Origin of the sequence: Zhihengliuella halotolerans (genome assembly GCF_004217565.1) — a bacterium.
Taxonomy (GTDB): Bacteria; Actinomycetota; Actinomycetes; order Actinomycetales; family Micrococcaceae; genus Zhihengliuella; species Zhihengliuella halotolerans.
This window is the reverse complement of the sequence record NZ_SHLA01000001.1, coordinates 2572485-2683868: the sequence shown is the minus strand read 5'-3', so window position 1 is coordinate 2683868 and position 111384 is coordinate 2572485. Positions and strand designations below refer to the sequence as shown.

Here is a 111384-nt window from a genome sequence, read left to right as displayed (position 1 = left end):
TCCCGATCAGCCCCGCGCCCGAGCTGATGCGGGGCACCCAGCGGGAGGCGACGTCGTCGTGCGCGTTGTGCGCGATGATGTGCCCGACGAGCGAGCCGATGATCTGCAGGTAGGCGACGTTGAAGTCCCCGCGCGCGATCTCCTCGGTGATCAGGCCGGACGTGAGGTGGGACTCGCCGCGCCCGCCGAGCTCCGCGGGCAACTCGGGGGCGATGAGGCCGCGGGACCCGATCTCGGCCATGAGGGCGGGCTCGATTCGGCCGGCGCGCTCGCGGGCGGCGTAGTCGGGCGCGATCTGCTCGGCGATGGCCCGGGCCGATTCGACGAAGCGCTGCTGCGCCGGTGTGGGTGCGAAATCCATGGTGTCCCCTCGGGTGCGCGTGGGTGCTGCGCGGGTTCGCCGGCGAGTGGGGTCGCCACCTACGCCGGTCTGTGATGCGGGTTACATTTCCGATGTTAGCAGTCATTAACTTAGATTGCGCCCCCGGGCCTGACCGGGGGTGGGAGGTTGTGGGATGCTGTTGTCAGCACCTCGTCGCCGAGCCGGAGGGACCCCGCCATGGATGCACACCGAGACGCCACCGTCGATCCCGCGCTGGAGGATGAGCTGACCGAGGCCCGGCGCGCGGCCGACTACTTCCGGAACCGGCTCGACGAGCTCGAGGACGACGAATTTGCCGCCGATTCGCTGCTGCCGGGGTGGACGCGCGCGCACGTCGTCGCCCACGTCGGATACAACGCGCACGCCCTCGCCCGCCTCATGAGGTGGGCCGAGACCGGCATCGAGACGCCGATGTACGTCTCCGAGGCGGCGCGCGACGAGGAGATCGAGGCCGGCGCCGCGCTCGACCCGGGGCAGCTGCACTACCTCTTCGCCGACTCGCAGGACGCTCTGGACCACCTCTGGCAGCGGGCAACGGATGCCGTGTGGTCCGCCGAGGTCAAGACGCGGCAGGACGACCCGCTGCCGGCGCGGGCGACCGTGTGGCTGCGCGCCCGCGAGCTGTGGCTGCACGCCATCGACCTGGACAGCGGGGCGGGCTTCGGCGACCTGCCCGAGGACGTACTGCGGCACCTGCTGGCCGACATCGAGGAATCGTGGGCGCGGAACGGCGACGCCCGGGGCCTGGCGCTCGGCCCGTCCGCAGGCGGCCCCGCGCCCGGCGTTACCGAGGTCTCGGGGCCGCTGCCGGAGCTGACGGCGTGGGCGGTCGGCCGGGCCCGCTCGCTCGCGTCGCTGCGCTTCACCGGCGACGGGTGGAACGGCGGGGAACCCGGGAACGCGCCGGCCTGGCTGTAGGCCGGTTCGCCCTTTTCTCAGGTGCGCGTCATCTTGTCGTCACTCCGTGCGGATAAAATGCTATGGGGGCGGGGAGCGTCCCGACCCGCACAGTGTGAGGAAGTACCGCCGAATGATTGATCAGGACCAGCAGAAGATCCCGAACGAGCCGCACAAGGCCGTGCTCTGGACGGCCGTCGGGGCGACGGTCGTCATCGCGATCGGCGCGTTCGTCCTGTCGTTCGCGGCGTTGACTGACCTGGCCGAGCGCTCGGGCATCGAGTCGCACCTGGCATGGATCTGGCCCATCATCGTCGACGGCATGATCGTCGCCGCCACGGTCGCGATTGTCGCCCTCAACGGGCACCCGCGCAAGGCCCTGGTCTACCCGTGGGCGCTGCTGTTCTTCGGCGCGATCGTCTCGACGGCGGCGAACTCCGTGCACGCGATCCTCACCGTCGAGGGCACGCAGTCGGGCATCCCACCGGTCGTCTCGGCGCTCGTCGCCGCGATGCCGCCGGTGGTCCTGCTGGCCATTACGCACCTCACGGTGCACATGTACCAGAAGCGGGCTGAGGCCGCGCAGATGCGCGATGAAGCTCAGGCCGTGCTCGACGCCGAATACGCCGCGTCGGCGGAGGCGAAGGCCGCCGAGCGCGCCGAGATCGAGGCGGACATCGACGCCCAGTACCGCGAGTTCTACGAGTCCCAGCTCAACGAGCGCATCCACGCGCTGCACGCCGAGTGGACCGCGGCGGAGCAGGCTGACCCGGCGGCCGCGGCCGCCGAGGGTCTCGAGCCGGCCTTCGAGGCCCACGACGACGCCGCCCGCCAGGACGCGCGCCCCGCGCCGGCCGCTCGGGTGGGCGAGGGCGACGGCCCGGCCCCGCTGTATGACGACACTTGGGAGCGCATCGCTCCGGGCACCCCGTCGCCGCGCACCCGCGACTGAGCGGCAATTTGGCGTCTGTCTAGAAAAGTGAGTCCTGTGCGCCGCCGGCCTCGGACTCATCGCTGGTGAGCAGTTCCATGAAGCGCCAGTTGACGAAGAGCTTTTCGCGACCCATGGTCGTGGCGACCAGGATGTTGGCGTCGACGAGTGCTTTGAGCCACTTGGTAGCAGTCGGACGCGAGACTTCGCATGCCGACATCACGTTTGAGATCCGGCAGTAGGGCTGCTCGAAGAGGACGTCTATCAGTGCCACGTGCGCGCCCGGAATCGATGATCCGATGTGAGCCTTGAGGGCCAGTTGTAGATCAATGATGCGTCCGATCTTGGACAGTGTCGATACAGAGGTCGCCCGGACGGCATCGAGCATGTACTCGACCCAGGGGATCCAAGCGCCTTCGGCCGTGACGGCTAGGAGGGCGTCGTAGTAGTCGTTCTTCCTGCTGATGATGTACCGAGAGAGGTACAGGACGGGCTGGTTGAGGAGGCCGTTGGACATCAGCATCAAAACATTGAGGATGCGTCCGGTGCGCCCGTTTCCATCGTCGAAGGGGTGGATGGCCTCGAACTGGTAGTGGGCCAGCGCCATACGGATGAGAGGATCCAATCCTTCGCCCGAGTTGGCGAAGTCTTCCCAGGCACTCAGTTTTTGATCGATGGTCGAGCGGCCGGACGGTGGAGTGTAGACAGCCTTCTTCGTCAGTGGGTTGCCGATAAATGTTCCGTCGCCGGTGCGGAGGTCCATGCGGTGCCGCTTGATGGTCGAGCAGACCTCACACGCCGTGTTCGACGTGACGATCCCGCGTTCCGACACTAGCCGGGCGCCTTCCAGCAAGGCGGTTCTGTAGCTCAGGGCTTCACGGGTGGCGGGGTCCGCAGAAGGTTCGTCTTCGGCGTGACGGAAGAGATCGTCGGCGGTGGTGACGATGTTCTCGACTTCCGAGCTCGCCTGAGCTTCCAGTAGTGGAATCGCGTTGATGAGAACACGAGGATTCGTCATGGCACTGGTGGCCTGATTGAGGGCAGACAATGAGGCCCTGGCTTCGATCGTGAGCTTGAGAACCTTCTTCGTCTCGACATCGACAGGCGGTGGAAGAGAAGGCAGGTCGTTGTAGGGTGCGTCTGCTCGCCACGAAGTCATGTAAAAAAACTAGCAAGGTTCTTGGGACGTGTAAAAAATTGAGCGATTTTTTTCAACGTCTCCACGACGTGTGAACGAGCTTTGCATGTTTCCAACATGCTGTAGTTCGGCGATCTACTCGGCTGTGGGATCTGCTGATCCGTTGATGGGCGATCAATTCCCAACGAACTCCCAACTTTTTTGGGAGTTGGGAGTTCGCGCGTCGTGCCTAGCCGAACCTAAGTTACAACGTCTGGGCGCGATCGGCGGGGCGGATGAAGTTGATCCGAACGTCGAGTTCCTTCTCGGCGACGTCGAGGGTCACCGCCGCGAGGTCTCGGGCAAACGCCTTGATGTTTCGACGCTTCCTCGCGCAGGTCAAGCGGCCGATTTCAGGGATCTCCGCGTACCACCACTTGCCTTCCTTCCAAGCGAGTGCCTCCAACCGGCGCCTTGCTGTCATCGTGTGTCCTTCGTTGTCTGATTGGACCGGATCGCTCATGCCGTGGTCCAGGCTTCAGCAGATCGCCCTTGGGCCATCGATTCCATCTGCTCGATGACCAGCTTGATGGCTTCCGGCTGCTTGTCCGGCGGGTAGCCGTTCAGGACCAGAAGCCGTTTGACCGAGGAGCGGAGCTTCGCCCGGACATCCTCCCGCACCGTCCAGTCGGTGCGGACGTCGCGGCGCATCACCTTCACCAACTGGCGCGCGATCTCCGCGAGCATGCCCTCGCCCTGGAGATCCACGGCCGACTCGTTGAGTGCCACCGCGTCGTAGAACGCCAGCTCGTCCTGGTCCAGAGGCGGTGAGAAGTGCAGGCCGCGGTCCTGCTCGTGGGCAACCTCCTTGGCCAGCTCCACCAGCTCGGCGACGACTTCCGCGGAGGTCAGCTGCTGGTTGGTGTACTTGATCATCAAGTCGGTGATGCGCTCGGAGAACGCGCGTTGCCGGATGGTGTTGTGCTTGGTGGCCTGCGCGGATTCCTCGGCCACGAGTTTTCGCAGGGCTTCGATGGCCAGCTGCGGGTTCTTGGCCTGCTGCGTCTGGGCCACGAACTCCGGAGTCAGGTCCCCGAGCGAGGGCTTGGGCATGCCTGCGGCCGCGTAGATGTCGAGTACTTCTCCGGTGGCGTCGGTCGCGGTGTTGATGAGCTGGCTCAGCATCCGCTGGATCTCCTCCGGCACCGGCTCGCCCCGGGCCTGGCGATCCTGGGCGTCGAACTTGCCCATCCAGACCCGGATCTCCTCGTAGACCTGGATCTCCGGCCGCAGCTCCTCGAGCTGTCCGGACCCGGTGCACAGGGCCCAGGCGCGCGCGAGCCGGCCCGCGACTTCGCGGAAGCGGACGGCGAGGGGCTGGGCGCCGTCGTCGTCGGGTGCATTGCCCGGGGTCTTCGGGTCACGGAGGTAGTTGACGGCGCCGGTCACGGCGTTGAGGAACGCCTTGGGGCCGGGCTTGTTCAGCACGGCCTTCCAGTCGTAGCCGGAGAGCACGTCCCGGGCTTGGGCCAGGAGCTCGGCGACCACGCCGACTTCCTCGTCCACGCTCCTGCCGACGGGTTTGGTCGCCTGGTCGTTCTTCGAGTATTCGGCCAGCGCCTTGGCCAGGTTGTCTACCAGGGGAGCGAAGGTCACGAGCAGCCCGTCCCGCTTGCCGCGGAACGTGCGGTTCACTCGGGCGAGCGTCTGCATGAGCAGCGCACCCTTGAGCGGGCGGTCGAGGTAGAGGGTATGCAGGGGAGGGGCGTCGAATCCGGTGAGCATCATGTCCTTGACGATCACCAGCTCCAGCGAGTCCTCCGGGTCCTTCAGGCGCTCCTTGATGGTGTTGTTGGCGGAGTCCCGCCGCACGTGCTCGGAGACCGGCGGGGCGTCGGTGGCCGTGCCGGAGTAGACGACCTTGATCCTGCCCTGGGCTTCGTTGTCGGAGTGCCAGTCTGGCCGCAGCTTGACGATCTGCGTGTAGAGATTCGCGCAGATCTCGCGCGTGCCGCCGACGATGAGGGCCTTGCCGACGCCGGGCGTTCCGTCTCCGTCCGCGATGAACCCGGCCATTGATGCCCGACGTCGTTCCCAGTGGGTGATGAGGTCCCTGGCCAGCTCTTCGAGCCGTTCGGGCGCCCCGTAGACCGCGTTGATGACGGCGACCGACTGCTCCACGCGGGCGCGCTCGGTGTCGTCGAGGCCGAGTGTGGCCTCGTCGGCCGCCGAGTTCAGATCTTCTTCCGTGATCTCGTCGGCAAGCTGCACCTTGATCAGGCGCGGCTCGAACAGCACGGGCACGGTCGCGCCGTCGTCGACCGCCCGGGAGAGGTCGTAGACGTCGATGTAGTCGCCGAAGACCTCCCGAGTATTGCGGTCCTCGAGGGAGATGGGCGTGCCCGTGAACGCGATCAGCGTGGCGTTCGGCAGGGCGTCGCGCAGGTGGCGGGCGTAGCCGTCGAGGTCGTCGTAGTGGCTCCGGTGGGCCTCGTCGACGATCACGATAATGTTCTTGCGGTCGCTGAGCAGCGGGTGGTCGAGCCCGGCGTCCTTCTCCTCTTTGGAGCGGCCGAACTTCTGCAGGGTGGTGAAGTAGATCCCTCCGGTCACGCGTCCGGACAGTTCCTCGCGCAGCTCGGACCGGCGCCGCACCTGCTGCGGGGTGTCCGGCAGGAGGAGGGAGCGGGAGAACCCGGAGTACAGCTGGCCGTCGAGCTCGTTGCGGTCGGTGATGACCACGATCGTCGGGTTCTTCAGGTCCGGGTGGCGCATGACGGAGGCGGCGTAGAGCTCCATCTCCATGGACTTTCCGGAGCCTTGGGTGTGCCAGACGACGCCGGCCTTGCCGTTGGTGCGGACGGCGTCGACGGTGGAGCCGACCGCCTTGGTCACGGCGAAATACTGGTGCGGCTTGGCGATGCGCTTGAGGAGGCCCTCGGAGGTGGAATCGAAGGCCGTGAAGGAGCGCAGCAACTGCAGGAAGCGCATGGGATTGTAGAGGCCGTCGATCGCGGTCTCGATCGGGAGTTGGGCGTCGCCGTCGACGCTGAATCCGGGCGGGACGGGGGCTCCGTCGTCGTCCACATTCCAGGGGGAGAAGTGGTTCAGCGGCGTGAACGGGGTGCCGTACTTCGCGTCGATCCCGTCGGAGGCGAACGTGAAGAGGGAGAAGCGGAAGGCGAGCGGGAACTCGCGCAGATAGGTCTGCAGCTGGGAGTGGGCGGCGGCGACGTCGGCCGTCTTGGAGCCGGCCTTCTTGAGCTCCATGATGCTCACCGGCATGCCGTTGCAGTAGAGCACGACGTCGAAGCGGCGGCGGTAGTCGCCCTGGACCAGGGTGACTTGGTTGACGGCGAGCCAGTCGTTGTCGGTCTCCTCGGCGCCGATGAGCCGCAGCGTCGGGTTGTGCTCGGTGCCGTCCGAGTCCAGGTAGGAGATGCGGTGCCCGTCCGTGTACATCTGGTGGATGCGGTGGTTCTCAGTGATGGCGTCCTGGGAAGTGGGCGCGACGATCTCGGCGAGGGCCTGTTGCAGGTACTGCTCGGGGACGCCGGGGTTGAGCCGGCGCAGGGCCGCGAGGAGACGGGGCTTGATGAGCAGTTCGTCCCAGGAGTCGCGCTCGTCGGTGCCGGGGGCGATCTGGTCCCCGTGGGCGGGGCGCCAGTTCTGGTCGCCGAGTCGCTCGAGGGCGAGGGCTTCCCAGTGGTCCTCGTTGAATCCTGTCTGCGGTGCCATGCTTTGTCCCCCATGTCGTGATCGTTGGCGTCGGCGAGTTCGGCCTCGAGCTCGTCGATGGTCGGCAGTCCTTCGGCTAGCTCGGCCGGAATCGATTTCTCCAGTGCCTCAGCCCACTCGGCCACGCCGATGGGCGACTTGTACCCGCGGAGCGCGTACTCGGCCACCACGGTGTTCTTGGTCTTGCGCAGGAGCAGGCCGATGGTGGGTTCGTCGCCGGGCTGGGCCAGGAGGTCGTCGACGGCGCTCATGTACATGCCGAGCTGGCCGAGGTGGCCGGGCTCGAACTTCGTGGCCTTCAGCTCGATCACCACGAACCGCCTCAGTTTGAAGTTGTAGAACAGCAGGTCCGGGAAGAACTCGTCCCCGGCGACTTCGAGGCGCATCTGGCGGCCCACGAACGCGAAGCCGCGACCGAGTTCCAGCAGGAAGTGTTCGACGTGCTCGACCAGCTGATTCTCGAGGTCGCGCTCGCCATGCTCAGCCCCCATGGACAGGAAGTCGAAGACGTACGGGTCCTTGGTTGTCTCCTGGGTGAGAGCAGCGGACGACGTCGGAATGGTCGCCGTGAAGTTGGAGGTCGCCTTCCCGGTCCGCTCGTGCAGGCGAGTCTCGATCTGCCGCTCGAGCACACGAGATGACCACCCTTCCGCGGCGATGGCGCGGGCGTACCATAGTCGCGTCTCATTGCTGTCGACCCGATCTAGCAAGACCACGTGGTGAGTCCAAGACAAAGTTGCAGGCACTGCCTGCAAAATTTCCTGATCGGGCCACGCTGCGGCGAAGGCCTTCATGTAGCGCAGGTTGCGGGGCGAGAATCCCCGGGCGTCCGGGAAACGCTCCTTGAGGTCGGAGGACAGTCGGGTGACTACCTTCGTCCCCCAGCCTTCGGCGGATTCGCGGGACAGGAGTTCGCGCCCGATCGCCCAGTAGGTGGCGACCAGTTCTTGATTGACTGCTTCAGTGGCGCGGCGCTGTCCGGACTGGATCCGCACCGAGACGGCGTTGAGTAAATCCGGATACCAGGTCGGGACGGAAGCGAGCCCGGGCGTGCTGGAGAAGCGAGCGACGTCGCTTCCAGTCGTCGTCGCGTCTGGGTCGTTCGGTGTCATAAACCTCGTCCTTTCCTCCGGCCTACTCGGCCCGATCCTGATTGTCTACATGCTGGCTACTTTGGACATTAGACGCCGGCACCTTGGAGGATGGCCTCGGCGTCCTTGACGCGGATCTTGCCCGACATGAGCTGGGGGAGTAGGGCGTCGCGAGTCTCAGCGAGGCTGTGAGCCTCCGTGTAAGCCGATTCGATTGATCGTGAGATGTTTCCAACTTCCTCACTGAATTGGCGTGCTTTTGCTTCTCCTGGCCATGGGACATGGCATAAAGAAAGTTCCCTCCAAGATGTCCGTGGCATTCGTGTGCCTTCGCTGCGAGCAGTGACGGTTTCAATGACCGAATCACTTGATATTGCTGCGAGAGTGAACCCAGAAAGGCCGGCTTCTCGTGGCCGTACTACGATGACGTCAGTTGAACTTATTCCGTCGTTTGGCGCCAATGCGACTTTATGAAAGTACGGTCGAAGTTTTCCAAACAGGATATCGTCTCGACGAAAGCGAGACTTTGAGCTGGTGACGTCTTCGGAGGACCCGTGGTTATCGATCCACAGGTGTCGACGGGTGAAGTGCTCAAGGCCCACGTATGGGACTGTGGGCGCAAGAGTGGAGGGGTCGACTTTTTCGCTACCTTGTGTAGCCAAATTGGCAATCGACTGAGTCTCCGTTGCCTCGTTCGTCAGATCGACAAAGGACGCCCTAATCAACTCATCGGCTGTGGTGGCGAGCTTGGTGTTGGCCGCGATCTTGTCGTCGAGGGCGCCGAGGACTTCGGCGATGGCTTGTTGTGTAGCGAGTGATGGTATGCGAACCGGCCATCCTCCCATTGTTTTGAGCGGGATTCGATTGACGGTTGCCCCATGAACGGTGTGCTGCTCGATTGTCTGCTGAAACTCTTGTGACAGATAGAAGTAGAGGAGGAACTTTGGGTCTACAACCCTTCGGTCAGGTCGGAGTAGTGCCATTCGTCGGCCAAGGCATGCTTTGATGTCGGCGGGCATGAGTGCTGCGTCCCCCAGGCGGGTTTCGTAGGAGAAGAGGAGGTCTCCTGCCTGAGGTGTGACCCGTCGGGTCCAGCGACTGAAATCTTCGTCGGAGACATGGTCTGACTCAGATAAGTCGAGATGACCCGACTTGAAGCTGGAGATATTTAAGAAGTACGGACCGCTATCGACTCGAGTCGGAGTAGCGTGAGGGCCATCAAAAATTTTTCCCAGGCTGCCGAATGTCATCTCTTGCAAGGCGTTCACGAGACCCTCCCTAGTTGCTCGCGGACGACTACGGCCAGTCGTTCCGACTCATCGAACTGCTCGAGCAGTTCCTTCTTGAGGCGATGGAGCTTCTCCTCGATCGGCTCGCCGTCGTCCTCGACCTCAGCCGCGCCGACGTAGCGGCCCGGCGTGAGCGCGTAGCCCGCGTCCTTGATGTCCTGCAGGCTCGCCGAATAGCAGAACCCCGGAACGTCCTCGTACTCCTGCCCCGCCGCAGATGAGTGCCCTCGCCACGCGTGGAAGGTGCCCGCGATCTTCCCGATGTCGTCGTCGGACAGCGCCCGCTCCGCGCGGTCCACCATGTGCCCCAAATTACGGGCGTCGATGAACAACACCTGTTGCCGTCGATCCACCGAACCGCCAGCGCCCGCGGACTTGTCCTTCGCGAAGAACCACGTGCACACCGGGATTCCGGTCGAACGGAACAACTGGGTCGGCAGTGCCACCATGCAGCTCACCAGATCCGCCTCTATCAGCCGCGCGCGGATCTCGCCCTCGCCGCCTGAGTTTGACGACATCGAGCCGTTGGCCATGACCACGCCCGCGGAGCCGCCCGGCGTCAGCTTCGAGATGATGTGCTGGATCCACGCGTAGTTGGCGTTCCCCGCCGGCGGGACACCGTACTTCCAGCGCGGGTCGGCCTCGTTGCGCGCCCAGTCCTTGATGTTGAATGGCGGGTTGGCCATGATGAAGTCGGCCTGCAGCTCCGGGTGCTGGTCCCGGGCGAACGTGTCACCCCAGCGCGGCGCGAGATTGGCGTTCAGGCCGTGGATCGCCAGGTTCATCTTGGCCATGCGCCACGTGCGCTCGTTCAGCTCCTGCCCGTACACGCTGATCGCCGTGCGGTCCTCGTGGTGGGCGTCCAGGAACTTCTCCGTCTGCACGAACATGCCGCCCGAGCCACAGCACGGGTCGTACACCCGCCCGCTGGTCGGCTCCAGCACCTCGACCAGCACCCGCACCACGCCGGACGGCGTGTAGAACTCGCCGCCGCGTTTGCCCTCAGCGCGGGCGAACTTCTCCAGGAAGTACTCGTACACCTCGCCGAGCAGGTCACGGGCGCGGCCTGCGCCCTGGCCCGTGAAGCGGGCCGAGTTCAGCAGGTCCAGCAGCTCGCCCAGCCGGCGCTGGTCCACGTTGTCCCGGTTGAAGATCTTCGGCAGCGTCCCAGCCAGGGACGGGTTGGACGTCATGATCGCGTCCATCGCCGCGTCGATCAGTTCGCCGATGTTCTTCGGCGCCCGCCCGCCCGCAGCTGGTAGGCCCTTGGCGTTGTCCGCCAGGTATTTCCAGCGCGCCGTGAACGGCACCCAGAACACCCCGTACCCGGTGTACTCGTTCGTGTCATCGAGGAAGTCCGTGATCTGCTCCTCGCTCATCCCGCTCGCAGTCAATTCTTCGTTGATCGCCTCGCGCCGTTCGATGAACGCGTCCGAGACGTACTTCAGGAACACCAGGCCGAGCACCACGTCCTTGTACTGGGCCGCGTCCATCGAGCCGCGCAGCTTGTCCGCGGCCTTCCAGAGCATGGGCTTGAGCTCCTGGGCCGTGCTCGGCGCGGTGCTCTCCGCGGCCTTCTTTCTGGGGGGCACTAGTGGTCTCCTTCGGTGGTGGTCTGTGTCGTGATGATTCTCAGGGCCCCGGCGGCGGCGCCGTCGGAAAGCCGGTCGGTCAGCGCGTCCAGCCGCTCCAGCTGGTCGCGCAGGCGGGTGCGCTCGACGTCGATGTCGCCGAGGGCCTCGCCCAGGTCAGGCGTATCCTCTGGGTCGAATCTTCGCACGAGCCACCCCCGCCACGGGCCGCGGCCACCGGACAGGTCCGCCGCGAGTGGCCCCGGCAGCAGCGAGGCGCCGCGGATCCGCAGGATCCGGTCCGGGTAGCGCACGACGCCGGCGCCCACGGGGTCGACGACCGCCGCCGGCGCGCCGCTCGTCCGGAAGACCACGTCCCCGGGTTCCGTTAGCCGGGCGCGCGGATAGCGGGACGCCAGCACGAGCGGATCGATGCGGGCGGTCCCGGCCGGCGAGTCGGTGCCGAGCACGCGCAGCCCCGCGCCGCCGTCGTGCGTGAGATCGGCGTTGTCGATCCGGGCGCCCGGAAGGTACGCGAGGTCGCCGGAGGCGAGGAGCGCCCGCACCGTGGCGCTGGGCGTCGGCGTTCCGCTGCCGCGTGTCAGGCCGAAGCCGAAGCGCTCCGCGGGGATGTTCGTGTTTGCCGGCGCTTGCACGTGCTCTAGCAGTCGCTCGGCCCTGATCAGCTCCGCGGACGGATCCGCGGGCCGTCCCTTCGACGCCGGAGGGCGGCGGAGCCCGGTCAGGGGGCCCGACGAAGCGATGAGCCGGCTGGTCTGGACCAGCGAGGCGAACCGGAACGCGTGGGCGCGGAGGGCGGAACGGTCGCCGAGGGACGCGGCGATGTCGGAGATCAGGTCCTGCCGGCCGGCGGTGTTCAATTCCTCGGCCGTCAGGTCGGCGGTCATCGTCCAGCGGTCGGCGAGGGGCACGTCCGGGTGCGCGGATCCGAGCACCCAGAGCGCCATCGGTTGCCGGATGCGGGTCGGGACGAGCCCGGCGGGCAGGCGCACTGCCGCGCGGAGGCGACCCATGCGTAGGATCTGGGAGCGAGTGGATTCTGCTGGGCCGGAGAGGGCGTCGACCAGCCACCGGGCCGGACCAACGATGAGCGCGCCGTCCGCGTCGCTCATGGACAGGGCGATCTCGTCGATGGCGCGGAGTGCCCCGGCAGCGTCCGCCGCGGGCTCGCCGGGGCCGGGGAATTGTGCGACGACGATGCGCGGGGTTCCCTGCGAACGATCGTAGGCCGGAGCCGGTCCGTGGTGTCCGTGGGCGGCGAGATGGACGCGGAGCCGACGCGCGGCGAACCGTTGGGCAGCCTCCGTGCAGTCCCCGCGGAAGTTCATGGCCAGACCCAAGTCCGCCGGCCGGGACTCGCCGAGGGTGATTGAGACGCCCAGGACCAGGTCACTGCCGCCCGGGGTGGCCTCCCAGAACGCATCGGCCCCCGTGGCAAGTGACATCGCGGCGGCGGCCTCTGCGGTCAGTTGCGTGAGCGGGCCTCCCAGCGAGGTGTCGGCGAGTTCAGGGAGGCCGGTGCGGAACCGGTCCTGCACCAATTGTTCGAAGGCCGCGGCCGGTGAGTAGGCGGCGTCGGAGACGCGATCGGTGTAGCCGGCGAGGGCCGCCGCCTTAGCGCCGAGGTCCTCGATTTCCCGGTACAGGTACGCGTCATCCGGGTCGGCATCATCGGCCAGATCCATGAGATCGTTGGCGCTCCGTCCGGACAGCGGGACGCCGGTGAGAGCCGATAGCGCCAGGAGCGCACCGACCGCCGGAAAGTCCTCTCTCGCGCCGGAGACGAACGCGGCCGCGTCCTCGGCAGCGGCCGGATTGTTGCCGCGGCCCGTGGCGGCCAGCCAGCGGCAGATCTCGTCGACGTCGAAGAGGTCGCGACCCGCTCTGCGTGTGGCGACGGCCGGGAACGGGTGCGACGAATCACGACTGCGGGCGCGCCACATGCTCACGACCGGCCGCTGCACGTGGGCGAGAAGGGCGATGTCGGTCATCGTCACTAGGCCTGTCGCCGCCATCGCTTCACCTCCGTGTCCTCTTCAACTTCTCCTGGGTCGGTCGACCCGTTGCACCGATCCTAGACCGTTCACTCCGCTGTTGGTTGCTAGCTATCGATAAGGCCCCTTATCAAGCAGAACCGATTGTTTTGTGGCGAGGGAGTCCTATGTTGTTCCTGGCAGCAGTCGACCACCGCAGCCACGTCAATCCTCGGGCCACGGAAAGGACCCTGAAATGAAGTTCGTCATCGGAGCCTGGGCAAACCGCCGCTACACCCGGTTGACCTCGAGTCTGGTTCTTGGGACCTTCTTCGCCGCACTGATCGCATGGCCGGTCAGGGGCGGCCTGGACGCCTCTGACGATCCAGGGTTGGCCAGCGGCGTCTGGATCGGTCTCGGCGTGCTTAACGTGCTTTTCGCGCCGGTGGCTCGCGAGCTCTACTTTCGTGCGACCCAGCCCATCCGAGAAGGACTCAGCGGAATCGTCGTCTCGGGGCCGCTGTTCATCGTCACGCTGGCCTGCCGGATTGGCGCGTGGGTACTGCTCAATCTTTTCGCCATCCCGCTCGGCCTCGTCGGGGTCCTCTACCTGGAAAGCCAGGACAGAGCCGGACGCGGGTGGCGCATCGCGTAGGCCGAACGGGGCCTGCGGGGCTCGAGCACCGTTGGGGGATGCTCGAGCCCACCTCCCGGACGCCGACGGCTTCCGGTACATCACCATCGAATCAGGAGTTGCACGATGAAACTGACCATTGATGCGGTTCGGGTCCTCGAGTGGATCCTTGCCAACGGGCACGACCGGACGTCGTCGGTCGAGATCCCGACCGACGTGCTGAGCTGCGATGAGCAGCGGGACGTCCTCGCCGAGCTGGGGCGTGAAGGGCTCGTCGTCGACGAGCCCTCTGCTGGAGGCGGTGCGACCTTCACGCTCGACCCCGCGCGGCGCTCGGAAATCCGGGCCATGGCCCGGAAGGCCAAGCAGGCATTGCTCGAACGGGCCGTTCTGGAGTACGTCGACGCCAACGATGACCGTAGCGGCACCTCGGACGTTGTCGGCGTGCTCGCCGACAGTTTCTCGAACGACGACGTCGAGCGCTGCGTGGATCGCCTGCACCAGAGCGGATTTCTGGACGGGATCAGCACATGGGGATCGGGACTGGCCAGGATGTCTGTGAACACCGCGGGCGCGGAGAAGCTCGACGATCCGTACGTCGTCATCGCTGCCGGAAGCTCTACTTCCATCTCCAACGGCGACTTCAATACCTGGCACGTGCAGGGGAGTGGCAACGTCTTGCAGAACGGCCGCGGCAACACGGCGTCGACGTCCGTCCAGGGCATCGACGCCCAGGCGCTGCACAAAGTGCTTGAGGCGATCCGTCGCGATCTGGATAGGGCCGACGGTGCCGACGGCGAGCAGGTCAGCGAGCTGCGGTCCCTGGTAGACGAAGCCGCTGCTCTGGCTGACGCCGGCGAGGATCCGAGCAAGATCCGCACCGCTCTGCGTCGGCTGAAGACGTTCGGCGGCGATGTCCTGACCGCGTCCACTGCGCAGTTGATCGCACAGACCATCGGGATGTAGTGGGCGCTGAAATCGAAAGAGCGCTGGTCCACACCTGACCCGCCTGGAAGGCATCGAGGTGCGACCAGCAGCAATAAGAGAAAGGAATGAATATGGAGATTGTCAGTATGTGGTTTTCAAGTGTTGCCGGTGAGTTCTTGGTGCAGGCGACTGCAGGCGTTATTTCTGGGCTCGTTCTGCTCCTCGTGCAGCCGAGGTGGATGGCGCCTGCGCGTAGAAAAAAGAGGAGACAGGGCGAGGTGCCCGGAGCAGTTCAGCAGTCTGGCAACGGCAACCACAATGCCCACGGGCAGCAGGTCATCATCGGAGACAATTCAGCGACTGGAAACGTCTCGATCCACAGCCCGACGACCATCACGACCATCCGCAACGAGGTCCGTCAGGCGCGGGCAGGTTCGAAGGAATCAGAGTCTGGCCCGGACATTTGGCTCATCGTGGGTGGGGGGTTGGCTGCGATCATCGTCGCTGGATCGTTGTTCTCGCTGTACTGGAACGTGGTCCTGGCCGCGTGGATCGGTGCGGCGATCGCCCTTCTCGTACGAGTCCTCCGTTCCGTGGTGCAGACGCGGGGACTTCCCGAGAAGTGGCCGTATCAGGCCACACGGGTTTGCATTCTGGTGATTGTGGCGCTCACCGCGCAGGCCTTCGCGTGGGTCAGTATTTTCACGGTTGAAAAAGGTCCGGTGCGGTTGACCCAGGTAGTGCAGGACCTGCGCGAGGCTGCGGACGCCCACGGAGGATTCGGGAGTCTGACCGGAATTCGTGATGGTGCGATTCAGGCATTCATCGAACTTGGAATGCAGAGCATGGTTCATATCGCGATGCTGATTGCGGGGCTTCTGGCTGCAGGAGCACTCGGTGGTCTCGCGTTTGGCGCAACGCTCGAATGGCAGGCCTCGCTTCGGGTCACTGCCGGGGACAAACTGACTGAATCCGTGGCCAGGAGGGCTGAGGGCTTCCTCGAGCCGAAAATCTGGCCTGAGATCGCTGGTGTTCTAATTCTCGGGGCCGTCATGGCGACCTGCGTGACCGGAACAGCTACCGAACTTCTTTCAATCACCGACCTGTAGCCAATTCCCGTTTCCGCGCCGAAGTGGCGCCTGCGGCGGCGGGGAACTGGAGTTTGAGGCGGCGCACCCATTCTGTGGGAGTCGCCCAGTAACTTGAAGTTGCAACCTCTTCCCGGTTGCACCGCCGTGGAAAGACCGGTCCCGAGGGATCGGCGCCCGCCGCGGAAGGGAAGCCCCAGCCTTCGCGGCTGGGCTTCCCATCTCACAAACGCCGGTGGGCCGGCGCTGAACGCGTGCCATGCAATCCGCACCGGGCCATCGGCATCCGGCGGGGAGCGGAAGCGCTTGGGGGCGCTCCCCGCCGGACCTCACACTCATACCTCAAGCCTCGTTCCTCTCTAGGAGAAGAAGATGGCTCAGCAAATCAACAACATGCCGCCGGCGCCCGCGCCGGGCGGAGCGCACCAGAGCAAGACGAATGCAGGCAAGGGCTTGGGTATCGCCGCACTCGTCATCGGGATCGTGGCACTGGTCCTGTCCTGGGTGCCGATCGTCAACAACTTCGCGGCCATCTTGGCCGTCATCGCCCTGGTGCTCGCGATCATCGGTCTCGTCGTGGCCGTCAAGAAGAACGGCTCCAAGGGGCTGTCGATCGCCGGTGCGATCATCTTCGTCGTCGCACTTGTCGTGGTTTTCGCCAGCCGGGCCTCAGTCAGGGCGGGGCGACCGACTACCAAGTCTGCTTTGACGTTCCCGCAGAAGCGGCCGACGGAGCCACCGTCCGCGTCGGCAGCCTCCTCGACTTCTCCGGCGACGACAACGCCGTCTGGGAATCCCGGTAGCTGATCGCACGACGGCGGCGGCGGTCACCTCGGCGGTGGCCGCCGTCGTCGCGTCGTCGTCAGTCCCAGTTCGGATCAGCGCCCGCGGGGCCGGGGCGCCGCAATGGGACGGAGGCTCGGCGCGAGCGCCTCGATGAGCCGCTCCGGAGAAGCGGACTTGAGCGGCTCGACGCCGATCACGTAGCGCCCGAAGATGATCCCGATGATGATGGTGATCATGGCGCTTGCGCGCTCCGTCGCCGCAGTGCCGCCGAAATATTCAACAAGCCGGCTGACCAGCTCTCTTTCAACGTACTCACGGAATGCATCGAGCACCTCCGGATGCTGCATCCCCGTGGCCAGCAGTTGGGTGAGGGAACCCTGGACGGCCGGCGCCTCCCAGGCCCGCACCACCAGCGCCGCGAGTCGCTCGGGAGCCATGGCCGGATCGCCCCGAAGCGCCTCCTCCAGGACCATTGAGGGCCCCAGCGACAGCGCCATCGCACGCGCGAACAGTTCCTTCTTCGACCCGAAGTGGTGCGCGATCAGCGCAGGGTCGCACCCCGCCCGCTCGGCAATCCTCCGCAGCGTCGCCCCGGTGTAGCCGCGTTCCGCGAAGAGGTCCCGTGCCGCTGCCAGCAGCCGATCCCGGCCGTCGTCGGTGCCCGTCCGCGGCCGTCCCCTCGTTTTATTCATCACTGTTGAGCCTAGCAGCGGCCCTCCGCCACGCTCTGACGTACTGAACGGATATAGAGGAGGAACTGTGAGAGACAGACAGGCGGCGGTTGACGCGGCGGGGGTGACGGTGGAGTTCTCCCGTGGACGGCGAAAAGAACCATACCGCGCCCTCGACACCATCGATCTGGAAGCGCGGCACGGTGAGATCACGTGTCTCCTGGGCCCTAACGGATCGGGCAAGACGACCCTGATGAACGTGCTGACCGGCCTTTTGCGGCCCGGCTCGGGCGAGCTGCGCGTTCTTGGGCTCGACCCGGTAGCGGACCGTCGGGAGCTGCTGCGCCGGATCGCCCTGGTACCGCAGGAAACGTCGCTGTATCCGGAGCTGACGGCCCGCGAGAATCTGGAGTTCCACGCCCGCTACTACGGCCTGGCGGCCGGACAGCTGCGCGTCCGCGTCGACGAAACCCTCGAGCTCGTCCAGTTGGGCGGCCGTGCGGGCGACCGGGCGGGGACCTTTTCGGGTGGCATGCAGCGCCGGCTCGCGCTGGGGAAGGCCCTCATGATGAAACCCGAGCTGCTCCTCCTCGACGAGCCGACGCTGGGCGTTGACGTCCAGTCCCGGGAGGCTATTTGGACGCGCATCGAAGAGGTCGCCAGCGAAGGCCGGGCGGTGCTGCTGACCACCAACTACATGGAGGAAGCCCAGCGCTTGGGGCACCACATCACGATCATCGACCAGGGTGCGAATGTCGTCCGCGGAACACTCAGCGAACTCACTGCCCAAGTGCCTGACGTCGAACGCGTCGAGGTCCCGGCCGTCGGTCTGCAAGACGTGTTCTTGCACTTCACCGGCCGCGGACTGCGGAACTGAGAGGCGAACCATGAACGCGGCATTCGCTCTCGCCGGGAAGGACCTGCGCGTCACCTGGCGTTCACCGCTTTTCGCGGTGATCAGCATTCTGGTCCCGGTGGCTTTCACGTTGCTCTACGCCATCGTCATCCACGTGTCGACGACGGCCACGATCGCCGTTGCCGACGACGACGGGACGCCGGAGTCGGCGGCCTTCATCTCCGTCATGGAGGGGATGCGCAACAGCGACGGCGACTACTACGAGATCCTCACCACCGATCCGGTCGACGCCGTCGAAATGTACGAGCACCGGGACGTCGGCGCGCTGCTCACGATCCCGGCGGGGTTCGCGGACGCGGTCGAGTCCGGCAACAAGCCGGCGGTCACGCTGGCGCTCGTCAACATCAACTCCGACGGAACCAAGAATCAGCATCTTCGCCTCGAGGAAGCGCTCCGGCAATTCCAGCAGGGGCTCGTCGCGACGGGCGACGACCGCCTGGCTATTTCGGAAACCACGGTGTTCGAGCGCGACATCCCCGTCACGCTCTACCTGGGATCGGCATTGATCGTCTTTGCCGCGCTGTACGCGGGAATGGTCAACGTCGGTGTCGGTATCGCTCGCGAATGGGAAGAACGCACCGCCAAAGCTCTGGTGCTCTCACCCGCCAGCCGGACGTCGTTGATCGCCGGCAAATGGGCGGCCGGCGCCGTCACTTCCGCCATCACCATTGCGGTGACGCTGCTGGGGATTTCATGGATTCTGGGCTTCCCGCTGAGCCAACTCGGCTGGCGATCGGTGGGTGTTCTGGCGCTCGTCTGGGTCTACGGCGCGGCGCTGGGGACCCTGCTCGGCGTCGGCCTACGTAAATCCCTGCCGCTGGTCCCGATTGCCGTCATTATCGCCGTTGCCCACTTCCTGGTGAGCGGATACGAATCCTACATCCGCGGTTTCGCCCACGGCGGCGCGGCCGAGGTCCTGTGGGCGTCCACGCAATGGATCCCGCTCGCCCCGCTCTTCGACATTCTGCGTTTCGAAGTCGCTGCGCTGCCCCAGCCCGAGACCGCGCTGTACGGCGTTCTCGGGAGCCTGCTGCTGGCCGGCACCGTCGTCGCACTCGCCGCCTGGCGGCTCACCCGCGCTCTTCGCTTCACCCAAGGACAATGATGCTGACTACTCTGCGCGCCCTGGGCGCCATGATCTCCCGAAATCTCCGTATCGCGCTGCGCCGTCCGGAACTGCTGGTGCAGACGATGGCCGTGCCCGTGGTGGTGCTCTCACTGGCATCCGTCATCTTCGGCGCCAGCGACTCCTGGCCGATCGCCGTCGTCGACAAGTCGCAGAGCGCCGCGTCGGCGCAGCTGGCCCGGACGATTGACGACACCCGGGGACCGACAGGCGATTACTTCCGCGTTGTGGAGAGTGACGCCGAGGCTGCCAGCGCACAGCTCGCCGCCGGCCGCCTGCAGCTGGCGATCACCATCCCGCCCGACTTCGAACAGAGCGGCACGGTGGAGATCGCCACCTACAACATCAACAGCGACGCCATGAAGAACGTCCGCCTGCGCGTGACGACGGCAGCGAACCTCTACGACGGTGCCGCCGATCCGGACCAGGTGTCCGCGATCATCGAACGAGTCGCACCAACGGACGTGCAGCGCACAGCCTTCATGGGCGGCTCGGCGGTCATCCTGGCGCTGCTCCTCGGAGCCGCCATGATCGCGGCCAACCTCTATGCAGTCGACAGCGAACACCGGACCCAGAAGGAGATCGCACTGACGCCGGTCGGGAGCTATCTGGCGGGACTCGGGGCGGCGGCAGCCGGGTGGATTCTGGCCTTCGTCGCAGCTGTGCCGACTGTGCTGGTCGCGTTGGCGTTCGGAACGCGGGCCGGGTTCGCGGAGATACTCCAGGCCGCGGTGATCGTCGCGCCCGCCATGGCGGCCGCGGCCGGTGCGGGAGTGGTCGCCGCGGTGCTGCTGCGCACTCACCGCATCATTCAACCCACGCTGATCCTGCTGGCGTTGGGCAGCTACTTCGCCAGCGGCGGTTTCATTCCCGTCTCTGCGCTGCCGCCGCTCGCCCGCGGGATCAATACCTGGTGGCCGCCGTCGTATGTCTTCGAGTGGGCGAATCCGCTGTTGCACGGGTTCGAGAGCCATGCGGCTCCGGCCATGATTGGCGCTGTGGGTCTGTTCGCTGTGGTGGCGGCAGCTCTGGCCGCGCTGTCCGCCCAGTGGGCCAGCACGCGCAACGTGGCACACGGCCAATAGGGCGGCGGCGCGAACGGCCGGAGCCCGCACCGTCGACGGTCAGTGGTCAGTTGGCGTAGCCGTTCGGGTTGTTCTTCTGCCAGCGCCAGTGGTCCTCGCACATCGTCTCGATCGAGCGCGTGACCGACCACTCCAGGTCCATCTTCGCGTTAGAGGCGTCCGCCCAGAACGCGGGCAGGTCGCCGGGGCGGCGCGGCGCGAACTCGTATGGCAGCTCGCGGCCCACCGCCTTCTCGAACGCGTGCAGCATCTCCAGCACGGACGTCCCGGCCCCGCCGCCGAGATTCCACCGGTGCGCCCCGGGGTGCTCCGTCAGGTAGTTCAGCGCGGCCACGTGCCCCTCGGCCAGGTCGACGACGTGGATGTAGTCGCGCAGGCACGTGCCGTCGGCGGTGTCGTAGTCGTTCCCGAAGATCTGCAGTTTCTCCCGGCGGCCCACGGCGACCTGTGCGATAAACGGCATCAGGTTGTTCGGGATGCCCTGCGGGTCCTCGCCGATCCGCCCCGACTCGTGGGCGCCCACCGGGTTGAAGTAGCGCAGCAGCGCGACCCGCCATTCGCCGTCCGCGGCCGCGATGTCCGTGAGCACGTCCTCGATCTGCTCTTTGGTGCGCCCGTAGGGGTTCATGGCCCCGATCTCCATGTGCTCCATGTAAGGGTACGGGTTGTGCTCGCCGTACACGGTCGCCGAGGAGCTGAACACGATGGTCTTCACGCCCGCCCGCTCCATCGCGCGCAGCAGCGAGATCGTGCCGGAGGTGTTGTTGAAGTAGTAGTCGAGCGGGATCCGCGTGGACTCGCCGACGGCCTTCAGCCCGCCGAAGTGGATGACGGCATCGGGCGCGTGCCGCGCGAACACATCGTCCAGCGCGGCTTCGTCCGTGAGGTCCGCGACCTCGAGCACGGGCTCGACGCCGGCGAGCTCACCGACGCGGCGCAGCGATTCGGGGGAGGCGTTGTAGAGGTTGTCGACGACGACGACGTCGTGCCCGGCTTCCAGCAGGGCCAGGGCCGTGTGAGAACCGATGTAGCCGGCGCCGCCGGTGACGAGAATCTTCATGCTCCGCTTTCGTTCGCGTGGTGGTTGGATTTCGCCGCGGCGGCGATCAGGACCTCGCCCGCGGTGTGCTCGAGGTGTTCGACGGCGGCCGCCGGCAGGCGGTCGTCCGTGACCACGGTGTCGACCGCGTCGAGCGGCGCGATGGAGCACAAGCCGGTCACGCCCCATTTGGCGTGGTCCGCGACGACGGCGGTACGGCCGGCGTGACGCAGGAACTCACGATTCACGTGGGCCTCCTGCATGTTCGGGGTGGTGAATCCGTGTTCGGCCGTCATCCCGTGCACGCCCATGACGTACAGGTCGACGTGCAGCTGTTCGATGGCCGCGAGGGCGATCGGTCCGACGAGCGCGTCGGAGGGGGTTCGCACGCCGCCGGTGAGGATGATCGTCTGCGAGCGGTTGTCGGCGTCGTAGAAGACCTGCGCGATGCGCGGTGAGTTGGTCACGACCGTCAGATCGTCCACGGTAGTGCACCGGTGGGCGAGCGCGTACGTCGTCGTGCCGGAGTTGAAGGCGACGGACATGCCCGGGCGGACCAGGTCTGCGGCGCGGGCCGCAATCCGTTCCTTCTCGCCCGTCTGCATTCCGAGCTTGGTGGTGAACCCGGGCTCGGAGCTCGTGGCCGCACCTTCCTTCATGGCCCCGCCGTGGACCTTGATCAGGATGCCGTCGCCGGCCAGGAACGTGAGGTCGCGGCGCACGGTCATCTCCGACACCGACAATTGGGCGGCGAGCTCGGCCACACGGACCTGGCCCTGACGTTCGACCTCGCTGACGATGTGCCGGTGTCGCTGCTGCGGAAGCAGTTCCGCCATGCCGTTGTCCCTCCGTCGACCTCTTGTGTGCGTTTGTGATCTGTGCCAAGCTTACATCTGTCACTTTCTGATTGGAAGTGTGAATTACTGATCGAATCCGGTTCCACTTCGCACCCACAGGAGATCGCATGGGCCAGCCAGCCGTTGGCGCTCAACCGACCGTCACGACCCTCGCCGACGGTCGGGATCTGCTCTACTTCTTCGACGGCGGCGCCGCGCCGGCCGGGTTCACCGCCCCCGCCGATGCGCGCGAGCTGCCCGGGCGGCCGCCGTCCTCTGAGTTGCGCTACGACCCGCTCACGGGGGAATGGATCGCCTTCGCCGCCCACCGGCAGTCCCGCACGCACCTGCCGCCGGCGGATGAGTGCCCGCTCTGCCCGACGAGCGCGGCCCACGGCACCGAGATCCCCGCAGCCCACTACGACGTCGTCGCGTTCGAGAACCGCTTCCCGTCCTTCGGGCCCGAACAGCATGCCCAGGAGCTCTCCGGTGCGATCGGCGAGACGCTCCCGGCCCACGGCCGCTGCGAGGTCATCGCGTTCGGTGCCGGCCACCAGGACTCGTTCTCCGACCTGGGTGTCGAGCGCGCCCGCACCGTCGTGGACGCGTGGACGCACCGCACCCGCGCGTTGTACGCGATGGACGGGATCGAGCAGGTCTTCTGCTTCGAGAACCGCGGCGCCGACATCGGCGTGACCCTGCACCACCCGCACGGGCAGATCTACGCCTACCCCTATGTGCCGGCCCGCGTCGCGACCTACCTGCGCCGGGCGCGCGCCCACCGCGCCGCCACGGGCGGCAGCCTCTTCGAGGACGTCCTCGACTTCGAGCTGGCCGCCGGCAGTCGCATCGTCCACCGCGGCGAGCACTGGACCCTGTTCGTCCCGTTCTCGGCGCGCATGCCGCTCGAGGTCCACCTGACGCCGAACCGCCACGTCGGGGACCTCACCGAGCTCACCGAGAACGAGCGCGCCGAGCTCGCCCGCGTCTACCTCGACCTTGTGCGCGGCGTCGACGCGATCTACGCGACCCCCACGCCCTACATCGCCGCGTGGTTCCAGGCGCCCGCGCGCCGTGCGGGCGAGACATACGACGACGGCCGCGAGGACTTCCGGCTGCACCTGCAGCTGACGAGCCCGCGTCGGGCGGAGAACAAGCTGAAGTACCTCGCCGGGTCCGAGGCCGCGATGGGGGCCTTCATCGGCGACGTCATGCCCGAGGCCGCCGCGGGAATGCTGCGCGAAGCCATGGGCTACGAGATCGCGGCCGGTGGCGGCGAGGGATACGGGGAGGTCTGACATGAACGAGCAGTCCAATCGGCAGGCCGCCGGGACGCAGCAGCACTTCGCCGAGCGTTTCGGCGCCCACCCCGACGGTGTGTGGGCGGCGCCCGGGCGCGTAAATCTGATCGGCGAGCACACCGACTACAACGAGGGGTTCGTCCTGCCATTCGCGATTCCGCACCACGCGAGCGTTGCCGTTCGCCGGACCGTTGACGGCATCCTGCGCGTCGCCGGCCGACAGGACGTCGCCGGGCACGGGGCCGTCGAGGTTGATCTGGCCCGCCTCGTCGCCGCAGACGGCGTGCGTGTGGCCGCCGAACTGCCCGGGTGGGCCCGGTACGTCGCCGGCGTCTTCTGGTCCTTCGGGCAGTCGTCGCGGGAGATCGGCGGCCTGACAGCCGGCTACGAGATCGTCGTCGACTCCTCCGTCCCGATCGGCGCCGGCCTCTCCTCCTCGGCCGCGCTCGAGTGCGCGGTCGCCGTCGCCGTCGACGATCTGGCGAACCTCGGATACAACCGCCGGGACCTCGTGTTGGTCTGCCAGCGGGCCGAGAACGAATTCGTCGGAGCACCCACGGGCATCCTCGACCAGTCGGCGTCCCTGCTCAGCGAGGCCGGACACGGCCTGTTCCTCGACTGTCGCACCCGCGTCTCCCGGCCGGTGCCCCTGGCGCTCGCCGAAGCCGGACTCCAGATCCTGGTGATCGACACCAAGGTGAGCCACGCGCACGAATCCGGGGGCTACGGCCAGCTTCGGCAGGCCTGCGAGACCGGGGCGCAGATCCTCGGCGTCCCCGCGTTGCGCGACGTCGGTGTGGGCGAGCTCGGCGATGCTGAGGCCGTGATGCCGGGGCAGATCTTCGCGCGGGTCAAGCACATCGTGACCGAGAACCAGCGCGTGCTCGATGTCGTGGCCCTGCTCGAGGCCGAGCCTTTCGACGCGGCGGCGCTCGGGGAGCTCCTGACGTCGAGCCACGTTTCCATGCGAGACGACTTCGGCAACTCGTGCCCCGAGATGGACCTGGCCGTTGAGACGGCGGTTGCCGCGGGAGCGCACGGCGCGCGCATGACCGGCGGTGGTTTCGGCGGCTCGGCCATCGCCCTCGTGAAGGCGAACGAAGCGGACGCGGTGCGCGACGCCGTCGTGCGCGCGTTCGCCGAGGCCGGGCACGCTGCGCCGGACGTGTTCCCCGTCCTGCCCTCGGCGGGCGCGCGGCGAGTCTCCTGACCGGCGCGGAGCAGGCCGAGTGCGACGGCGTTGCCGGCCGTTGGCCGTGGCGCAGAATGCGAGCGATACAGTGTGTCTGTGAACTCAGAACAGAGGCCGAAAGATCGCCCGATGGAAATGAACGACGTCGAGGACGAGTCGCGAGCCCTGACCGTCGTCGAGCTCTCCGACGAGCTGTTTCGCGGCGCCGTCGAGCTCGAGCGCACGGAGAACGGGGTCGTCCCGCATCGGCTGCCGGCGTGGGTTAGGGACCGGGGGGCCGACTCGCAGCTCCTCATGGCCGAGGCCCAGCCCGCGGCCGTGAGGCTCGCCTTCATGACCGATGCGACCGCCGTCGAGCTCGACGTCCTGCCCACGCGCTTCGGCTTCCGGGGCGGGCCCGTGCGCCCGGACGGCGTCTACGACGTCGACGTCGACGGCGAACACGCCCGCAGCTTCACGGCGGAGGGCGGGAACCGGGTCTGGATGGACCTGCAGACCGGAGAGCAGACACTTGAGTCCGGTGCCACCTCGACACTGCGTCTCGACCTGCCGGCCGGCCGCACCCGCGTCGACATCTGGCTGCCCTACGCGGAGACCACCGCACTGCGTCAGCTGCGGACAGACGGAGCCGTCGATCCGGTCGTCGACGACCGGCCGTCGTGGGTGCACTACGGCAGTTCGATCAGTCAGGGGTCCAATGCGGCCACGGCCGCCGGCATCTGGCCGGTGGTCGCGGCGCGTGCCGCCCGAGCCGACGTCGTCGATCTGGGCTTCAGCGGCGCAGCGATGCTGGACCCGTTCGTGGCCCGCGTCATGCGCGACACCCCGGCCGACCTGCTCAGCCTGAAGGTCGGCATCAACATCGTCGGCGGGGACGTGATGCGCCGGCGCGCGTTTGCCCCGGCCGTTCACGGGTTCCTCGACACCATCCGCGAGGGTCATCCTGAGACGCCGATCCTCGTCGTCTCGCCCCTGTACTGCGGAATCCATGAGGAGACCCCGGGCCCGGGTGCGTTCGACCCCGAGGCCCTGGCTGCCGGCGAGACGCGGTTCATCGCCACGGGGGACCCGGCAGAACGGGCGGCTGGCCGGCTCGCGCTCGAGGACGTTCGCGGCATCCTGCGGGATCTCGTGACCGAGCGCGCCGCAGAGGACCCGAACCTGCACTACCTCGACGGTCGGGAGCTGTACGGTCCGGAGGATGCGGAACGGTTCCCACTGCCTGACCGGCTGCATCCGGACGCGGACGCGCACCGCCTGATCGGGGCGCGGTTCGCCGAGCTCGCGCTGCAGCGGTTCCTGCCGGCGAGCTGAGAAGCAGGGCCGGGGCGATACTCTATCTCTGTGAACGTGGAACAAGCGCTCCTCTCCTTCGCCGTGATTGCCGCCCTCTTGACGATCGTCCCGGGGCTGGACACCGTACTCGTCCTCCGCGCCGCCATCAGCCAGGGCCGCAAGCATGCCTACGCCACTGCGATCGGCGTAAACACCGGTGCGTTGATCTGGGGCGTCGCCGCGGCCCTTGGCGCGTCGGCGGTCCTGGCGACGTCCGCGGTCGCATTCACCGCGCTGAAGCTCGCCGGCGCCGCGTACCTCGTCTGGTTGGGTGCCTCGATGCTGTGGAGGTCGTTCAGGAACGCTCCCGTGACGTCCGCCGCGGTGCCTGGCGCGGCCACAGGACGCGACAGCCTGCTCGCGTCCTGGGCCAAGGGAGCAGGTACCAACCTGCTGAACCCGAAAGTCGGTGTCTTCTACGTCGCCATGATCCCGCAGTTCATCCCGGACGGCTCCTCGCCGCTGCTGATGGGAGCGGCGCTCGCCATGGTCCACAACCTGCTCGGTCTGGCATGGTTCTCACTCATCATCATGGGCACCCACGTCGCGCGCGCCCAGCTGCAGCGCCCGGGGTTCGTGCGCATCACAGACCGAGTCAGCGGCGCGGCCCTGATCGGGTTCGGCGCGACTCTGGCATTCAAAGGCCGCTGACGTCACGAGCCGGGTATCCGCTTGGCCGAGAGTGAACACGGGGTCGATATTCACGCTCCGTACAGTTCCCGCTCAGGGGCCATGGCTAGGCTCGATCAGATTCGTACTCTCCAGGAGGTAGGCACATGAACAAGAAGAAGACGATGGCAGTTCTGGCGCTCGTCGGTTCCCTGTCCATGGTCGCCGCGTGCGGCGCGGACGGCGAAGGGGATGCCGGGCAGTCTCAGAGCCAGGACGCAGGCCAGAGCCAAGATGCACCCCAGGGTCAGGAGGCGCCGACTCCAGACCTTGAAGGAGTCCCCGACGTCGTGGCCACGGTCAACGGCGAGGAGATCAACAAGGACGAGTTCACACAGGCGTACGAGAGCCGGTTCCAGCAGGCGGCAATGCAGGCGCAGATGTCCGGCCAGCAGCCGGACGAGGACGCGTTGAAGAAGGAGACCGCTGAGTCGCTGGTCGGCACCGAACTGCTGCTGCAGCGGGCGGAGAAGTCGGATATCAAGGCCACCGACAAGGAGGTCGACGAAGCGCTGGCGCGGGTCGCGGAGTCGAACCAGATGAGCGAAGACGAATTCATGACCGCCATGAAGGAACAGGGCATGGACGCGGACGAGGTCAACAATCAGCTCAAGCAGCAGGTGGAGCTGGACGCGGTGATCAAGGAGGAGATCGGCACGTTCTCCGCGAGCGAGAAGGAGCTCAAGGCCGCGTACGACGAGGCGAAGGCCATGCAGGACCAGATGTCTTCCGAGTCCGGCGAAGCCGCCGAAATGCCGAAATTCGAAGACGCGAAGGATCAGCTGGAACAGCAAGTCACGCAGCAGAAGGAAGCGGACGCCACCCGGAAGCTGGTCGAGGACCTGCGCGCCGACGCCGACGTCAAGATCCACCTCTGATCAGAGGCTGAACGCGGGGGCGCCGCATCCGCCGATAGGGTGGAGCCGTGAGTGAAACGACGCGGGAGAGCACGGCCGAACTGATGCAGCAGATCGTGCTGCTCGTCGACAAGGAGGACCCGGCGCCCGAAGGAGACGGGCTGGCCGCGGTGGCGCTCGCGAGCGTGAACGCGTTCCTCGCGGACCCGCTGCACCCCTCCTGGCGGGCGTGGTCCGGCGGCCCCGTGGGCAAGTCGGTCCGTCGCGCGGATGCCAAGACGTTCGACAAGATCGTCGAGGCGTTCGCCGACGAGTTCGGCGGCGTCGAGGGCGACGCCGGGAGGGGCCTCGCGATCGGCTTCCGACCGCACCCCAAGGACGAAATCCCCAAGAAGATCGCCAAGCTTCAGGTCTCCGGGACGACACTTCCGCGCGAGGAGGCCCCCGTCCACGGGGCGGGGACCGCGGAGCCGGCTGACGCCGTCGTCCTGGTCCTCAACGACAGCCTGGGCATGTCCACCGGCAAGGCCGCCGCGCAGTCGGCGCACGCGCTCTTCGCGTGGCTGCTCCAGGCGATCCGGCGGGATCCGGGTCGCGTGGACGCGTGGCTCGCCGCCGAACAGCCAGTGACCGTGCGGTTCGCGGACGCGGCCGAGTTCGCCCGGCTCGCCCGCAGCGCGTCCGGCCCGCGCATCCAGGACGCCGGCCGGACGGAGATCGCACCCGGGTCGGCGACCGCTTTCGTCCTCTGACCCGGGCCCGGCCGGCGGCCCCGCCCTTGCCGCGGCCGCGCGCCGGTGGGATGGTGGGAGTGCCGGTCTGAGGCGAAGGAGCGGGACCATGGGCAAGGACTCGTACGAGGACGAACGTTACAAGAAGTACTACAACAATCCGCCGCATGGCGAGGTTCCGCAGGACCCCAAGCGCCGCGACGCGCTGGTCAAGGGGACGGAGCTCGACGAGGACGTCGAGCCCGAACGCGACCCCGAGAAGTGACGATCAGCCGAACCACGGTGCCTTGGCGGCGCCGTGGGTGGCCCGGTGTCTCAGTCCGCTGCTCCGCGGCTGCGGTACGCCGTCGGCGTCCTGCCCGTTTCCTTGCGGAACTGGCGGTTGAAGTTGGAGAGGTTGCGGTAGCCCACCTCGAACGCGATCTCCGAGACGGGGCGTCGGCTCTGCAGGAGCAGTTTGCTCGCGTGCGCGATGCGCAGCCGGCGGACCAGGGTCGCGAAGTTCTGGCCGCTCGCGCGGGCGAAGTAGCGTGAGAACGCGGACTCGGACATGCCGGCCATGCGGGCCGCGTCGGAGAGGCGGACGTCGCCGGCCAGGTTCTCTGAGACGTAGTTCATCGCCCGGCCGATGATCTCCTGCGCGTGCGGGTCGTCGAGGGGTGGGACCCAGCCGTCCGTGAGCAGCCGATGCTCGCCCTCGGGGGCATGGGCAAGGATTCGGAACAGCTCCAGCATCCGCACCAGCCGTTCGACGCCGGTCGCCTCACCGATCGCTACGAGCGTCTCGCCGCCCCGGGCCGCCGCCCCGCCGGTGAATTCGATGCCGAATCGGGCCCTGCGCCAGAGGTCGCGCAGCTCTCCCAATTCGGGCAGGAGAATCTCGCACTCGTCGAGCCACTCGTGGCGGAACTGCAGGACGACGTCCGATCCTTGGATGATCTCGCCGGGCTCGACTTGTGTCAGCCACTCGTGCGGAACGTTGGGCCCGACGAGGACCAACTGCCCGTCCCAGAAGTGTCCGACGTCCCCGCCGACGATGTACTGGCCGTGCCGCCGCGCGAGGTGGACCTCGTACTCCGGATGGTAGTTCCAACGGGCGAACGGCCCGGGGTAGTCGTGCTGGTGCCAGCGTGCCGAGTGACGGGGATCGTGGGGGACGACCTCGCGGATCGCCGGGCGCGTCTCGGCGGAGTCGCGTCTCGCCGCGACCGCGCCTCTCGAATCGTCGATCCGCACGGTGCTCCGTCCTCCTCATCCGCATGTCGTCCGAGACCGAGTGTACTGGCGAATTGCACGATCAACGCAAAAAAGTACCAGTCTGTGACCTCAGGCACGCTAGTCGGCGACGAGTGCACTCCGTAGCGTGGAAGCTCTGGATGGGCCCCTGCGCCGGGCGGCGCAGGAGATCGACTAGCCCACCACGCAATGTCGAGTGACCGAAGGTAGCTGACTGGTATGAATCTGCAGGACATGTTTGGTTTGGGCGGACGCGTCGCCGTTGTCACGGGCGGCACCCGCGGTATTGGCGAGGGCATCGCCGAAGGCCTGGCCGCCGCGGGGGCCGACGTCGCCGTCGCGGCCCGGAACCTCGAGGACGCCCCGTCCGTTGTCGCAGCCCTCGAGGCGTACGGCGTCACAGCGCGGGCCTACCGGGCCGACGTGACCAGGCGCGACGACGTCGAACAACTGCTCGCTCGCGTGCTCGAGGACTTCGGCCGCGTCGACATCCTCGTGAACAACGCGGGCGCCTGCATCCACAAACCGGCCCTCGAGGTGACAGACGAGGAGTTCTCGAGCGTCTTCGACGTGAACGTGGACGCGTTGTGGAAGTGCTCCCAGGTCTTCGGCCGGCACTTCGTCGAGTCGGGCGGCGGCAACATCGTCAACATCGGTTCCATCTCCGCGCAGATCGTCAACCGGCCGCAATGGCAGCCGGCGTACAACGCCTCCAAGGCTGCGGTGCACCAGCTAACGAAGTCGCTCGCCGCTGAATGGGCGCCGCACGGCGTGCGGGTCAACGCGTTGGCCCCCGGCTACATCAAGACGGCCATGGCACCTGTCGATGACCCGAAGTTCAAGCCGCGTTGGATCGACGACGCAGCGATGCAGCGCGCCGGTACCCCGGAGGAGATCGCCCCGTCGGTGGTCTACCTGGCCTCCGATGCGTCGTCGTTCACTACGGGCACGGTCCTGGTGGCTGACGGCGGCTACACCCTTTACTGACCCTTGTCAGCACTCGCAGATCCACTCGCGCCCGCACGGGCAACATCCGAGGAGACCATCATGAGAACACGCGCACCAGCGTTGACGCGGAGACAGATGCTCCGCGCCGGCGGACTCTCGCTCGCAGCCCTGGGCGGGCTGACCGCCTGCGGCACGACGACCGCCACGACCCCCGTACCGACGCTCGCCCCGGGAACGGACCCCTGGCGGCGTTTCGCCGGGACCACGATCAACTTCATCTCGGAGAACACCGCACCGACCGCGGCAATCGCCGCGAACCTCCAGCCATTCACGGACCTTACCGGGATTAGGGTCAACATCGTGAGCCTCGAACTGCAGGCTCTCGTGCAGCGGGTCGCCCTCGACCTGGCCGGCGGCCAGGCGCAATACGACGTCATCTACGCTGACCCGTATCAGGTCCTGGCCCCCTACGCTGCCGGGTTCGCCGACCTGCGCGAATTCGCCGAAGATCCCTCGTACCCCGGCGTGGAGGGCGGCTTCGAGGACTTCATTCCGACGCAGCTCGAGGCGTGCGGGACGTTCGGTGACTCGGACGCGATCTACGCACTGCCGTACGACTGCCCCACGATGATCTGGCAGTACCGGATCGACATCTTCGAGAAGTACCACGAGAGGATGTCCGCCGATCTCGGATTCGATCCGACTCCGTCGGGCGAGCGGACGTGGGAAGAGTACTACCTGATCGCCGAATGGATCAACCAGAACGTGGACGAGATCCCCTACGGCACTGGCCACCAGGCCAAGCAGCACGACTCGCTCATGTGCGACTTCTCCAACGTCCTGTGGTCCTACGGCGGGGACTACTTCGCCAACGGCCGCGAGGTCGGGCTGCGCGGCACGGAGGATCCGGGCCCCTGCCTGCTCGACTCGGAGGAGGCGGTCGCGGCGGCCGAGTTCTACGACCGGCTCATCTCCATAGCTCACCCGGGATCGCTCGGCTGGGACTGGGACGGCGTCGGCGCCGCGCTGCGCGCCGGACAGATCGCCATGGCGCCGAACTGGCACGAGTTCGCGGCCCCCAACGAATCCGAGCTGCCCGGCAAGGTCGGCTACGCGCCGATGCCGCGGGGCCCGAAAGGCACCAGCAACCACTTCGGCGGAACGGGGATCGGCATCAGCGCCACCGCCTCCGGCGTCCGCCGCGGCGCCGCCTGGTTGTTCGTCAACTGGGCGACGGCGCCGCAGACGCAGCTGGACAATCTCAAGTCCACCGCGGGTGGCGGCACGCCGACCCGCACCTCCGTCTACGAGCTGCCCGAGGTCAACGCGGCGGCCGAGCGCCCGACCGAGCTACCGAACATGCTCACGGCGGAGACCATGAGCGTGGCCTGGGAGGACGAGAAGATCGGGCTCCGGCCCAAGATCCCCATGTGGAACGAGTGCGACACGGCCCTGTTCACCGAAGTCTCCCGCATGCTCGCCGGACAGAAGGATCCGCGGCAGGCCATGAGCGACGCCAAGAACCGAATCGACGGAATCGTTGCTAGGGGGTGGGCGGCATGAGTGTCTCCCGTACCGAAGTCCAAGCGTCCGTCCAACCGGACAGGGCGACGCGGCCGGCCGGGTCGCGAAAGATCACGTTCACCGGCTGGCTCATGGCCCCGGGCATCACCCTGCTCGGTGTCCTCTCCATCATTCCGCTGGTCATGCTCATCCTGATGAGCTTCTCCAAGGTTCGGCTGCTCGGGGGCCTCCGGCTCGAATTCGCCGGGCTCGACAATTGGGCCCGAGCCTTCGGCGATGTCGAACTCTGGAAGAGCTGGGCCACCACGCTCGCGTTCTTCGTCTCCACGTTGGGCATCGAGCTCGTCCTCGGCGTCGCCATCGCGGTCGCGTTGAACCGGCTGGTCCGCGGGCGCGGGCTCGTGCTGCCGCTGATCCTGCTGCCCATGTTCGTGGCCCCCTCGATCGTCGGTCTGCTCGGCCGCTACCTGCTCGACCCCACGTTCGGCCTGTATGCGAACCTGCTGCAGTCGATCGGCATCACCCAGGACGTGCTCGGCCACCCGGTCTCGGCGTTCGCCGCCGTCGTCCTGATGGACGTCTGGGAATGGACTCCGCTCATCGCCCTCATCACGCTCGCCGGGCTCTCCGGCGTGAACCCGTCCGTTCTGGAGGCCGCCTCCCTCGACGGCGCAAGCGAGTGGAAGAAGTTCTGGCACATGGTCCTGCCGTCGATCCGGCCGATCCTGCTCGTTGCCATCCTGATCCGCTCCATGGACGCGGTGCGCTACTTCGACATCATCTACGTCACGACCAACGGTGGGCCGGCGGATGCCACCAAGATCATCCCCGTCCGGCTGTACGAAGCCGCGTTCCGGTTCTTCGACCTCGGCTACGCGGCCGTCATCGGCATCATGATGCTGGTGCTGACCATCCTCATCGCCCGATTCTTCGTTCGCCTCATGGGCGAGAAGGAGGAGAACTGATGTCCGCTGCACCCGCCGTTGACGCCGCTCGGAATTTCGGCCCGGCGCTCTCCCTGCGCCCCAAGGCCAAGAACCTCACCCTCGGCACCCTGCTCACCTGGGTCTTCGTAGCAGCCGCCTTGCTCTGGACGGTCGTGCCGCTGCTCTGGATGCTCCTCGGTTCCTTCAAGGGCTCGGGCGACGTCACCTCCGCCGACCCGATGTGGTTCTTCACCCCGACCGGGCAGAACTACGTCAACCTGTTCACCGGGGCCAACAACCTCAGCCCGTACCTGATCAACTCGATCATCGCCGCCGTCGGCTCCGCCGTCATCGCGACCGTGCTCGGCACCCTCGGCGGCTACGGGCTTGCCCGCACCGCGTTCAAGGGCAAGAAGAGCCTGTCCTTCTGGTTCATCTCCACGCGCATGGCTCCCATCGCCGCCGTCGTGCTGCCGCTGTTCCTGGTTTTCCGGTTCGCGGGGCTGCTCGACACGCTGCCCGGGCTGATCCTGGCGTACCTGAGCTTCAACCTGCCGTTCGCGATCTGGATCATGAGCGCGTTCTTCGAGGCCATTCCGCCCTCCCTGGAGGAGTCCGCGAAGGTCTCCGGCTGCAGCCCGTGGCAGACGTTCTGGTACGTCTCCCTGCCGCTGACCAAGGCGGGCATGGTGACGACGGCGGTCCTCTGCCTCGTCTTCGCCTGGAACGACTACGCGTTTGCGACGGTCATCTCCGGCCCGAATTCCCAGACACTGCCCATCGCCGCGACGCAACTGGTCACCCAGACCGGCGTCGACTGGGGGCAGCTCACGGCCATCGGCACCATCGTGGTGGTGCCCATGATCCTGGTCGGGCTTGCGGTGCGGAAGTGGCTCGTCACCGGCCTGACCCTCGGCGCTGTGACGGGCGAATAGACACTCGCGTGGGGGAGCCGATGCGTCGGCCCCGGATTGAAAGGAAAGAGCAATGACTGAGAAGAACCCGAGCGCGGTCCTCTACGCGACGCACGACCTGCGGATCGAGGACCGGCCCGTGCCGGAGCCCGCGGCCGGCCAGGTGCTCGTCGAGGTGCAGGCCGTCGGCATCTGCGGATCCGACGTGCACTACTACGAACACGGCCGCATCGGCGACTTCGTCGTCGAGCAGCCGATGATCATCGGGCACGAGGCGGCGGGCCGGATCTGCGCCGTGGGCGCCGGTGTGCCCGAGTCGCGGCTGGGCGAGCTCGTCGCCATGGAACCCGGCGTGCCGTGCCGCGACTGCACGGAATGTCTGGCCGGACGCTACAACCTGTGCCCCGACGTCGTCTTCTTCGCGACCCCGCCGGTCGACGGCGCGATCAGCCGCTTCGTCGTGATCGACGCCTCCTTCGCCCACCGGGCACCGGACGGCGTGGACGCGGAGCGGGCGTCGATGGCCGAGCCCGTCTCGGTCGGCGTGTGGTCCTGCCGGAAGGCCGGCGTCGGCCTGGGGGATCGCGTCCTGATCACCGGCGCCGGGCCGATCGGTCTGCTCGCGGCGCAGGTCGCCCGCGCCTTCGGGGCCAGCCGGATCGTCGTCACAGACCTGAGCGACTTCCGGCTCGACGCCGCCGCCGCCCTGGGATTCGAGACCCGGCGCGCGGACTCGGGTGAGACGAGCGAATACGACGTCCTGCTCGAGTGCTCGGGTGCCGCGCCCGCCGTGACGTCGGGCATGCGGCAGATGGCGCCGGCCGGCAGGGTCGTGCTCGTCGGCATGGGGGCCGACACGGTCCCGATCGAGGTGCCGCTCATCCAGGGTCGCGAGCTCACCGTGACCGGCATCTTCCGGTACGCGAACTGCTACCCGGCCGCGCTCGAGCTCATCGCCTCCGGGGCGGTCGACGTCGACTCCGTCATCACCCACCGGTTCCCGCTCGCGGAGACCGAGGCCGCGATGACCGTCAACGGCCGCGAACCGAACGCGTTGAAGGCCATGGTGCTTCCCCAGCAGTGAACTGTGGTGCCGCGGCCCCTCATCAGTAGGTAGGGTGCTGGTGAGAGGCCGCGACTACGTACGGAGAATCATGAGCCAACCCATCAACATCGGCAGCGTCGACGACATCCCGGCCGGCGAGGCGCGCGTCCTCGACGGCGGCGACAACAGCACCGGCGTGGACATCTCGATCTTCCACGCCGAAGACGGGAACTTCTACGCCCTCGACGACGAATGCACGCACGAGGAGGCGTCCCTCGCGGACGGCTTCATCGAAGACGCGCAGGTTGAGTGCCCGCTGCACGCGGCGGCCTTCTGCCTGAAGACCGGCAAGGCGCTCTGCCTGCCCGCGACCGAGAACGCCCGCACCCACCGAGTCGAAGTCCGCGACGGCGAGCTGATCCTCTACCCGGGCGAACCCGCTCCGACGCAGGACTGACGTGGACTCGGTCATCGTCATCGGCGGCGGGCTGGGTGGTTTCACCGTCGTCCAGCAGCTGCGCGGCCGCGGCTTCGCCGGCGCCATCGCCGTTGTCGACCCCGAGGGGCTGCCGTACGACCGCCCGCCGCTGAGCAAGGAGTTCCTGGCCGGCGGCATCGACGCCGAGCAGCTGCACTTCGTCGAGCCCCACTGGTTCGCCGAGCGTCACGTCGACGTCTACGCGGCGGCGGCCACCGCCGTCGACCTGCCGGATCCCGCGGACGACGACGGCCGGGCCGCCGTGACGCTGTCCGACGGCGGCCGGCTGTTCGCGGATCGCGTGGTCTTCGCGACCGGCGGCCGGGCCCGCACGCTTCCGATTCCCGGTGGGGACCTCGACTCCCTGTTCGTGCTGCGCACGCGCGCCGACGCGGAGGCGCTGCGGTCCGGCCTGCGGCCCGGGACCCGCTTGGCGCTGATCGGCGCCGGGCTCATCGGAGCCGAGGCCGCTTCGGCGGCCCGCGGGTTCGGTGCCGAGGTCACGCTGATCGAGCCCGTCGATCCGCCGCTCGTCCCCGCCATCGGCCGCGAGCTCGCCGAGCGCCTGCACGCGATGCACACCGAGGCGGGGATCCGCGTCGTCACCGCCGCGCCGGTGGCGATCCGCGCCTCCGCCGGTGAGCACAGCATCGAGTTCGCCGACGGCACCGTGGTGAGCGCCGACGTCGTGCTGGTCGGGATCGGCATCGAGCCGGAAACGGCGCTCGCCGAAGCGGCGGGACTCGACGTCGACGGCGGCGTCCTCACCGACGCCGGGCAGCGCACGAGCCACCCGCGCGTCTGGGCCGTGGGTGACTGCGCGCGTCCGCGGTACGACGACGGGACTTTGGGCCGCCGGGCCGAGCACTGGGAGAACGCGATGCACGCCGGGACTGCGGCGGCGGCCGCCATGCTGGGCCAGGAGCCGCCCGCGCCGACGGCGCCGTGGTTCTGGTCCGACCGGTACGGCGTGCACGTCGAGGGCGTCGGCGACATGAGCGCGGGCGAGACCACTGTCACCCGTGCCGACGCATCGGGACGCGTGCAGGCAGCGTTCCGGCTCGCCCCGGCCGGAGACGGACAGCGGGTCGTCGGCGCCGCGGCGATCGACGGCGGGGTGGCGGTCCGCGTGGCCCGGCGCCTCATCGACCGGGGGATTGCGGCGGATCCCGCCCGGCTTGCCGACTCGTCCGTGCCCTACAAGCAGCTCCTCAAGTAGCGCCCCCGCGACGACGGCCGGCGCGGTGCCCCACGAGGCACATCAGTGGTGCCCGAGCGCCCACGATGTGAGGTCCTCCACCGCTGGCCCGTCGAGGCCCGCGGCCCCCGCGGCACGCAGCGCGTAGTCGCCGAGGAGCGTTCGATAGACGACGGCGGCGCGTCGCTCGGGGTCCGGGGCGCCGGCCGCGCGGAGCAGGCTGACGACGTAGTCCGTGCGCACGCCGTCGACCTCGCGCGCCGCCTCGTGCGCACGCCGTTCCCGGGCTGCCCAGGCGCGCACGCCGACGTCGAACCCGCAGTCCCGGTGGGCGAACGCCCGCAGCAGCAGGGCGCGCAGCCTGGCCTTCGGCTCGGTTTCGACCTGCTCGAGCTGCGCGACGACGTCGGAGACACCCGCGCGGCGCCACCACTCGAGCACGGCGTCGAGCAGTGCGTCGCGGTTGGTGAAGTGCCAGTAGAAGCTGCCTTTGGAGACCCCGAGCGCGGCGGCGAGTGGTTCGACGCGCACGGCGTCGACCCCGTTGGCAGCCAAGTGCGCGGCGGCAGCGCGGATCCAGTCGTCGGCGGTGAGGGAAGCCATGCCCTTGACCATACGCCACCGTATGTTTATTGTGAACATACGCCACCGTATGGAGGGTCCGATGAATACCGCCGCTGCCGTACTGCTCATCCTGGTCGGGGTACTGCACTCAATCCTCGGCGAAAGGGTCGTGCTGCGTCCTCTCTTCGCCGGGTCGTGGGAGCTTGCGCTCAGCCGGGGCGCGGCCGAGCGCCTGTTGCGCGGGGCGTGGCACCTGACGTCGCTAGCGTGGTGGGGTCTCTCCGCGACGCTGCTGGGAGCCCCAGCCGGCGTCGCGTTCGGGCTCGTCTGCCTGCTTTCCGCCGCAACGATCCACGTCTGCCTGCCCGGTCACCTGGCCTGGCCGCTGTTCACGGCGGCAGGGGTGCTCTCGCTCGGGACCGCCGAGGCGCTGCCGACCTCGCTGTTGATCGCCGTCGTCGCGGCGGCCGCAGCGGCGGCGACCGTCGCCGCGGGGTTCCACATCGCCTGGGCGGCCGGAGTGCGGCGCGGGCTCCGGGATGCGCTGCCGCAGGCATCCGGGAGCCGAGAGCCGCTGGGCCGGCCGGGGCGCGGGGCCACGCTCGCCGTTGCGGGTGCGCTGGGCGCGTACGTGGTCGTGGTGGCGGCGCTCGTCCTCGGGGCGGAGGGGGCGCTCTGGCGTTGGTGTGCGATCGCGGCGCTGGTGGTCCTTGCCGTGCGCGTCGTCGGCGAGGGCCGCTACGTGGGCATCACGAAGCGGGTGCGGAACACCGGGTTCGCCCGCGCGGACGACCGCTACTGGACGCCCGTCGTCGGTCTCCTGGGGCTCGGCTCCGCGGCCGCCCTGGCTCTCGCAGGATAGGGCGGCCGCGGGCGGGACTCAGTTCAGGTCGTCGAAGTCCTCGGGGTCCCCGAGCACGGCGCGGTCGATGTGGCCGAGGTGCTTGCGGGGTGCGACGACGTCGCGCACCCGTCGCTTGAGCTCGGAGATGTCAGGGAAGCCGCCGTCGCGCTTGCGGTTCCAGACCGGCACGTTGTCGACGTCGACGCGGAAGACGCCACCCGTGGCCGGGGCCAGAGCGACCTCGCCGAGTTCCTCGGAGAATGTCTGGAGCAGCTCGCCCTGATACCACTGGGCGCGCAGCAGCCAGTTGCATTGGGTGCAGTAGGTGATGACGATGCGCGAATTGGCCATGTCACGAGCTTTCCACACCTGCCGACGAGGGCGGGGCGATGACGACGGAATGCGTCAGACGCAGCTGGTCAGCTGGGGCGCCTGGACGAGCATGTCGGCGTTCTGCCGGGCGCCGCCGCTGACGTAGGACAGGGTGAAGGTGTAGGCGAAGAAGACGAGGCCGCTCGACGATGGTGTGAACGAGACGGCCGGCGTCTGCGATGCGCCCAGCACCGGGTAATCCTCGACTGCTGCCGGGACCACCGAGATGGACTTGTCGCCCACGTACCCCTGGACGACTCCGGGCAGGGAGACTCCGGCGCCCGTGATGGAGACATCCAGGTGCTGGGTGCCGAGGTAGCCGGCCGCGGTGTAGATCGGGAGCACGAAGTCGTAGGTGGTTCCGGCCGTGACGTCGACCGCGAACTGCAGCGCTACGGTGACCGGCTCCTGCGAGGCGCCGTCGGTATTGTTGTGGTCATCGAGGGAGAGGAAACCAGGTTCGGCGACCTCGCCGCCGCCCTGCCACCAACTGGCCGGCGCCGGGGCGACGGCGTAATCCGTCTGCGTGTATCCCGTGCTCGAGTCGCCGGCGGGCTCCTTGGCGGGGGTCCAGCCCGTGCCGAAGTTGCCGTCGGTCTCCGGCGAGGATCCGATGGACCCGTTGCTGCTGAGAGTGCCACCGATGACCTCGAAACCGCCGACCGGGATCACGGCGCACGACGTGCTGGTGCCGGATGCGGCCGCCATGGGCGCGGCGACGGCTGCGGCGATGACGGGCACTGACCAAGCTGCTGCGGTGACCACCGAGCGGCGGTCCAGTCCCTGGTCGGAAGCGGCGTAAGTAGGAGTGCTGAGATTCATGTGAGTGTCCTCCCCAAAGGCACGTCGAGATGCCCTCGTGGACTCGAATGGTCTGCAGGGCGAACAGCACGCCAGCCTACGTCAGCGTGAAAGACGGACGTTCTTCGAGGAAGCGAGAGATTGCAAAATCTTGAGGTTTGCCCGCCGGTCCGGGACCAAGGCGCGGACCAGTCGGGGTCTCAGGGGGAGACGAAGTCGCTGATCAGCTCCGTGATTTCCGTGGTCATCGCCGCATCGTTGATGTCCGGCACGCCGTCGCCCTTCTGAGGCCCGTAGTCCCCGAACGACGAGTGGGCAGCCCCCGGGATCTCGACCAGCACTGCGTCGGCCGGCAGTTGTCCGCGCGCCTCGGCGATCTTCTCCGGCGTCGAGAGCCCATCGGCGGATCCGGCGATGCTGAGCACGGGAAGGTCCCGGGTGCTCAGATCGGCCGCGCAGTAGGACGCGAAGAGGACCAGGCCGTCGGCGTTCTCGGCCAGCTGGCAGGCGCGGACACCGCCCAGGGAGTGCCCGCCTACGAGCCAGGAGTCGACGCCGTCGATCCCGGCGGTGAATGCGTCCAGGGGTCGCGGGTCGAAAAACGCCAGGTTCAGCCACGGCTTCGTGATCACGACCGTCATCCCCTCCTCAGCCACGAGCTCCTGGAGTTTCGCGGCGTACGCCCACGCCTCGACCTTCGCGCCCGGGGTGAAGACCAGACCCGCACCGCTACCGGCGTCTACCGGCGCGAGGGTCAGCGAGCCGGAGTCCTCGGAGACGGCGATTTCGGCGTTCGCCCGCACGGCGGCTGCCGCGCCCTCCTCCGCGGCGTAGACGCCGGTCTGGCTCCAGATGACGAGGCCGGCGACGGCGACGACGAGCAGCCCGCCGAGCACGCCGGCGGTCCAGCGCAGTATCCGCCGCGCGGGCCGAGCCGTCACGGGCGGTCGGACCGGTCGAGGGGGACCACCGCGAGGGTGCAGCGCGAGACGCAGACGAGCTTGCCGTCGTCGTTCACGATCTTGACCTCCCACACCTGGGAGCGGCGGCCGATCGCCAGCGGTGCCGCCGTGCCGTGCACGGTCTGCCCGGGAAGGCCTGGGCGCACGTGGTTGGCGTTGATCTCCTGGCCGAAGACCTGGAAGCGTTCGGGGTCGACCGTCAGATGCCCGCCGACCGAGGCGAGCGTCTCCGCGAGGACCACGGACGCGCCGCCGTGCAGGACGCCTGCCGGCTGGACCGTGCGCGGATCGACGGGCATGGAAGCGGTGATCGTCTCCTCGCCGAGGTGTGTGAATTCGATGCCGATGTGCTCGCTCAGCGTCCCGGCGCTGAGCGCGGCGATATCGGCGACGGCCGGCGATCCGAACCAGATGCCCATGCGTACTCCTTTGTCAGTGCGTGTCCTCTCGGAGACTACCGCACGGTAACACTGACGTGCCCGAGCTGGTCAGGGCGTCGTCGTGAGCACGGCGAGGATCCCGAGCACCCCGAGCACGGCGACGGCCGCCGTCGTGCCGATGATCGCGACGACGTCCGCCTGCAGCGCCTCCTCGCGGATCCCGCCCGCCTGCCGCCGGTAGCGCACGCGCTGGGTCACGTAGATCGAGAGTGCGACGACGGCGGCCGCCACCGCGAGCCCGACCATCCAGCCACCGTAGTGCGGGAGCCAGCGCAGGAAGACGGCGCCCACGACCGTGATGGAGAGCATCGTGCGCCCCCACGAGAGGATGGTGCGCTCGGGCTGCAGGCCCGGGTCGCCGTGGTACGTCGGAGTGGGCGGGGGAGCGGGCGCGTCCGGCACGGCTACTCCAGGGCCAGGACGACGAGGATGGTCGCCGCCGCGAGCGCGGATCCGAGGCCGAGCAGCGGCACGATGAGCGGCAGCGGCAGCGGCTTGCGCTGGCGCATCCGGTGCTCGACGCGCAGCCAGCGCACGCCCGCCCCGAGCGCGATGAGCAGGCCGACGCCGATGATGAAGGCCGCCAGACCGCGGCGGAAGTCCTCGTTGAACAGGTCGAGGGCGAAGGCCTCGAGCGCGATGCCGCCGGCGAGGAACGCGAGCGACGTGCGGATCCACGCCAGGAAGGTGCGCTCGTTGGCGAGGGTGAACCGGGGGTCCGGTTCGGTGCCGCCGGGCAGCAGGCGTTCGGCGAGCCAGCCGCGTGAGGATTCGTCGTTGTTCATCGCGTTCTACAGTACCGGGAACACGACGACGGCGGGCGGGGGACCACGGTGGTGGCCTCCCGCCCGCCGTCTGCGGTGCGTCGTGTTAGTGCTTCGCCGCCGGGTTGCGGCGCAGCATCATCAGCACGATGCCGAGCACCAGAAGCAGCGATCCTGCACCGACCAGCCACGCGGTGGTGGCGCCGGTCTTGGCGAGCTCGCCGTCGTCCGCGGGCTGGCTGCTCGGGGCGTCAGTGGTCGGCTCAACGGTGGGGTCGGCCGAGGTGCTCGGGCTCTCGCTCACCGTCGGTTCGGACGATTCGCTCGGCTCCTCGCTCGGAGTCGGCTCTTCGCTCGGAGCCGGTTCCTCAGTCGGTTCCGGCGTCTGGGTCGGCTCCTCGGCTACCGCCGCGCGGCCGAGCGGGGCCGGGTCGACGACGTCGTGGGCGCCGAAGAAGGCGACGGTCGCGTCGATGTCGACCTGGCCCGAATCGGCGCGGTTCGCGCCGTCCGCGAAGGTCGTGAAGTTGTCGCCGCCCGAGGCGAGGAACGAGTTCGTCACGATCCGGTAGGTCGCGTCCATGTCCAGCGGCTCGCCGCCGAACTCGATGGCGGTCACGTGCGCGCCGTGCTCGGCGTCGTCGTCGTACCAGTACTGCAGGCCCTCGGAGATGCCCAGGTGCAGCTTGGGCCGGTCGTTGCCCGGCTGCCACTGCTCCTCGAGCACGTCCTTGATCTGGGCGCCGGTCAGGTCCATCGTGATCAGCGTGTTCGCGAACGGCTGGACGTCGGCGGCCTCCTTGAAGGTCACCACGCCGTCCTCGCCGTAAAGCAGGTCGGCGCGCAGGCCGCCCGGGTTCATGAACGCCATGACGGCGGGCTCGCCCGCGTAGGAGTCGTTGGACGTCGCCCACAGGTGGACGTCGGCGACCAGGTTGCCGAGCGTGGACTCGACGCCGCGGTCGTCGCCGGGCACGGCCCCGCCGCGCAGGATGTCGTCCGAGATCATGCCGAGCTCGCGCCCGCCGACGATCTCCGCCTGCTCGACCGCCTCGTCGACGATCGCCTGGATCTCAGGGTCGGCCTCGTAGCCGCGCTCGGCCAGGTTGACGAGTGCGGCTGCGGAATCCACGACGTCGCCCGTCGCGGGGTCGACCGACAGGCTCACGTGGCTGAACGTGCTGCCGTAGTCGTTGCCCTGGAGCACGGCGCGTTCCGAGCCGTCCGGCCCGGCGATCTGGCACGCGTAGCCCATGTGGGTGTGGCCGGAGAAGAACGCGTCGACGTCGGCCGAGGCGTTGCGGATCAGGTCGCCGTAGCCGCCCTCGACCGATGCGACCGCGGCGCAGTCCTCCGCCTCGGAGCCGTCGTGGGTCAGGACCACGATCACGTCGGCCTCCCCGTTAGAGTCGTCGCCGTCCGAGAGCTGGGCGGAGACGCGGTTGACCGCCTCGACCTGGCTGCCGAACTCGATGTCCGCGATGCCGTCGGGGGAGACCAGCGTGCCGGTCTGCTCGGTGACCGTGCCGATGAAGCCGACGTTCACGCCGTCGAACTCGCGGATCGCGTACTCCTGCAGGGCGGGTTCGGTGGTGCCCTTGGCGTAGACGTTGGCGCCGAGCGTCAGGTCGCCGCCGGGCAGGCCGGTCGAGGCGGCCCAGCGGTCGACGACGCGGCCGGTCAGATCGTCGAAGCCGCGGTCGAACTCGTGGTTGCCGACGGCCGAGACGGAGAGGCCCGCGGCGCCGAGCGCGTCGATCGTCGGGTTGTCGTCCTGGGACATCGACTCGAACGTCGACGCGCCGATGTTGTCGCCGGCGGAGACGAAGAGGGTGTTCGGGTTCTCGGCCTCGAAGGCCTTCACGGCGGTGCCAATCGCGGCCGCGCCGACGCTGCCGTTGAACAGGTCCTCTGAGATGCGGCCGTGGAAGTCGTTGATGGAGATCAGGTCGATCTCGACCGGTACGACGGCGGCGCTCGCCGTCGGTGCCAGCAGTGCGGTGCCGAGCGCGGCGACTGCCGCAGCCCCGGCCGTACGAGTGAGTCCGGAGCGCGTCGAGGCGCGACCGGCTGTGCGTTTGGGCATGAAGTCCCCCGGTGGAGTGGATGAAAGTCAGGACACCATCAAAGCGAACGGACATTGCGAGCGGATGAACGAAACGTGACCGTGCGCACAGGGTGCCAGAAACGATGCTAGCGGAGCCCGCAGGAATTGTGAACGATGACTTTCAGGAACCGCCCCGGCGCCGTCCGCGCTCCGGCTCTGCCCGAATCGCGGAACTCTGCTCTTACAAGGCAGAGTTCCGCGATGCGGACAGAGTCAGGCCGGCGGGGATGCCGGCGGGAACGCTGGCGGAGAGTCTGGCGCCGCCGGCGGCCCGGCCAGCGCCTCGTCGGTGCCCAGTTTCGGCCGCTCCGCAGGCGTCGCGGCATAGTGCTCGATCGCGGCCAGCAGCAGGTTCGGGTCGCTGGTGAGGTACTGGACGAGAATCGTCATGCGCTCCTCGTTCGCGCCTCCGTCCGGTCGGTGGCGCACCGCGATCCGGCTCGGGCCGCGCTCGCCGAGCGGCCGGCGTTGGCCCAGCGGCCCGTGCTTGGCGGGGTCCTCGGCGCGCACGCCGGTGATGTCCTTCCAGAACAGTTCGGTGCTCGGCTGCTGACCCACGAGTACGATCCGGCTGCGCGTCAGGTAGACCCCGGGTCGCTGCTCGGTCGAGAGCTTGAGCATCCGGATCCCCTCGATCATGACCGTCAGTCCCACGCCCAGCAGCATGACGGAGGCGAGGATCGGGAGCAGGTGCATGGCGCCGTCGTACTCGGTGATCGTGTCCGCTCCCAGCGCGAAGGCGCTGATCAGCGTGACGACGGCGACGCCCACGGTGAGGCCGCCCGTGTAGGCGGAGGCGCGGGTCGTGGCGAAGCGGGTGGCCGCGCGGCGGCCCGTGGACGTGACGACGGCGGCGGTCTCCGGGGGTACGTCGCCGCCGCCGCGGCGGTACTCGCGCACGATCGACCAGCTGACGCCTAGGCCGAGCGCGAGCAGTGGGGTGGACATGAGCCATTCCTGTGCCGAGAGGCCCCAGATGCCCGCACCGAGCAGCACGGCGACCAGGACGAAGGCCGGCAGCAGGTGGTGGGCGAGTTTCCAGCCGCGGTGCCGCGGCGCCCACAGGCGGGCGGCAGGATCGAGACCGGTCATGACCACAAGGTACGCAGAATTGCTGGGCGTAGGCCGTGAATGGCGCTCACTTGCTGATGCGCGCGATGAACCGGAAGCGGTCCCCGCGGAACAGACCGCGCGTCCACTCGGCGGCCCGGCCGTGCTCGTCCCAGGCGGTGCGGTGGACCAGCAGCAGCGGGTGGCCCGTATCGACACCCAGCACCTCCGCGTCGCCGGCGGCGGCCAGGGCCGTCTCGATATGGTCCTCAGCGGCGGAGATGTCGATCCCGAACGCCTCCCGCAGCGTCGCGTAGAGCGATCCGCGCTCGGCCAACTCCGCTTCGAGCCCCGACAGCTCGCCGGGCAGGTGGGCTGTCTCGATGGCGAGCGGCTCGGTCTCCTGCCGACGCAGGCGGCGCAGTCGGGTGACGGTCGAGCCGGCCGGCACGTCCAGGTGGACGGCCATCTCTTCGGTGGCCGGGACGCGCTCCAGGTCCAGGACGACGCTGTCGGTCTTGTAGCCGGTCATGTCCTGGCTGAAGGACGTCATCTGGCGCACGTGGATCTTCTTCGGGTCCGCCACGAACGTGCCGCGCCCCTGCGTGCGCTCGAGCCGTCCTTCGACGACAAGTTCGGCGATGGCCTTGCGGACGGTGGTCCGGGAGGTCTCGAACCGCTCCGCGAGTTCGCGCTCGGTGGGGATCATCGTGCCCGGCGACGACGTCCCGATGATCTCCAGGATCCGCAGTTTCTGCTCGTAGTACTTGGGCAGGCTCATGCTCTTCGCGTCCCCTTCCTCGGTGTAATCCTTGACACATCATATTGGTCTATGCCAATTTTAACACCAGCGATATTGGTCTAGTTTTCTAGACCAATGAACCGGATGCCGCGAAGTCGACGGCGTTTGACTCACTTATCAGGAAGGATGCCAGCGTGGGCATTGTCAAAGAGATTCGCCAGTCCTCGAGACTGAGCCTCATGGTCGCGGTCGCCGCGGCCACTCTCGGGATCATCTACGGCTACGACTCGTCGAACATCGCCGGGGCGCTGTTGTTCGTCACGGACGAGTTCTCGCTCAGCGTCGCCCAGCAGCAGACCGTGACCACCGCTGTCGTCATCGGGGAGATCTTCGGCGCGCTCTTCGCCGGCGCGCTCTCCAACCGGATCGGCCGCAAGTCGACGATGGTCCTCGTCGCCGTCACGTACGCGCTCTTCTCGCTGCTCTCGGGCCTCGCCTGGGACGTCCCGGTGCTCATCGGCGCCCGCTTCCTGCTGGGCCTGACGATCGGCGTCTCCGTCGTCGTGGTCCCGGTCTTCGTCGCCGAGTCCGCCCCGGCCAAGGTCCGCGGCGCGTTCCTGGTCCTCTACCAGGTGGCGACCGTCGTCGGCATCATCCTCGGCTACCTCGTCGCCTGGGCCCTCGCCGCGGGCGAGAACTGGCGTTGGATGCTCGCCGCCGCGTTCATCCCCGGCGTGATCATCGCGCTGCTCATCGCGAAGCTGCCCGACACCGCCCGCTGGTACGCGATGCGCGGCCGGTACGACGACGCCCGCCGCACCCTCGAGCGCGTCGAGCCGGACGCGGCCCTCGTCGACCGGGAGCTCGCCGAGATGCGTGAGGCCAACGACTCGCCCCGGCAGAACACCTGGCGCGCCCTGATCCGCCATCCGTACCTGCGCGCCACGGTCTTCGTGGTCGGCCTCGGCTTCTTCGTCCAGATCACGGGCATCAACGCGATCGTCTACTACAGCCCGCGCATCTTCGAGGCCATGGGCTTCGAGGGCAACGCCGCACTGCTTGGGTTGCCCGCGCTCGTCCAGGTCGCCGGTCTGCTCGCCGTGTTCCTCTCCTTCAGCCTTATCGATCGCATGGGTCGCCGCCCGATCCTGCTCATCGGCATCGGCATCATGGTCATCGCCAACGCTCTGCTCGTGGCCACGTTCATGCTCGGAGACAACTTCGGCGGGTTCCTCACGGTCCTCGGCTTCGTCGGCCTGATCCTCTTCACGGTCGGCTTCACGTTCGGATTCGGCTCGCTCGTGTGGGTCTACGCGGGGGAGTCCCTGCCCTCGCACCTGCGCTCCCTCGGCGCGAGCGCCATGCTCACGGCCAACCTCATGGCCAACGCGGCCGTCGCCGCGATCTTCCTGACGATGCTCACGCGGCTCGGCGGCGGTGGAACCTTCGTGGTCTTCGGCCTGCTGGCCGTCGGCGCCTTCGTCTTCGTGCATCGTCTCGCCCCCGAGACGAAGAACCGCCCGCTTGAGGACATCGCCGGCTACTGGGAGAACGGCGGCAACTGGCCTGCGGAGGCAGACGACGACGCCAGCGCCGCCGGCCGCGCCGCCCACCCGAACGGCGCAGCATGACCGCCGCCGGAACGCGGGCCCCGGGCGCCGTCGTCGGACTCGACGTCGGCGGGTCGAAAACTCATGCCGTGCTAACGATCGACGGCGTGCAGACCGCCGAGGTTCTCGCCGGCAGCGCGAACCCGTCCTCGGTCGGCGTCGAGGAGGCCGGACGCCAGCTGGCCTCGGTGTTCGCCCGCCTCGCGGACGGCAACCCCCTCCCGGCGCGGGTCTGCGCCGGCGTGGCCGGGGCTGACACCGACGAATCACGCGCCGTGTTCGCCGGGCTGCTCGCGAAGCACGTGGCGGGCGCCGAGATCGCCGTCGTACACGACACGGCCCTGCTGCTTGCCGCGGCCGGGCTCGACGAGGGCATCGCGCTCATCGCCGCGACCGGTTCGGTCGCGTGGGGCCGAGTGGCCGGCGGCGGCGGTGAGGCGGCGTGCGAGGCCCGCGTCGGCGGGTGGGGCTACCTGCTCGGCGACGAGGGCAGCGGGTACTGGGTCGCCCGCGCCGCCGTGCGTCACGCGCTCGAACTCATCGATCTCGGTGACGGGCCGGACCGGCTGTCCCAGCAGCTCGCGGCCGACTGCGGACTGCAGGGGGCCGGGGAACTGCTCGGGCACTTCTACGCGACACCGGAGCGCCGCTACTGGGCGAGCCGCTCCCGCGTGGTCTTCGAGCGGGCCGCCGCCGGCGACCCGGCCGCCAGCGTCATCGTCGCTGGCGCGGCGGACGCGCTGGTCTACCTCGTCGCACGCGTTGCCGGACGCCTCGCGGCTGTCCCTTCGGCTGCCGGGACGCGGCCCCTGCCAGTCGTCATGGCCGGCGGGATGGCTGTGAATCAGCCGTTGCTGCAGCGGCACGTGCGCGACCGGCTCGCCGGGCACGGCCTGCACGACGTCCGCGTGCTCGACGCCGACCCCGTCCAGGGTGCGGTCGCCCTCGCCGCCGGAACCCACCTTCCTTCCCCCATCTCGTAACACCAAGGAGAAAAACGTGCAGGTTGTCATCGCAGACTCGGCCGCTGAGGTGGGGCGGATCGCCGCCGCCAAGGTCGCCTCGGTCATCCGACACCGGCCCGAGGCAGTGCTGGGCCTGGCCACGGGATCGTCCCCACTGGCCATTTACGCGGACCTCGCCGACCGCGTGCACTCGGGTCGCCTGCGGGTCGACGCCGTGCGGGCTTTCGCCCTCGACGAGTACGTCGGCCTGCCGCTCGAGCACCCGGAGAGCTATCACTCCGTCATCAGAACGGTCGTGACGGAGCCCGTCGGGCTGACCCCGGAACTCGTGAACGTCCCGGACGGCTCCGCGGCGGACCTCGATGCCGCCGCGGATGCCTACGAGCGTGCGATCCGCGACGCCGGGGGAGTGGACGTGCAGATTCTAGGCATCGGCGCCAACGGGCACATCGGCTTTAACGAGCCGACGTCGTCGTTCGCCTCGCGGACCCGGATCAAGACCCTCGCCCCGCAGACCAGGGCGGACAACGCCCGCTTCTTCGCCTCACCCGACGAAGTCCCGACGCACTGCGTGACTCAGGGCCTCGGCACGATCCTCGACGCCCGCCAGCTGGTTCTCGTGGCGACCGGGGCGTCGAAGGCCGACGCGGTGCACGCGATGGTCGAGGGCCCGCTGAGCAGCATGTGCCCCGGCTCGGCGCTGCAGCTTCACCCGCACGCGATGGTCGTCGTCGACGAGGCCGCCGCGGCGCGCCTGGAGCTGGCAGACTACTACCGGTACACGCACGCGAACCGGCCGGCGTGGCAGCGGTTCGAGGACGAGGAGCTCTCATGAGCGCGACGGTGGTGCGGGCGGCCGCGCGCGTCGTGACCGCCCGCCGCGTCTACGAACCCGGCTGGGTCGAGACTTCGGGCGAGACGGTGATCGCGGTCGGCGCCGGACGCCACGAGCGCGTCGACGTCGACTACGGGCACGCGACGATCGTCCCGGGATTCGTGGACATCCACGTGCACGGCGGCGGCGGGGGTTCCTACACCGACGCCAACACGGCGTCGATCCTGCAGGCCCGCGAGACGCACCTGCGGCAAGGGACCACGACGACGATGGCGAGCCTCGTGACGCTCTCACCCGAACGCCTGCTCGCGTCCGTGCGGCTGCTCGCGGACATGGTCGAGTCCGGCGTCGTCCGGGGCATCCACCTCGAGGGCCCGTGGTTGAGCAAGGACCGCTGCGGGGCGCACGACACCGCCTGGCTGCGCAGCCCCGCGCCCGGCGAGGTCGAAGCGGTGCTCGCCGCCGGCCGCGGTCACATTCGGATGGTGACGATCGCCCCCGAGCTGCCCGGCGCGCTGGACGCCATCGGCGCGATCACGGCCGCCGGGGCCGTCGCGGCGGTGGGTCACACCGACGCCGACATCGAGACCACGCGCGCGGCGATCCGGGCCGGCGCGCGGGTCGGGACGCATCTGTTCAACGCGATGCCCCCGCTGCACCACCGGGAGCCCGGGGCCGTCGCGGCCCTGCTCGAGGACCCGCGCGTGACCGTCGAGCTCATCGCCGACGGCGTGCACGTGCACCCGAGCCTGCTCGACCACGTCCGGTCGGCGGTCGGAGACGAGCGGGTCGCGTACGTGACCGACGCGATGTCCGCCGCGGTACTCGGCGACGGCGACTTCGAGCTCGGGACGGTCCGGGTCGAGGTCCGCGACTCCGTGGCCCGGGTCGCCGGCGGCGGCTCGATCGCCGGGAGTACAGCGACCATGGACGCACTCTTCCGCCGCGCGCTGCGCGGGGCCGCGCCGGCCGGCGGGGCCGACGACGAGCACGTCGTCGACCACGGGGCCTGGATGTCGGCCGTGCAGCAGACGTCGACGACGCCGGCGGCCGCCGTCGGCTGGGACGACGTCGGGGACCTGGCCGTCGGCCGGCGCTCGGACCTCGTCGTGCTGGACGAGGACCTACGCGTGGTCGAGGTCGTTTCCGCCGGCAGAGCGGCGGCCGGCGCGGTCTAGCCTGCGCTGTTCAGGCCGCGCACCACCTATCCGGCCCGTCTCCCCAGTGATCTCCGGGGAGGCGGGCCTTCGCGCGTCACCGGTGCCCCGCGGACAGCCATCGAGCGCGCCCGAAGCGATGACCGGCGAAAATCGGGGAATCCGGGGTCAGGAACCACCTGAAAATGGCGATCATCGGTGCGACCGTCGCCGGGAGGGAACCTGCCGGGACGGCCACCGTTCCGCGGGCCGCCCCGTGCCGTTCTTCGGCAGCGCTGCTTCTCGCCCGCAGCGCTGCTTCCCCGCCCGGACGCGCCAAAGCCCGGGACCCAACGGAATCGGCTGGGTCCCGGGCCGTCGTCGTACGGCGTCTCTCCGCGGCTACTTGACGGCGCCCGCCGTCAGCCCGCCGATGAGGCGCTTCTCGATGAGCGCGAACAGGATGACCACCGGGATGATGGAGACGATCGAGACACCGAAGACGTACTGCCACGAGGTGGCGTACTGGCCGATGAACTTAGTCAGCGCGACGGAGAGCGGCTGGTTCTCCGCTGTCGTCATGATCACCAGGGCCGCGGCGAACTCGTTCCAGGCGGAAACGAACGTGAAGATCACCGCGGTGACGATGCCGGGCCACACGAGTGGCAGATTGATGCGCAGGAGCACCGTGAGCTTGCCGGCACCGTCGATCTGCGCGGCCTCGTCGACCTCCTTGGGGATGTTCGCGAAGAAGCTGTGCATGATCCACAGCGCGAACGAGAGGTTGAAGGCCGCGTTGATGAGGATCATCGCCAGCCACGTGTCGTTGATCCCGAGGACGAGCATCTCGCGGAAGAGTCCCGCGGTCAGCACGGCCGGCTGCAGCATCTGGGTGACAATCACGAGGAACAGGAACGCCAGCTTGCCCGGGAACTTGAACCGGGCCGTGTAGTAGGCCGCCGGCGTCGCCACGAGCAGCACCAGCAGTGTCGAGCAGACCGCGATGATGACTGTCGTCGCCAGGTTGTACGGCAGCGGGGTCTCCGGGGTGTCCCACATGGTCGCGTAGTTGGACCAGTTCAGGGTGTCCACCGGGAAGTACATGGGTGGGACGGAGAGGATCTCGCTGCGGGTCTTCAAGGAACCGACGAGCATGACGGCGTACGGCACCAGGAAGACGGTCGCGACGAGCACGCCGATGACGACGCGTGTGCTCATCCGGCGGAGGCTGACCTGGTCTTCGCCGTAGCGCTTCTTGCGGATCTTCAACGGGGCCTGCTTCGCGGCGGACGGCGTCTGGACTGCACTCATGTCAGTCCTCCTTCATGGGCTTGACGAGCTTGACGTACACGGCCACGATCAGGATCACGATGCCGAAGTTGAGCACGCTCAGCGCGCTGGCTACGTCGATCTGGCGGTCGAACTGCAGCACCTTGAAGATGTAGGTCATGAGCGTGTCCGCCTCGTAGCCGGGAACGGAGCCGGTCATGATCTTCAGGATGGGCAGGTTGTTGAAGACGTTGATGATGTTGATCAGGATCGAGACGATGATCGCCCCGCGCAACTGCGGCAGGACCACCGAGAAGTAGATCCGCGCCGCACCGGCCCCGTCCATCCGGGCCGCCTCGATCGCGTCGGCGGGCACGGCCTGCAGGCCGGCCAGGATCGTGTAGGTAGTGAAGGGGATCGAGACGAAGACCGCGACGATGATCGCGACCGCGAACGCGGGGATCGCGCTCTTGGTGAACCCGAACGGCGAGGCGAGGATCCCGACGTCGACGAGGAATTTGTTGAAGATGCCGTAGGTGTTCTCGAGGCCGTAGTAGAAGACGGTCGTCGTCATCACGACGCTCGCAGCCCACGGCACGACGACGGCCATGCGCACCAGGGTGCGGCCCGGGAAGGGCTTGTTCAGGAATTGTCCGAGGGCCATCGACAGCAGGACGGTCAGCGTGACGACCACGAGGACCCAGACCGCCGTGTTGAGCAGGATCCGGGGCAGGTTCGGGTCCGAGAACACGAAGGCGAAGTTGTCGAGGCCGGCCGGACCCAGGTCGAGACCGCTCTGGCTGATGTTCCGCGTGGAGTTGTAGATCATGTACCCGGCGGGGAACACGACGATGGCGAAGATCAGGACGAGGACCGGCAGGATCCAGGGCAGGGCGGCCGGGAGGCCCTCCCGGTTCTGCAGCCGGCTCCCCTTGCGCACCGTGGTGGCGCGGGACTGGGTGATGCTCATGAGGTTGTTCTCATCTCTCGGTGGCGGGAGGCACGACGGCGGTGGTGGAGGCGGGCGGGCCGCCTCCACCACCGGGGGTCTCAGTTGGCGCCGCGGTCGGCCCGCTGCTGGATCTCGCCGAGGACGTCGGAGGGGTCCTTGCCCTGGCCGATCTGCCCGAAGAGGCTCTTCATCGCACCGTCCGTCGCGCTCCAGTTCGGGTTCGTCGTCGGGTAGAAGACGGCGTCCGGGAGCATGTCCAGGAACGGCTTGAGGTCCTCGTCGCCCTCCAGCGCCTCGGAACCGGACTTGGTGGTCGGCAGGAAGCCTTCGGACTCGACCCAGTTCGTGTAGACCTCCTGCGAGTAGAAGTAGTCCATGAACCGCGTGATGGCTTCGGCCTTGTCGCCGTCGTTCTCGAATGCCATGAGGCGGTCGGCGACGCCGAGGGTCGCCGGCGAGCCGTCGGCCGTGGCGACCTGCGCGATGCCGTATTCGAGGTCGGGGTACTCTTCGGCGATCTGGCCGACGTTCTGCGGCAGTCCGTAGACCATGCCGATCTGCCCCTGGAAGAACACGTTGAGCATCGGGGTGCGCTGCGTGGAGCCGGGATCGGACTGGGTCAGCCCGTCGTCGATCATCTTCTGCATGAACTCCGCCGCCTCGACGTTCTCGGGGGTGTCGACGGTGATCGTGTTCTCGTCGCCGTAGCCGCCGCCGTTGCCGCCGAACCAGATCAGGGCCTCGCCCTGGGCCTCCTCGGAGCCGAGCGGCATGCCGTAGCCGGGTTTGCCGGTCTCCTCGGTGATGGCCTCGGCCGCGTCGTAGAGCTCGTCCCACGTGGTCGGAGGCGCGTCGACTCCGGCCTCCTCGAAGAGCTCGGTGTTGTAGAACATCGCACGGGCCGAGGCGATGAGTGGCAGCCCGTACTGCGTGCCCTCGACCTCCTCATTGGCCGCGAACGACTCCTGGAAGTCGGCGAGCGTCTCCGCCGAGGCGATCTCCTCGGCCGGGTAGAGCAGGCCCTCGGAGGCGAAACCGGAGAAGGCGCCGCCGTTGTAGATGTCCGGGGCGCTGCCCGCCTGGATCTTCGTGTTGAGCACCGATTCGAGGTTGTCCCACGACTCGACCTGCAGGTTGATCTTGATGTCCTCGTTGGCCGCCTCGAAGTCCGCGATCACGCTTTCCCAGAGACCCTTCGTCCCCTCGGAATACGTCGGTACGAGCATGTCCAGCGTCGTGGCGCCGTCGGCGTCGCCACCGCCGCCGCCGGAGCCGCCGAACCCGCAGGACGAGAGTGCGAGGCTGGCGGCCGCGATGGCGGCCACGCTTGCAGTGCGTCGGATGTACTTCATGTTTTCCTCTTTCCAACGTGCGAGTAGTGATCTTTCATGACAGCAGTTGGTCGTTTGCAATCACTCTGGTTCACCGAATGATGATTATCATGACGTGATCCACGTCGCACTGTCAAGGGCCGAATCCGCGCATCCAGCGCCAAGCGAGAAGGTTCTGCGCGGAGAACGGGAGGCTTTTGCGTTTCACACATAGTGACGTATGGTGATCGAAACTAGTTCAGATCATGCAGTTGTGGTCATCAGCTGAAAGTGAGGCACCATGCAGCAGCAGAACCCATCCGAGCCCGGCGCACACATGCGCCGCGAACTCCTGTCGCAGCCGGAGCTGTGGCGGCGCGCGAGCCGTCAGGCCCGCGAGGAGAACCTCCTGCCGCACGACGGCGCCCGCGTCGCCGTCGTGGGGTGCGGCACCTCGTGGTTCATGGCGCACTCCTACGCCGTGGCCCGCGAGACGGGCGGCCGGGGCCTGACCGACGCCTTCGCCGCGTCCGAGGCCCCCGACCTCGTCGCCCGGGGCTACGACGCCGTCGTCGCGATCACCCGCTCGGGCACGACCACGGAGGTCCTCGAGCTCCTGCGCCGCTACCGCGGCCGGATTCCCACCACGGTCCTCGTCGGCGACGTATCCTCGCCCGCGACTGCTGCCGCGGACGCCGTCGTCGCCCTGCCCTACGCCGACGAACAGTCGGTTGTGCAGACCCGCTTCGCGACGTCGGCGCTGGTCTATCTGCTCACCTCCCTCGGGCAGGACGTCGAGGCGGCCGCCGACGAGGCCGCCCGTGTTCTCGCCGAGGAGACCCCCGCCGTCTTCCTGGAAGCGGAGCAGTTCACCTTCCTCGGCACCGGCTGGACCGTGGGCCTCGCCCACGAGGCGGGGCTGAAGATGCGCGAGGCCGTGCAGGGATGGACCGAGTCCTACCCCGCCATGGAGTACCGCCACGGCCCGATCTCGATCGCGGCGCCGGGCCGCGTCGTCTGGCTCCTCGGCGACGACGTCGACGGGCTGTCCGACGACGTCGCCGCCACCGAGGCCACCTTCGTCGGTGCCGGGGCGCACCCGCTGGCGGCGCTCGCCGGGATCCACCGGATCGCGCTCGACCGGGCGCTCGCGCGCGGCCTCGACCCGGACAGCCCGCGCAGCCTGACGCGCTCCGTCATCCTCGAGGGCTGAGTCGTGCAGCCCAACCCCCAAGGCGGGGCCGACCCGGGTGCGGCGGTGCTCGCCGTCGACGTCGGCGGAACGGACACCAAGTCGGCCCTCGCGACCGGCGGGTCCGAGCTGCTCGACGTCCGCCGCGCACCCACGGACCGGCCTGTCGGCGACGGCCCGGACGCCGCGGGGGACGCCGTCGTCGCGCAGGTCGCCCGGTTGCTCGCCGAGCATCGCGCGGCCCGACCGCGAACCCGGATCGGCGCGATCGGCCTGATCGCGCCCGGCCTCGTCGACGAGGCCGCCGGGGTGGGCATCTACTCCGCGAATCTCGGCTGGTCCGGCTACCCGTTCGTCGAGCGCGTCGCCGCGGCGACGGGCCTGCCGGTGACGTTCGGGCACGACGTCGGCGCGGCCGGGGAGGCCGAATTCCGCCTGGGCGCCGCACGCGGGTACGCAGACGTCGTCGTGACGATCATCGGCACCGGCGTCGCCGCCGCGATCTTCAGCGACGGTCGCCGGGTCTCCGGCGGGGGATACGCCGGCGAGCTCGGGCACGCCTCCGTTCCCGGCGGGGCCGACTGCCCGTGCGGGGCCAGCGGATGCCTCGAGACCGTCGGCTCGGCGGGAGCCATCGCGCGGCGCTACGCCCGCTCCTCCGGGCGGGAGGTCGACGGGGCGCGGGAGGTGTTCGCGCTCGCCGCCGCTGGGGACCGGCTCGCGGCCGCCGTCGTCGACGACGCCGTGCGCGGCCTCGCCTACGGGCTCAGCCACGTGGTTTCCGTCCTGGCGCCCGAGGCGATCGTCATCGGCGGGGGCCTCTCGGCCGCCGGCGAGCAGCTGCGCGCCCCGCTGCAGCGCAGCCTCGATTCCCTGCTCTCGATCCACCGGCGCCCGCGGCTGCTCTTCGCCGAGCTCGGGCCTGACGCCGGGCTCATCGGTGCCGGCCTGCGGGCCGGCGACTTGCTCGCGGGGAGCGGACGATGAGCGCAGCCGACGCCGCGGCCCGCACTGCCATCGCGACCGTGACCCCCAATCCCGCGCTGGACCTCTCCTACACGGTCCCCGGAATCACCCCCGGGCAGACGCACCGCGTCGGCGCCCCGCTCGTGCGCGCCGGAGGCAAGGGCGTCAACGTCGCCCGCGTCGCCGCGCAGGCCGGCCACCGCGCGATCGTCCTGGCTCCGGTCGGCGGAGCGACGGGGGACGAATTCCTCGCCCGGCTGCGCGGGAGCACAGTCGAGGCGCGGACCGTCGCAACGACCGTGCCGACCCGGAGGACGATGGCCTTTCACGACACGGCCGACGGCGCCACGAGCATCTTCAACGAACCCGGGGGCGAACTGCCGGATGCCGCATGGGACGAACTCGCCGCGCGGATCGATGCGGCGCTGGGGGAGGCGGACTGCCTCGTCGGATCCGGAAGCCTGCCCGCCGGGGCCGACGAGGGGTACTACGCGGACCTGGCCGCCCGGGCATCCCGGCGCGGCGTTCCGTGCGTCGTCGACACCTCGGGGCCGGCCCTCGTGCGGGCGGCGGCCGCCGGCCCGACCGCCCTGAAACCGAACGAGCACGAACTGCGTGCGGCGACGGGCCGCGCCAACCTGGACGCGGCCGCCGTCGTGCTGCTCGACGCGGGCGTGCGACACGTCTTCGTCAGCTGCGGCGAGGCCGGGATGCGCCTCTACAGCGCGCACGACCCGGGTGCGGTGTGGGTGGCCCGGCTCGACGCGGTGCTCGCCGGCAATCCCACGGGAGCCGGCGACGCCGCCGTCGCCGCCATCGCCACCCTTCTCGCGGCCGGCAACGAGGACCCGCGCGAACTCGTCGCGCGCGCCTCGGCGTGGGCGGCCGCGGCCGTGCTCATGCCGGGCGCCGGCGAGATCCACCCGACCCACCCGCAGCTGCTCGCGCGCACCAGCATCGAGCGCCTGCCCCTTCCCGACGCGACGAAAGCCGACTCATGACCCGTATCTCCACCCTGGAGCTCCTCGCCGCCGCCCGCACCGCCGGCCGCGGCATCGGGGCATTCAACGTCCTCCACCTCGAGACGGCGGAGGCGCTCGTCGCCGCCGCCGAGCAGGCGGGGCTGCCCGTCATCCTGCAGATCTCCGAGAACTGCGTGCGCTACCACGGCTCGCTCAGGCCGATCGGCCTCGCGACGATCGCCGCGGCCGAGGCCGCCGGCGTGCCCGTCGCGGTGCACCTCGACCACGCCGAGGACGCCGCGCTGGCCCGCGAGGCGATCGATCTCGGATTCTCCTCGGTCATGTACGACGGCGCCGCGCTCGCCTACGCGGACAACGTCGCCGCCACCGCCGCCGTCGTCCGCTACGCCCACGCGGCCGGCGCATCGGTCGAGGCCGAGCTCGGGGAGATCGGCGGCAAGGACGGTGCCCACGCGCCCGGCGTGCGCACGGACCCTGACGAGGCGGCGCGGTTCGTCGCGGAGACGGGCGTCGATGCGCTCGCCGTCGCGGTGGGCTCCTCACACGCGATGCGGGAGCGCACGGCGCGGCTCGACGTGGAGCTGATCGGGCGGATCCGCTCTCGCGTGCCGGTCCCGCTCGTGCTGCACGGCTCCTCCGGAGTGCCCGACGAGAGCCTCGTCGAGGCGATCGGGGCCGGGATGACGAAAATCAACGTCTCGACGCACCTCAACGGTTTTTTCACGGGGGGTGTTCGCGCGGCGCTGGAATCCGATGGGAAGATGGTTGACTCGAGGAAGTACCTGCGCGCGGGGCGCGACGGGCTGGTCCCCGAGGCGGCCCGGCTGCTGCGGCTCTTCGCCGGCGGGCCGGATGACAACGATGGAGGATCGCACACATGAAGAGGCCCGAGAGGCTCAACGCCATCCTCGATCTGCTGGCGGAATCGACGCAGGTCGAAGTCGAGGACATCGTGAACAAGCTCGAGGTCTCGCCGGCCACCGCCCGGCGTGATCTGGACCACCTGGCCGCGCAACGGCTCCTGACCCGGACGCGCGGCGGCGCGACGAGCGAGACGGTCGCCTACGACCTGCCCAAGCGCTATTCGAAGGACCAGCAGGCCGCCAAGAAGCGAGCCATCGCCCACGCGGCCAGCGGGCTCATCCCCCGCGGCGCGGTGATCGGGTTGTGCGGAGGCACCACGAGCACGGCGATCGCGTCCGTGCTGGCCACGCGGCGCGACCTGATGGAGCCGTCCAACAAACCCACGCTCACGGTCGTGACCAACGCGATCAACATCGCGTCCCAGCTCGCGGTGCGGCCCAACATCAAGATCATGGTCACCGGCGGAATCCTCAGCCCGCGTTCCTATGAACTCGTCGGCCCCTACGCCACGTCGATCCTCCAGCAGGTGGCGCTGGACTTCGCTTTCGTGGGGGTCAACGGGCTCGACCCGGAGATCGGGCCCACGGTCAACGACGAGGGCGAGGCTGCGGTCAACTCGCTGCTCGCCCGGCGGGCGGGGCAAGCGTACATCGTCGCGGACTCGTCGAAGATCGGCGTGCGGTCGTTCGCCACGATGAGTGGCTACACCTTCGGCAATCTCATCACCGACGACGGCATCACCGTCGAGCAGCGTCAGGAGTTCGAGGCCAGAGGCACCAACGTGATTCTGGCGCCGCCGGTCGAGGAGTAGCCGTCTCGGGCGCGGGGCCAGCAATGAAGGGGTGAGATCCATTTCACGTCGTGCTAGGTTCGCAGGTGAGATTCGTACAACGTCGACACGCCTGCGAGTACCACGACGAAAGAGGTATCGATATGTCCTCCGCACCCACGGAACATAAGGCGGGTCCCGCCTCCAGATCGAAGATTCTGAAACCGGTGTTCATTCCCGCGTCGATCGTGATCTTCGCGCTGCTCATCGCCACAGTGGTCTTCAGCCGGGTCGCCGGCGACGCACTGGAGGAGGCCACCGGGGAGCTCAACGCTGCGATCTCCGACGGCGTCGGCTGGTGGTACGTGATCGCGGTGAACATCTTCCTGGCCTTCGCGATCTACTTCGCGGTCTCGAAGATCGGCCGCATCCGGCTCGGCCGCGACGACGAACAGCCCGAGTTCGGGATCGTCTCCTGGTTCATGATGCTCTTCAGCGCCGGCATGGGCATCGGCCTGGTGTTCTTCAGCGTCGCCGAACCGCTCAGCCACTACATCACCCCGCCCTACGGGGTCGAAGCCGAGACGACGGACGCGGTGAACACGTCGATGGGCGTCGTGATGCTGCACTGGGGCCTGCACCCGTGGGGGATCTACGCGATCGTCGGCCTGGGACTGGCGTACATGACTTTCCGTCGCGGCCGTCCGCTGGCGGTGCGCTGGCTGCTCGAACCGCTGCTGGGACGCGAGCGTGTCGAGGGATGGATCGGGCACGCGATCGACACGGTCGCGATCGTCGGCACCCTCTTCGGCGTGGCGACCTCGTTCGGATTCGGCGTCAGCCAGATCATCGGCGGCCTCGAGTTCCTCGGCTGGGCCGAGTCCTCGAACTGGCTGATCATCACGATCATCGCCGCGATCACCCTGATCGCGACGCTCTCCGTGGTCTCAGGTGTGCACAAGGGCCTGAAGTGGCTCTCGAACTTCAACATGAGTGTCGCCGCGCTGCTGGCGCTGTTCATCTTCGTGCTGGGACCGACGATCTTCCTGCTCAAGGCGTTCCCCGAGAACCTGGGCAACTACCTGAGCATCCTGCCCGAGACGATGCTGCACGCGGGCCCGTTCTCCACGGACGGCTGGGAGGCCGGGTGGACGATCTTCTACTGGGGCTGGTGGGTGAGCTGGGCGCCGTTCGTCGGCATGTTCATCGCCCGCATCTCCCGCGGCCGGACGATCCGCGAGTTCATCGTGGGCGTGCTGCTGGCTCCGACGCTGGTCAGCCTGATCTGGTTCACGATCTTCGGCGACTCGGCGATCCTGTTCCAGCGCGAGGGCACGGTCGACATGCTCACCGACGGGGCCGTGAGCAGTACGACGGCGCTCTTCCAATTCTTCGACGCGTTCCCGCTCACGGTGGTGCTCAGCGTCATCGCAATGGTCGTGATCGTGTTCTTCTTCGTGACCTCCTCCGACTCCGGGTCTCTCGTGATCGACATGCTCGCCAGCGGCGGTAGCACGAACACCCCGAAGTCGACCCGCATCTACTGGGCGTCGCTGGAAGGGATCGCGGCCGCCGTGCTGCTTGTGATCGGCGGCAGTGTGGCCCTGACCGCGTTGCAGACACTCTCGATCGCAACCGCGGCGCCGTTCTCGATCATTCTGGTGCTGGCGTGTATCTCGCTGACCCGGGCCTTCCGCCACGACGTGGCCTCGATGCCGAGCTACATGGAGGTCATCACGACCAACGGGTCCGACGGCGGCGAATCCAGCGCCGGGGCGACAGCCGGGGACGTAAAGTCGAAGTCCAGCTTCCTCCGTGGCATCTCGGGTGCCTCCGCGGCCCTGTCCGGGTTCTCCAGCAGCGGCAAGACGGAACCCGGCGAGGAGTCGGTGAGCCAGGTGATCTCGTTCCGCCACGTCGATCCAGCGGCGGCCGTCGTCGACCCGGCGACGGGCGCCATCTCGATCGTGGGCGAGCAGAAGGACCCGCTCGGCGGGCAGACGTTCGACACCCCTGAGTTCGAGTCCTCCCAGGAGTATCTGGACCAGGGCGGGGAGCCCAACGGAGCCGACGACGAAAACGAGCGCCTGACCTAACAGGCGAATCCCCGAACGCCGGCGGGGCCCGGAGGTATCCCGGGCCCCGCCGGCGTTTCTCGTGCCCAGCATCCGGGCTGGCGTGTTCTTTATGAACGAAAGCGGGGCGTGTGACGTGAGCTGAGACACACTTCTAGGGATTGCACGCCTACCCTCAGGAGATTCGACGATGAGTCACACCACCGAGACCACCAGCTCGTCCACCTCGCCGCCCGGCGGGCCGACGAACGCGCGCGACAGGTCCGCCGACGCTGCGCGATCGGCAGGAAAGCGCCCGGGAGCCGGCGACGAGCAGCTTTCGCAGGGCCGCATCCTCATCGGCAGGATCCTGGGACCGGTCCTCGCCGTCGGTGTCTACCTGCTCATGGGCCTCGACGGCGCGGCAGCGGAGGAGATGCGCCTGACGGCAGCCGTCGTCGCGCTGGTCGCGACGTGGTGGATGACCGAGGCGATCCCACTGGCCGCGACGTCGCTCATCCCCATCGTCGCCCTGCCACTGCTCGGCATCCTCGAAACAGCCGAAGCCACGAGCCCCTACGCGTCGCCGACGGTCTTCCTGTTCATGGGAGGCTTCATGATCGCCATCGCGATGCAGAAGTGGAATCTCCACAAGCGCATCGCGCTCGTGGCCCTGCTCGGGTTCGGCACCAAGCCCAACCAGGTCATCCTCGGCGTCATGGTCGTCACAGCGTTCCTGAGCATGTGGGTTTCGAACACGGCCACGACGCTCATGATGCTGCCGATCGCGCTCTCGCTGCTCGACCTCGTCAACGAGGATGAGAAGGTCGATCCGCGCGAATCCAAGCGGTTCAGCATCGCCCTGGTCCTCTGCGTTGCATACTCGGCGACGATCGGCGGCCTCTCCACGCTCATCGGCTCGCCGCCGAACCTGATCCTCGCGGGCTTCGTCGAGGAGACGTACGGTTTCACGATCTCCTTCGCCGACTGGATGAAGCTCGGCGTCCCGCTCGCCGCCGTCTTCCTCGCCGTCGCTTGGTTCGTCATGACCCGATTCGTGTTCCCGTCCAACCTCGGCTCCGTCGCCGGCGGCCGGAGCATCATCCGGCGTGAGCTGGACGCCCTGGGCAAGATGTCCCAGGCCGAATGGTGCGTGCTGGTCGTCTTCGTCTCGGCCGCCTTCCTCTGGGTCTTCCGGGAGCCGCTCGTCGGCATTCAGGCCGTTTCCGAGTCGATCCCCATGCTCGCGAACCTCTCCGACGCGCAGATCGCGATCGCTGCCGGGCTCATCCTCTTCCTGCTGCCCGCCGCCAAGCGCAAGCCAGGTGGAAAGATCCAGGGCGTGCTGGACTGGAGCTCGGTACAGAAGGGCATCCCGTGGGGCGTGCTGCTGCTCTTCGGCGGCGGCTTGAGCATTGCCGTGGCCGTCAGCGAGACCGGCCTGAGCGAGTACCTCGGCGAGAAGATGGACGGGCTCGCCGTGCTTCCAGCCTTCCTGCTCATCGCCGCGGTCTGCCTCATCATCCTGCTCCTGACCGAGATGACGAGCAACACGGCGACGGCGGCGACCTTCCTTCCGGTCCTCGGCGGCGTCGCGATCGCCATCGGCATCGACCCGCTGCTCATCCTCATCCCCGGCGCCATGGCCGCGACGTGCAGTTTCATGCTGCCGGTCGGCACCCCGCCCAACGCGATCGTCTTCGGCTCCGGCTACATCACGATGGGCAACATGCTGCGCGGGGGCATCTGGCTGAACCTCATCGGCGTCGTGCTCATCACGGTGGCGGTCTACGCCCTCGGCGGCTGGGCACTCGGCATCCAGATCTAGGTCCCGTCAGGCCAGACACGGGACGACGACGGCACGCGGCACGCGCCGTCGGCGTCCCGTGCCGTCCGTCAGGAACGGAAGCGGCGCCGGTACTGCGACGGTGGGATCTGGAACGCCGCGGTGAAATTCTGGCGCAGGGTGACTGCACTGTTGAAGCCGCAGTCGGCGGCGATGAGGTCGATGGGCCGGTCAGTCGTCTCCAGCAGGCGGCGCGCCTCGTCGAGCCGACGGGAACGAACCCAGGCGGCGGGCGTCGTGCCAGTTGCGGCACGGAAGGCCCGCACGAAAGTCCGCGTGCTCAGATGGGCGCGGGCCGCGAGCTGTCCGATCGTCAAGGGCTCGCCCAGATGCCGGCCCGCCCACTGCGTGATGCGGGAGATCGGGTCGTCGCCCGAATCATCCGGCAGCGGACGTTCGATGTACTGCGCCTGGCCGCCCTCGCGGTGCGGTGCGATGACCAGGGCGCGCGCGACGCGGTTGGCGGCCGCCGAGCCGAGCCGGCTGCGGACCAGATGCAGGCAGGCGTCGAGCCCGGATGCGGTGCCCGCGGACGTCAGGACGTCGCCGTGGTCGATGTACAGCACGGACTCGTCGAGCTCCAGCTCGGGGTGCCGGGCGGCCAGCAGGTCGAACGCATCCCAGTGCGTGACGGCGTCGCGGCCGGCGAGCAGACCGGCGTCGGCCACGGGGATGGCGCCGAGGCAGAGTCCGACGACGACGGCGCCGGCCTCGTGCGCACCGCGGAGAGTCTCGCGGACGTCGCCGCCCGCCGGTCGGCCGTCCGTGAACCACGACGGCACCACGAGGACGTCGACGTCCCGGGCGTCGGCAAGGCCGTGCAGGCCGGAGATCTCGTACCCCTCCGCGGTGCGGATCGTGCCCGATTCCTCCGCGAAGAGGAAGGTCTCCCAGTCGGCGAGTCCCAGCCTGGAGACCTCGTCGAAGACCATCTGCGGCACCGACAGGTGGAACATCGTGATGCCAGTGAAGGCGAAAATGCCTATGCGCACGGCGGTCTCCTTCCGATTGGCGTGAATCCATCGTACATAGTCCTTCATGCCACTCGCCGGCCGTTCCGGACGCCGGAAGAATCGGAGGTGAAGCACCCGCCGCGCGGCAGAGCCGCGCACCACTCAAGGAGTCAGATATGCCAACGCCCCAGCGCGCACTCGTGATCATCGACGTCCAGCAGGACTACTTCGGTGGTCCGCTGGAGATCCAGTACCCGCCCCACGCGGAGTCCGTGCCGCGGATCGCGGCCGCGATCGACGCAGCGAACGCGGCCGGCGTTCCCGTCGTCGCCGTGCAGCACAGCATGGGCGCGGGCGCACCGGTGTTCGACCCGGAGCAGCCGGGATTCCAACTGCACCCGGAGGTCGAGGCGCGCCGCACGGGCGCCTGGAAGAGTATCGTCAAGGGGTACGGCTCGGTCTACGCCGGGACGGGCCTGGCCGACTGGCTGCGCGCGCGGGGCGTCGACACCGTAACCCTGATCGGCTACATGACCAATAACTGTGTTCTCGCCTCGGCTGTCGAGGCTGAGGGCCTTGGCTTCTCCACGGAGGTGCTCTCCGACGCGACCGGTGCCGTGAACCTCGCCAACGAGGCGGGATCCGTCGACGCCCAGACCGTGCACACCACGTTGATGACCCTGCTGAACTCCAACTGGGCCGGCGTCGGGACAACGAGCGCCTGGACCGCTGCTCTCGGCGCCGGCGAGCCACTCGTCGGCAGCGATCTCGGCACCTCGGCCGTCGTCGGCGCGCAGCGGGCTGCCGAATAGGGGACCTCCCGCAGGAGCCTTCGTTGCCCCGCTGGGGCCCGAGTGCCACAGTAGGACTATGGCCACAGAGCAGGACGTCCGGGTGATCTGCCTGGGTTTCCCCGGCGTGAGCGAGCGCTCAAGCTGGGGGAACCCGGCGTGGTTCGCGCGCACGATGGTGGCCCGGATGTGGGAGGACGGCGTGCTGACCGTGAAGACCACGGAGCGCGAGGCGCTCGCGGGGACGGCGCCGGAGACCTACTTCTGGACGACGCACCACGAGCGCTCGCCTCAACTGGTCCTCGTGCGCCTGGCCCGCATCGACGCCGTCGAGCTGGGGGAGCTGCTCGACGAGTCCTACCGGATCGCCACCGCCTGAGGTCGCCGCCCCAGTGGAAGTCGTCACGTGCAACGGCGCGATGGCGGTGGACGACGACAGCGGCCCCCGCCGTCGTCGTACCGCGCGCTTGTTCACGAGCCCGTCGCCCGCCCGATGCCTCGCGGACGCCTCGACTCGGCAGTCTTGAAAGCATGGCCGGGCTGTTCGTTGCGATCGGAGACTCCTTCACCGAAGGTGTGGGCGACTGGGACCCGCGGCTGCCGAACGGGGTGCGCGGCTGGGCGGACCGGGTCGCCAAACAACTCTCCAAAGCGGACCCGACGTGGCGGTACGCGAACCTGGCGATCCGCAGCCGGCGGCTCGGACACATCGTGGAGGAACAGATCGAACCGGCCCTGACGATGAATCCGGACATCATCAGCTTCTACGCCGGCGGCAACGACATCCTCGAGCTGCGCAAGGACATGAACCGGCTGCTCGACGACTACACCCGCGCCGTCGAGCGCCTTCTCGAATCGGGAGCGCGCATCCTCCTCTTCACCGGGTTCGATGTGCCGCTGCACCCGCTGCTCGAACCGTTCAAACGCAGGAACTGGACGTTCAACGAGCACGTCCGCCGGCTCGCACGAGAGCACCCGGAGAGGATCGAGCTCGTGGATTACTGGACCTGGGAGGTCTACTACGACCGCCGCATGTGGGACACCGACAAACTGCATATGAACCGCGCCGGTCACCGGTACATGGCCATCCAGATCCTCAACCAGCTCGGCATCCGGCACCAGCTCGAGTTCGAGCCGTTCGGACCCCGCGAACGGCTCGGCCCGGTCCAGCTCGCCAGCCGCGAGGTCGAGTGGGTGCGCCAGTGGGTGCTGCCGATGTTCGGGCGCCGTATGCGCGGCGTGACGCTCGGGGACGCGCTCGAGCCCCGCTGGCCCGCGCCCATCCGTCCGGCCGACGGTATGAAGAAGCTCTACCGCAAACGGGTGCGGAAGGCGGTGCGGGCCGCCGGGCGGCATACGATGAATGCACCATGACTTCATCGCACCCTCCCGTCGAGTTCCCGGCGCCCGAATCGTCCGACGACGCCGTGCATGGCTCCGGCGCGGCCTCCGTTCCCGAGGCCCTGGCCGAGCCCACGGTCAACGTCCGCGCCAAGTGGATCACTGGCGTCGTGCTGGTGAATCTCGGCATCAACGCGGTGCTGTACGCGCCGATCAACGTGCTGCTCGGCCTGCAGGCCGAGGCGATCGATCCGGCCGCCAAGGAGGGCATCCTCTCGCTCGTGACCGCGTTCGGCGCCGCCGTCGCGCTGATCGCCAACCCGCTCACCGGGGCCCTCTCGGACCGGACGTCGAGCCGGTTCGGACGCCGCGCCCCGTGGGTTTTCGGAGGGATGGTGGTCGCCGTCGTCGCCCTCGCGTTCCTCGCGGCGGTCTCCGCCCTGGTGGGTGGGACCGAGGTCACGGGTACGACGGCGGTGCTCGCCCTGGTCGTCGGGTGGTGCGTAGTGCAGGCGGGGGTGAACTCGGCGTACTCGACGATCGCGGCCGCGGTGCCGGACCGCGCGCCGATCGGCCAGCGGGCCTCGATCGGGGGGCTCGGCGCGATGGGCCAGACGATCGGCATCCTGTGCGGTGCGGTGATCGGGTTCGTGATCGGCGGCAACGTGGGGCTCGGCTACGGCCTGTGTGCTGCCGTCTTCGCGGTCGCCGTCGTCCCGTACCTGATCTGGCGCGACGACCCCGTGCTGCCGCGCGGTCTGGCCCCGAAATTCGCCCTCGGTACGTTCGTGCGGGGATTCTGGATCGACCCGCGCAAGCACCCCGACTTCGGCTGGGCGTGGTTCACCCGGTTCCTGATGTTCGTCGGGAACCAGCTGACGATCGTCTACCTGCTTTTCTTCCTGAAGGACGAGATCGGCCACGAGAACCCGGCCGGGGGCGTGCTCGTGCTGACTGGCCTGTATTCGATCATGGTGCTGATCTCGGCGGTGATCGCGGGCCGGATCAGCGACGCCTCCGGCGGGCGGCGCAAGATCTTCGTCGCCGGATCCTCGGTCCTGATCGCGCTGGCGGCCCTGATCCTGGCGTTTTTCCCGGTCTGGCCGGCCGCGATCGTCGCCGCCGCAGTGCTCGGCATCGGGTTCGGCGCCTATCTGGCCGTCGACTTCGCGCTCATCACGCAGGTGCTGCCCTCCGCGAATGCGCGGGGCAAGGACCTCGGCGTCGTGAACATAGCGGCGACGCTGCCGCAGGTGGTCGCGCCGACCCTGGCCTGGCTCGCGGTGACGCGGCTCGGCGGCTACACGACCATGTTCGTGATGGCGGCGGCAATCGGCCTCGTGGCGGCTGCCCTCGTTTATCGGATCAAGTCCGTGCCCTGAGTTGTGCAGCGCAATGACGAGTGGCCGCCTGAACCAGAGTTCGGGCGGCCACTCGTCATCGCGAAAGGGTTAGGCGAGGACGTCCTCGGTCGCGAGGTAGGCGAGCTCGAACTCCTCGGCCACCGACTTGAAGGTGACCTGGCCGGCGTGCACGTTCAGGCCGTTGGCCAGGCCGGAGTCCTCGCGCAGGGCGACCTTCCAGCCCTTGTTCGCGATGCGCAGGGCGTACGGCAGCGTCGCGTTGGTCAGGGCGGCGGTCGAGGTCTGCGGGACGGCGCCCGGCATGTTCGCGACGCAGTAGTAGACGGCGTCGTGCACCTTGAAGGTCGGCTCGGCATGCGTCGTCGGGCGCGACCCCTCGAAGCAGCCGCCCTGGTCGATCGCGATGTCCACGAGCACGGAGCCCGGGCGCATAGCGGCGACCATGTCCTTGGTGACGAGCTTCGGGGCGGCAGCACCCGGGATCAGCACGGAGCCGATGACGAGGTCGGCAGCGGCCACCTCGTCGGCGATCGCGAGCTTCGAGGAGGCCAGGGTCTTGATGCGGCCCGCGTAGGCCGTATCGATCTCCTTGAGGCGGGTCAGGTTGATGTCGACGATCGTGACATCGGCACCCATGCCCACGGCGATGTTCGCGGCGTTCTCGCCGGCGACGCCGCCGCCGATGACGACGACCTTGGCCGGGCGGGTGCCGGGCACACCGCCCATCAGGACACCCGAGCCGCCGTTGGGCTGCTGCAGCTGCACGGCGCCGATCTGCGCGGACAGGCGCCCGGCGACCTCGGACATCGGCGCCAGCAGCGGCAGGCCGCGGCCAGCGGTGACCGTCTCGTACGCGATGGCCGTCGAGCCCGCGGTGACGATGGCGTCGGTGCACTCGCGCGAGGCGGCAAGGTGCAGGTAGGTGAAGAGGATCTGGTCGCGGCGCATGCGGTGGTACTCCGCGGCGATCGGCTCCTTGACCTTCATGATCATGTCGGCGTCGGCCCACGTGGAATCCGCGTCGGGTGCGATACGAGCCCCGGCCGCCACATAGTCTTCGTCGGCGATGCCGGAGCCGAGGCCGGCGGTGGCCTCGACGACGACCTCGTGGCCGCGGGCGACGAACTCGGAGACGCCTGCCGGCGTCATGGCGACGCGGAACTCGTTGTTCTTGATTTCCTTCGGAACACCGATGATCATGGCGTTTGCTCCTCTTGCGGGTGTAGTGATCGTAGTCCCGGAGCGGCCTTGTTGGGAACGCCTGGGGCGACTGTGTGCTCCCACTAGCGTAGAGATAAATGCGGGTTCGCCGCTGTTTTCTCGACGAATATTCGCTAGAATTGCACTAACTAGAGATTATCTACGGTCTGGGAGGCATGAGATGCCCGTCACAACGAATGATGTTCGGCCCGATCCCGTGGTGCTCGACGAGACCGACCGGAAGTTGTTGCGGATGCTCGGTGAGAATGCGCGCCGGGCCAACAACTCCATGGCCACCGAGCTCGGTATCGCTCCGTCCACGTGCCTCGCCCGAGTCAACGCGCTGCGCGAGTCCGGGGTGATTCGTCGGTTCACGCTCGACGTAGATCCTGAGCGGATCGGCCGTGCCCTCCAGGCGCTCATTTTCGTGCGGATCCGTCCCGGCGCACGGCATACGATGTCCACGTTCAGCGAGGAGATCCGCGTCCAGCAGGGCGTCACGCAGCTCTTCTTTCTCGGTGGCACCGACGACTTCGTCATCCATCTGGCCGTGCGCGACTCGAACGATGTCCGCCAGTTTGTGCTCGACCACCTCTCCGCGAACCCGGCCGTCGCCTCGACGCAGACCTCGCTGGTGTTCGACCATCTGCCTGGTGGCCCCTGGGTCTAGACGGCCACACGCCTCCAGCGCTTCCGGAGACTCACCGTCGTCGACATTGGTGCTCGGGTTCACCAGGGTGGTTCGTCGTCTGCTGCGTTCCATCGTCGCCGGCGTTCCTCGGCGGCCTCTTCAGGGCTCTGTCCGGTGGTTGGATCCCAGCAGGTCGGGATGCCTTCTTCAATCGCGTACGGACGTGCGGTCTCCGCGTCCCAGCGGGCCTCGAATTCTCTGTCGCTCACGCCCGGGTTCCGGACCGGAGGACTGTTCTCGTCACGGCCGCCCACGCACGCGTCTGGGTCAGGGCTCTGACTTGTTGGCTTGTTTTTCTTCGCGTTCGCGTTCGGGCTTGGGTCCGGGGCGGGGGCAGGGGTCGGTAGCGGGCTAGGTTTCGGTGTCCCCTCGGCTTCGGGTGCCACTGGTGGTGGTTCGGTCCGGTGATGCCGGCCGCGACGGGTGACCACGTTGACCGCCGGACGGTATGTGCCACTCGGGTCGTACCAGGGTGGTGCTTTCACGTGTGGGACTCCGCCGGTGATGCGGATGTCCCAGCCGGAGGTCTCGAGATGGTGGTGGTGGAACCAGCAGAGCAGCACCCCGTTGTCGGTGTGCGTCGGACCATTCTCGGCGTGGGCGTGCACGTGGTGGATTTCGCACCAGGAGGCCGGGATCGTGCACCCGGGGATGACGCACCCGCCGTCGCGGGCCGTGATGGCCCGGCGCTGGTGGGCGTTGAAGACTCGTTCCTTCGTGCCCAGCGCCACGATGCGGCCGGCACGGTCGAAGAGGACTTTCTGCATGGCCCCGGCGCACGCGATGCGGTGGGCGATCCGGGCGGGTGCGGGGATGTCGATGCCGTCCAGGGTCGCGCTCCCGGCCGGATCGGTGAGGTCTTCGGCGGTGATGTGCACGAGCAGGGTCGCGGCGTCCCCGCCCAGTGAAGGGGTCTCGGCGGCGCGTGCGGCGGCGGTGAGGATGGAGGCGAGCACGTCGTGGCGTTTCTGCGCGGGCGTGCGCTCATCCACCACCACCGGCGCGCCGGAGGATTTGGTGGCTCCAGCGTGGGTTTCCGGGTTCGGGTCGGTGTCGTGGTGGCGGGCTGCGGGATTCAGGTACGCGGAGAGCAGCCGGGTGAGTTGGGCGGCGGTTTCGGGCATCAGGTTCCCGCGGACCGGGATCAGCCCGTCTCGGGCGGAGCCCAGGGTTAGGCCCCGTCGGGTGGTGGCGCGTGAGGCCTCGGGGTCGGGCCCGTCCTGGTCCAGGTGCGCTTCCCAGACTTGGGTGTGGATCTTGACTTCCGCGTACGTCGCCGCCGGCACGCCCGTGCCGGCGGAGTCCTCCGGGTCGCTGCTGGAGGTGTCGTGGTCTTCGGCTGCCGGGTCTTGTCCGGCGGGGTCCCGTGTTGCCGAGTCTTGTCCGGCGGAGTCCGTTCCGGTGGTGGTGGCGGTGGCCACGAGCGCGGCTTCAGCCGCGGAGACTGCGCCCGGGTCCGCCCGGGGTGCGACGCGGGTGAGCATCCCGGTGAGCAGTTCGGCGGTCTCGATGCCGAGGCTCCCGGTGTGCAGGGCGGCGGCGATGTCCGGGAACCGCGCGGGCAGTTCTTCGCCGGTCAGCGAGAGGCCGGCCCGGGTCCGCGTGTCCAGTCCGGCCCGGCGGCGGACCTCGCGCCCCGGGGCGCCGGTGAGGCGCTCGAGCAGCTCGGACCCGGTCCGGCACCCGTACCGGGCCGAGAGTCGGTCCTCGCCCAGACCTTTACTGGAGCGGTCCTCGATCTCCCCGGCGGTGCGCACGCGCAGGGCGTCGACGATCCGGCCCAGGGCCTCGACCGCACCCGTGGCGTGCACGAGGTCCGCGTCACTCAGGGACCCGACCTCGGGGCAGAGCCCTTTGAGGTGTTCGGTGGCCTCGCGCACCCGGCCCGCGGCGCCGGAAGCGGCGGCGGGGGTCTCGGAGGGATGCGTGATGGCCATGCCTCTATTTTAGTACAGGGCCACGATTTTTGGTATGGGCTGTGGATATTTTTGGAAGGTGTATTCGATTTGTGGATAGGGAGTGCGCGGCCCTGAGGCAGGGAGCCCGCGAGCTCGACTACACGGGTGTTGGCCACCTTCATCCTCTAGCCTTCAACGCGCGACTACGAGGGAAGCACTGCGTTCTCGGGAGGGCTAACGGGCTCAGTACGGGCCCTGCGGCGCTCCATCCACTCGACCACCGCGACGTAGACAAGGGTCGTGACGATGGAAACCGCGGCGGCGGCCGGGGCGACCTCCGTCGCATCGAGGTCGGCACCGGTGGCGATCCCGAATCCGAACGCCGCGGCATTGTTGATGACGTGCATCGCGATCGCGGCTTCCAACCCGCCGGTGCGGACCGTCAGATAACCGGCGGCGATGGCGAAGACGGCGATGTCAGTCAGCCCGACGGCGTCGTACGCATGGCCGATGACGAACAGCGGAACCGGCAGGAGCACAGCCCAGGCGGGGTGGCGCAGCCAGCTGCCGATCGCGGTCATGAAGAGGCCGCGGAAGACGACCTCTTCGGCCGTGGCCTGGAAGGCGACGAGTCCGAGGGCGATCGCCAACATGAGCAGGGCGCGCTCGTCGAGGGACCACGTCGGTATGCCGTTGACGGCCACGTCGATGACGATGCTCGCCCCGATGACCGCGATAGCCGCGACGAAGTAGCGACCCAGTCGGCCCCAGCGCATCTTCCCGGCGACGGAGAACAGGCTGGCTGAGATCCGGCGGGGCGTACCGCGGCCGTAGATCATCCGGATCGCGGCCGACGCCGGTGGCCACATGAGGATGACGGATACGAGCGCGAACGCGATCCCCGCAGGGGTGTTGAAGCTGATCAGTGATTCGAGCGCATTCGTGTCCGTGAAGAAGGCAGCGCCGTTCTCGGAGGAGAGCGCGACGGCGAACATCACCAGGAGCAGCACGACTATCAGGCCGAAGTAGATGCCACCGGCGATGAGCAGCACCAGCAGGGGTTTATACCAGCGGTGGCGGTCGGAGTCGCGCAGGATGCGGTGGTAAGCGATCTCATTCATGCTCACAGTTTCTCAGGCGTGGCGTGCCGGGCGCGTCAGCCGCCGGCATGAACTTCGTCCCGCCGCGTGCAACCTCCGGATGACAAGGGGCGCACGCGGCGGGCGAAATACGCGCGAAAATCAGCACTAAAAGATCCGCAGATCCGGGCGTACGGTGGTGACAAGCGGCCCGCAGCGGGACAAGCCCCCGGGTCAGAGACGTGAGGAGACCGCCATGCACGCCACTCCGCCAGTCGCCGACTGCACGGTTGAGAACTGTTCCTTCAACGACCACTCCCACTGCAACGCCGCCGGCATCACGATCGGCGGAAGCCAGGACCACGCGAGCTGCGCGACGTTCGTCGACATCGGCCAGTCCGGTGGGCTGCCGAAGGTGATCGCCGAAGTCGGTGCGTGCCAGCGCGCCGAGTGCGCCTTCAACGACCACCTCCAGTGCACCGCCGCCGAAGTCCACGTCGGTCCGGGCATCGACAACGCGGACTGCCTGACCTATAAGGTCTGAGGCGCCCGGTTAGCCTGTCCAGGTCGCGAGCCGCCCGCACATGCCCCACAGGCGCGGGCCTGGCCGCGGGTTGCCGGCGACGACGGCGCCGGCGGCCAGGTGCGTGCCGTCGCCGGCGGCGAGCCCGTCCATCTGCGCGCGTGTTCGCCTGACCTGTTCCTCGACGTTGGCGGCGAAGATCTCCCGCCACGCGTCGATCTTGGGTTGCACCAGCGCGGTCGCCCGCGCGTGCAGCGTCCCCAGGGCGGCCGGGCCCTCCCGCACGACGGCGTCGCGCAGCTGGGCGTAGCCCTCCATCGCCAGGTCGCGGCGTGTGCGGGCGGCTGCAGCCCGTGCTTCCTCCTCGCCCGGCAGCGTGACCGCCCGCCGGTAGGCCTCCTGATCCGCGAGGACCTCGTCCGGGAAGGTCATGACCGCGTCGCCGGCCTCCGGCAGGCCCGCGTTGGCCATGATTACGTTGAGTTCCAGACCGCCGTGGTTGACGAGCCGGTGGACGGTGCCTGGGGTGAACCAGAGCAGGGAGCCGGGTTCGAGCGGGTCGACCCGGGCCCCGTCGGAGCTCAGCGTGTGCACCTCGCCGCTGCCGCCCGTGACGACGTACGCCTCGGTCGAGAGCGTGTGCAGGTGGGGAGTCCCACCGGCGCAGCCGTCCTCGGCCTCCCAGTCGTACACACGCAGCTGGGAGACGGACGTGCCACCGGGGAATTCGGGCAGCGAACGGCTGGCCGACGCGGGTCCGGGGTGCTCGGCGCCGCTCACAGCGCGAACTCCGCTCCGAGGGTCTTCAGCTCTTCGTCTTCGCACACGCGGGAGACGAAGACGTAGCGATGGCTGAGCGTCAGCTCGCCGCCGTGGGGCAGATGGATCTCCTCGTAGAACGCGGGCGACGGGCTGATCACTGCGAAGACGCCCGAGCGCACGAACCAGCGGATCTCCGGGATCTCGAGGGACTCTCCGTCGACCGCCGCCGTCGACGAGCCGGCGAACGTCAGGATGGTGCCGCCGCCGTCGAGCCCGTCGTGTTCGCTCTGCATCGCGATCCAGTCGGCCGTCGTCCCCATGACCGTCTCATCGCCCTCGAGCCCCTCCGAAGAGACGACGCGGGCGCCGGTCCAGGAGCGCGGGCCGCGCCAGAACCACCCGGTGTAGCCGGCTTGCTCGCGGCCGGCCGTCGTCGGGCTGCCCATCGGCAGGGTCTCGCCGGAGACGTTGGTGAGCGTCGTGGTCAGATCGACCGACCACAGCCCGCGCTCGGTGTCGAGGGAGTGCAGCCGGTGGACCCGGTGCTCGTCGTACCAGTGCTCTCCGCGGGAGTTGATCCACGTGAGCGTCTCGTCGAAGACGACCTCGGATCCGCCCATCGGGGGAGCGGCGAACCCCTGGTGCTCCATGCGGCCCAGGTTGTCCCGCATCTGGTAGCCGCCTTCGGTCGAGAAGGTAGGACCGCCCCAGAAGTTCTGGTCCTTCACGTGCGACCACGTGAATTGCAGCCCCGTGTGCCAGCGGTGGTCCCACGGGCGGCGCACCGCGGCGTCGCCGCCGTCGAGGAAGCGCAGCGGGAAGAGGTACGGCTTCGGGGCCTCTTCGGCCTTCGTGTCGGGATGGACGACGTAGGTCAGCAGGTCGACGCCGCCGCCGGTCACGGTGACGGAGTCGTGGCGGTCGTTGACGGTGTACTCGGCGTTAGCCACGGGCGGCCTCCAAGGTGTCGGTGCGGGACGGTGCGGCGGGCTGCTGCCCGCGGCGCATGCGCTGGTAGGTATATGCCGGGTCGTGCATGCCCAGGTAGTAGGGTCCCGAGCGCTTCAGGTCGGCCCGGCGGACCGTCCTGCCGGTCTCGGCGGACTCGTACAGGGCGGCGATGAACTCGAGGCTCTTCCGCCCGTCGTCGCCGCTGGCGCGTGGCCGTTCGCCGCGCTCCATCGAGTCGAGCAGGGCGCTGATCTGGTTGACGTGCGAGCTCGCGCCGCCGTCGTCGTCCGCGAAGAACGACGACGCCTTGCGCGCGCCGTCGTCGTCCTGCGCGCCGCCGGCGGCCAGGTGCGGGCTCGGTGTGAAGCGCCAGTCGGTGCTGGCGTAGCCGTAGAGGTGCTCGACCTCGACGGTGGCGTCGGTGAAGTCGAAGCGCAGGTAGCTGGTCTCTCGGGGGGAGAGGACCGAGTTCACGATGCTGGCGACGGCGCCGGAGGCGAAGCGGACCATGGCCAGTGAGACGTCTTCGGTCTCGAGGTCGCGGTCCAGGGTGTCGGCGATGGCGGTGACCTCGGTCCAGTCCCCGAGGATGTCGAGCAGCAGATCCATCTGGTGGATCCCGTGGCCCATGGCCGGGCCGCCGCCCTCGGTCTCCCATTTCCCGCGCCACGGGACGTCGTAGTAGTCGTGGCCGCGGTACCAGAGTGTGTTGCAGACCGCGACGTGCGGGTCGCCTAGGCTGCCGTCGTCGACGGCGGCGCGGACGCGATTCGCGGCGGGGCCGAACCGGTGCTGGAAGACGTAAGCGGCGTAGGGGCCCTGCTCGCCCTCGAGGGCCGCGACCTCGTCGTACTCGGCGAGGGAGAGCATGGGGGGCTTCTCGCACCAGACCCACGCGCCGGCGCGCAGTCCGGACATGACGGCGTCCCGGTGGGCGCCCGGTGGCGTGCAGACCACGATCAGATCCGGCTCGGCGCCGGCGAGCAGCGCGTCGACGCTCGTGTAGTGCTGCGCGATGGAGTGCTCGGCGGCCGCGGCTGCGGCCCGGTCGGCGTCGACGTCGGCGATGGCGACGATTTCTGCGCGGTGCGCCTGGGTGCGGAGGGCCGGAATGTGGGCGCCGGTGGCGATGCCTCCGGCGCCGATAATTCCGACGCGGACGCGTGGGGCGTCTGGCTGGGTGCCTGACATGGGGGAGGTCTCCTTGGAAGTTCACGGTTCGGCCGGAGCACGAGTCGCGGCCGGTGGTCTCTCGTTTAGTGATCGATCACTTTTTAGGTGCGAAAAAGGGCGCTTTCTTTCGCGGCGGCAGAATGTGATCGATCACTAAACGTGATGTAATGAACGGTATAGGCGGAGGGAATCTCTGTCAACGGGTCGGTGGGCCGAAGTTCTCCACCACTCGGCGCGGCTCCGGGGCCGAACCGAGGCGAGCGGGAGGAGGAGTCGATGGCGGAGGCGATGCCGCGCACGCGGGTCGGGAAGCGTCCCACCGTGCGCCAGGTGGCGGAGCGGGCGGGCGTCTCGCATCAGACGGTCTCGCGCTTCCTGCGGGGTGATCCGGGCATGAAGCCCGCGACGATTGAACGGCTCCGCGAAGCCGTCGATGCGCTCGGTTACCGGGTCGACCAGACCGCCCGCTCCCTCCGCACGGGCCGCTCCGGCGTGCTGACGGCGATGTTGCCGAGTCCGGTCACGGCGTTTCCGACGCCGGTGCTCGCGGCCGCGGCCGAGGTCGCGCACGATCACGGCTACTTCATGGAGGTCGCCGTCGTCGCCGGAGGCTCCCGCGAACGTGCCGAACGGGCCGCGGAACTGCTCGAATCCGGCCGCAGCGAGGGAGTCCTGTTTCTCGGCGACCTGCCCGACGGTGGCGTGCCCAGCAGTCGCGACCGCGGCGCGTTCGTGCTCTTCGGCGACTTCGACGATCAGCTGCGCGGCGTCGGCCAGCTGGCGGACGCCAGCCCCGTGGCCGAGGCGATCGCCCACCTGGCCGGGCTCGGGCACCGCCGTTTCCTGCATCTCGCGGGCCCGCAGCAGTGGGCCTCGGCGCGCGCCCGCCGCGCCGTGTTCCTCGAGACCATCGAGCGGCTGGGGCCGGACTATCCCGGCCTGACCAGCGCCGGCGTCGTGCCGGGTACGTGGAGCGCGGACTCCGGGTACGACGGCGTCGCGCAGCTTCCCGCGGACGTGGACTTCACTGCGGTCATCGCCGCCAACGACCTCGTCGCCATGGGCGCCGTCCGGGCGCTGGGTGAGCGCGGACTCTCCGTCCCCGGAGACGTCAGCATCGTCGGCTGGGACGACCAGGAGATGGGGCGCTACTCCACGCCTTCGCTCTCCACGGTGGTTGTCGATCGGGAGGCCCAGGGGCGGGTGGCGATGCAACGGCTCGTCGCCCTCGTGCGCGGCGAGAAGGCGGCCGATTCGGGTGCTCAGATCAACCGGCTCGTCTGGCGCGAAAGCGCTGGGGCCGCGCCCGCCCGGGGCCGGTAGCCCGCCCTATCTGGCCGCGCGGGTGACGAGCGAACGGATCGTTTCGGCGGTCTCGTCGGTGACCTCCGTGATCGCCCACGATGTCGGCCACATGCCGCCCGGTTCGCCGAGGGCGGCGACACCGAATCCGAACGTCGAGTAGCGCTCCTGGTCGTCGTGGCTGCTGCGGAAGAAGCAGGGCGCCGCGCCGTCCCGGTATCAGGCCGGCTGGCCGTACCCGAGCTTCGGAGTTAGATCCGGTGCCGCCTCCGTGACCATGTCGTGGATCCGCTCGGCCATCGCCCGGTCCGCGGGGGTGCTTCGTCGATGCTGTGCGGCCGGATCGCTTGACGTGTGATGCGAGTCACGTCTACAGTCGGGAATGCGCTTTCTTTCCGGCGGTCCAATCTCATCGAGGAGCCGTCATGAAACACACCTTCCCACTCCGCGCTGCCGCGGTGCTCGCCGCGGCGGGCCTTGCCCTGACGGCCTGTTCCGGCGGCGGTGATGCGCCCGACGACGGCGAGGTCACTCTGACCTTCGCCTGGTGGGGCTCCGACACGCGCCATCAGAAGACCCAGGAGATGATCGACATCTTCGAGGAGCAGAACCCCGGCATCACCATCGACACCGAATACGGGGACTGGGGCGGCTACTGGGACAAGTTGGCCACCCAGACCGCCGCCGGCAAGGCGCCGGACGTCATGCAGATGGACCTGCTCTACATCCGCGAGTACGCAGAGAATGGCGTGCTGCTGGACCTGAGAGACGTCGACATGTCGGACATGCCCGAGGACCTGCGCGTCGCCGGGGCCACGGACGACGGCGTCTGGGGTGTCCCGCACGGGCTCACCGCGCTGTCGGTGCTGGCGAACAAGACGATGTTCGAGGAAGCCGGAGTCGAGCTGCCCGACGACTCGACGTGGACCTGGGAGGATTTCGAAGCGAAGTCGCTCGAGTTCCAGGAGAAGTCCGACGCCTACGGTCTGACGAGCCTGCCGGCGACGATGACGCTCGAGCTCTTCCTGCGCCAGAACGGCAAGGAGTTCCTGACGCCCGACGGCCAACTCGGCTGGGAGCCGGCCGACGCCGAGGGGTATTTCGAGATGTACAAGGGGCTTGCCGATTCCGGCGCGCTCCCGTCCGCCTCCGTGATCGCCGAAGATCAACTCCCGTCCCTGGACCAGACGCTGACCGCGACCAACAAAGTGGCGATGGCCCCGTGGTGGAGCACGCAGATGACCGCCGTTCAGGCGGCCTCCGGAGACGAGTTCGAGATCCTGCGGCCGCCGTCCGTCGCCGGCGACGCCGCCGAGGGTCAGCTCTGGTACAAGACTTCGATGTTCTTCTCCGCGTCCTCCCGCACGGAGCACCCGGAGGAGGCCAAGAAGTTCATTGACTTCCTCGTGAACTCGACCGAAGCAGCCGAGATCGGCGCCACTGAGCGCGGCATGCTGGCCAATCAGACGGCACTCGAGCACATCCGCGACGACCTGACGCCGGAGGAGAAGCAGGTCGCCGACTACATCACCGAGGTCGAAGCGGATCTCGGGGCCCCGATCCCGATCCCGCCGCAGGGAGTCTCCGACTACCAGAATCTGCACTTCCGCTACGACCTCGAGGTCCTGTTCGGGCGGTTGAGCCCGGCCGAGGCTGCCGAGAGGATGCACGCCGAGATGGCGGCGACCCTGTAGGTCGCCGCACCGCAGCCACAGCACGACGACGGTGCGCGCCGAACGCTCGGCGCGCACCGTCGTCGTGATGGGACACTGATGCCATGGACATCACGATCATCGCGACCATCGTCGCCGGGCTCCTGCTTCTCGTCGCCACACTGGGAACCGTCTACCCGATCCTGCCGGGCAGCTGGCTCGCCCTGGGGACGCTGCTCGCGTGGGCCTGGATCCTCGGTTCGACCGCCTCGTGGACGATGGGTGCCATCGCGATGGTGTTCGTCGCCGTCGGCTGGTCCGCCTCAGCCGTGCTGACCGGACGGAACCTCAAGCAGCAGCAGATCCCGCACGGGTCGATTCTTGTGGCGCTGGTCGCCGCGGTGGTGGGAATGTTCGTGATCCCCGTGGTCGGCTTGTTCGTCGGCTTCGGCGCGGGCCTGCTGGGTGCGGAGATGCTCCGGCGCAAGGACTTCAAGGCCGCGCTGAGGTCCTCGGCGTCGGCACTGAAGGCCACCGGGATCGGCATCCTCATCGAGTTCGGGTGCGCCGCGCTGGCGACGTCGCTCTGGGTCATCGGGGTCATCTGGCACTTCGTCGCCAACTAGGGGGCACGCCCCTGCCCGGACAGGCTCCGGGAGCGAGGGCCCAATAGATCGTTGCTCACCGGGTGCGAGCTCCTGTCTCGACCGTTGCTGCGTTCATCACGGCGATGAGGGACGCGGTGAGCACGGACCGGTTCTTCCCGGCAACCCATCCGGTGCGTTGACGGTGGCGGTACTCGATCAGCGTGATCGCCTCGCTGTCGCTCCCGGTACCGGTGCTCGTCTGGTGGAGGCTCAGGATGTCGATCGCAAAACCGATGTGTGAGAGGGCTGCGGTGAGTGCTTCGACAGGACCGATGCCGTCGTGTGTGGTGGCTTTCTCGCTTCCGTTCGCGCGGATGGTGATCGTCGTGCTCTGACCGGTCGTGGTGCAGTCGACGAGGTCGACGGGGGCCTGAGCCGGTGCGGCGAGGTATGCGCCGTGGAAGATGTCCCAGAGCTGGTCGGCGGTGACTTCACTACCGGTTTCGTCCGTGTGCTGCTGGATGTGGCGGGCGAAATCGATCTGGAGGCGGCGGGGCAGTTCGATTCCGTACTTGGCCTTCAACAGATAGGCGATGCCGGCCTTTCCGGATTGGGAGTTGACGCGGATGACGGCGTCGTAGCTGCGCCCGATGTCGGCGGGGTCGATCGGCAGGTACGGCACCTTCCACTCGACCTCCCGTGCGGATGGGGCTTCTGCGATGGCACGGAGGCGGTGCTCGGCGAAGCCTTTCTTGATCGCATCCTGATGCGTGCCGGAGAAAGCAGTGTGCACGAGGTCTCCGACGTAGGGGTGGCGCGGGTGGATCTCGATGCGGTTGCAGTGCTCGACGGTGCGGCGGATCTCGTCGATGTCGGAGAAGTCGATCATCGGGTCGACGCCCTGCGAGTGCAGGTTCAGCGCAAGGGTGGCGAGATCGACGTTCCCGGTTCGTTCTCCATTGCCGAAAATGCAGCCCTCAACGCGCTGCGCGCCGGCGAGAACAGCGAGCTCGGCGCAGGCGACGCCGGTCCCGCGATCGTTGTGCGGATGCACCGAGAGGATCACGGCCTCGCGGCGGGCAAGGTGCTTGTGCATGTACTCGATCTGATCGGCATACACGTTCGGCGTCGCGATCTCGACGGTGGCCGGCAGGTTGAGGATGACCGGCCGTTCTGGGGTCGCCTCCCACAACTCGGTCATGGCGTCGCAGACCTCGAGCGCGTAGTCGGGCTCGGTGAGGTTGAATACTTCCGGACTGAACTCGAACCGCACATTCGGCAGGTGTCCGGCGAATTCGAGCACGTCGCGGCCCCCGCCCAGGATGAGTTCCTTCAATCCGTCTCGGTCCTGCCCGAGGACGACATCGCGCCAAGTCGGCGCGGTGGCGGTGTACATGTGGATCACTACGTGGTTGCGGATGCCGCGGACGGACTCCACGGTGCGCTGGATCAACTCGCGCCGCGCCGGGGTGAACACCACGATCGTCACGTCCTCGGGTGCGATTTCGGTCTCGGCGATCAGACGGACGAAGTCGTAGTCGGTCTGCGAGGCAGACGGGTAGCCGACCTCGATCTCCTTGTAACCCATCGCGACCATCAGCTCGAAGAAGCGCCGCTTCCGCGCAGGATCCATCGGCTCGGCCAGAGCCTGGTTCCCGTCACGCAGATCAACCGGCACCCACAGCGGCGCATGGGCCAACTGGTTGCTCGGCCAATCGCGGACGGTGAGCGGCACCGGGACCCGCGAGTATGCATCCCGGTAGCGATGTGAGGGCATCTGCGAGTGCCGTTGCCGGTCCCATCCGGGCGCAGTAGCCGGGATCGGTCCTGCAGGTGTCGAAAGGGTCGGGAAGGTGCTGCTGGTCATGGTCTGGTTCCTGTCCGGGTCGTTCACATCGAATCGACCGGCGCATCGATCGGCTCCACGTCGGGGAGCCGGTCTGGCCATGCCCCGCCGTGGCAGCGAAGGAGAGAGAACCAAGAGATGAACACGCGGTCAATCTACCACAACTTCTCAGACAAGTAGAGGAGTTGAATCGATGGGAGAATGCCCTTATGACGATTGTGCGCCGCGAATCCCTTGCCGAGCAGGCCGCCGAGCTCCTTCTCTCGCGTATCCGGGACGGGGAATGGGAGATCGGCGGGAAGCTGCCTGGTGAGACGACTCTCGCCCCGCAGCTCGGCGTCGGCAGGTCCACGGCCCGAGAAGCGATCCGCATTCTCGCGGGCCGTGGCGTCCTCACCACTCGCCAAGGGGCTGGCGTGTTCGTCACTGCTACTGATACCCCTGCGAGCTGGGAGGCCGTCCTTGCGCGTGCTGACGTCGTTGCGGTCATCGAGGCGCGGACGGCGATCGAAGTCGAAGCCGCCGCGCTTGCTGCCCGACGCCGCACGGCGGTCGAACTCAACGACCTCCGAAGAGCGCTGGACGATCGCGAGCAGCACCGGTCGGACATCGGCGAGTACGTTGAGACCGACATGGCGTTTCACCGCTGCATCATCGTCGCAGCGCACAGCCCGGTCCTCCTCGAGCTGTTCGACGGCTTCGAATCCCGCAGCCGTCAGGCCATGAGCGACATGCTTCGCCTTCGCGGCCATCACGGAGATCAAGCGGACCACGACACTCACGAGCTCATCTATGAGGCGATCGCCTCGCGCGACGCAGAAGCGGCCGCCGCCCTCACTCGCGCGCACCTCAACATGCTCAAAGAACTGCTCAGGTGAGGTTGGCGACGAACGCTGGAGAGCCGCGCCTTCGCGCCCCTACGCTGGCAGCATGAACACCTCTGCCCGCTTCCGCACCGCACTGGAGGGCGCCCGCACGTGGCTGCCCCGGACGAGCCCGCAGGGCGCGCCGCTGGGGGAGGACATCCTGCTGGCCCGCCACGGGGACGCGGTGACGCGGTTCCGACAGGACCGCCGGCTGGGCGTGACCGTCGCCGTGCTGCGCGGCGGCGGGCGGGATTCGGCACCCAACCGCCTCGACGCCGTCGTACCGTCCGTGCTGCCGCCGGCTGAGCGGGCGGCCGCTGCCGTGGGGGGACTTCCGCGCCGGGCGGACCGGGGAGCAACGCGCCGAGGCCCGCTATCTCGCGAAGATCGCTGTGCTCTGGACGGTCCTGACGATCGCCGCGTGCTCGGCGATGGCGTGGTGGGCGGCTTCCAACGTGGACCCCGAGGTTCTGCGGTCTGTCATGCTGCCGGGCGGCGGGTACTGATTACTCCGTCAGCAGGCCCGTGGTCCGGTAGGGGATGAGCTGGCGCAGGAAGAGCGTCGTCGACGTGCGCGTGATGCCCGGGCAGAGGCGGATCTTCTCGCTGACCCGGTAGAGGTGGTCGGTGTCCTTGGCGGTGACGCGGAGGCGGAGGTCGGTGTCGCCCGCGGGGGCCAGGCACTCGAGGACTTCGGGGATGTCCTGCAGGGCCGCGACGGCGTCGAGGAGCCGAGACTGCTCGACCTGCGCGTCCACCGAGGCGGCGACGGTGTAGCCGAGGGCGGTGGGCGTGACGCGGATGCTGTTGGCCTGCAGCACGCCGGCCGCGGTGAGCTTCTCGAGGCGCGACTGGACGGTGCCGCGGGCCAGGCCGAGCTGCTGGGCGAGCATCATGATGGGGACACGCGGATCGTCGTCGAGCGCAATCAGGATGCGCTTGTCCGTCGCGTCGAGTTGATGGCTCGCTGAAGTCATGACCGTCCTTGGGCTGGGGTGGTTCCCACGCTAGATCGTGGGGGTGCGATACGCCGAATGTGTTGCGTATGCGCGACGTTGCAGGCGAGTTTTCCACAATCCGGCCGAACCGCTGGATGATGCCGTTTGGGGGCGGTAAATTCTTATTCATGAGATTCATGCGGCTTGACGATGTTGCGGACGAGTTGGACGTCAAACTCTCCCTGGTGCGGAACCTGGTGAAGACCGGCGAGCTTCCGGCCATCCAGGTCGGCGGCCGGGGCATGTGGCGCGTCGAGCGCGAGGACTTCGAGAAGTACATCGACCGCCAGCGGGAGGCTGCGAGGGCGGCGGCGGAGCAGTACCGCGCCGAGCACGTGGCCGAAGAGAAGCAGGATTCGGCGTAGGCCGCGAGGGCGCCGATTTGTGGCGGAGGCCGCTCCGGCGCTAATCTAGCGTGCACTGGCTCGTTCTCGGGCCGCGGGGCTTTAGCTCAGTTGGTAGAGCGTTTCGTTCGCAATGAAAAGGTCAGGGGTTCGATTCCCCTAAGCTCCACAATGGTGATGAGTCGGGACATCAGTCCCGAGACAAGTCACTGGAAACCCCCGGGCCATCGGCCCGGGGGGTTTTCTTGTGTCTCCAGTCGATGCGAGGCTGTCGCTGGGCCTCAACCGCTATGCGGGCTGGGCCCTGTTGAGCGCTGGCTGCCGATGGTGTTGTTGGAGGAATTCGACGATGACACTGGCAGCCGCTTCGGGTTCTTGCTCGGCCGGGTAATGACCGGATTGTTCCAGGACGGCTTCGAGGACGTCGGTTGCTACCGGGCGGAGGCCCTCCGCGACCGCGGGGCCCATGGCGTAACGCCCGCCGATCGCGAGCACCGGCGTCTGGATCGGGTTCTTCTGAATTCGTTCGACGTCGGCGATGTCGGCCGCTCGGGTGCGGTAGTAGCCGAGCCCAGCCTCGAGGACACCGGCTGCCGCGTAGGCCTCGACATAGGACTGCACCGCATCCGGATCTAGGCCCGCGGGCCCGGCGCTCTGCTGGAGGAAGGGGCCGTAGTACGAAGCCTCGCGCCCCGGTACGAGTTCCTCGGCGACACCGACCACGCGATTGAAGGGGCCGTGCCACGAAGGGTAGTGCTGATCGCCGGGTGCCGGAATGTCTACGGTGATGCCGGGAAGAACTTCTTCCTCGATGACGAGCGCCGTCACTGCCGACGGCATCATGGCGGCCAGGAGAGCCGCGACGGTTCCTCCCCAATCGTGGCCCATGACGGCGAAACGTTCGATTCCGCGGTCAGCGAGCTCCTCGCGCAACCAGTCCGCGAGCTCACTCTTCCGGAAGCTGTGCGCGCTCCCGCGCGGGATGCCGAGACCGGGCAGCGTGATGGGCACAGGCGTGAATCCAGCACGGTGCAGCGGCGGCAACAGGTTCCTCCAGTGCGCCTCGGTGACGGGCCATCCGTGCAGGAGGACGATCGGCTGGCCGCTCAAAGAATGACTCATGGCTCCAGTATCCCCGCTGATCCCGCCGCTGACCGGGGAGCGCGCCCGTGGCGGCTAGACTCGCCGCGTGAATCCCGCCAGCACTCATGCCCGCCTCGTCGCCGCCATGGAGCGGCACCAGGTCGGGCTCTACCTGGCCGCGATCGGGCTCGGCGCGCTCGCCGGCCTCGGCCTCCCCGCGCTCGCCGGCCTCGGCCTCCCCGCGCTCGCCGGCCTCGGCCTCCCCGCGCTCGCCGGGCCTGCGGCCGTGCTCATCAATCCCGCGCTCGGCGTGCTGCTGTACGCGACGTTCCTGTCCATCCCGGTCGCCCACCTCGCCCGCGCCGCGCGCGACTGGCGCTTCCTGATCGCGATCCTCGCCCTGAACTTCGCGCTCGTTCCGCCGCTGGTCTTCGGTCTCTCGCGGTTCGTTGCCGACGACGCCGCCCTGACGCTCGGCGTCCTCTTCGTCCTGCTCACCCCGTGCGTCGACTACGTCATCGTGTTCACCGGGCTCGCCGGCGGCGCGAAGGACCGGCTGCTCGCCGCGGCGCCCATCCTGCTGCTCGCCCAGCTGGTCGCCCTGCCGGGCCTGCTGTGGCTCATGGCCGGGCACGACGTCGTCGCCCGCCTCGATCTCGCGCCCTTCGTCGACGCTCTGCTCTACCTGATCCTGCTGCCACTGGCCGCCGCGATGCTCACGCAGCTACTCGCCGAGCGCGGCGGGCCCCGGGTCCGGCGCGCCGCCGGGCGGAGCGCGAGAACGATGCTCGCGGTCATGGTCCCGCTCATGATGCTCACGCTCGCCGTGGTGGTCGCCTCGCAGATCCACGGTGTGAGCCTCGAGCTGGCCCGGCTCGCCCGGCTGATCCCGCTCTATGCAGGGTTCGGGGTGCTCATGTTCGCGGCCGGCTTGCTGCTCGGCCGCGCGCCCGGCTGGATCGGCCGGCCCGGCTTCGACGTCGCCGCCCGCCGGGCGATCGTCTTCACGGGCGTGACCCGGAACTCGCTCGTCGTGCTGCCGCTGGTGCTCGCGCTGCCGGCCGCGTACGACCTCGCTCCGCTCGCCGTCGTGACCCAGACGCTGGTCGAGCTGGTCCTCATGGTGATCCTCGTGCGGTGGGTGCCGCGGCTGATTCCGGCACCCAACGGTTCCTCTAGGCTGGGGCCGTGAAGAAGTGGATCCTGCTGGCCGTCGCGGTCGTCGCCGAGGTGACGGCGACGCTCTGTCTCAAGGGTGCGCTCGAACAGCCCTTGCTCTACGGGGTCGTGGCCGCCGGGTACATCGCGGCCTTCGCCCTCCTCGGCCGCGTGCTGCGCGCGGGCATGCCCCTCGGGGTGGCCTACGGCTTGTGGAGCGCCGCCGGCGTGGTGCTCACGGCGCTCGCCGCCGCCGTCGTCTTCTCCGAACCCATCACGCTGCTCATGGCGTGCGGCTTCGTGCTGGTGATCGGCGGGGTGCTCCTCGTCGAGCTCGGCCATCAGCGGGCGATGCCGCGCACCCGGACGCACCCGCCCGGTGACGGTGCCCACGAGGTGACGCCGTGACCGGCCCGACGGCGCTGGCTTGGGTGTTCCTCGCGTTCGCGGTGGTCCTCGAGGTCGGCGGGACCCTGAGCCTGCGCGCGGCGACGCACGCCAGCCGCTGGTGGTACCTGAGCGTCGGCCTCTTCTACGCTGGCGCCTTCGTGCTGCTCACCCTCGCACTCGCGCATTCGATGCCGCTGGGTATCGCCTACGGAGTGTGGGCGGCGACGGGTGTGGCGCTGACGGCCGTGCTCAGCCGGCTGATCTTCAAGGAGCCGCTGACGCTCATGATGACGATCGGGATCGTCATGATCTGCGGGGGAGTCCTGCTCATCGAGCAGGGCGCCGCGCACGGGTGAGCACCGACTGCGCGCTCAGTGGCAGCCGCCGGGTCGGCCGGTAGGGTGAGGGAATGCCTGTACCGGACTTCATTCTGCGCTTGCGCGAGCGGATCGGCACCGACCCGCTCTGGCTCCCTGGAGTCACGGCCGTCGTCCTGCGGGGCGACGGCCGTGACGAGGTGCTGCTCGTGCGCCGCTCCGACAACGGCGCGTGGACACCGGTGACCGGGATCGTGGATCCGGGCGAGCATCCCGCGCGCACAGCCGTGCGGGAAGCGGCCGAAGAGACCGGCGTCGAGATCGAGGTCGAGGCCCTCGCGTGGGTGAGCGTCACCGACCCGGTGGTCCACGTCAACGGGGACCGCGCCCAGTACCTCGACCACACGTTCCGCTGCCGGTATATCTCCGGCGAGCCGTACCCGGCCGACGACGAGTCGACCGCGGCGGGCTGGTTCCGGCTCGACGATCTGCCGCCGATGCGCGAGATCTACCTCGAGCGCATCCGCACGGCGGTCGAGCATGACGGCAGCACGCGTCTGGAGTAGCCTTCCGCGCTGAGATCATCCGGCTTAGTATTTCTGTCATGGGTGGGAAACTCGCGCGTCTAATCACTGTCATCGCAGTCCTCGGTCTCGCGTCCGGCTGCGGCTCGGGCGACGATGAGCCGGATTCGTCTCCTGCGCCGGGAGGTGCGACGTCCTCGGCGTCGGCCGGCGTCGTGTCCCCGCCCGGGGAGGACGAAGAGGCTGACGTCTCCGTGCCGGAATGCGGTGGCATCCTGCTCGAAGAGGGCGGATCCACGTCCGGCGAGGAACTGGGAGGATGCATCAGCGCCGCTATGGTCGCCGCCGGCAGCGGAGTGCACCGCGTCGAGACAAGCGACGGCGAGAGTCAGACCGTGAGCTTCCGCTGGAACCCCGACTTCGAGATGTCGGCCGAGGGCGGGCAGGCGGTTGTCATCAAGGGTGACGACGGGTGGATCCGGGATGCGGAGACCGGTGCGTGGATCAAGGGCGATGCGGAGTCGAGCGACCCGCAGGCCCTGATGGCCGGCACCATTGTCGAGCTCGTCCGCGTCGCGTCGCACCCAGAGATGATCGCGGCGACCATCGCCGCGGCCGACACCTGGACGATCGTCGAGGAGGGTGAGGTCCCCGTCGACGACGCAGTGGCCGAACGAGGTTGGCTCTTCGAACCGGCAGGTCCGATGGAGGTCCTGGGGGTAGAGCTGACCGACTACAAGATCTGGCTGACGCCCGACTACCTGGGCGTTTACGCCGAGGCGACGGGCACGACCATGGGGCAGACCGTGACGACGCGGGACACGTTCCTCGAATGGGGCGAACCGGTGGAGATCCCCGACCCCGAAGCGGAGTAGCAGAGCGCCGGCCCCGATCCCCCGGCCGGGGCGGGGGTCAGTCCGCCCAGACGCCGCTGCTTCCGCGCCGGTGGCTGCCGACGACGTGCGTGTCGACGATCCCGATCGCCTCCATGAGCGCGAACATCGTCGTCGGCCCCACGAAGGCGAAGCCCTTCTTCTTCAGCGCCTTGGCGAGCGCTTTCGACTCGGGGGACGTCGACGGTACCTCCGCCGCGGTGCGCGGTACCGGTGTTTCCTCCGGCTGAAACGACCACACGAACGCGGCGAGGTCCTCCGGCCCCTCCCGGAGCTCGAGCGTCGCCCGGGCGTTCCGGATCGCGGCGTCGATCTTGGCCCGATTCCTGATGATGCCGGCGTCGCCTAGCAGGCGCGCCACGTCGGCCTCGCCGAAGGCCGCGACGCGTTCCGGGTCGAAGCCCGCGAACGCCGTCCGGAAGGCCGGCCGCTTGCGCAGGATCGTGGCCCAGGAGAGCCCCGACTGGAAGGCCTCCAGGCTCAGCCGCTCGAAGACGCCCTGCTCGTCGCGTACGGGCAGGCCCCATTCGGTGTCGTAGTACTCGCGCAACAAGTCGTCGTGCGCCGCCCAGGCGGGTCGGGAGAGCCCGTCCTCGCCGACGACGAGCCCGTTGCCGATATCTTCCGTGACCGCCATGGGATCTCCTCGCCGAGTGTCGTTGCTGATGTGCACCTCTCATCATGCCAAGCCGCACTCCGTGCATCTGGACGCGCTCGCCGGCTGTGGACGTTCGCGGAGGATCCAGCGCTTGTGGACGGCGGGTGCCGGGGAAATGTCCTCACCCCGTGGGTGTCGACGTCATGTTGGTTCGATACACGCTGGGTGCGAGTCCGAACTGCGCGGCGAACTGCTGCCGAAAATGATCGGCCGTGCTGTAGCCAACGCGATGAGCGATGGTCTCGACGGTCAGGGATGTTGTCTCCAACGCGGCCCGCGCCTCCTGAAGGCGCAATTCGGTGACCCACTTGGCGGGTGTCCGGCCCATGACCTCCTTGAAGCGCCGGTGGAACGTCCTGTCGGACATGTGTGAGGCGGCGGCGAGATCATGAACAGTCCAGGTCCTGTCCAGTTCTTCCTGGACGGTATCCGCGAGTTCGGCGAAAGGGTGCGTGGGGGCGGAGCGCTCGCGCGGAGCGAATTGCGCCTGGCTCCCCTGCCGACGAGGTGGCGTGACCATTGAGCGCGCGATGATCTGCGTCGTCGACGAACCGGCGATCGATTCGATTGCGGCCAACAGGGCATCGACACCGGCCGTGACGCCGGCGGATGTCCAGACGTTGCCGTCGCGGACGTAGAGCGCGTTGGTCACGGGCTTGATGCCGGGCGCGCTGTGGGCCAGTTGGCCCATGAACCTCCAGTGCGTCGTGGCGCGACGGCTGTGGAGAAGCCCGGCCGCGGCGAGCACGAACGCGCCTGTGCAGAGCCCGATGACCGCGGTCCCGGCCTGCGCTGCCTGGCTCCGCACCCACTCGAGATCCTCTCCGGCAATCTGTCCGAGTCGTTCCTCGGAACCGGGCACCACCACCATGTCGGGGCTGTGTCCGGCGTGACTCGCGGTTCGCGCGACGGTAATGCCCTCGGCCGTTCTCACGAGGGGCTTGCTCGCGACGACGACCGGGCTGAATTCGACGCCTGTCATCTCGGGTCGGGTGCTGAACACCTCCTGCGCGACGGCGAAATCGTAGATCCGCATACCGTCGTAGGCCAGGATCGCTGTCCGGATCGTCCGCATGGCAGGATTCTACTGGTACATGGCATTCATGCCACTGTTGGTCGACGTGACCGCGAGATGTACTGAGGACATGACTGATGAACTCGATCTGAAGAACGCAGCACTAGTCCTCGTGGACGTCCAGCAGGGGTTCCGCGATCCCTGGTGGGGGCGCCCGTCAGGCCTCGGCACCGCCTACGCGAATATCACCCGTCTCGGCCGGGCGTGGAACGACAGGGGCCTCCCCGTGGTCAAAGTGCGCCACGACAGCCGCAACCCCGAATCGCCGCTGTACTCGGGTGGACCTGGAAACCGGTTCGAAGCGGCGATCGATGCGCTGTCAGGAGATGTCCTGGTGACCAAAACGGTCAACTCGGCATTCCTCGGAACGCCGGACCTGGCAACCTGGCTCCGAGAACGGGGGATCTCCGCGATCGTCGTCGCAGGCGTGCAGACGAACGCCTGCGTCGAGACGACGGCGCGCATGGGCGGAAATCTCGGCTTTTCGGTCACGGTTCCACTTGACGCGACCGCGACGTTCGATCTGGAAGGCCCCGTGCTGACTGGGAATTCGCCACTCAAATTGAGTGCCGAAGAGTTGATGCGCGCAACGGCCGTTAGCCTGCATGGCGCGGGGTTCGCGCGTGTGACCGAGACGGCCGCGGTTCTGTCGAGCCTCGACACCGCCGCCCCGTAGGTCTTCGGCGCAGTTGCGTCCGCGGAGTGGAAGGCTCTGGGAGACCTTCGTCATTCTTCGCCGCAACTGCGCCGAGGCTCCGGTGGGATGGGAGACAATGGGGGCGACGCCGTCGTCGTACGCCCGATTGTCTCCCCACTTCCCCCGGAAGGCCTGATGACCACCACCGCCTCGACGGCTCCGGCCGTCTCCACGCTCCTCGAAGGACGCAAGCTGCTGCTCGCAGTGCTCGCGCTCGCCATGGGCGGGTTCGGCATCGGCACCACCGAATTCACGATCATGGGCCTGCTCCAGGAGGGTGCGGCCGATCTCGGCGTGCGCAACCAGGACATGGGCCTGCTGATCTCCGCCTACGCGATCGGCGTCGTTGTCGGCGCTCCCGTGCTCACCGCGCTGGGCGCGCGCGTCGCGAAGCGGACCATGGTGCTCTGGCTCATGGTGTTCTTCACCCTCGCGAACGCCTCCTCGTTCATCGCGCCGACCTACGAGGTCATGGTCTTCACACGGTTCCTCTCCGGGCTGCCGCACGGTGCGTACTTCGGGCTGGCGGCGATCCTCGCCGCGACGCTCGTGCCGCCGACGAAGCGCGGCCGGGCCATCGCCTGGATCATGCTCGGGCTCGCCGTGGCGAACGTGATCGGCGTCCCGCTGTTCACGTGGCTCGGGCAGGAGCTCGGCTGGCGCTCGATGTTCCTCGCCGTCGCCGTGATCGGCGCCCTGACCTTCGTCTCCATCCGCACGTTCGTCCCCTTTAACCCCGCACACGCGGAGGCGAGCATCCGCCGCGAACTCACGGCGCTCAAGAGCGGCGCCGTGTGGCTGGCGCTGTTCACCGGCATCGTCGGGTTCGGCGGCTTCTTCGCGGTTTACGCGTACATCAGCCCGATCCTGACGGACGTCACCGGCCTGCCGATCAAGGTCGTCCCACTCGTCCTGGGGCTCTACGGCCTGGGCATGGTGGTGGGCAACCTCGTCGGCGGGCGTCTCGCCGACTGGTCGGTCTTCGGCAGTCTCTACGTCTCGATGGCGTCGCTGACGATCGTCATGGTGATCTTCGGATTCGTCTCGCCGATCCCGTGGCTGGCGCTGATCTTCGTGTTCGTCATGGGCGGCGTAGGGTCGCTGCTCGCGCCGGGTCTGCAGTCGTTGCTCATGGATTCCGCGCCGAAGGCCCAGTCGCTCGCGGCGTCCTTGAACCATTCGGCTCTGAACATCGCGAACGCCCTGGGTGCGGCCCTCGGCGCGGCGGTCATCAACGCCGGCCTGGGCTACCAGGCGCCGGCGTACGTGGGTGCAATGCTCGGCTTCGGCGGCCTCGTCCTCGCCCTCATTGCGGGCCTGGCGCACCGCCGGAAGCTCGCTCGCGCGGCCTGACCCGTCAGCTCGCGACGGCGCTGACGTTGAACATCCAGTCGACGCCGAAGCGGTCCTTGAGCTGACCGAACTTGTCGCCCCACGGCGCGGTCTCCAGTGGAATGGTCACCGCTGACTCGGCCGAGAGCTTCTCCCACCACTCCTCGAGCTGGGAGGAATCGGACTCGTCGTCGCCGCTGCTGCTCAGCGAGATGGTCCCGTAGCCGTTGCCCTCCATCCCCTCGGGGAGGTCCGAAGCCATGACGTGGATGCCGCGGTCCAGAAACAGTGATCCGTGCATGATCTTGTCGCCCGAATCGCCGGCGGCCTCGCCCATTCCTTCGGCGTAGGTCATCATGCCGAGCTCGCCGCCGAACACGGAGTGGTAGAACTCGAGAGCCTCTTTGGCCTGGCCGGGGAACTGCAGGTAGGGGGTCAGTCCGATCGTCATGGTGGCGCCTTTCGCAGCGTTGAACAGGAGCCGTTGCGGCACCCTGACGCTATTCTTGCGCGCCGGTCGGCTTTGCGGAACCCCTGAGTTCGACGGGGGCTGCGGGGGACGACGACGGTGCCGCGCCCGCGTCGTCGTCCTCCCCGTCCGTCGCGCCGCCGGGCTCGGGGGCGGACGCTGCCGGCGGCAGCATCTCCGCCGGCACCTCGCCTTCGGGATTAGAAGAGATCAGGGCGTTCATCCAGCGGGCCGTGGGATCGGCGTCGATCAGGAACGCCTTGAGCAGGAGGGTCGCCGGCAGGGCCAGCAGGGCGCCGAGCCAGCCCAGGACCCAGTACCAGAACATCAGGGACAGGAACGAAACCATGGGCGTCACGCCCACGGACTGGCCGGTGAACTTGGGCTGGATGATCGACTGGACTGTGAAGTTCAGGACAGAGTAGGTGATGACGACGGCGATGGCCGCCCCGCCGCCGGAGTCCAGCAGGGCCAGCAAGGCGGGCGGGACCAGCCCGATGACGAAGCCGATGTTGGGGATGTAGTTCGTCAGGAACGCGAGCACGCCCCACACCCAGATCAGCGGGACATCGATGATCGCGAGCGCGAACACATCGAGGGCCGCGACGATCAGGCCGAAGGTCGTGGTCACCACCCAGTAGCGGCGCACGCCGTGGGCAAAGTTCGTCAGCGCCCGGTGCGTCGACGGGCGGGCACGCAGGAGCATGTCGAGCCGGCGACCGAAGCCGGCCGAGTCCATCGCGAGGAAGAACACCGCCATCACCACTGTCACGAGCACTGCGAGCACCCCGGTGACGTTGGTGATCAGCGGGGTGAGCAGGCTCAGGATGCTCCCGGCGCCGATGGCCCGGAACTCGTCGAGGATCATGGTCTGGCTGATGCCGAGCTGAGTCAGTCCGGCACTGATCTCGACCCAGAGCTCGTTGAACTCCCGGTTGTACTCCGGCAGCTCGCGTAGCAGTTCCCCGACGGCCCAGCCCGTCGCGCCGAAGAAGACGGTGATCAACACCAGTACGACGACGAGCGTCGCCGCTGCGGCCAGATACCTCGGTACGCCGCGCGCCACCATGAGCCGCTGCAGGGGGTAGGCGACGATCATGAGGTTCAGGCCGAGGAAGATCGGCGCGACGATCTCGCGTGCGCCCTGGACGAAGTACATGAGCAGCGCGATGCCGGTGATGGTCACGGCGACGAGCGCGATGCGCGGCCACACCATGCCCGCTGCTGTGCGTCCGGTCGTCCTGGTGGCCCGGTCGTGCTCGGGCGTGGTTTCCCCCATCATGTGGGCAAGTCTAGTGAGCGATGCTGGCAGATGGATGTGGGGGATCGCCCTGAACTTCGAGTCGGGGTCGGACCGTCCGGGCGGCATGGGCGCCCGGACGGGCCCGATTTTGTTCGCGGTTCGGCGGTCCTGTATAGTTTCTATCCGGTTCACCGCTCCGGCGGGAAACCACCCTTCTGGGGGTATGGCGCAGTTGGTAGCGCGTCTGCATGGCATGCAGAAGGTCAGGGGTTCGAATCCCCTTACCTCCACCAGATGAACGAAAGGCCCGGACTTCGGTCCGGGCCTTTTGCGTGTGTGGGAATCACCGTGCGTGTGTTGAGACGCCAGCGTGCGGGCGTGAGCCGTCAACGCGAGACGGTGCAGGGACGAGGAAGGGGTCGAGTATTCCCGGGGCGACGTCCCGGGCGAACTGGAGGCTCGTCCGCGCGTCGATGTCCGGCGTCGTGTATTCGCAGTAGCCCGCGGCGGTCATCGCAGAGACGCTTTTCAACCCGAGGCGACGCTGGAAGATGGATTCGCGCACGACAATGGTGCTGACGGCTGAGCGCTGCAGCACGGTGGTGGACCGGCTGGCCAGCCCCGAACGCGTGATGAGGTGGGGACCCGCAATGGTGTGGCCGAGCGCGCGATACGCGATGGCGGCCCCGGCGAGCAGCAACGGCCACATCGCCACAGCCGCCCAGACGACGCTCACCGGGAGGATGCCGGTGGCAGCAAGCCATGCGAGGACCGCGGCCGTGCCTGCGGCGATAGCAGTAGCCCACCAGAGGCGACGTCGTAAGGCGGCGACCGGATGCTGGCTGAGTGGAGTCTCGAACGGGTTCTCGGCCGTACCGAGGACGTCGGCGGCGACGTCGCGCGCAACCTCGACCGGCCCGCGCGGCAGGATAGCGGACGGCTGGGCCATCGACCACATGTTGAGGCCTGTGGTGATGACGCTGGTGTCACTGGTGCCCATCCACCGCCACAGCAGGGGTTCGGAGATCTGCAGCCCGCGAATTCGATGCTCTTGGCGATTGACCTCCCTGGACGTCAGGAGCCCGTGCCGGGTTCGCAGCATGGTTCCTTCGCGGCCGCGAACGCGCGCCAGCTCGAACCCCCAGTATTCGGTGAAGTAGACGACCGCCATGAAGAGCGCTCCGACGGCGGTGAGGCTCACCCAGGCGACGGCGGCGATGCCAACCCAGCCGAGCGATTCCCAGTCCAGCAATCCGGCCACGAACCCGGAAACGTCCACGCCGAGGCTGCTGAGAAACCAGTACGTTCCGCCGCCGATGCCGAGAACCACGATGTATGTCCACACGCTGAAGAGGTTGTGGACGACCCAACGTGGTTCGAAACGCGCAAAGACCCGTGACGGCACGCTTTGGCCGGGCCCGACAGCCTGGGTTTCTGCGGCGGACGGGTCGTCGCCGGCGGCAGATTCGTCGTCGTGACTGACCGGAGCGTCAGTTGCGTGCATGAGTCCGCTCTGGAGCGCGCGGGCGTCGTCGACGCTCAGGGAGTCGAGCGCGAACGCGGAGTCGCCCTCGGCAGATTGCTGACCGGCGCCGATGTTCACTACGCGAAGTCCCGAAAGCCGGTGACGCAGCTTGGCCTCGATGTCGACGCTGCGCAGACGGTCGCGCTGAATCGACCGGTGCACGCGCCGGAAGATTCCGGACTTCGCCTCGACATGGGTCGCTGTCACGCGGTAGCTCGTGAAGATCCAGCGCAGTGCATCGGCAACGGCTCCCCAGACGCCGACGGCGGCGAGGCCGATGAGCGGCCAGATCTGGCCGCCGTTCGGATCGACTCCGACTACCCAAATGGCGACAACCGCGGGGAGGAGGGAGAGGAGACTCTGGACGAGGTCGACCCAGATCATGCGCGCGCTGAGGCGCTGCCAGTCCTGACCGGGTGCCGGCTGCGAGTCTACCGGTGACCGCTGCGCGTCGTCGGGGGAGCTCATGTCGCATCCCCCGGTGTGAGCTCGGCGATCCGCGTCAACTGCTCGGCGAGACGGGTGGCGGTTTCCCTGTCCAGCCCGCCGATCTCGATTGCGCCCGCTGACGACGCGGTGGTGACCCGCAGAGTCGAGAGGCCCAGGAGCTGCTCGAGGGGACCTTGGATGGCATCCACGGTCTGCACACGGGTCAACGGTGCGGCGCGCCATTCGCGCACGAGCCAGCCGGTGCGTGCGTACACGGCCTCGTCAGTGGTCTCCCACCGGTGAACCCGGTATCTCCAGAACGGCTCGATCAGGAGCCCGACGGCGAGCAGTGCTGCTGCGGCGACCAACGGGAGCACCAGCCATGTTCGGGCGGCTTCCCACCACAGGTACGCGACGATCGTCGCTGCCAGGATCGCCCCGGAGAACACCAGCGACTGCAGCATCCACCAGCCGATGGCGCGCCGTTCCACGCGATGTTCGGGCGGGCGGAGGGCGAGGGGCGGATCATCCACAGGTATCGGTTTCATGACGGCTCCTTGCGTATCGCGTGTTCGATGAAGTCCAACAGGACACTGGATTGGGACATGAGGTCCAGGCTCGGGCTGGTGGCCCAGGAACTCAGGACTCCGTCGGCGCTGCGCAAGATGATGTTGGCGACGCTGCGCGGGTCGAACTGGCGAAGCTCACCCGCGAGCTGACCGCGCCGGAGGATTTCCGCGACGCCGTCGATTTCCTCGGCGATCTCCTCGGCGTAGGCAAGTGTTCCGTCGCCACCGCGGTGATTGGTCATGATCTCGGCCATGGCGAGGAATTCGACGCGGTGGGTGCTGAAGTACTCCAGCTGCGATCCGACCCACACCTTCACCTGCCCGATGGCGGTTTCCTCAGCCAGGATCCTCGGCTCCATGTACTGCCAGCAGCGATCGAAGAATTGAGTGGCGACCAAGCGCAGGATCTCGTCCTTGCTGCCGAAGTGGTAGGTGATCACACCTTTGCTGATGCCGGCCTTTTCGGCGATTCGCGCGAGCGACGTCTTGGCGTAGCCCAGCTCAGCCACGGCCTCGGCCGCCGCATCGGCGATCTGGAGGCGACGGGCTTGCTCGATGAACGAGCGTTCCCTTTGGACGGCCGGACTGTTATCGTGACGCATGGTCTGATTTTAGTCCGATCGGACTAAAATTACCAAGGGTCTGAAGGTCGACGTGATGCGGAAGCTCCGCCCCATGGCGGAGCGCTGACCCGGGAGAGGGAGAGGGATGGCGTTCTTGGTGGGCGCGGGTGGTGCCGTGCTGTTCGTGGTGGTGTTCTTGCTCGATGGTCTGACGCGGCCCGGGTACTCTCCGACGCGCCAGACCGTCAGCGCGTTGGCGCTCGGCCCGAGGGGATGGATCCAGACGGCGAACTTCCTGGTGTGCGGTGCCTCGATGGCGGCGGGCGGGAGCGCGGTCGTGCTCGCGGGCCAGTACTTGCTGGGCGCGCTGCTGGCGGTGTTCGGGCTGGGCCTGGTCGTCTCCGGGGTCTTCCGGATGGACCCCATGCGCGGCTATCCGCCCGGTACGCCTGACGCGGATCCCGCTGCGTTCTCCCGGCAGCACCAGCTACATGACCATGCCGGAGCCGTGGTGTTCTTCTCCCTCCCCGTCACCGCGGTGGTCGGTGCCTTTGTCTTGCCGGGCCTGATGTGGAAGGTGGCGACGGTTGCCGTGGTGATCATCCTGGTTCTCGCTCTCAACGCGTTCAGCCGGGACTGGGAGGCTGACGCGCCGCGGACCGGGTTGGCGCAGCGAGCCTTCATCGTCCCGGGATGTCTCTGGATCGCCGGCGTTTTTCTGCACTTTGCCTCTACGTGACTGAGTTCGTTGCTCTGAGGAGCACGAGCAGGACTTGACTCCGTTGTGGCCGGTCTTCGACGTGGGCCCGAACTCGCAGCACGCGTTGTGATCAGACTCGAATCTGCAGCGATAATGCTCTAGTGAGAGACGTGAATTTCCCTTCCTTCGACTGGTTTAGCCAGCATTGTCTCGAACCTCGGGGCCAGCAGTTCGCTGTTCTTCCCGAAGAGCAGAATAGTGACTACGAGTCCGGAATCGTGGACATCAACGGTGAGCATTGGCGCATCCGCACCGCTCGCATCACTCCGACGAAGGCGGGCGCGTTTGTTGCCGTGTGGCGGCGCAACGCCGACGGGGAGACGGAGCCATTTCCTGCGGACGAGGCTGTCAGCGGGTTGATGGTCTTTGTGGTCGACGGTCACCGACGCGGTTGCTTCCGCTTCACATCCGAACGCCTCGCGGAGCTCGGCATAACGCGGGGAAATCGCAGCCCCGGCAAACGGGGATTTCGGCTCTACCCGTCCTGGTGCGAAGACCTTAATCCGACAGCAGCCAGGGCGCAGGCCGCACAGGCCAGCTCGTTCAGTGTGTTGAATGCCAACGGTGCGGCCTGAATCTCACGCGGATCCAGACCCGGCGCTGCCGCGCCAGCCCAGGTCCCGGCTGATGGCCTCCGTCGTGGTCAGAAGGGCCGGCAGGTGCTGCTGGAGGGCATCGATGTCGAGCCGCGTGCGGAAGGCCGTGATGGAAACGGCCCCGGCGACGTCGTCGGCATGATCGCGGACCGGGGCGGCGATGCAGTTGGACAGCTCGTCGTATTCCCCGTCGTCGAATGACCAGCCCCGCTCCTGCACTCGGGTGAGCTCGCGCTCGAACGCTTCCCTGCTCGTGATCGAGCGTTCGGTGAATGTCTCGAACGTCGCGCGGTCGAGAATCGATCGTCGGCGCTCGCCCGAAAGGTGGGCGAGTATCGCTTTGGCGACGCCGGACGTGCTGACCACGGCGTCGCCCCCGATTTCCGTGTTGAGCACGATTGAGTCTCGTGGCTCGATCTTGTCGACGTAGCGGATGCGGTCCCTGTCCGGAACGGCGAACTGCACGGTCACGCCGATGCGGTCGCTGAGATCCTTCAGGTGCGGGTGGGCGATGCCCCGCAGATCGAAGTGCGCCATCGCCGACTTTGCGAGGGCGGCCAGGCGAAACCCCGTGCCGAACACTCCGGTCTCCGTCTGGCGGACCAGCCCGGCGTCTTGAAGCGTCAGCAGTGTGCGCAGCACCGTGGTGCGGTGCACGCCGAGGACCGCGGCGATCTGGGCCGCGGTCCTCGGCTCTGCGCTGCACAGCTCCAAGATCTCGATGGCGCGGGATACAGTCGAGCTCATTCCCTCATTATGCAGGCTCGGGATCTGTGACACCGATTCGGAGCAGGACGTTCGCAAACCTGCGACGGTCACCGCTGACGAGGCAGAGGGCGAGATCTGGTGAGCCGCAGCGGGCAAAGAACTCTTCCCGGGTGGCAGTGGAATGCGGGATGGGTGTGGTTGTCGGGAAAGCCCGCACCGCGGCCAGCGCTTCCAGACCGACTTGTGCGTGTGCCTCAGCAGGTACCGCCATGGTGGTGACCTCCTCGATCGCGATGGTGGCGGCGACGAGGCGCGCGACCTCCGGCACCAGCGGAGCACCGGGAGCCAGCGCGGCATGCACCGTCACCGCGTTGGGGCCGAGGGCTGTGGCTACGGCGAAGTGCGCGTCGGCGATGAGGATGAACGAGCCGTGACCGGCGCGGGCGAGCGTCGACAGGGCGACGGGGTGGGTGATCGTTGCTCTAATCATCAGCTGAAGTGCTGCCCGCCATTGATGTCCAAGATGGTGCCCGTCGTGAAGGAGGCGCCCGGGGAGGCGAACCAGGCGACGGCGGCCGCGACGTCGGCGGGCACTCCCGCTCGGCCCACGGGAATTCCGCTCACTGTGTGCTGCTTGGAATCGGCGGTGGTGAACGTGTCATGGAACGGGGTGGCTTCGATGAACCCGGGGGCCACCGCGTTGACCGTGATGCCGTCGGCGGCGACTTCGCCCGCCAGGCCGCGTGTGAAACCGAACAGTGCCGCTTTGGCGGCGGCGTAGGCCGTGGCTCCGGCGTGCCCGCCGCTGCGGCCCGCAAGGGAGGCCACCGTGACGATCCGTCCGCCGTCTCGCATCAGGGGGAGGATCCTGCGCGTGACGAGGAAGACCGAGTCGACGTTGAGTGCTTGAACACGGCGGAAGAGGTCGTACGGCATGTCACTGATGGGCGAGCGCTGGAGCAGGCCGCCGGCGTTGTGGACCAGGATGTCGACGTTCCCGCAGTCCTGCTCGAGACGCCGGCCGAGGGCCTCGACTTCGGACTCGATGGTCAGGTCGGCGTGCACCGCGAATCCTGGCTTCCCGTCAGCGGAGCCGAGCGCGGCCAGCGCGTCGTCGTCGGGCGTGTGGGAGTGGTAGGTGACGACGACGCGGGCGCCGCGCCGAGCGAGTTCTTCGGCGATCGCGGCGCCGATCCCGACGCCTCCGCCCGTGACGAGGGCGGTGCGGCCGTGCAGATCGAGGTGATTCATCGTGATGACTCCTGGGTGGTGGGAAGGACGAGGCGGGTGTCGCCTTCGGGGCGATGCCGGGCGAACAGCCAAACCGACGCGGCGGTGAGGGCCAGCGCCGCGGCGAGGAAGAGCAAGCCTGCCTGGGACGACCCGGTCAGATCGGTGAGCCAGCCAACAGTCAGCGGTGAGACGAAACCGCCGATGTTTCCGACCGCGCCGACGAGGCCGATGCCGGCTGCGGCAGCTGCTCCGGAGAACAGGCTTGCCGACATGGAGAGCATGGGGCCGATCGCGGTGTAGATGCCGATCGCCGCGAGGCAGAGGAAGGTGAGCGCGAGAACGGGGGAGAGATGCAGGGTGTATCCGGCGCCGAGCAGTCCGATTGCCGCGACGCTGAGGCTGCCGGCCGTATGTGCGGCGCGCTTGCCGGTGCGATCGGCGCGTCCGCTCCACCACAGGACGAAGCACGCGCCCGCCGCGTAGGGGATCGCCACCACGAGGCTGCGCTGGAAGGGGTCGAAATCGCCGAGCTCGCCCACGATCGAGGGAAGCCAGAAAGCGAGGCCATAGATCCCCAGGACCATGCCGAAGTTGAGCCCGGCGTACGCCCACGCGGTGGGGCTGGCCAGGGCGGACATGAAACTGCGAACCGAGTGCGACGTGACTCGGGCGTCGTCGTCGGCGATGGCGTTCTCGAGCGCGGCGCGTTCGGCTCCCGTGAGCCACCGCGCGTTGGCCGGCCTGTCGGTCAGCAGGAAGGGGACGGCGATGCCGAACAACACGGCGGGAAGGCCCTCGATCAGGTACATCCATTGCCAGCCGTGAAGACCGAGCAGGCCGTCGAGGGTCAGGAGCGCCCCGCTGAGCGGAGCGCCGATCATGTTGGCAAGGGGCTGCGCGAGGACGAAGATCCCGAGGACCGCCGCGCGTTCCCGGACGGGGAACCAGAGCGTGAAGTAGAAGACCACGGCCGGGAAGAATCCTGCTTCTGCGACGCCGAGCAGGAAGCGGATCCAGGCGAAGGAGACGTCGTCGACGACGAACGCGGTCGCCATGGCGAGGAGGCCCCAGGGAATCAGGATCCGGGAGATCCAGCGGCGGGCACCGAAGCGGTGCATGCCGGCGTTGCTCGGGATTTCGAAGAGGGTGTAGCCCACGAAGAAGAGTCCGGCTCCGAGTCCGAAGGCCGTGGCCGTCAGACCGATGTCCCGGCTCATTTCCTCGCGGGCGAATCCGACGTTGTTGCGGTCGAGATAGGCGATGAAGTAGAGCACGCAGATCAGCGGCATGATGCGCCAGCGCGCTTTCCGGAGCGCGCTGGCGAGGTGCGTGCCAGCAGGGGCTTGAGTGGTGGGGGTCGACATGAGACTCCTTCGGCTTGTTGTCGCGCCGCGAGCGATGTCTCTTCGGAAGAGCTTCGGTGTGGCCGTCGTTGGGACCGTGGTCGTTCGCAGCGAGTGTGACATTAGCAACATATGCACTGCAGGTGCAATAGTTGCACTAAACTGAGTTGTTCTTGGGCGGTCTCGCTGGGTCCCCGGACGCGCCTTCAGCGGAGTTGGTCGCGGCGGTGGGCCGGGGGTCAGCAGGACGCGCCCGGCACCTCAGTCAGATGACCCAAAGGAGAGCGGGCCAGTGCAGCGGAACGCAGGAAAACAACGCGACGCGCGACGGCGCGCCCCGGCACACAGTCCCGCGTGGCGCCTCCCAGTGGTGGCAGCGGCGGTGAAAGCGCCGTATCTTGCGACGTCGGGTGCAGGGCCGCCGTTCCTAGCTTGCCTCGCAAAGGCGCCTGATGAGCTGATTCTGGCCGACGTGATCGCGCTTGATCGCACTGGGAGTCGGCGGGGTCTCGAGTTCGAGGTGGAGGTTTATGAAGCTTCTGACGCAGGCGAGCTGGGAGTTGGCACGTTGGGCGACGTCAGTCACTTCGTTTTCCGCGGCGTGTTCAGGGACGTCCTGTACCCCCGGCTGGCCCTTCCACCCTACGGCGCGGGGAATCCGGCACGCCTGCGTCTTGATTTCTTGATGACGGTTGTGCGCAGCCGAAATCCCCTCGAGATTCGATACCCGGCTCAGCTCACGTGGGAGGTGACCCGGAAACGAGGGGCGCACCATTGAAGGGCCGGCCCGGCGTTCAGCTGCCCTTGGTCATCGAGAGCATGCCCTTGAGGTCCATGCCGGCTTTCGTCCCGCCGTCGCAGAGGATGTCGATCCCGGTGAGGTATCCGGGCCGGTCGCTGGCGCAGAAGGCGAGGACCTCACCGATCTCCTCTGGCTTGCCGTAGCGGTGCAGTGCGGCGTATTCGAGGAGCTTGTGCGATCCGCTCTTGTTCTCCAGCCGGCCCATGCCGGTGTCGAAACTGCCCGGCGACACCGAGAGGATGCGGGCGCCGCGGGCGCCGAAGCGTCCCGCCATCTCCTGGGAGTACCACATGACGAAGTTCTTGCTCAGAGAGTAGGCGAGACCGGAGCGCAGGCGATGCGGTGCGAGGCCAGCGCGTGCGACGAGACGTGATGCCAGCCGCGCGGGATCCTTGAACGCGAGCCGGTAGGAGCGGCGCGGAACCAGGGGCCGCGGCGCCATGTGGGCTGCGGAGGAAGCGACGTTGACCAGGGCGAATCCCTCGACCGCGACGGCCAGGGCCGCCTCGGTGACGTGGATGGTTCCCAGCGCGTTGACGGAGACCATCGTCTCGGCGTCGCCCATCTGCGGGCTGACCCCGGCCGCGTGCACGACCGCTCGCAAGGTGCCGGCGGACCCGGCCTCGCGGAACAGATCGGCGACGGACTGGCGGCTGGTGATGTCGCAGTAGACGGCGTGGGCCTCGATGCCGTCCTCGCCCAACGACGCGACTGCCTCGTCGAGCCGCCGCTGGTTCAGGTCGGCGATGACGACTCGATGGTCGCGGCCCAGGATCCGCGCCGTGGCCAGACCCATGCCTCCGGTGCCGCCGGTGATGATCGCCGTCTGTTTCATGGGTCTGCTTCCCGTAGGTGTTCGGCGCGCTCTAGAGAAGCCTCTAGAAAAGCTGGCGCAGGTTGGTCTTGGCCAGCTCGAGCAACTCGTCGCCGCGGCCCGACATGACGGTGCGGATCGCGTAGAGCGTGAAGCCCTTGACCTGTTCCGCGGTGATGGCCGGCGGCATGGAGAGCTCCTGCCGTTCGGTCCGCACGTCGAGCACGGCCGGGCCGTCGACGGCGAGGAACTCCTTCACCGCCTGCGGCAGCTTGCGCGATGACTCTACACGCTTGCCCCAGATCCCCAGCGCGTTCGCGACGGCGCCGAAGTCCGGGTTGTCCAGACCGGTCGCGTAAGTCATGAAGCCGGCGGCCTTCATCTCCAGCTCGACGAAGTTCAGCGAGGAGTTGTTGAAGACCACGACCTTCACGGGCAGCTTGTTCTGCACCAGCGTGATGAGCTCGCCGAAGAGCATGCTCAGCCCGCCGTCGCCGGACATCGCGATCACCTGCCGCTCCGGCGCAGCGGCCTGCACGCCGATCGCCTGCGGCAGCGCGTTGGCCATGGTCCCGTGGCTGAACGAGCCGATGAGCCGGCGCTTCCCGTTCATCGTCAGGTAGCGCGAGGCCCACACCACGGGGGAGCCGACGTCGGGCAGAAAGACGGCGTCGTCGGTGGCCTGCTCGTCGAGCAGCCGGGCCAGGTACTGCGGGTGGATGGCGGCCTTGCCGCGGCTCGGCACGGCGAGGTCGTCGAGCTTCTCGCGCGTCTTGGCGTAGTGGCGGCGGGCGGCGTCGAGGTGCTTGCGGTCCGCGGTGCCCTGGAGCCGCGGCAGCAGCGCCTCGAGGGTCGCGCGGCTGTCGCCCACGAGGCCCAGGTCCACGGGGTGGCGCCGTCCCAGCTGCTCGCCGCGCAGGTCGATCTGGATCGTCGTCGCGTCCTCGGGGTAGAACTGCTGGTACGGGAAGTCGGTGCCGATCATCAGGAGGGTGTCCGCGTCCTCCATCGCCCGGTACCCGGAGGAGAAGCCGAGCAGCCCGGTCATCCCGACGTCGTACGGGTTGTCGTATTCGATGTGCTCCTTGCCGCGGAGGGCGTGCACGATCGGCGCGCCCAGCTTGTCGGCCACGGCCAGCAGCTCGGCGTGGGCGCCGGCGACGCCGGCTCCGGCGAGGATCGTGGTCTTCCCGCCGGCGTCGAGCAGCTCGGCGGCCCGGTCCAGCTCGGTCTCGGACGGTACGACGACGGGGCGGGCCCGGGCGATGACCGTGTTCCGGTCCGTCTGGGCCTCGGCCAGGGCGACGTCGCCCGGGATCACGAGGACCGCGACCCCGCGCTTCTCGATCGCCGTGCGCATCGCGATCTCCAGCAGCCGCGGCATCTGCGAGGGGTGCGCGACGTACTCGACGTAGACGCTGCACTCGCGGAAGAGCTCCTGCGGGTGCGTCTCCTGGAAGTAATTCGACCCGATCTCCGGCGTGGGCAGGTGCGCGGCGATCGCGAGCACGGGCACGCGCGAGCGCTGGGCGTCGTAGAGCCCGTTGATCAGGTGCAGGTTGCCAGGCCCGCAGGAGCCGGCGCAGACCGTCAGCTCCCCGGTGACCTCGGCCTCGGCGGCCGCGGCGAACGCGGCCGCCTCCTCGTGCCGCACGTGCACCCAGTCGATCGTGCCGTCTTTGCGCAGCGCGTCCGTGAAACCGTTGAGCGAGTCGCCCGGCAGTCCGTAGACCCGCTCGATGCCGTTGGCGCTCAGCGTGCTGACCATGTTCTCTGCGACCGTGACCATGATGTCCCTCCGACGAGAAAAGAGCCTGATGCTTCGCACCCTACCCCTCGTGCTCCTGGCCTGTCAGGGGTGTGTGAGGGGAAGAACGTCCGGGAGATCCCCGGCTCAGTCCCCCACGTGACGGGTGGCGCGGACGACGACGTCGCGCAGCGTCCGCTCGCCGTCGTGCCCGGGCAGGGTGCGGGTGTGCTCGGCGACAGTCTCGATCCGCCAGAGCGCGGGATCCAGCACGCCGGCGATCCGGTCGCCGGTGACGGTGGCCTCGGCGGGCGGCCAGTCGCCGTCGTGCTCCTCGGAGTGCTCGCCGTGGCGGTCTCCGGCGTCGTCGTGGTCGTGGCCGTGGCCGCCGTGGTCGAGGTGGCCCACGATGAGCAGGGTCCCGCCCGGAGCGACCCACTCGGCGATCCGCCGGTACAGGTCCAGCTGCGGGATGGAAGCGTGCGCGTAGTTGGTCATGACGAGGTCCAGGGGCCGTTCCGGTTCCCATACGGTCAGGTCCGCGGCGATCCAGTGCGTCAGCCCCGCGGCCCCGCCGGCGGCCGCCCGTTCGCGCGCGGTCGCGATCGCGCGTTCGGAGAGGTCGACGCCCGTGACGTCCCAGCCGGTCGCCGCAAGGGCCAGGGCCTCGGTCCCGGTGCCGCACCCGGCGTCCAGGGCGCGGCCGGGCGACAGATCCCGGGTCTCGGCGACCACGTACGGGTTCGCCGGCGCGGCGGCCCCGCCCCGCTCCGGATCCTCCCAGTGCTCTTCCCAGAAGTCCTTGTCGAAGGAGGGCGCGTCGCCGTCCGCCGGGCCCGTGTGCTGGTTCGCGTCTGAGGTCATGGCCGTATCCTGCCAGAACCGGCGGCCCGTGGCGACGACCGGACGACGACGGCCGCGGAGGCGGGCTCCGCAGCCGCCGGTATCTGCCCGGGCTAGAGGGTCGCGGTGTCGATCACGAACCGGTAGCGCACGTCGCTGTTCAGCACACGCTCGTAGGCGTCGTTGATGCGGTCCGCGGAGATGAGTTCGGTCTCCGGGGCGATGCCGTGCTCGGCGCAGAAGTCCAGCATCTCCTGGGTCTCGCGGATCGATCCGATGTTGGAGCCAGCCAACGAGCGGCCACCGATGATCAGAGAGAACGCCGAGACCGGCAGCGGCTGCGGCGGGGCGCCGACGTTCACGAGCGCGCCCTCGGGGCGCAGGGTCGCCAGGTAGGCGTCCATGGGCAGCGGGGCGCTGACCGTGTTGATGATCAAGTCGAACGAACCGCGCAGGGACTCGAGCGCGCCGTCGTCCCCGGTGGCCACGTGCCGCGCGGCGCCGAAGGCGAGCGCGTCTTCCTTCTTGGACTCGCTGCGGGACAGGACCGTCACCTCGGCGCCCATGGCCACGGCGATCTTCACACCCAGGTGGCCGAGCCCGCCCATGCCGACGACGGCGACGCGGGATCCCGGGCCGGCATTCCACCGGGCGAGCGGGGAGTAGGTGGTGATGCCCGCGCACAGCAGGGGAGCGACGGCGTCGTACGGCAGGGCTTCGGGGACCGTGAGCACGAAGTCCTCGTCGACGACGACGTGGGTGGAGTAGCCGCCCTGCGTGATGGTGCCGTCGCGGTCGACGGAGGCGTAGGTCTGCGTGTTGCCGCTCAGGCAGTAGTGCTCGTTGCCCGCGCGGCACTGCTCGCACTCGCGGCAGGAGTTCACCATGCAGCCGACGCCGACGCGGTCGCCGACGGCGTGTTTCGTGACTGCGGAACCGACCTCGGTGACCTCGCCGACGATCTCGTGGCCGACGACCTGCGGGAACGTGATGGGCCCCCACTCCTCGCGCACGGTGTGGATGTCGCTGTGGCAGATGCCGGCGTAGCGGATGGCGATCAGCACGTCCTTCGGTCCGACGTCGCGCCGCTCGATGGTGAGCGGGACGAGAGGTTCGGTGGCGGAGGGGGCGGCGTAGGCCTTGGCGGTGAGCATGGCTCTCCATTCGTTCGGTGGTACGGAGGCTTGCCGCGCGGGCTGCGGGCCGATCGGTCCGCGGCGTACGCTGCGACTCGTCCACCCTACGCCCGACCTGTCGGCCGGTGGGAGGCCCTCTCGGGGCCCCGTTCCGGACCCGCGGGCGCGGAACGGCGTCGACGCGCGAATTCTTCAAACTTCCCCGCGATTGGGGGTTGACCAGCGTGGATGTGTTTCAACGTGGGAATCGAACGCCGTCGAACCGTGTCGAACGCCCCGCCGGACCCTTGTCGGTGTGAGCTGGGGCACGTTATTGTAGAACCGGTTCGACTGATCGAACCGGTTCGATCTACGAAAGGGGAGCACCATGGCGACCATCGGCGACGTGGCCCGCGTGGCGGGAGTCTCGCGCAGCACGGCCTCCTATGCGCTCTCCGGCAAGCGTTCGATCTCCCCGGCGGTGCGCCAGCGCGTTCAGGCGGCGGTCGCCGAGCTCGGCTACACGCCGAACGCCGGTGCCCGCGCCCTGGCCACCTCGCAGACGAACGTGCTCGGGCTTCTCGCCCGGTTCCTCGACGACGAGTTCGCCCCGGCCATGCTGGAGTACATCCTGGGTGTGACTCACATGGCCCGCCGCCTGGGCTACGACACGCTGCTCGTCTCGGAGGAGGACGGCGTGCGCGCCCTGCACAGGCTCGCCCGCTCACGCAAGGTCGACGGGTTCGTCCTGCTCAACGTGGCCGAGAACGATCAGCGCCTGGCCGCCTTGGAAGAGGTCGGGCATCCAGCGGCTCTGGTCGGGTTGCCGGGCGGCGACGCGGGGGTCGACGTGTTCGACCTCGACTTCGAGGCCGGCGGCCGACTCATGGTCGACCGCATGCACGGGCTCGGCCACCGGGAGCTCATCCTGGTCTCGCAGCCCGAGCACGTACTCGAGCGCGGGGGAGCGTACGTGTGGCGGCTGGCGAATGCCGTCCGCGACCGCGCCGAGGCCCTGGGGGTCCGCGTGCACGCCTACCACGGTGCCGCGGCCCAGCCCGATATCGGTGCCGACCTGACCCGCTTCCTCGACGCGCACCCGCACGCGACTGGGCTGCTGCTCAACAACGAAGCGGCGGCCGCCGCGCTGCCCAGCGTCCTCGGCGCCCGAGGGCTGTCCGCTCCGGGCGACCTGTCCGTGATCGGCCGCTACTCCGACGACTTCGCCCGCACGTTCTCGCTGCCGTTCTCCGCGATCGACAGCGCCGCCGACCGGCTGGGACGTTCCGCCGTGGAACGCCTTGTCGGACGGATCTCCGGGCAGATCCCGGCCGCCGAGGCGGCCACCGTGGAACTGCTCCCGCCGATGATCATCGACCGCGGCAGCCTCGCGCCACCTCGGTCCGACCCCTGACCCCGATCCACTCATCCAGGCCCCGCGCCCCGGCGCCCGGCCCGCGTTCCGTGGCACCCGTGTGCCCGAAGCACCGTTTCAAGGAGGAAGCATGAACAACAGGACCGTTCGCAGAACACTCGCGGCCGCCGCCGTCGTCTCCGTCGGCGTCCTCGCCGGCTGCTCGTCGGGCGGCGGCGACGCCTCGTCCGACACCTTTACCTGGTGGGATCCGTACCCCCAGCACGCTGAAGGCTCGGCGTGGGACGAGCGCGTCCAGACGTGCGGCGAGGCCGCCGGCGTCGCCATCCAGCGCACCCCGTACGACACCACCTCGCTGACCAACCAGGCGCTGCTCGCCGCGCAGGAGGGCACCTCGCCCGACGTGATCCTGCTCGACAACCCGGCCGTCTCAACGCTCGCCGAGACCGGCATGCTCAGCACCGTCGGGGAGCTCGGCCTCGACACCTCGGCCGTCGACGCGAACCTGCTCGCCGCCGGCGAGGTCGACGGCGAGACCTACGGCATCCCGATCGGCGCCAACACCCTGGCGCTCTACTACAACGCCGAGATCCTCGACGAGGCCGGGATCGACCCGGCGTCGATCACGGACTGGGAGTCCCTGACGGCGGCGCTCGAGCAGGTCGACGGCGCGGGCCACCGGGGCATCACCTTCGCCGGCATCAACACGGAGGAGGGTTCGTTCCAGTTCCTGCCGTGGTTCTGGGGCTCCGGCGCCGACCTGGCGCAGCTCGACTCCCCGGAGGCGGTCGAGGCCCTCGAGCTGTGGACAGGGTGGCTGGACGCCGGCTACGCGCCCAACTCCGTGATCGGCAACTCCCAGAACACCACGTGGGAGGAGTTCCTGACGGGTGACTTCGCCTTCGTCGAGAACGGCACGTGGCAGGTCAACGCCGCCGCCGAGGCCGACTTCGAGACCGGCGTGATCGAGCTCCCGGCGCGCGACGGCGGCCCTGCACCCGCCCCGACCGGCGGCGAGTTCGTCGTCGCCCCCGTCCAGGACGACGCCGACCGCTACGAGACCACGCGGGAGATCGTCGAGTGCATGACGACGCCGGAGGGCTTCGTCGAGACGGCCGAGACCTTCGCCTACTACATCCCGCCGACGCCCGAGGGCCAGGAGGCCTTCCTGGCGGATCACCCGGAGCTCGAGACCTGGGTCGCGGCCGTGCAGGCCGCCAAGGGCCGCACGAGCGACAACCTCGGCACCGACTACCCGCTGATCTCCGAACAGCTCTGGACCGCCGTCCAGGACGCGCTCTCCGGTTCCAAGACGCCCCAGCAGGCGCTCGAGGACGCCCAGCGCGCCGCCGAAGCGGCCACGGCCGGATAACCGGACGCAGCAGCACCCGACGCGTGGGGCGGGCGGCGCCCGCCCCGCGCCCATGAAGGACACGTGATGACGACACATTCGACGAGCGCGCCCCCGGCGGGCTCGGCCGCTACCGCACCGCGATCCGCGGCGCAGACGCCCGGTCCAACCGGCCGCGGCACGACGGCGCCCACCGACAGAACGCCGCGGCGGCCGACGTCGGGCCGGTGGGCTGCCGCCGCCTTCGCCGCCCCGCTGGTGGCCTACCTGCTGGCGTTCTACGCCTACCCGCTGCTGCGCAGCATCGACCTCAGCCTGCACGACTACACGATTCGAGCGTTCGTCCAGGGCGACGCCGAGTTCGTCGGCTTCGCGAACTACGCGGAGGTCCTCTCCTCCGAGCTCTTCGGCAAGGCCCTCTGGAACACGGCCGTGTTCGTGATCGTCTCGCTGGCCTTCCAGTACGCGATCGGCTTGGCCCTCGCGGTCTTCTTCCGGTCCAGCTTCCGGCTCTCCGGCATCCTGCGCGCTCTCTTCCTCGTCCCGTGGCTGCTGCCGCTCATCGTCTCCGGCTCCACGTGGGCCTGGATGCTCAACAGCGACAACGGGATCGTCAACTCCTTCCTCTCCGCGTTCGGCATCGGACAGATCAACTGGCTGACCTCGCCGGACACGGCAATGGCCGCCGTCGTCATCGCCAACATCTGGCTCGGCATCCCCTTCAACCTGGTGATCCTCTACTCGGGCCTGCAGAACATCCCGGAGGACCTCTACGAGGCGGCCTCCCTCGACGGGGCCGGCGCGTGGCGGAAGTTCACGTCCATCACGTTCCCCCTGCTGCGCCCGGTCTCCGCGATCACCCTGCTGCTCGGCCTCGTCTACACGCTCAAGGTCGTGGACATCATCTGGATCATGACGGCCGGCGGACCGGCGAACTCGACTGCCACGCTGGCCATCTGGTCCTACCGGGAGGCCTTCGGCACCGGCCAGCCGGACATGTCCCCGGCCGCCGCCGTCGGCAACCTGCTCATCGTCATCGCACTGGTCTTCGGGTTCGTGTACCTGCGCGTGCAGCAACGTCAGGAGAAGTCATGACCGCCACCCGCCCCTGGTGGAAGACGGCCGTCGGGCTCGTCCTGACCGCCCTGATGCTCTTCCCCGTCTACTGGATGATCAACGTCTCCCTGACCGAGACGAAGGACCTGCGCTCCAGCCCGCCGCAGCTGTTCCCGCTCGACCCGACGTTCGAGGGGTACGCGGCCGTGTTCGGGCAACAGCTCCCGGCCCTCGGCACGAGCCTGCTGATCGCGCTCGGCTGCGTGCTGCTCACGGTCGTGATCGCCGCCCCGGCCGGCTACGCGATCGCCCTGTTGAACCTGCGCGGCGGCCGCAGCCTGAACTTCCTGCTTCTGGTCGCGCAGATGATTCCGGGCGTCGTCATGGCGATGGGCTTCTACGCGATCTACGTGCGGCTCGGCCTGCTCAACTCCGTGTGGGGTCTCATCCTCGCCGACTCGACGATCGCGGTGCCGTTCGGCGTCCTGCTGTTCACCGCGTTCATGTCCGGCCTGCCGAAGGAGCTCCTGCAGGCGGCCCGGATCGACGGCGCCGGATCGTGGCGGGTCTTCACCGCGATCGTGCTGCCCATGAGCCGCAACTCGGTGCTGACGGTCTCGCTGTTCGCGTTCCTGTGGGCGTGGTCAGACTTCATCTTCGCCTCCACGCTCAGCCGCAACGCCGACCTGATCCCCATCACCCTGAGCATCTACTCGTACATCGGCAACAACACCACGCAGTGGAACGCGATCATGGCCACGGCCGTCGTCGCGTCGATCCCCGCCGCCATCCTCCTGGTGGTTGCCCAGCGCTATGTCGCCGCCGGCGTGACCGCCGGGGCAGTGAAGGACTGAACCGTGACCGACACCACCACCCGGTACGACGACGACGCCCGCGGCCCGCACGCACCGCCCCCGCCGCCCGCCCCTGCCAGTGCAGCTGCGCGCCCTGTCGTCCCCGCCCGCGGGACCCGTCGCGGCGCCGGTCTCGGCGAGGTCGCGTTCGACGCCGGCGGCTTCTGGGGCGACCGCCAGGACGTCAACGCCGCCGCGACGCTTGCGCACTGCGAGCGGTGGATGGAGGAGCTCGGGTGGCTCGAGAACTTCGACCGCGTCGCCCGCGGCGAGCGGACCGTCGACCGGCCCGGCTGGCAGTTCTCCGACTCCGAGGTCTACAAGCTGATGGAGGCCGCAGCGTGGGAATCGGCGCGCTCGGGCGACGCGGGCGCGGAGGCCCTCTTCGTCCGGCTCGCCGACCGCGTGACCGCAGCCCAGGACGACGACGGCTACCTCACCACGGCGTTCGGCCACCCCGGGCTCGAGCCCCGCTACTCGGACCTGGCCATGGGCCACGAGCTCTACAACATGGGGCACCTGCTCCAGGCCGCGGTCGCCCGCCTGCGCACGGCCGGGGCGGACGACGCGTTCGTCGCCGCCGGCCGCCGCGTCGCCGAGCACGTGTGCCGCGAGTTCGGCGCCGGCGGGCGGGACGAGTTGTGCGGTCACCCGGAGATCGAGGTCGCGCTCGCCGAGTTCGGGCGGGCGACCGGCGAGCCGCGCTACGTCGAGCAGGCACGGATCTTCATCGAGCGCCGGGGCCACGGCCGGCTGCCCGTGCGCCCCCTGCTGGCCGCCGACTACTTCCAGGACGATGTGCCCGTGCGCGATGCCGAGGCCCTGCGCGGGCACGCCGTGCGGGCCCTCTACCTGACGGCCGGCGCCGTCGACGTGGCCGTCGACACGGGCGACGACGGGCTGCTCGAGTCGCTCGTACGCCAGTGGCGCCGCACCGTCGAGCGGCGCACGTACCTGACGGGGGGCATGGGCTCGCGCCACCAGGACGAGGGCTTCGGCGACGACTTCGAGCTGCCGGCCGACCGGGCCTACTGCGAGACGTGCGCCGGCGTCGCCTCCATCATGGTCTCCTGGCGGCTCTACCTCGCGACGGGCGAGGCCGAGTACGCGGACCTGATCGAGCGCACGCTCTACAACGTCGTGGCGGCTTCGCCGAGCGCGGACGGGTGCGCCTTCTTCTACGCGAACCCGCTGCACCTGCGCGAAGCCGCCGACCCCGTCGAGGCCGCCGGCGTGCACATGCGCGCCGAGGGGGGCCTGCGCGCCCCCTGGTTCGACGTCTCGTGCTGCCCCACCAACGTCGCGCGCACGCTGGCCTCGCTGCAGGCCTACGCGGTCTCCGTCGACGGCCCGGCGGCCCTGAGCGTCCTGCAGTACGCCGCCGGCAACGTCTCCGTGGAACTCGACGACGGGCGGCTCGCGGTGAGCGTCGCGACCGGCTACCCCCACGACGGCACGGTGGTCCTCAGCGTCACCGACGCGCCTGCGACACCCGTGACGCTGCGGCTGCGCGTGCCGCACTGGGCGCGGCGCGCGTCCCTGTGGAGCACGACGGCGGCCGGCGGCGCCCGCCGCGTCGATGCCGCCCCGGGCTGGGCGCACGTCTCGCAGGTGCTCGCCGCGGGGGACGAGATCCGCCTCGTTTTGGGCGATGAGCCCCGGCTGACGTGGC

Annotated in this window: 109 protein-coding genes, 2 tRNA genes and 2 pseudogenes (2 of these 113 running past the window's edge); 63 read left to right on the top strand and 50 right to left on the bottom strand. The window is 68.5% G+C overall.

Annotated features, from left to right (window positions below; all coding sequences use genetic code 11):
- Window positions 1-361, bottom strand: partial view of an acyl-CoA dehydrogenase family protein gene (locus EV380_RS12215; protein ID WP_130451373.1) — the start only. The gene continues 797 nt to the left of window position 1, outside the view; 361 of the gene's 1158 nt are visible here — the first part of the coding sequence; its start codon is at window positions 359-361; its stop codon lies off the left edge, out of view.
- A gap of 198 nt (window positions 362-559) precedes the next feature.
- Between EV380_RS12215 and EV380_RS12210 the strand changes: the two genes are divergently transcribed.
- Together EV380_RS12210 and EV380_RS12205 are read left to right on the top strand one after the other, a co-directional pair.
- Complete coding sequence (locus tag EV380_RS12210) at window positions 560-1300, top strand: maleylpyruvate isomerase family mycothiol-dependent enzyme (protein ID WP_130451372.1); 741 nt, start codon at window positions 560-562, stop codon at window positions 1298-1300.
- 112 nt (window positions 1301-1412) lie between these two features.
- A complete protein-coding gene (locus EV380_RS12205) occupies window positions 1413-2231 on the top strand; it encodes a DUF2637 domain-containing protein (RefSeq protein ID WP_130451371.1) in 819 nt (272 codons plus the stop codon).
- Window positions 2232-2250: 19 nt separating this feature from the next.
- On the opposite strand, the gene EV380_RS12200 is transcribed toward EV380_RS12205, so the two are convergent.
- From EV380_RS12200 to EV380_RS12170, 7 genes and pseudogenes are all read right to left on the bottom strand, one after another.
- Window positions 2251-3369, bottom strand: a complete 1119-nt coding sequence (locus EV380_RS12200) for a Fic family protein (protein WP_130451370.1) — start codon at window positions 3367-3369, stop codon at window positions 2251-2253.
- A 223-nt stretch (window positions 3370-3592) separates the two neighbouring features.
- A complete protein-coding gene (locus tag EV380_RS12195; RefSeq protein WP_130451369.1) occupies window positions 3593-3850 on the bottom strand; it encodes a hypothetical protein in 258 nt (85 codons plus the stop codon).
- On the bottom strand, window positions 3847-7065 hold the full coding sequence (locus tag EV380_RS12190; RefSeq protein ID WP_130451368.1) for a type I restriction endonuclease subunit R: 3219 nt from the start codon (window positions 7063-7065) through the stop codon (window positions 3847-3849). Before EV380_RS12190 ends, EV380_RS12195 begins: the two co-directional genes overlap by 4 nt.
- A 125-nt stretch (window positions 7066-7190) precedes the next feature.
- A pseudogene (locus tag EV380_RS12185) lies at window positions 7191-8177 on the bottom strand (PDDEXK nuclease domain-containing protein); the annotation flags it as partial.
- Between the two features lie 68 nt (window positions 8178-8245).
- On the bottom strand, window positions 8246-9424 hold the full coding sequence (locus tag EV380_RS12180; protein WP_130451367.1) for a restriction endonuclease subunit S: 1179 nt from the start codon (window positions 9422-9424) through the stop codon (window positions 8246-8248).
- A complete protein-coding gene (locus tag EV380_RS12175) occupies window positions 9421-11037 on the bottom strand; it encodes a class I SAM-dependent DNA methyltransferase (RefSeq protein WP_130451366.1) in 1617 nt (538 codons plus the stop codon). Before EV380_RS12175 ends, EV380_RS12180 begins: the two co-directional genes overlap by 4 nt.
- The gene (locus tag EV380_RS12170) at window positions 11037-13052 is read right to left on the bottom strand and encodes a hypothetical protein (RefSeq protein WP_130451365.1); all 2016 of its coding nucleotides are present in this window, start codon (window positions 13050-13052) and stop codon (window positions 11037-11039) included. The genes EV380_RS12175 and EV380_RS12170 overlap by 1 nt, the downstream gene beginning before the upstream one ends.
- A 214-nt stretch (window positions 13053-13266) precedes the next feature.
- Here EV380_RS12170 and EV380_RS12165 point away from each other — a divergent pair, with 214 nt between their 5' ends.
- The 4 genes from EV380_RS12165 to EV380_RS12150 all read left to right on the top strand — a co-directional run bounded on the left by EV380_RS12165 (window position 13267) and on the right by EV380_RS12150 (window position 16466).
- Window positions 13267-13665, top strand: coding sequence for a hypothetical protein (locus tag EV380_RS12165; RefSeq protein ID WP_130451364.1), 399 nt, complete (start codon window positions 13267-13269; stop codon window positions 13663-13665).
- A gap of 105 nt (window positions 13666-13770) precedes the next feature.
- Window positions 13771-14610: a hypothetical protein gene (locus EV380_RS12160; protein WP_130451363.1), complete on the top strand. Its 840-nt coding sequence runs from the start codon at window positions 13771-13773 to the stop codon at window positions 14608-14610.
- Window positions 14611-14702: 92 nt separating this feature from the next.
- A complete protein-coding gene (locus EV380_RS12155) occupies window positions 14703-15680 on the top strand; it encodes a hypothetical protein (RefSeq protein ID WP_130451362.1) in 978 nt (325 codons plus the stop codon).
- A gap of 351 nt (window positions 15681-16031) precedes the next feature.
- Window positions 16032-16466, top strand: coding sequence for a hypothetical protein (locus EV380_RS12150; protein ID WP_130451361.1), 435 nt, complete (start codon window positions 16032-16034; stop codon window positions 16464-16466).
- Between the two features lie 71 nt (window positions 16467-16537).
- Here the strand turns inward: EV380_RS12150 and EV380_RS12145 are convergent, their stop codons facing one another.
- Entirely contained in the window at window positions 16538-17137 is a 600-nt protein-coding gene (locus EV380_RS12145; protein ID WP_165391953.1) for a TetR/AcrR family transcriptional regulator, read from the bottom strand.
- A 67-nt stretch (window positions 17138-17204) separates the two neighbouring features.
- Between EV380_RS12145 and EV380_RS12140 the strand changes: the two genes are divergently transcribed.
- From EV380_RS12140 to EV380_RS12130, 3 genes are read left to right on the top strand one after another with little or no spacing between them, the layout of a single operon-like run.
- Entirely contained in the window at window positions 17205-17993 is a 789-nt protein-coding gene (locus tag EV380_RS12140) for an ABC transporter ATP-binding protein (RefSeq protein WP_207219418.1), read from the top strand.
- A gap of 10 nt (window positions 17994-18003) precedes the next feature.
- On the top strand, window positions 18004-19137 hold the full coding sequence (locus EV380_RS12135; protein ID WP_130451358.1) for an ABC transporter permease: 1134 nt from the start codon (window positions 18004-18006) through the stop codon (window positions 19135-19137).
- The gene (locus EV380_RS12130) at window positions 19137-20243 is read left to right on the top strand and encodes an ABC transporter permease (protein ID WP_165391952.1); all 1107 of its coding nucleotides are present in this window, start codon (window positions 19137-19139) and stop codon (window positions 20241-20243) included. The genes EV380_RS12135 and EV380_RS12130 overlap by 1 nt, the downstream gene beginning before the upstream one ends.
- 46 nt (window positions 20244-20289) lie before the next feature.
- Here EV380_RS12130 and galE read toward each other — a convergent pair whose 3' ends face one another.
- Complete coding sequence (gene galE, locus EV380_RS12125) at window positions 20290-21303, bottom strand: UDP-glucose 4-epimerase GalE (protein ID WP_130451356.1); 1014 nt, start codon at window positions 21301-21303, stop codon at window positions 20290-20292.
- Complete coding sequence (locus tag EV380_RS12120) at window positions 21300-22118, bottom strand: DeoR/GlpR family DNA-binding transcription regulator (protein ID WP_130451355.1); 819 nt, start codon at window positions 22116-22118, stop codon at window positions 21300-21302. The genes galE and EV380_RS12120 overlap by 4 nt, the downstream gene beginning before the upstream one ends.
- A 128-nt stretch (window positions 22119-22246) precedes the next feature.
- Here EV380_RS12120 and galT point away from each other — a divergent pair, with 128 nt between their 5' ends.
- From galT to EV380_RS16635, 7 genes are all read left to right on the top strand, one after another.
- Window positions 22247-23416 (top strand): galactose-1-phosphate uridylyltransferase, encoded by a 1170-nt coding sequence (galT, locus tag EV380_RS12115; protein WP_130451354.1) that lies wholly within the window; start codon window positions 22247-22249, stop codon window positions 23414-23416.
- A 1-nt stretch (window position 23417) separates the two neighbouring features.
- Window positions 23418-24629, top strand: coding sequence for a galactokinase (gene galK, locus EV380_RS12110; RefSeq protein ID WP_130451353.1), 1212 nt, complete (start codon window positions 23418-23420; stop codon window positions 24627-24629).
- Window positions 24630-24740: 111 nt separating this feature from the next.
- Window positions 24741-25925 carry an SGNH/GDSL hydrolase family protein gene (locus tag EV380_RS12105; protein ID WP_341272770.1) on the top strand — a complete coding sequence of 395 codons (1185 nt, stop codon included), beginning with the start codon at window positions 24741-24743 and terminating at the stop codon, window positions 25923-25925.
- A 30-nt stretch (window positions 25926-25955) separates the two neighbouring features.
- Complete coding sequence (locus EV380_RS12100; RefSeq protein ID WP_130451352.1) at window positions 25956-26597, top strand: LysE family translocator; 642 nt, start codon at window positions 25956-25958, stop codon at window positions 26595-26597.
- A 125-nt stretch (window positions 26598-26722) separates the two neighbouring features.
- Complete coding sequence (locus EV380_RS12095) at window positions 26723-27493, top strand: SurA N-terminal domain-containing protein (RefSeq protein WP_130451351.1); 771 nt, start codon at window positions 26723-26725, stop codon at window positions 27491-27493.
- A gap of 47 nt (window positions 27494-27540) precedes the next feature.
- Complete coding sequence (locus tag EV380_RS12090; RefSeq protein ID WP_130451350.1) at window positions 27541-28224, top strand: peptidyl-tRNA hydrolase; 684 nt, start codon at window positions 27541-27543, stop codon at window positions 28222-28224.
- 88 nt (window positions 28225-28312) lie between these two features.
- Window positions 28313-28468, top strand: a complete 156-nt coding sequence (locus EV380_RS16635; protein WP_165391951.1) for a hypothetical protein — start codon at window positions 28313-28315, stop codon at window positions 28466-28468.
- A 50-nt stretch (window positions 28469-28518) separates the two neighbouring features.
- On the opposite strand, the gene EV380_RS12085 is transcribed toward EV380_RS16635, so the two are convergent.
- Window positions 28519-29439: a helix-turn-helix domain-containing protein gene (locus tag EV380_RS12085; protein ID WP_207219417.1), complete on the bottom strand. Its 921-nt coding sequence runs from the start codon at window positions 29437-29439 to the stop codon at window positions 28519-28521.
- A gap of 219 nt (window positions 29440-29658) precedes the next feature.
- Between EV380_RS12085 and EV380_RS12080 the strand changes: the two genes are divergently transcribed.
- The 7 genes from EV380_RS12080 (at window position 29659) to EV380_RS12050 (ending at window position 36493) form a co-directional block, all read left to right on the top strand.
- Entirely contained in the window at window positions 29659-30426 is a 768-nt protein-coding gene (locus EV380_RS12080; RefSeq protein WP_130451349.1) for an SDR family NAD(P)-dependent oxidoreductase, read from the top strand.
- Window positions 30427-30486: 60 nt separating this feature from the next.
- Window positions 30487-31950, top strand: a complete 1464-nt coding sequence (locus EV380_RS12075) for an extracellular solute-binding protein (RefSeq protein ID WP_130451348.1) — start codon at window positions 30487-30489, stop codon at window positions 31948-31950.
- Window positions 31947-32876: a carbohydrate ABC transporter permease gene (locus tag EV380_RS12070; RefSeq protein WP_207219416.1), complete on the top strand. Its 930-nt coding sequence runs from the start codon at window positions 31947-31949 to the stop codon at window positions 32874-32876. The genes EV380_RS12075 and EV380_RS12070 overlap by 4 nt, the downstream gene beginning before the upstream one ends.
- Window positions 32876-33772 carry a carbohydrate ABC transporter permease gene (locus EV380_RS12065; protein WP_130451346.1) on the top strand — a complete coding sequence of 299 codons (897 nt, stop codon included), beginning with the start codon at window positions 32876-32878 and terminating at the stop codon, window positions 33770-33772. Before EV380_RS12070 ends, EV380_RS12065 begins: the two co-directional genes overlap by 1 nt.
- 52 nt (window positions 33773-33824) lie before the next feature.
- Window positions 33825-34835, top strand: coding sequence for an NAD(P)-dependent alcohol dehydrogenase (locus EV380_RS12060; RefSeq protein ID WP_130451345.1), 1011 nt, complete (start codon window positions 33825-33827; stop codon window positions 34833-34835).
- A gap of 70 nt (window positions 34836-34905) precedes the next feature.
- Window positions 34906-35253 (top strand): bifunctional 3-phenylpropionate/cinnamic acid dioxygenase ferredoxin subunit, encoded by a 348-nt coding sequence (locus tag EV380_RS12055; RefSeq protein WP_102158793.1) that lies wholly within the window; start codon window positions 34906-34908, stop codon window positions 35251-35253.
- A 1-nt stretch (window position 35254) separates the two neighbouring features.
- Window positions 35255-36493, top strand: coding sequence for an NAD(P)/FAD-dependent oxidoreductase (locus tag EV380_RS12050; protein ID WP_130451344.1), 1239 nt, complete (start codon window positions 35255-35257; stop codon window positions 36491-36493).
- Between the two features lie 42 nt (window positions 36494-36535).
- Here EV380_RS12050 and EV380_RS12045 read toward each other — a convergent pair whose 3' ends face one another.
- Window positions 36536-37075, bottom strand: a complete 540-nt coding sequence (locus EV380_RS12045; RefSeq protein WP_165391950.1) for a TetR/AcrR family transcriptional regulator — start codon at window positions 37073-37075, stop codon at window positions 36536-36538.
- 61 nt (window positions 37076-37136) lie between these two features.
- Between EV380_RS12045 and EV380_RS12040 the strand changes: the two genes are divergently transcribed.
- Window positions 37137-37898, top strand: coding sequence for a DUF3995 domain-containing protein (locus tag EV380_RS12040; RefSeq protein WP_165391949.1), 762 nt, complete (start codon window positions 37137-37139; stop codon window positions 37896-37898).
- A gap of 18 nt (window positions 37899-37916) precedes the next feature.
- On the opposite strand, the gene EV380_RS12035 is transcribed toward EV380_RS12040, so the two are convergent.
- From EV380_RS12035 to EV380_RS11995, 9 genes are all read right to left on the bottom strand, one after another.
- On the bottom strand, window positions 37917-38231 hold the full coding sequence (locus EV380_RS12035) for an Rdx family protein (protein ID WP_130451341.1): 315 nt from the start codon (window positions 38229-38231) through the stop codon (window positions 37917-37919).
- Window positions 38232-38285: 54 nt separating this feature from the next.
- Window positions 38286-39074 (bottom strand): hypothetical protein, encoded by a 789-nt coding sequence (locus EV380_RS12030; protein ID WP_130451340.1) that lies wholly within the window; start codon window positions 39072-39074, stop codon window positions 38286-38288.
- 179 nt (window positions 39075-39253) lie between these two features.
- Window positions 39254-39994: an alpha/beta hydrolase gene (locus tag EV380_RS12025; protein ID WP_242607605.1), complete on the bottom strand. Its 741-nt coding sequence runs from the start codon at window positions 39992-39994 to the stop codon at window positions 39254-39256.
- Window positions 39991-40434: a PaaI family thioesterase gene (locus EV380_RS12020; protein WP_102158787.1), complete on the bottom strand. Its 444-nt coding sequence runs from the start codon at window positions 40432-40434 to the stop codon at window positions 39991-39993. Before EV380_RS12020 ends, EV380_RS12025 begins: the two co-directional genes overlap by 4 nt.
- Window positions 40435-40503: 69 nt before the next feature.
- On the bottom strand, window positions 40504-40857 hold the full coding sequence (locus EV380_RS12015) for a DUF202 domain-containing protein (protein WP_102158786.1): 354 nt from the start codon (window positions 40855-40857) through the stop codon (window positions 40504-40506).
- 2 nt (window positions 40858-40859) lie between these two features.
- The gene (locus tag EV380_RS12010) at window positions 40860-41240 is read right to left on the bottom strand and encodes a YidH family protein (protein ID WP_102158785.1); all 381 of its coding nucleotides are present in this window, start codon (window positions 41238-41240) and stop codon (window positions 40860-40862) included.
- Between the two features lie 85 nt (window positions 41241-41325).
- Entirely contained in the window at window positions 41326-43305 is a 1980-nt protein-coding gene (locus tag EV380_RS12005) for a bifunctional metallophosphatase/5'-nucleotidase (protein WP_130451339.1), read from the bottom strand.
- Between the two features lie 234 nt (window positions 43306-43539).
- Window positions 43540-44418, bottom strand: a complete 879-nt coding sequence (locus EV380_RS12000; protein WP_130451338.1) for a hypothetical protein — start codon at window positions 44416-44418, stop codon at window positions 43540-43542.
- Window positions 44419-44464: 46 nt separating this feature from the next.
- Entirely contained in the window at window positions 44465-45157 is a 693-nt protein-coding gene (locus EV380_RS11995) for a GntR family transcriptional regulator (RefSeq protein WP_130451337.1), read from the bottom strand.
- Window positions 45158-45276: 119 nt separating this feature from the next.
- On the opposite strand from EV380_RS11995, the pseudogene EV380_RS11990 reads away from it, so the two are divergent.
- From EV380_RS11990 to nagA, 4 genes and pseudogenes are all read left to right on the top strand, one after another.
- Window positions 45277-46749: pseudogene (locus EV380_RS11990) on the top strand (sugar porter family MFS transporter); the annotation flags it as partial.
- A complete protein-coding gene (locus EV380_RS11985) occupies window positions 46746-47711 on the top strand; it encodes an N-acetylglucosamine kinase (protein WP_130451335.1) in 966 nt (321 codons plus the stop codon). The pseudogene EV380_RS11990 and the gene EV380_RS11985, both read left to right, overlap by 4 nt.
- Window positions 47712-47727: 16 nt before the next feature.
- On the top strand, window positions 47728-48528 hold the full coding sequence (gene nagB, locus EV380_RS11980) for a glucosamine-6-phosphate deaminase (RefSeq protein WP_130451334.1): 801 nt from the start codon (window positions 47728-47730) through the stop codon (window positions 48526-48528).
- Entirely contained in the window at window positions 48525-49706 is a 1182-nt protein-coding gene (gene nagA / locus EV380_RS11975) for an N-acetylglucosamine-6-phosphate deacetylase (protein ID WP_130451333.1), read from the top strand. Before nagB ends, nagA begins: the two co-directional genes overlap by 4 nt.
- 360 nt (window positions 49707-50066) lie before the next feature.
- On the opposite strand, the gene EV380_RS11970 is transcribed toward nagA, so the two are convergent.
- The 3 genes from EV380_RS11970 to EV380_RS11960 all read right to left on the bottom strand — a co-directional run bounded on the left by EV380_RS11970 (window position 50067) and on the right by EV380_RS11960 (window position 53237).
- Window positions 50067-50975 (bottom strand): carbohydrate ABC transporter permease, encoded by a 909-nt coding sequence (locus tag EV380_RS11970; RefSeq protein WP_207219414.1) that lies wholly within the window; start codon window positions 50973-50975, stop codon window positions 50067-50069.
- A 1-nt stretch (window position 50976) separates the two neighbouring features.
- Window positions 50977-51903, bottom strand: a complete 927-nt coding sequence (locus EV380_RS11965; protein ID WP_130451332.1) for a carbohydrate ABC transporter permease — start codon at window positions 51901-51903, stop codon at window positions 50977-50979.
- An 80-nt stretch (window positions 51904-51983) separates the two neighbouring features.
- The gene (locus EV380_RS11960; RefSeq protein ID WP_130451331.1) at window positions 51984-53237 is read right to left on the bottom strand and encodes an extracellular solute-binding protein; all 1254 of its coding nucleotides are present in this window, start codon (window positions 53235-53237) and stop codon (window positions 51984-51986) included.
- A 259-nt stretch (window positions 53238-53496) separates the two neighbouring features.
- On the opposite strand from EV380_RS11960, the gene EV380_RS11955 reads away from it, so the two are divergent.
- The 7 genes from EV380_RS11955 (at window position 53497) to EV380_RS11925 (ending at window position 61851) form a co-directional block, all read left to right on the top strand.
- Window positions 53497-54408, top strand: coding sequence for an SIS domain-containing protein (locus EV380_RS11955; RefSeq protein WP_130451330.1), 912 nt, complete (start codon window positions 53497-53499; stop codon window positions 54406-54408).
- 3 nt (window positions 54409-54411) lie between these two features.
- On the top strand, window positions 54412-55374 hold the full coding sequence (locus tag EV380_RS11950; RefSeq protein WP_207219412.1) for an ROK family protein: 963 nt from the start codon (window positions 54412-54414) through the stop codon (window positions 55372-55374).
- Window positions 55371-56354, top strand: a complete 984-nt coding sequence (locus tag EV380_RS11945; RefSeq protein WP_130451329.1) for a 1-phosphofructokinase family hexose kinase — start codon at window positions 55371-55373, stop codon at window positions 56352-56354. The genes EV380_RS11950 and EV380_RS11945 overlap by 4 nt, the downstream gene beginning before the upstream one ends.
- Window positions 56351-57217 (top strand): class II fructose-bisphosphate aldolase, encoded by an 867-nt coding sequence (locus tag EV380_RS11940; RefSeq protein ID WP_130451328.1) that lies wholly within the window; start codon window positions 56351-56353, stop codon window positions 57215-57217. The genes EV380_RS11945 and EV380_RS11940 overlap by 4 nt, the downstream gene beginning before the upstream one ends.
- Window positions 57214-58011 (top strand): DeoR/GlpR family DNA-binding transcription regulator, encoded by a 798-nt coding sequence (locus tag EV380_RS11935; RefSeq protein ID WP_130451327.1) that lies wholly within the window; start codon window positions 57214-57216, stop codon window positions 58009-58011. The genes EV380_RS11940 and EV380_RS11935 overlap by 4 nt, the downstream gene beginning before the upstream one ends.
- Before the next feature lie 185 nt (window positions 58012-58196).
- Entirely contained in the window at window positions 58197-60065 is a 1869-nt protein-coding gene (locus EV380_RS11930; RefSeq protein WP_242607603.1) for a BCCT family transporter, read from the top strand.
- 169 nt (window positions 60066-60234) lie between these two features.
- A complete protein-coding gene (locus EV380_RS11925; RefSeq protein ID WP_130451325.1) occupies window positions 60235-61851 on the top strand; it encodes an SLC13 family permease in 1617 nt (538 codons plus the stop codon).
- Between the two features lie 68 nt (window positions 61852-61919).
- Here EV380_RS11925 and EV380_RS11920 read toward each other — a convergent pair whose 3' ends face one another.
- The gene (locus EV380_RS11920; RefSeq protein ID WP_207219410.1) at window positions 61920-62861 is read right to left on the bottom strand and encodes a GlxA family transcriptional regulator; all 942 of its coding nucleotides are present in this window, start codon (window positions 62859-62861) and stop codon (window positions 61920-61922) included.
- Between the two features lie 137 nt (window positions 62862-62998).
- Here EV380_RS11920 and EV380_RS11915 point away from each other — a divergent pair, with 137 nt between their 5' ends.
- The 4 genes from EV380_RS11915 to EV380_RS11900 all read left to right on the top strand — a co-directional run bounded on the left by EV380_RS11915 (window position 62999) and on the right by EV380_RS11900 (window position 66336).
- Window positions 62999-63634, top strand: a complete 636-nt coding sequence (locus EV380_RS11915; protein WP_130451323.1) for an isochorismatase family protein — start codon at window positions 62999-63001, stop codon at window positions 63632-63634.
- 58 nt (window positions 63635-63692) lie between these two features.
- The gene (locus tag EV380_RS11910; protein ID WP_130451322.1) at window positions 63693-63992 is read left to right on the top strand and encodes an MmcQ/YjbR family DNA-binding protein; all 300 of its coding nucleotides are present in this window, start codon (window positions 63693-63695) and stop codon (window positions 63990-63992) included.
- Between the two features lie 152 nt (window positions 63993-64144).
- Window positions 64145-64987, top strand: coding sequence for an SGNH/GDSL hydrolase family protein (locus EV380_RS11905; RefSeq protein ID WP_130451321.1), 843 nt, complete (start codon window positions 64145-64147; stop codon window positions 64985-64987).
- On the top strand, window positions 64984-66336 hold the full coding sequence (locus tag EV380_RS11900; RefSeq protein ID WP_130451320.1) for an MFS transporter: 1353 nt from the start codon (window positions 64984-64986) through the stop codon (window positions 66334-66336). Before EV380_RS11905 ends, EV380_RS11900 begins: the two co-directional genes overlap by 4 nt.
- 69 nt (window positions 66337-66405) lie before the next feature.
- Here the strand turns inward: EV380_RS11900 and ald are convergent, their stop codons facing one another.
- Window positions 66406-67518 (bottom strand): alanine dehydrogenase, encoded by a 1113-nt coding sequence (ald, locus tag EV380_RS11895; protein ID WP_102159588.1) that lies wholly within the window; start codon window positions 67516-67518, stop codon window positions 66406-66408.
- Between the two features lie 181 nt (window positions 67519-67699).
- Between ald and EV380_RS11890 the strand changes: the two genes are divergently transcribed.
- Window positions 67700-68188: an Lrp/AsnC family transcriptional regulator gene (locus tag EV380_RS11890; protein WP_130451319.1), complete on the top strand. Its 489-nt coding sequence runs from the start codon at window positions 67700-67702 to the stop codon at window positions 68186-68188.
- Between the two features lie 59 nt (window positions 68189-68247).
- Here EV380_RS11890 and EV380_RS11885 read toward each other — a convergent pair whose 3' ends face one another.
- Both EV380_RS11885 and EV380_RS11880 read right to left on the bottom strand, forming a co-directional pair.
- Complete coding sequence (locus EV380_RS11885) at window positions 68248-70146, bottom strand: HNH endonuclease signature motif containing protein (RefSeq protein ID WP_130451318.1); 1899 nt, start codon at window positions 70144-70146, stop codon at window positions 68248-68250.
- A gap of 164 nt (window positions 70147-70310) precedes the next feature.
- Window positions 70311-71228 (bottom strand): CPBP family intramembrane glutamic endopeptidase, encoded by a 918-nt coding sequence (locus EV380_RS11880; RefSeq protein ID WP_130451317.1) that lies wholly within the window; start codon window positions 71226-71228, stop codon window positions 70311-70313.
- Between the two features lie 214 nt (window positions 71229-71442).
- Between EV380_RS11880 and EV380_RS11875 the strand changes: the two genes are divergently transcribed.
- Entirely contained in the window at window positions 71443-71730 is a 288-nt protein-coding gene (locus EV380_RS11875) for a DUF1540 domain-containing protein (RefSeq protein WP_130451316.1), read from the top strand.
- A 9-nt stretch (window positions 71731-71739) separates the two neighbouring features.
- Here EV380_RS11875 and EV380_RS11870 read toward each other — a convergent pair whose 3' ends face one another.
- From EV380_RS11870 to EV380_RS11860, 3 genes are read right to left on the bottom strand one after another with little or no spacing between them, the layout of a single operon-like run.
- On the bottom strand, window positions 71740-72489 hold the full coding sequence (locus tag EV380_RS11870) for a cupin domain-containing protein (RefSeq protein WP_130451315.1): 750 nt from the start codon (window positions 72487-72489) through the stop codon (window positions 71740-71742).
- Entirely contained in the window at window positions 72486-73421 is a 936-nt protein-coding gene (locus EV380_RS11865) for a DUF6807 domain-containing protein (protein ID WP_130451314.1), read from the bottom strand. The genes EV380_RS11870 and EV380_RS11865 overlap by 4 nt, the downstream gene beginning before the upstream one ends.
- Window positions 73414-74613: a Gfo/Idh/MocA family protein gene (locus EV380_RS11860; RefSeq protein ID WP_130451313.1), complete on the bottom strand. Its 1200-nt coding sequence runs from the start codon at window positions 74611-74613 to the stop codon at window positions 73414-73416. The genes EV380_RS11865 and EV380_RS11860 overlap by 8 nt, the downstream gene beginning before the upstream one ends.
- A 258-nt stretch (window positions 74614-74871) precedes the next feature.
- On the opposite strand from EV380_RS11860, the gene EV380_RS11855 reads away from it, so the two are divergent.
- The 3 genes from EV380_RS11855 (at window position 74872) to EV380_RS11840 (ending at window position 78175) form a co-directional block, all read left to right on the top strand.
- Entirely contained in the window at window positions 74872-75918 is a 1047-nt protein-coding gene (locus tag EV380_RS11855; protein ID WP_242607602.1) for a LacI family DNA-binding transcriptional regulator, read from the top strand.
- A gap of 404 nt (window positions 75919-76322) precedes the next feature.
- Window positions 76323-77591 (top strand): ABC transporter substrate-binding protein, encoded by a 1269-nt coding sequence (locus EV380_RS11845; RefSeq protein WP_130451312.1) that lies wholly within the window; start codon window positions 76323-76325, stop codon window positions 77589-77591.
- Between the two features lie 83 nt (window positions 77592-77674).
- A complete protein-coding gene (locus tag EV380_RS11840; RefSeq protein ID WP_130451311.1) occupies window positions 77675-78175 on the top strand; it encodes a DUF456 domain-containing protein in 501 nt (166 codons plus the stop codon).
- Between the two features lie 55 nt (window positions 78176-78230).
- Here EV380_RS11840 and EV380_RS11835 read toward each other — a convergent pair whose 3' ends face one another.
- The gene (locus EV380_RS11835; protein ID WP_130451310.1) at window positions 78231-80003 is read right to left on the bottom strand and encodes a 2-isopropylmalate synthase; all 1773 of its coding nucleotides are present in this window, start codon (window positions 80001-80003) and stop codon (window positions 78231-78233) included.
- Window positions 80004-80191: 188 nt separating this feature from the next.
- Here EV380_RS11835 and EV380_RS11830 point away from each other — a divergent pair, with 188 nt between their 5' ends.
- Window positions 80192-80860, top strand: coding sequence for a FadR/GntR family transcriptional regulator (locus tag EV380_RS11830; RefSeq protein WP_130451309.1), 669 nt, complete (start codon window positions 80192-80194; stop codon window positions 80858-80860).
- 52 nt (window positions 80861-80912) lie between these two features.
- Window positions 80913-81392 (top strand): hypothetical protein, encoded by a 480-nt coding sequence (locus EV380_RS11825; protein ID WP_130451308.1) that lies wholly within the window; start codon window positions 80913-80915, stop codon window positions 81390-81392.
- On the opposite strand, the gene EV380_RS11820 is transcribed toward EV380_RS11825, so the two are convergent.
- Complete coding sequence (locus EV380_RS11820) at window positions 81355-81825, bottom strand: Lrp/AsnC family transcriptional regulator (RefSeq protein ID WP_102159601.1); 471 nt, start codon at window positions 81823-81825, stop codon at window positions 81355-81357. The two genes, EV380_RS11825 and EV380_RS11820, sit on opposite strands and share 38 nt — an antisense overlap.
- Window positions 81826-81974: 149 nt before the next feature.
- On the opposite strand from EV380_RS11820, the gene EV380_RS11815 reads away from it, so the two are divergent.
- A complete protein-coding gene (locus EV380_RS11815; protein WP_242607601.1) occupies window positions 81975-82211 on the top strand; it encodes a helix-turn-helix domain-containing protein in 237 nt (78 codons plus the stop codon).
- 75 nt (window positions 82212-82286) lie between these two features.
- Window positions 82287-82359: transfer RNA gene (locus EV380_RS11810), tRNA-Ala, on the top strand.
- 119 nt (window positions 82360-82478) lie between these two features.
- Here the strand turns inward: EV380_RS11810 and EV380_RS11805 are convergent.
- The gene (locus EV380_RS11805; protein ID WP_130451307.1) at window positions 82479-83312 is read right to left on the bottom strand and encodes an alpha/beta fold hydrolase; all 834 of its coding nucleotides are present in this window, start codon (window positions 83310-83312) and stop codon (window positions 82479-82481) included.
- Between the two features lie 106 nt (window positions 83313-83418).
- Here EV380_RS11805 and EV380_RS11800 point away from each other — a divergent pair, with 106 nt between their 5' ends.
- Genes EV380_RS11800 through EV380_RS11780 form a run of 5 tightly spaced genes read left to right on the top strand, consistent with a single transcriptional unit; the run spans window position 83419 to window position 86537 of the window.
- Window positions 83419-84465 (top strand): arsenic resistance protein, encoded by a 1047-nt coding sequence (locus EV380_RS11800; protein WP_130452219.1) that lies wholly within the window; start codon window positions 83419-83421, stop codon window positions 84463-84465.
- Complete coding sequence (locus EV380_RS11795) at window positions 84462-84839, top strand: DMT family transporter (RefSeq protein WP_130451306.1); 378 nt, start codon at window positions 84462-84464, stop codon at window positions 84837-84839. The genes EV380_RS11800 and EV380_RS11795 overlap by 4 nt, the downstream gene beginning before the upstream one ends.
- A gap of 14 nt (window positions 84840-84853) precedes the next feature.
- Entirely contained in the window at window positions 84854-85177 is a 324-nt protein-coding gene (locus tag EV380_RS11790; RefSeq protein WP_130452218.1) for a DMT family transporter, read from the top strand.
- 53 nt (window positions 85178-85230) lie between these two features.
- Window positions 85231-85704: an NUDIX hydrolase gene (locus tag EV380_RS11785; protein ID WP_130451305.1), complete on the top strand. Its 474-nt coding sequence runs from the start codon at window positions 85231-85233 to the stop codon at window positions 85702-85704.
- Between the two features lie 38 nt (window positions 85705-85742).
- A complete protein-coding gene (locus tag EV380_RS11780; RefSeq protein ID WP_130451304.1) occupies window positions 85743-86537 on the top strand; it encodes a hypothetical protein in 795 nt (264 codons plus the stop codon).
- A gap of 37 nt (window positions 86538-86574) precedes the next feature.
- On the opposite strand, the gene EV380_RS11775 is transcribed toward EV380_RS11780, so the two are convergent.
- Both EV380_RS11775 and EV380_RS11770 read right to left on the bottom strand, forming a co-directional pair.
- On the bottom strand, window positions 86575-87192 hold the full coding sequence (locus EV380_RS11775; protein WP_130451303.1) for a DNA-3-methyladenine glycosylase I: 618 nt from the start codon (window positions 87190-87192) through the stop codon (window positions 86575-86577).
- Window positions 87193-87334: 142 nt separating this feature from the next.
- Entirely contained in the window at window positions 87335-88288 is a 954-nt protein-coding gene (locus EV380_RS11770; RefSeq protein WP_130451302.1) for a GlxA family transcriptional regulator, read from the bottom strand.
- Between the two features lie 46 nt (window positions 88289-88334).
- Between EV380_RS11770 and EV380_RS11765 the strand changes: the two genes are divergently transcribed.
- Both EV380_RS11765 and EV380_RS11760 read left to right on the top strand, forming a co-directional pair.
- Window positions 88335-88964 (top strand): cysteine hydrolase family protein, encoded by a 630-nt coding sequence (locus tag EV380_RS11765; RefSeq protein ID WP_242607736.1) that lies wholly within the window; start codon window positions 88335-88337, stop codon window positions 88962-88964.
- A 156-nt stretch (window positions 88965-89120) separates the two neighbouring features.
- Complete coding sequence (locus tag EV380_RS11760; protein ID WP_102159610.1) at window positions 89121-90338, top strand: MFS transporter; 1218 nt, start codon at window positions 89121-89123, stop codon at window positions 90336-90338.
- 4 nt (window positions 90339-90342) lie between these two features.
- Here the strand turns inward: EV380_RS11760 and EV380_RS11755 are convergent, their stop codons facing one another.
- Together EV380_RS11755 and EV380_RS11750 are read right to left on the bottom strand one after the other, a co-directional pair.
- On the bottom strand, window positions 90343-90768 hold the full coding sequence (locus EV380_RS11755; protein WP_130451301.1) for a VOC family protein: 426 nt from the start codon (window positions 90766-90768) through the stop codon (window positions 90343-90345).
- Between the two features lie 49 nt (window positions 90769-90817).
- Window positions 90818-92068, bottom strand: a complete 1251-nt coding sequence (locus tag EV380_RS11750; protein ID WP_130451300.1) for an AI-2E family transporter — start codon at window positions 92066-92068, stop codon at window positions 90818-90820.
- 178 nt (window positions 92069-92246) lie between these two features.
- On the opposite strand from EV380_RS11750, the gene EV380_RS11745 reads away from it, so the two are divergent.
- A tRNA-Ala gene (locus EV380_RS11745) sits at window positions 92247-92322 on the top strand.
- Window positions 92323-92372: 50 nt separating this feature from the next.
- Here the strand turns inward: EV380_RS11745 and EV380_RS11740 are convergent.
- Genes EV380_RS11740 through EV380_RS11730 form a run of 3 tightly spaced genes read right to left on the bottom strand, consistent with a single transcriptional unit; the run spans window position 92373 to window position 95154 of the window.
- Entirely contained in the window at window positions 92373-94022 is a 1650-nt protein-coding gene (locus tag EV380_RS11740) for a PH domain-containing protein (protein WP_130451299.1), read from the bottom strand.
- Window positions 94019-94531, bottom strand: a complete 513-nt coding sequence (locus tag EV380_RS11735; RefSeq protein ID WP_130451298.1) for a PH domain-containing protein — start codon at window positions 94529-94531, stop codon at window positions 94019-94021. Before EV380_RS11735 ends, EV380_RS11740 begins: the two co-directional genes overlap by 4 nt.
- On the bottom strand, window positions 94528-95154 hold the full coding sequence (locus EV380_RS11730) for a TetR/AcrR family transcriptional regulator (protein WP_130451297.1): 627 nt from the start codon (window positions 95152-95154) through the stop codon (window positions 94528-94530). Before EV380_RS11730 ends, EV380_RS11735 begins: the two co-directional genes overlap by 4 nt.
- Before the next feature lie 106 nt (window positions 95155-95260).
- On the opposite strand from EV380_RS11730, the gene EV380_RS11725 reads away from it, so the two are divergent.
- Together EV380_RS11725 and EV380_RS11720 are read left to right on the top strand one after the other, a co-directional pair.
- Complete coding sequence (locus EV380_RS11725; RefSeq protein ID WP_130451296.1) at window positions 95261-95854, top strand: DUF998 domain-containing protein; 594 nt, start codon at window positions 95261-95263, stop codon at window positions 95852-95854.
- A 131-nt stretch (window positions 95855-95985) separates the two neighbouring features.
- Window positions 95986-96450, top strand: a complete 465-nt coding sequence (locus tag EV380_RS11720) for a MepB family protein (protein ID WP_130451295.1) — start codon at window positions 95986-95988, stop codon at window positions 96448-96450.
- Between the two features lie 3 nt (window positions 96451-96453).
- Here EV380_RS11720 and EV380_RS11715 read toward each other — a convergent pair whose 3' ends face one another.
- From EV380_RS11715 to EV380_RS11680, 8 genes are all read right to left on the bottom strand, one after another.
- On the bottom strand, window positions 96454-97218 hold the full coding sequence (locus EV380_RS11715) for an IclR family transcriptional regulator (protein WP_102159621.1): 765 nt from the start codon (window positions 97216-97218) through the stop codon (window positions 96454-96456).
- A gap of 7 nt (window positions 97219-97225) precedes the next feature.
- Complete coding sequence (locus tag EV380_RS11710) at window positions 97226-97669, bottom strand: RbsD/FucU domain-containing protein (RefSeq protein ID WP_130451294.1); 444 nt, start codon at window positions 97667-97669, stop codon at window positions 97226-97228.
- On the bottom strand, window positions 97669-98430 hold the full coding sequence (locus EV380_RS11705; protein ID WP_130451293.1) for an SDR family NAD(P)-dependent oxidoreductase: 762 nt from the start codon (window positions 98428-98430) through the stop codon (window positions 97669-97671). Before EV380_RS11705 ends, EV380_RS11710 begins: the two co-directional genes overlap by 1 nt.
- The gene (locus EV380_RS11700) at window positions 98427-99776 is read right to left on the bottom strand and encodes an MFS transporter (protein WP_207219409.1); all 1350 of its coding nucleotides are present in this window, start codon (window positions 99774-99776) and stop codon (window positions 98427-98429) included. Before EV380_RS11700 ends, EV380_RS11705 begins: the two co-directional genes overlap by 4 nt.
- Before the next feature lie 773 nt (window positions 99777-100549).
- Window positions 100550-101392, bottom strand: coding sequence for an SDR family oxidoreductase (locus tag EV380_RS11695; protein WP_130451292.1), 843 nt, complete (start codon window positions 101390-101392; stop codon window positions 100550-100552).
- 43 nt (window positions 101393-101435) lie between these two features.
- Window positions 101436-103160 (bottom strand): ubiquinone-dependent pyruvate dehydrogenase, encoded by a 1725-nt coding sequence (gene poxB, locus EV380_RS11690; RefSeq protein WP_130451291.1) that lies wholly within the window; start codon window positions 103158-103160, stop codon window positions 101436-101438.
- Between the two features lie 105 nt (window positions 103161-103265).
- Complete coding sequence (locus EV380_RS11685) at window positions 103266-103982, bottom strand: class I SAM-dependent methyltransferase (protein ID WP_130451290.1); 717 nt, start codon at window positions 103980-103982, stop codon at window positions 103266-103268.
- A gap of 92 nt (window positions 103983-104074) precedes the next feature.
- The gene (locus EV380_RS11680; RefSeq protein WP_130451289.1) at window positions 104075-105115 is read right to left on the bottom strand and encodes an NAD(P)-dependent alcohol dehydrogenase; all 1041 of its coding nucleotides are present in this window, start codon (window positions 105113-105115) and stop codon (window positions 104075-104077) included.
- A gap of 349 nt (window positions 105116-105464) precedes the next feature.
- Here EV380_RS11680 and EV380_RS11675 point away from each other — a divergent pair, with 349 nt between their 5' ends.
- From EV380_RS11675 to EV380_RS11655, 5 genes are all read left to right on the top strand, one after another.
- Entirely contained in the window at window positions 105465-106490 is a 1026-nt protein-coding gene (locus EV380_RS11675) for a LacI family DNA-binding transcriptional regulator (protein ID WP_130451288.1), read from the top strand.
- A 91-nt stretch (window positions 106491-106581) separates the two neighbouring features.
- Window positions 106582-107823: a sugar ABC transporter substrate-binding protein gene (locus EV380_RS11670; RefSeq protein ID WP_130451287.1), complete on the top strand. Its 1242-nt coding sequence runs from the start codon at window positions 106582-106584 to the stop codon at window positions 107821-107823.
- A gap of 66 nt (window positions 107824-107889) precedes the next feature.
- A complete protein-coding gene (locus tag EV380_RS11665) occupies window positions 107890-108897 on the top strand; it encodes a carbohydrate ABC transporter permease (RefSeq protein WP_130451286.1) in 1008 nt (335 codons plus the stop codon).
- The gene (locus EV380_RS11660) at window positions 108894-109712 is read left to right on the top strand and encodes a carbohydrate ABC transporter permease (protein WP_130451285.1); all 819 of its coding nucleotides are present in this window, start codon (window positions 108894-108896) and stop codon (window positions 109710-109712) included. Before EV380_RS11665 ends, EV380_RS11660 begins: the two co-directional genes overlap by 4 nt.
- 3 nt (window positions 109713-109715) lie before the next feature.
- On the top strand, window positions 109716-111384 hold the 5' portion of the coding sequence (locus tag EV380_RS11655; protein WP_130451284.1) for a glycoside hydrolase family 127 protein. 374 nt of this gene lie beyond the right edge of the window; only the first 1669 of its 2043 coding nucleotides appear in the window; its start codon is at window positions 109716-109718; its stop codon lies off the right edge, out of view.

What these genes read in the sequence shown, in the direction of transcription:
- EV380_RS11845 (WP_130451312.1), top strand. Translation starts at nt 76,323, where the DNA reads ATGAAACACACCTTCCCACTCCGCGCTGCCGCGGTGCTCGCCGCGGCG.
- EV380_RS11770 (WP_130451302.1), bottom strand. Translation starts at nt 88,288, where the DNA reads ATGCGGACGATCCGGACAGCGATCCTGGCCTACGACGGTATGCGGATC.
- EV380_RS11780 (WP_130451304.1), top strand. Translation starts at nt 85,743, where the DNA reads ATGGGTGGGAAACTCGCGCGTCTAATCACTGTCATCGCAGTCCTCGGT.
- EV380_RS16635 (WP_165391951.1), top strand. Translation starts at nt 28,313, where the DNA reads ATGGGCAAGGACTCGTACGAGGACGAACGTTACAAGAAGTACTACAAC.
- nagA (WP_130451333.1), top strand. Translation starts at nt 48,525, where the DNA reads ATGAGCGCGACGGTGGTGCGGGCGGCCGCGCGCGTCGTGACCGCCCGC.
- EV380_RS12065 (WP_130451346.1), top strand. Translation starts at nt 32,876, where the DNA reads ATGTCCGCTGCACCCGCCGTTGACGCCGCTCGGAATTTCGGCCCGGCG.
- EV380_RS11925 (WP_130451325.1), top strand. Translation starts at nt 60,235, where the DNA reads ATGAGTCACACCACCGAGACCACCAGCTCGTCCACCTCGCCGCCCGGC.
- EV380_RS12105 (WP_341272770.1), top strand. Translation starts at nt 24,741, where the DNA reads ATGGAAATGAACGACGTCGAGGACGAGTCGCGAGCCCTGACCGTCGTC.
- EV380_RS11755 (WP_130451301.1), bottom strand. Translation starts at nt 90,768, where the DNA reads ATGACGATCGGACTGACCCCCTACCTGCAGTTCCCCGGCCAGGCCAAA.
- EV380_RS11785 (WP_130451305.1), top strand. Translation starts at nt 85,231, where the DNA reads ATGCCTGTACCGGACTTCATTCTGCGCTTGCGCGAGCGGATCGGCACC.
- EV380_RS11855 (WP_242607602.1), top strand. Translation starts at nt 74,872, where the DNA reads ATGGCGGAGGCGATGCCGCGCACGCGGGTCGGGAAGCGTCCCACCGTG.
- EV380_RS11715 (WP_102159621.1), bottom strand. Translation starts at nt 97,218, where the DNA reads ATGAGCTCGACTGTATCCCGCGCCATCGAGATCTTGGAGCTGTGCAGC.
- EV380_RS11805 (WP_130451307.1), bottom strand. Translation starts at nt 83,312, where the DNA reads ATGAGTCATTCTTTGAGCGGCCAGCCGATCGTCCTCCTGCACGGATGG.
- EV380_RS11830 (WP_130451309.1), top strand. Translation starts at nt 80,192, where the DNA reads ATGACGATTGTGCGCCGCGAATCCCTTGCCGAGCAGGCCGCCGAGCTC.
- EV380_RS11730 (WP_130451297.1), bottom strand. Translation starts at nt 95,154, where the DNA reads ATGCGTCACGATAACAGTCCGGCCGTCCAAAGGGAACGCTCGTTCATC.
- EV380_RS12135 (WP_130451358.1), top strand. Translation starts at nt 18,004, where the DNA reads ATGAACGCGGCATTCGCTCTCGCCGGGAAGGACCTGCGCGTCACCTGG.
- EV380_RS11885 (WP_130451318.1), bottom strand. Translation starts at nt 70,146, where the DNA reads ATGGCCATCACGCATCCCTCCGAGACCCCCGCCGCCGCTTCCGGCGCC.
- EV380_RS11890 (WP_130451319.1), top strand. Translation starts at nt 67,700, where the DNA reads ATGCCCGTCACAACGAATGATGTTCGGCCCGATCCCGTGGTGCTCGAC.
- EV380_RS11815 (WP_242607601.1), top strand. Translation starts at nt 81,975, where the DNA reads ATGAGATTCATGCGGCTTGACGATGTTGCGGACGAGTTGGACGTCAAA.
- EV380_RS11725 (WP_130451296.1), top strand. Translation starts at nt 95,261, where the DNA reads ATGGCGTTCTTGGTGGGCGCGGGTGGTGCCGTGCTGTTCGTGGTGGTG.
- EV380_RS11970 (WP_207219414.1), bottom strand. Translation starts at nt 50,975, where the DNA reads ATGAGTGCAGTCCAGACGCCGTCCGCCGCGAAGCAGGCCCCGTTGAAG.
- EV380_RS11665 (WP_130451286.1), top strand. Translation starts at nt 107,890, where the DNA reads ATGACGACACATTCGACGAGCGCGCCCCCGGCGGGCTCGGCCGCTACC.
- EV380_RS11900 (WP_130451320.1), top strand. Translation starts at nt 64,984, where the DNA reads ATGACTTCATCGCACCCTCCCGTCGAGTTCCCGGCGCCCGAATCGTCC.
- EV380_RS12200 (WP_130451370.1), bottom strand. Translation starts at nt 3,369, where the DNA reads ATGACTTCGTGGCGAGCAGACGCACCCTACAACGACCTGCCTTCTCTT.
- EV380_RS12145 (WP_165391953.1), bottom strand. Translation starts at nt 17,137, where the DNA reads ATGAATAAAACGAGGGGACGGCCGCGGACGGGCACCGACGACGGCCGG.
- EV380_RS11685 (WP_130451290.1), bottom strand. Translation starts at nt 103,982, where the DNA reads ATGACCTCAGACGCGAACCAGCACACGGGCCCGGCGGACGGCGACGCG.
- EV380_RS12075 (WP_130451348.1), top strand. Translation starts at nt 30,487, where the DNA reads ATGAGAACACGCGCACCAGCGTTGACGCGGAGACAGATGCTCCGCGCC.
- EV380_RS12045 (WP_165391950.1), bottom strand. Translation starts at nt 37,075, where the DNA reads ATGGCTTCCCTCACCGCCGACGACTGGATCCGCGCTGCCGCCGCGCAC.
- EV380_RS11860 (WP_130451313.1), bottom strand. Translation starts at nt 74,613, where the DNA reads ATGTCAGGCACCCAGCCAGACGCCCCACGCGTCCGCGTCGGAATTATC.
- EV380_RS12190 (WP_130451368.1), bottom strand. Translation starts at nt 7,065, where the DNA reads ATGGCACCGCAGACAGGATTCAACGAGGACCACTGGGAAGCCCTCGCC.
- EV380_RS12160 (WP_130451363.1), top strand. Translation starts at nt 13,771, where the DNA reads ATGAAACTGACCATTGATGCGGTTCGGGTCCTCGAGTGGATCCTTGCC.
- EV380_RS12120 (WP_130451355.1), bottom strand. Translation starts at nt 22,118, where the DNA reads ATGGCGGAACTGCTTCCGCAGCAGCGACACCGGCACATCGTCAGCGAG.
- EV380_RS11750 (WP_130451300.1), bottom strand. Translation starts at nt 92,068, where the DNA reads ATGATGGGGGAAACCACGCCCGAGCACGACCGGGCCACCAGGACGACC.
- EV380_RS12030 (WP_130451340.1), bottom strand. Translation starts at nt 39,074, where the DNA reads ATGAATCTCAGCACTCCTACTTACGCCGCTTCCGACCAGGGACTGGAC.
- EV380_RS12095 (WP_130451351.1), top strand. Translation starts at nt 26,723, where the DNA reads ATGAACAAGAAGAAGACGATGGCAGTTCTGGCGCTCGTCGGTTCCCTG.
- EV380_RS11680 (WP_130451289.1), bottom strand. Translation starts at nt 105,115, where the DNA reads ATGCTCACCGCCAAGGCCTACGCCGCCCCCTCCGCCACCGAACCTCTC.
- EV380_RS11875 (WP_130451316.1), top strand. Translation starts at nt 71,443, where the DNA reads ATGCACGCCACTCCGCCAGTCGCCGACTGCACGGTTGAGAACTGTTCC.
- EV380_RS12020 (WP_102158787.1), bottom strand. Translation starts at nt 40,434, where the DNA reads ATGGGCATCTGGTTCGGATCGCCGGCCGTCGCCGATATCGCCGCGCTC.
- EV380_RS12080 (WP_130451349.1), top strand. Translation starts at nt 29,659, where the DNA reads ATGAATCTGCAGGACATGTTTGGTTTGGGCGGACGCGTCGCCGTTGTC.
- EV380_RS12060 (WP_130451345.1), top strand. Translation starts at nt 33,825, where the DNA reads ATGACTGAGAAGAACCCGAGCGCGGTCCTCTACGCGACGCACGACCTG.
- EV380_RS12155 (WP_130451362.1), top strand. Translation starts at nt 14,703, where the DNA reads ATGGAGATTGTCAGTATGTGGTTTTCAAGTGTTGCCGGTGAGTTCTTG.
- galT (WP_130451354.1), top strand. Translation starts at nt 22,247, where the DNA reads ATGGGCCAGCCAGCCGTTGGCGCTCAACCGACCGTCACGACCCTCGCC.
- EV380_RS11825 (WP_130451308.1), top strand. Translation starts at nt 80,913, where the DNA reads ATGAACACCTCTGCCCGCTTCCGCACCGCACTGGAGGGCGCCCGCACG.
- EV380_RS11820 (WP_102159601.1), bottom strand. Translation starts at nt 81,825, where the DNA reads ATGACTTCAGCGAGCCATCAACTCGACGCGACGGACAAGCGCATCCTG.
- EV380_RS12010 (WP_102158785.1), bottom strand. Translation starts at nt 41,240, where the DNA reads ATGAACAACGACGAATCCTCACGCGGCTGGCTCGCCGAACGCCTGCTG.
- EV380_RS12000 (WP_130451338.1), bottom strand. Translation starts at nt 44,418, where the DNA reads ATGACCGGTCTCGATCCTGCCGCCCGCCTGTGGGCGCCGCGGCACCGC.
- EV380_RS12005 (WP_130451339.1), bottom strand. Translation starts at nt 43,305, where the DNA reads ATGCCCAAACGCACAGCCGGTCGCGCCTCGACGCGCTCCGGACTCACT.
- EV380_RS11995 (WP_130451337.1), bottom strand. Translation starts at nt 45,157, where the DNA reads ATGAGCCTGCCCAAGTACTACGAGCAGAAACTGCGGATCCTGGAGATC.
- EV380_RS11695 (WP_130451292.1), bottom strand. Translation starts at nt 101,392, where the DNA reads ATGAAACAGACGGCGATCATCACCGGCGGCACCGGAGGCATGGGTCTG.
- EV380_RS11740 (WP_130451299.1), bottom strand. Translation starts at nt 94,022, where the DNA reads ATGAGCTCCCCCGACGACGCGCAGCGGTCACCGGTAGACTCGCAGCCG.
- EV380_RS12130 (WP_165391952.1), top strand. Translation starts at nt 19,137, where the DNA reads ATGCTGACTACTCTGCGCGCCCTGGGCGCCATGATCTCCCGAAATCTC.
- EV380_RS11965 (WP_130451332.1), bottom strand. Translation starts at nt 51,903, where the DNA reads ATGAGCATCACCCAGTCCCGCGCCACCACGGTGCGCAAGGGGAGCCGG.
- EV380_RS11705 (WP_130451293.1), bottom strand. Translation starts at nt 98,430, where the DNA reads ATGAATCACCTCGATCTGCACGGCCGCACCGCCCTCGTCACGGGCGGA.
- EV380_RS11675 (WP_130451288.1), top strand. Translation starts at nt 105,465, where the DNA reads ATGGCGACCATCGGCGACGTGGCCCGCGTGGCGGGAGTCTCGCGCAGC.
- EV380_RS11660 (WP_130451285.1), top strand. Translation starts at nt 108,894, where the DNA reads ATGACCGCCACCCGCCCCTGGTGGAAGACGGCCGTCGGGCTCGTCCTG.
- EV380_RS11940 (WP_130451328.1), top strand. Translation starts at nt 56,351, where the DNA reads ATGACCCGTATCTCCACCCTGGAGCTCCTCGCCGCCGCCCGCACCGCC.
- EV380_RS11935 (WP_130451327.1), top strand. Translation starts at nt 57,214, where the DNA reads ATGAAGAGGCCCGAGAGGCTCAACGCCATCCTCGATCTGCTGGCGGAA.
- EV380_RS11960 (WP_130451331.1), bottom strand. Translation starts at nt 53,237, where the DNA reads ATGAAGTACATCCGACGCACTGCAAGCGTGGCCGCCATCGCGGCCGCC.
- galE (WP_130451356.1), bottom strand. Translation starts at nt 21,303, where the DNA reads ATGAAGATTCTCGTCACCGGCGGCGCCGGCTACATCGGTTCTCACACG.
- EV380_RS11985 (WP_130451335.1), top strand. Translation starts at nt 46,746, where the DNA reads ATGACCGCCGCCGGAACGCGGGCCCCGGGCGCCGTCGTCGGACTCGAC.
- EV380_RS12210 (WP_130451372.1), top strand. Translation starts at nt 560, where the DNA reads ATGGATGCACACCGAGACGCCACCGTCGATCCCGCGCTGGAGGATGAG.
- poxB (WP_130451291.1), bottom strand. Translation starts at nt 103,160, where the DNA reads ATGGTCACGGTCGCAGAGAACATGGTCAGCACGCTGAGCGCCAACGGC.
- EV380_RS12035 (WP_130451341.1), bottom strand. Translation starts at nt 38,231, where the DNA reads ATGGCCAATTCGCGCATCGTCATCACCTACTGCACCCAATGCAACTGG.
- EV380_RS11915 (WP_130451323.1), top strand. Translation starts at nt 62,999, where the DNA reads ATGCCAACGCCCCAGCGCGCACTCGTGATCATCGACGTCCAGCAGGAC.
- EV380_RS11880 (WP_130451317.1), bottom strand. Translation starts at nt 71,228, where the DNA reads ATGAATGAGATCGCTTACCACCGCATCCTGCGCGACTCCGACCGCCAC.
- EV380_RS12070 (WP_207219416.1), top strand. Translation starts at nt 31,947, where the DNA reads ATGAGTGTCTCCCGTACCGAAGTCCAAGCGTCCGTCCAACCGGACAGG.
- EV380_RS12205 (WP_130451371.1), top strand. Translation starts at nt 1,413, where the DNA reads ATGATTGATCAGGACCAGCAGAAGATCCCGAACGAGCCGCACAAGGCC.
- EV380_RS11800 (WP_130452219.1), top strand. Translation starts at nt 83,419, where the DNA reads ATGGAGCGGCACCAGGTCGGGCTCTACCTGGCCGCGATCGGGCTCGGC.
- EV380_RS11955 (WP_130451330.1), top strand. Translation starts at nt 53,497, where the DNA reads ATGCAGCAGCAGAACCCATCCGAGCCCGGCGCACACATGCGCCGCGAA.
- EV380_RS11710 (WP_130451294.1), bottom strand. Translation starts at nt 97,669, where the DNA reads ATGATTAGAGCAACGATCACCCACCCCGTCGCCCTGTCGACGCTCGCC.
- EV380_RS11670 (WP_130451287.1), top strand. Translation starts at nt 106,582, where the DNA reads ATGAACAACAGGACCGTTCGCAGAACACTCGCGGCCGCCGCCGTCGTC.
- EV380_RS12165 (WP_130451364.1), top strand. Translation starts at nt 13,267, where the DNA reads ATGAAGTTCGTCATCGGAGCCTGGGCAAACCGCCGCTACACCCGGTTG.
- EV380_RS11840 (WP_130451311.1), top strand. Translation starts at nt 77,675, where the DNA reads ATGGACATCACGATCATCGCGACCATCGTCGCCGGGCTCCTGCTTCTC.
- EV380_RS12195 (WP_130451369.1), bottom strand. Translation starts at nt 3,850, where the DNA reads ATGAGCGATCCGGTCCAATCAGACAACGAAGGACACACGATGACAGCA.
- EV380_RS11945 (WP_130451329.1), top strand. Translation starts at nt 55,371, where the DNA reads ATGAGCGCAGCCGACGCCGCGGCCCGCACTGCCATCGCGACCGTGACC.
- EV380_RS11910 (WP_130451322.1), top strand. Translation starts at nt 63,693, where the DNA reads ATGGCCACAGAGCAGGACGTCCGGGTGATCTGCCTGGGTTTCCCCGGC.
- EV380_RS12040 (WP_165391949.1), top strand. Translation starts at nt 37,137, where the DNA reads ATGAATACCGCCGCTGCCGTACTGCTCATCCTGGTCGGGGTACTGCAC.
- EV380_RS11760 (WP_102159610.1), top strand. Translation starts at nt 89,121, where the DNA reads ATGACCACCACCGCCTCGACGGCTCCGGCCGTCTCCACGCTCCTCGAA.
- EV380_RS12055 (WP_102158793.1), top strand. Translation starts at nt 34,906, where the DNA reads ATGAGCCAACCCATCAACATCGGCAGCGTCGACGACATCCCGGCCGGC.
- EV380_RS11735 (WP_130451298.1), bottom strand. Translation starts at nt 94,531, where the DNA reads ATGAAACCGATACCTGTGGATGATCCGCCCCTCGCCCTCCGCCCGCCC.
- ald (WP_102159588.1), bottom strand. Translation starts at nt 67,518, where the DNA reads ATGATCATCGGTGTTCCGAAGGAAATCAAGAACAACGAGTTCCGCGTC.
- EV380_RS11775 (WP_130451303.1), bottom strand. Translation starts at nt 87,192, where the DNA reads ATGGCGGTCACGGAAGATATCGGCAACGGGCTCGTCGTCGGCGAGGAC.
- EV380_RS11700 (WP_207219409.1), bottom strand. Translation starts at nt 99,776, where the DNA reads ATGTCGACCCCCACCACTCAAGCCCCTGCTGGCACGCACCTCGCCAGC.
- EV380_RS12150 (WP_130451361.1), top strand. Translation starts at nt 16,032, where the DNA reads ATGGCTCAGCAAATCAACAACATGCCGCCGGCGCCCGCGCCGGGCGGA.
- EV380_RS11905 (WP_130451321.1), top strand. Translation starts at nt 64,145, where the DNA reads ATGGCCGGGCTGTTCGTTGCGATCGGAGACTCCTTCACCGAAGGTGTG.
- galK (WP_130451353.1), top strand. Translation starts at nt 23,418, where the DNA reads ATGAACGAGCAGTCCAATCGGCAGGCCGCCGGGACGCAGCAGCACTTC.
- EV380_RS12170 (WP_130451365.1), bottom strand. Translation starts at nt 13,052, where the DNA reads ATGGCGGCGACAGGCCTAGTGACGATGACCGACATCGCCCTTCTCGCC.
- EV380_RS11835 (WP_130451310.1), bottom strand. Translation starts at nt 80,003, where the DNA reads ATGACCAGCAGCACCTTCCCGACCCTTTCGACACCTGCAGGACCGATC.